Annotated in this window: 100 protein-coding genes and 2 pseudogenes (2 of these 102 only partly in view); 55 read left to right on the top strand and 47 right to left on the bottom strand. The window is 70.0% G+C overall.

Features of this window, described 5'->3' with window-relative positions:
• Nucleotides 1-316: the start of an SDR family oxidoreductase gene (locus WME90_RS35080; protein ID WP_437276415.1), read on the bottom strand. 593 nt of this gene lie to the left of the window's left edge; only the first 316 of its 909 coding nucleotides appear in the window; the start codon lies at nt 314-316; its stop codon lies beyond the left edge, outside the window.
• Between the two features lie 80 nt (nt 317-396).
• On the opposite strand from WME90_RS35080, the gene WME90_RS35075 reads away from it, so the two are divergent.
• The 3 genes from WME90_RS35075 (at nt 397) to WME90_RS35065 (ending at nt 2,377) form a co-directional block, all read left to right on the top strand.
• On the top strand, nt 397-1,032 hold the full coding sequence (locus tag WME90_RS35075) for a TetR family transcriptional regulator (protein ID WP_437276414.1): 636 nt from the start codon (nt 397-399) through the stop codon (nt 1,030-1,032).
• 218 nt (nt 1,033-1,250) lie between these two features.
• The gene (locus tag WME90_RS35070) at nt 1,251-1,823 is read left to right on the top strand and encodes a hypothetical protein (protein ID WP_437276413.1); all 573 of its coding nucleotides are present in this window, start codon (nt 1,251-1,253) and stop codon (nt 1,821-1,823) included.
• Nucleotides 1,817-2,377, top strand: a complete 561-nt coding sequence (locus WME90_RS35065) for a hypothetical protein (protein ID WP_437276412.1) — start codon at nt 1,817-1,819, stop codon at nt 2,375-2,377. Before WME90_RS35070 ends, WME90_RS35065 begins: the two co-directional genes overlap by 7 nt.
• 55 nt (nt 2,378-2,432) lie before the next feature.
• On the opposite strand, the gene WME90_RS35060 is transcribed toward WME90_RS35065, so the two are convergent.
• The 9 genes from WME90_RS35060 to WME90_RS35020 all read right to left on the bottom strand — a co-directional run bounded on the left by WME90_RS35060 (nt 2,433) and on the right by WME90_RS35020 (nt 12,862).
• Nucleotides 2,433-2,879, bottom strand: coding sequence for a DUF1634 domain-containing protein (locus WME90_RS35060; protein ID WP_437276411.1), 447 nt, complete (start codon nt 2,877-2,879; stop codon nt 2,433-2,435).
• Nucleotides 2,880-2,881: 2 nt separating this feature from the next.
• Nucleotides 2,882-3,718 carry a sulfite exporter TauE/SafE family protein gene (locus tag WME90_RS35055; protein ID WP_437276410.1) on the bottom strand — a complete coding sequence of 279 codons (837 nt, stop codon included), beginning with the start codon at nt 3,716-3,718 and terminating at the stop codon, nt 2,882-2,884.
• Nucleotides 3,719-4,171: 453 nt separating this feature from the next.
• On the bottom strand, nt 4,172-5,572 hold the full coding sequence (locus tag WME90_RS35050) for a WD40/YVTN/BNR-like repeat-containing protein (protein WP_437276409.1): 1,401 nt from the start codon (nt 5,570-5,572) through the stop codon (nt 4,172-4,174).
• A gap of 152 nt (nt 5,573-5,724) precedes the next feature.
• On the bottom strand, nt 5,725-7,497 hold the full coding sequence (locus WME90_RS35045; protein WP_437276408.1) for an RICIN domain-containing protein: 1,773 nt from the start codon (nt 7,495-7,497) through the stop codon (nt 5,725-5,727).
• A 686-nt stretch (nt 7,498-8,183) separates the two neighbouring features.
• Nucleotides 8,184-9,311 (bottom strand): metallophosphoesterase, encoded by a 1,128-nt coding sequence (locus WME90_RS35040; protein ID WP_437276407.1) that lies wholly within the window; start codon nt 9,309-9,311, stop codon nt 8,184-8,186.
• Between the two features lie 428 nt (nt 9,312-9,739).
• Nucleotides 9,740-10,459, bottom strand: coding sequence for an acetolactate decarboxylase (locus WME90_RS35035; RefSeq protein ID WP_437276406.1), 720 nt, complete (start codon nt 10,457-10,459; stop codon nt 9,740-9,742).
• A gap of 31 nt (nt 10,460-10,490) precedes the next feature.
• Nucleotides 10,491-10,880: a MarR family winged helix-turn-helix transcriptional regulator gene (locus WME90_RS35030; RefSeq protein ID WP_437276405.1), complete on the bottom strand. Its 390-nt coding sequence runs from the start codon at nt 10,878-10,880 to the stop codon at nt 10,491-10,493.
• Between the two features lie 288 nt (nt 10,881-11,168).
• Nucleotides 11,169-12,383, bottom strand: coding sequence for a chromate efflux transporter (gene chrA, locus WME90_RS35025; RefSeq protein WP_437276404.1), 1,215 nt, complete (start codon nt 12,381-12,383; stop codon nt 11,169-11,171).
• Nucleotides 12,380-12,862, bottom strand: a complete 483-nt coding sequence (locus tag WME90_RS35020) for a DoxX family protein (protein ID WP_437283700.1) — start codon at nt 12,860-12,862, stop codon at nt 12,380-12,382. The genes chrA and WME90_RS35020 overlap by 4 nt, the downstream gene beginning before the upstream one ends.
• 434 nt (nt 12,863-13,296) lie before the next feature.
• On the opposite strand from WME90_RS35020, the gene WME90_RS35015 reads away from it, so the two are divergent.
• Together WME90_RS35015 and WME90_RS35010 are read left to right on the top strand one after the other, a co-directional pair.
• Nucleotides 13,297-14,016, top strand: a complete 720-nt coding sequence (locus tag WME90_RS35015) for a hemerythrin domain-containing protein (protein WP_437276403.1) — start codon at nt 13,297-13,299, stop codon at nt 14,014-14,016.
• Between the two features lie 227 nt (nt 14,017-14,243).
• Nucleotides 14,244-15,125: an AraC family transcriptional regulator gene (locus WME90_RS35010; RefSeq protein ID WP_437276402.1), complete on the top strand. Its 882-nt coding sequence runs from the start codon at nt 14,244-14,246 to the stop codon at nt 15,123-15,125.
• 105 nt (nt 15,126-15,230) lie between these two features.
• Here the strand turns inward: WME90_RS35010 and WME90_RS35005 are convergent, their stop codons facing one another.
• Together WME90_RS35005 and WME90_RS35000 are read right to left on the bottom strand one after the other, a co-directional pair.
• A complete protein-coding gene (locus WME90_RS35005; RefSeq protein ID WP_437276401.1) occupies nt 15,231-16,112 on the bottom strand; it encodes a VOC family protein in 882 nt (293 codons plus the stop codon).
• A 356-nt stretch (nt 16,113-16,468) separates the two neighbouring features.
• A complete protein-coding gene (locus WME90_RS35000; protein WP_437276400.1) occupies nt 16,469-16,948 on the bottom strand; it encodes a hypothetical protein in 480 nt (159 codons plus the stop codon).
• Between the two features lie 324 nt (nt 16,949-17,272).
• Here WME90_RS35000 and rph point away from each other — a divergent pair, with 324 nt between their 5' ends.
• Nucleotides 17,273-19,885, top strand: coding sequence for a rifamycin-inactivating phosphotransferase (rph, locus tag WME90_RS34995; RefSeq protein ID WP_437276399.1), 2,613 nt, complete (start codon nt 17,273-17,275; stop codon nt 19,883-19,885).
• 52 nt (nt 19,886-19,937) lie between these two features.
• Here rph and WME90_RS34990 read toward each other — a convergent pair whose 3' ends face one another.
• A complete protein-coding gene (locus tag WME90_RS34990; RefSeq protein WP_437283699.1) occupies nt 19,938-20,813 on the bottom strand; it encodes an AraC family transcriptional regulator in 876 nt (291 codons plus the stop codon).
• 347 nt (nt 20,814-21,160) lie between these two features.
• On the opposite strand from WME90_RS34990, the gene WME90_RS34985 reads away from it, so the two are divergent.
• Nucleotides 21,161-22,273 carry a pyridoxamine 5'-phosphate oxidase family protein gene (locus WME90_RS34985; protein ID WP_437276398.1) on the top strand — a complete coding sequence of 371 codons (1,113 nt, stop codon included), beginning with the start codon at nt 21,161-21,163 and terminating at the stop codon, nt 22,271-22,273.
• Between the two features lie 157 nt (nt 22,274-22,430).
• Nucleotides 22,431-23,681: a peptide-N-glycosidase F-related protein gene (locus tag WME90_RS34980; RefSeq protein WP_437276397.1), complete on the top strand. Its 1,251-nt coding sequence runs from the start codon at nt 22,431-22,433 to the stop codon at nt 23,679-23,681.
• A gap of 212 nt (nt 23,682-23,893) precedes the next feature.
• On the opposite strand, the gene WME90_RS34975 is transcribed toward WME90_RS34980, so the two are convergent.
• Nucleotides 23,894-24,721 (bottom strand): hypothetical protein, encoded by an 828-nt coding sequence (locus WME90_RS34975; protein ID WP_437276396.1) that lies wholly within the window; start codon nt 24,719-24,721, stop codon nt 23,894-23,896.
• Nucleotides 24,722-25,374: 653 nt separating this feature from the next.
• On the opposite strand from WME90_RS34975, the gene WME90_RS34970 reads away from it, so the two are divergent.
• The 5 genes from WME90_RS34970 to WME90_RS34950 all read left to right on the top strand — a co-directional run bounded on the left by WME90_RS34970 (nt 25,375) and on the right by WME90_RS34950 (nt 30,687).
• On the top strand, nt 25,375-26,604 hold the full coding sequence (locus tag WME90_RS34970; RefSeq protein WP_437276395.1) for an efflux RND transporter periplasmic adaptor subunit: 1,230 nt from the start codon (nt 25,375-25,377) through the stop codon (nt 26,602-26,604).
• Nucleotides 26,601-27,299, top strand: coding sequence for an ABC transporter ATP-binding protein (locus tag WME90_RS34965; protein ID WP_437276394.1), 699 nt, complete (start codon nt 26,601-26,603; stop codon nt 27,297-27,299). The genes WME90_RS34970 and WME90_RS34965 overlap by 4 nt, the downstream gene beginning before the upstream one ends.
• A complete protein-coding gene (locus WME90_RS34960; protein ID WP_437276393.1) occupies nt 27,296-28,462 on the top strand; it encodes an ABC transporter permease in 1,167 nt (388 codons plus the stop codon). Before WME90_RS34965 ends, WME90_RS34960 begins: the two co-directional genes overlap by 4 nt.
• Nucleotides 28,463-28,512: 50 nt before the next feature.
• Complete coding sequence (locus WME90_RS34955; RefSeq protein WP_437276392.1) at nt 28,513-29,679, top strand: ABC transporter permease; 1,167 nt, start codon at nt 28,513-28,515, stop codon at nt 29,677-29,679.
• A gap of 120 nt (nt 29,680-29,799) precedes the next feature.
• Nucleotides 29,800-30,687 (top strand): putative glycoside hydrolase, encoded by an 888-nt coding sequence (locus tag WME90_RS34950; RefSeq protein ID WP_437276391.1) that lies wholly within the window; start codon nt 29,800-29,802, stop codon nt 30,685-30,687.
• A gap of 338 nt (nt 30,688-31,025) precedes the next feature.
• Here WME90_RS34950 and WME90_RS34945 read toward each other — a convergent pair whose 3' ends face one another.
• From WME90_RS34945 to WME90_RS34915, 7 genes are all read right to left on the bottom strand, one after another.
• A complete protein-coding gene (locus WME90_RS34945; protein WP_437276390.1) occupies nt 31,026-32,750 on the bottom strand; it encodes a hypothetical protein in 1,725 nt (574 codons plus the stop codon).
• Nucleotides 32,751-32,760: 10 nt separating this feature from the next.
• Nucleotides 32,761-36,711 (bottom strand): RHS repeat-associated core domain-containing protein, encoded by a 3,951-nt coding sequence (locus tag WME90_RS34940; RefSeq protein ID WP_437276389.1) that lies wholly within the window; start codon nt 36,709-36,711, stop codon nt 32,761-32,763.
• 138 nt (nt 36,712-36,849) lie between these two features.
• The gene (locus tag WME90_RS34935) at nt 36,850-37,239 is read right to left on the bottom strand and encodes a hypothetical protein (RefSeq protein WP_437276388.1); all 390 of its coding nucleotides are present in this window, start codon (nt 37,237-37,239) and stop codon (nt 36,850-36,852) included.
• Nucleotides 37,240-37,402: 163 nt separating this feature from the next.
• Nucleotides 37,403-37,633: a hypothetical protein gene (locus tag WME90_RS34930; RefSeq protein WP_437276387.1), complete on the bottom strand. Its 231-nt coding sequence runs from the start codon at nt 37,631-37,633 to the stop codon at nt 37,403-37,405.
• A 257-nt stretch (nt 37,634-37,890) separates the two neighbouring features.
• Nucleotides 37,891-38,337, bottom strand: coding sequence for a hypothetical protein (locus WME90_RS34925; RefSeq protein ID WP_437276386.1), 447 nt, complete (start codon nt 38,335-38,337; stop codon nt 37,891-37,893).
• Nucleotides 38,338-38,631: 294 nt separating this feature from the next.
• Nucleotides 38,632-39,078 (bottom strand): YciI family protein, encoded by a 447-nt coding sequence (locus WME90_RS34920; RefSeq protein WP_437276385.1) that lies wholly within the window; start codon nt 39,076-39,078, stop codon nt 38,632-38,634.
• 433 nt (nt 39,079-39,511) lie between these two features.
• Nucleotides 39,512-40,129 carry a CAP domain-containing protein gene (locus WME90_RS34915; protein ID WP_437276384.1) on the bottom strand — a complete coding sequence of 206 codons (618 nt, stop codon included), beginning with the start codon at nt 40,127-40,129 and terminating at the stop codon, nt 39,512-39,514.
• Between the two features lie 447 nt (nt 40,130-40,576).
• On the opposite strand from WME90_RS34915, the pseudogene WME90_RS34910 reads away from it, so the two are divergent.
• Nucleotides 40,577-40,675 (top strand): annotated as a pseudogene (locus tag WME90_RS34910) (ornithine cyclodeaminase family protein); the annotation flags it as partial.
• A gap of 19 nt (nt 40,676-40,694) precedes the next feature.
• On the opposite strand, the gene WME90_RS34905 reads toward WME90_RS34910, so the two are convergent.
• From WME90_RS34905 to WME90_RS34890, 4 genes are all read right to left on the bottom strand, one after another.
• Nucleotides 40,695-41,906 (bottom strand): formylglycine-generating enzyme family protein, encoded by a 1,212-nt coding sequence (locus WME90_RS34905; RefSeq protein ID WP_437276383.1) that lies wholly within the window; start codon nt 41,904-41,906, stop codon nt 40,695-40,697.
• 373 nt (nt 41,907-42,279) lie between these two features.
• Complete coding sequence (locus tag WME90_RS34900; RefSeq protein ID WP_437276382.1) at nt 42,280-43,170, bottom strand: calcium-binding EGF-like domain-containing protein; 891 nt, start codon at nt 43,168-43,170, stop codon at nt 42,280-42,282.
• Between the two features lie 521 nt (nt 43,171-43,691).
• A complete protein-coding gene (locus WME90_RS34895; RefSeq protein WP_437276381.1) occupies nt 43,692-43,940 on the bottom strand; it encodes a helix-turn-helix domain-containing protein in 249 nt (82 codons plus the stop codon).
• A gap of 40 nt (nt 43,941-43,980) precedes the next feature.
• Nucleotides 43,981-44,976: a TetR/AcrR family transcriptional regulator gene (locus WME90_RS34890; protein ID WP_437276380.1), complete on the bottom strand. Its 996-nt coding sequence runs from the start codon at nt 44,974-44,976 to the stop codon at nt 43,981-43,983.
• A gap of 98 nt (nt 44,977-45,074) precedes the next feature.
• On the opposite strand from WME90_RS34890, the gene WME90_RS34885 reads away from it, so the two are divergent.
• Nucleotides 45,075-46,421: a hypothetical protein gene (locus tag WME90_RS34885; RefSeq protein WP_437276379.1), complete on the top strand. Its 1,347-nt coding sequence runs from the start codon at nt 45,075-45,077 to the stop codon at nt 46,419-46,421.
• A 162-nt stretch (nt 46,422-46,583) separates the two neighbouring features.
• Here the strand turns inward: WME90_RS34885 and WME90_RS34880 are convergent, their stop codons facing one another.
• The 3 genes from WME90_RS34880 to WME90_RS34870 all read right to left on the bottom strand — a co-directional run bounded on the left by WME90_RS34880 (nt 46,584) and on the right by WME90_RS34870 (nt 50,362).
• A complete protein-coding gene (locus tag WME90_RS34880) occupies nt 46,584-48,392 on the bottom strand; it encodes an FAD-dependent monooxygenase (protein WP_437276378.1) in 1,809 nt (602 codons plus the stop codon).
• Entirely contained in the window at nt 48,389-48,802 is a 414-nt protein-coding gene (locus WME90_RS34875) for a hypothetical protein (protein ID WP_437276377.1), read from the bottom strand. Before WME90_RS34875 ends, WME90_RS34880 begins: the two co-directional genes overlap by 4 nt.
• 201 nt (nt 48,803-49,003) lie before the next feature.
• Nucleotides 49,004-50,362, bottom strand: coding sequence for an endo-1,4-beta-xylanase (locus tag WME90_RS34870; protein WP_437276376.1), 1,359 nt, complete (start codon nt 50,360-50,362; stop codon nt 49,004-49,006).
• 348 nt (nt 50,363-50,710) lie between these two features.
• Here WME90_RS34870 and WME90_RS34865 point away from each other — a divergent pair, with 348 nt between their 5' ends.
• Complete coding sequence (locus WME90_RS34865) at nt 50,711-51,148, top strand: hypothetical protein (protein ID WP_437276375.1); 438 nt, start codon at nt 50,711-50,713, stop codon at nt 51,146-51,148.
• Nucleotides 51,149-51,336: 188 nt separating this feature from the next.
• Here the strand turns inward: WME90_RS34865 and WME90_RS34860 are convergent, their stop codons facing one another.
• Entirely contained in the window at nt 51,337-52,524 is a 1,188-nt protein-coding gene (locus WME90_RS34860; protein ID WP_437276374.1) for a winged helix DNA-binding domain-containing protein, read from the bottom strand.
• A 23-nt stretch (nt 52,525-52,547) separates the two neighbouring features.
• The gene (locus WME90_RS34855) at nt 52,548-54,185 is read right to left on the bottom strand and encodes a hypothetical protein (protein ID WP_437276373.1); all 1,638 of its coding nucleotides are present in this window, start codon (nt 54,183-54,185) and stop codon (nt 52,548-52,550) included.
• Nucleotides 54,186-54,462: 277 nt separating this feature from the next.
• On the opposite strand from WME90_RS34855, the gene WME90_RS34850 reads away from it, so the two are divergent.
• A complete protein-coding gene (locus WME90_RS34850) occupies nt 54,463-55,410 on the top strand; it encodes a glycosyltransferase family 2 protein (RefSeq protein WP_437276372.1) in 948 nt (315 codons plus the stop codon).
• Between the two features lie 191 nt (nt 55,411-55,601).
• Here WME90_RS34850 and WME90_RS34845 read toward each other — a convergent pair whose 3' ends face one another.
• Nucleotides 55,602-56,540 (bottom strand): UDP-glucuronic acid decarboxylase family protein, encoded by a 939-nt coding sequence (locus WME90_RS34845; protein ID WP_437276371.1) that lies wholly within the window; start codon nt 56,538-56,540, stop codon nt 55,602-55,604.
• Between the two features lie 106 nt (nt 56,541-56,646).
• Between WME90_RS34845 and WME90_RS34840 the strand changes: the two genes are divergently transcribed.
• The 3 genes from WME90_RS34840 (at nt 56,647) to WME90_RS34830 (ending at nt 59,479) form a co-directional block, all read left to right on the top strand.
• The gene (locus WME90_RS34840; RefSeq protein ID WP_437276370.1) at nt 56,647-57,735 is read left to right on the top strand and encodes a radical SAM protein; all 1,089 of its coding nucleotides are present in this window, start codon (nt 56,647-56,649) and stop codon (nt 57,733-57,735) included.
• On the top strand, nt 57,728-58,528 hold the full coding sequence (locus tag WME90_RS34835) for an SDR family NAD(P)-dependent oxidoreductase (RefSeq protein WP_437276369.1): 801 nt from the start codon (nt 57,728-57,730) through the stop codon (nt 58,526-58,528). Before WME90_RS34840 ends, WME90_RS34835 begins: the two co-directional genes overlap by 8 nt.
• A 63-nt stretch (nt 58,529-58,591) precedes the next feature.
• Nucleotides 58,592-59,479, top strand: coding sequence for a sugar transferase (locus tag WME90_RS34830; protein WP_437276368.1), 888 nt, complete (start codon nt 58,592-58,594; stop codon nt 59,477-59,479).
• A 51-nt stretch (nt 59,480-59,530) separates the two neighbouring features.
• Here the strand turns inward: WME90_RS34830 and WME90_RS34825 are convergent, their stop codons facing one another.
• Nucleotides 59,531-60,796: an oligosaccharide flippase family protein gene (locus WME90_RS34825; RefSeq protein WP_437276367.1), complete on the bottom strand. Its 1,266-nt coding sequence runs from the start codon at nt 60,794-60,796 to the stop codon at nt 59,531-59,533.
• A 191-nt stretch (nt 60,797-60,987) separates the two neighbouring features.
• On the opposite strand from WME90_RS34825, the gene WME90_RS34820 reads away from it, so the two are divergent.
• From WME90_RS34820 to WME90_RS34795, 6 genes are read left to right on the top strand one after another with little or no spacing between them, the layout of a single operon-like run.
• The gene (locus WME90_RS34820; protein WP_437276366.1) at nt 60,988-62,403 is read left to right on the top strand and encodes a radical SAM protein; all 1,416 of its coding nucleotides are present in this window, start codon (nt 60,988-60,990) and stop codon (nt 62,401-62,403) included.
• Complete coding sequence (locus tag WME90_RS34815; protein WP_437276365.1) at nt 62,400-63,188, top strand: WecB/TagA/CpsF family glycosyltransferase; 789 nt, start codon at nt 62,400-62,402, stop codon at nt 63,186-63,188. Before WME90_RS34820 ends, WME90_RS34815 begins: the two co-directional genes overlap by 4 nt.
• Nucleotides 63,185-64,351 carry a DegT/DnrJ/EryC1/StrS family aminotransferase gene (locus tag WME90_RS34810; RefSeq protein ID WP_437276364.1) on the top strand — a complete coding sequence of 389 codons (1,167 nt, stop codon included), beginning with the start codon at nt 63,185-63,187 and terminating at the stop codon, nt 64,349-64,351. The genes WME90_RS34815 and WME90_RS34810 overlap by 4 nt, the downstream gene beginning before the upstream one ends.
• Before the next feature lie 24 nt (nt 64,352-64,375).
• Complete coding sequence (locus WME90_RS34805; protein WP_437276363.1) at nt 64,376-65,002, top strand: YdcF family protein; 627 nt, start codon at nt 64,376-64,378, stop codon at nt 65,000-65,002.
• Nucleotides 65,003-65,004: 2 nt separating this feature from the next.
• Nucleotides 65,005-65,415, top strand: coding sequence for a hypothetical protein (locus WME90_RS34800; RefSeq protein ID WP_437276362.1), 411 nt, complete (start codon nt 65,005-65,007; stop codon nt 65,413-65,415).
• Nucleotides 65,412-66,680, top strand: a complete 1,269-nt coding sequence (locus WME90_RS34795; RefSeq protein WP_437276361.1) for an MFS transporter — start codon at nt 65,412-65,414, stop codon at nt 66,678-66,680. The genes WME90_RS34800 and WME90_RS34795 overlap by 4 nt, the downstream gene beginning before the upstream one ends.
• A gap of 11 nt (nt 66,681-66,691) precedes the next feature.
• Here the strand turns inward: WME90_RS34795 and WME90_RS34790 are convergent, their stop codons facing one another.
• Nucleotides 66,692-67,573: an NAD-dependent epimerase/dehydratase family protein gene (locus tag WME90_RS34790; RefSeq protein ID WP_437276360.1), complete on the bottom strand. Its 882-nt coding sequence runs from the start codon at nt 67,571-67,573 to the stop codon at nt 66,692-66,694.
• Nucleotides 67,574-67,665: 92 nt separating this feature from the next.
• Between WME90_RS34790 and WME90_RS34785 the strand changes: the two genes are divergently transcribed.
• From WME90_RS34785 to WME90_RS34775, 3 genes are all read left to right on the top strand, one after another.
• Nucleotides 67,666-68,601 (top strand): AraC family transcriptional regulator, encoded by a 936-nt coding sequence (locus WME90_RS34785; RefSeq protein ID WP_437276359.1) that lies wholly within the window; start codon nt 67,666-67,668, stop codon nt 68,599-68,601.
• A gap of 197 nt (nt 68,602-68,798) precedes the next feature.
• A complete protein-coding gene (locus WME90_RS34780; RefSeq protein WP_437276358.1) occupies nt 68,799-69,458 on the top strand; it encodes a hypothetical protein in 660 nt (219 codons plus the stop codon).
• A complete protein-coding gene (locus tag WME90_RS34775) occupies nt 69,455-70,189 on the top strand; it encodes a ferritin-like domain-containing protein (RefSeq protein WP_437276357.1) in 735 nt (244 codons plus the stop codon). The genes WME90_RS34780 and WME90_RS34775 overlap by 4 nt, the downstream gene beginning before the upstream one ends.
• Before the next feature lie 59 nt (nt 70,190-70,248).
• Here WME90_RS34775 and WME90_RS34770 read toward each other — a convergent pair whose 3' ends face one another.
• A complete protein-coding gene (locus tag WME90_RS34770; protein WP_437276356.1) occupies nt 70,249-70,818 on the bottom strand; it encodes a hypothetical protein in 570 nt (189 codons plus the stop codon).
• Nucleotides 70,819-71,063: 245 nt separating this feature from the next.
• On the opposite strand from WME90_RS34770, the gene WME90_RS34765 reads away from it, so the two are divergent.
• Genes WME90_RS34765 through WME90_RS34750 form a run of 4 tightly spaced genes read left to right on the top strand, consistent with a single transcriptional unit; the run spans nt 71,064 to nt 75,046 of the window.
• Nucleotides 71,064-71,717, top strand: a complete 654-nt coding sequence (locus WME90_RS34765; RefSeq protein WP_437276355.1) for a peptidoglycan-binding protein — start codon at nt 71,064-71,066, stop codon at nt 71,715-71,717.
• 13 nt (nt 71,718-71,730) lie between these two features.
• Nucleotides 71,731-73,782 carry a hypothetical protein gene (locus WME90_RS34760; RefSeq protein WP_437276354.1) on the top strand — a complete coding sequence of 684 codons (2,052 nt, stop codon included), beginning with the start codon at nt 71,731-71,733 and terminating at the stop codon, nt 73,780-73,782.
• On the top strand, nt 73,773-74,597 hold the full coding sequence (locus WME90_RS34755) for a hypothetical protein (RefSeq protein WP_437276353.1): 825 nt from the start codon (nt 73,773-73,775) through the stop codon (nt 74,595-74,597). The genes WME90_RS34760 and WME90_RS34755 overlap by 10 nt, the downstream gene beginning before the upstream one ends.
• Before the next feature lie 8 nt (nt 74,598-74,605).
• Nucleotides 74,606-75,046 (top strand): hypothetical protein, encoded by a 441-nt coding sequence (locus tag WME90_RS34750; protein WP_437276352.1) that lies wholly within the window; start codon nt 74,606-74,608, stop codon nt 75,044-75,046.
• Between the two features lie 110 nt (nt 75,047-75,156).
• Here WME90_RS34750 and WME90_RS34745 read toward each other — a convergent pair whose 3' ends face one another.
• Complete coding sequence (locus tag WME90_RS34745) at nt 75,157-75,819, bottom strand: TetR/AcrR family transcriptional regulator (protein ID WP_437276351.1); 663 nt, start codon at nt 75,817-75,819, stop codon at nt 75,157-75,159.
• A 100-nt stretch (nt 75,820-75,919) separates the two neighbouring features.
• On the opposite strand from WME90_RS34745, the gene WME90_RS34740 reads away from it, so the two are divergent.
• From WME90_RS34740 to WME90_RS34730, 3 genes are all read left to right on the top strand, one after another.
• Nucleotides 75,920-77,272 (top strand): alpha/beta hydrolase family protein, encoded by a 1,353-nt coding sequence (locus WME90_RS34740; RefSeq protein ID WP_437276350.1) that lies wholly within the window; start codon nt 75,920-75,922, stop codon nt 77,270-77,272.
• The gene (locus WME90_RS34735) at nt 77,269-78,315 is read left to right on the top strand and encodes a DUF6268 family outer membrane beta-barrel protein (RefSeq protein WP_437276349.1); all 1,047 of its coding nucleotides are present in this window, start codon (nt 77,269-77,271) and stop codon (nt 78,313-78,315) included. Before WME90_RS34740 ends, WME90_RS34735 begins: the two co-directional genes overlap by 4 nt.
• Before the next feature lie 108 nt (nt 78,316-78,423).
• Nucleotides 78,424-81,252, top strand: a complete 2,829-nt coding sequence (locus WME90_RS34730) for a serine/threonine-protein kinase (RefSeq protein WP_437276348.1) — start codon at nt 78,424-78,426, stop codon at nt 81,250-81,252.
• A gap of 4 nt (nt 81,253-81,256) precedes the next feature.
• Here WME90_RS34730 and WME90_RS34725 read toward each other — a convergent pair.
• Nucleotides 81,257-81,412: pseudogene (locus WME90_RS34725) on the bottom strand (hypothetical protein); the annotation flags it as partial.
• Nucleotides 81,413-81,465: 53 nt separating this feature from the next.
• Here WME90_RS34725 and WME90_RS34720 point away from each other — a divergent pair.
• The 4 genes from WME90_RS34720 to WME90_RS34705 all read left to right on the top strand — a co-directional run bounded on the left by WME90_RS34720 (nt 81,466) and on the right by WME90_RS34705 (nt 83,944).
• Nucleotides 81,466-81,642, top strand: coding sequence for a hypothetical protein (locus tag WME90_RS34720; protein WP_437276347.1), 177 nt, complete (start codon nt 81,466-81,468; stop codon nt 81,640-81,642).
• A 331-nt stretch (nt 81,643-81,973) separates the two neighbouring features.
• Nucleotides 81,974-83,137: a helix-turn-helix domain-containing protein gene (locus tag WME90_RS34715; protein WP_437276346.1), complete on the top strand. Its 1,164-nt coding sequence runs from the start codon at nt 81,974-81,976 to the stop codon at nt 83,135-83,137.
• Entirely contained in the window at nt 83,134-83,682 is a 549-nt protein-coding gene (locus tag WME90_RS34710) for a hypothetical protein (protein ID WP_437276345.1), read from the top strand. The genes WME90_RS34715 and WME90_RS34710 overlap by 4 nt, the downstream gene beginning before the upstream one ends.
• 79 nt (nt 83,683-83,761) lie before the next feature.
• On the top strand, nt 83,762-83,944 hold the full coding sequence (locus WME90_RS34705; protein WP_437276344.1) for a hypothetical protein: 183 nt from the start codon (nt 83,762-83,764) through the stop codon (nt 83,942-83,944).
• Nucleotides 83,945-84,080: 136 nt separating this feature from the next.
• On the opposite strand, the gene WME90_RS34700 is transcribed toward WME90_RS34705, so the two are convergent.
• Nucleotides 84,081-84,692, bottom strand: coding sequence for a hypothetical protein (locus WME90_RS34700; RefSeq protein ID WP_437276343.1), 612 nt, complete (start codon nt 84,690-84,692; stop codon nt 84,081-84,083).
• Nucleotides 84,693-85,347: 655 nt separating this feature from the next.
• The gene (locus WME90_RS34695; protein WP_437276342.1) at nt 85,348-87,012 is read right to left on the bottom strand and encodes a sigma 54-interacting transcriptional regulator; all 1,665 of its coding nucleotides are present in this window, start codon (nt 87,010-87,012) and stop codon (nt 85,348-85,350) included.
• A 333-nt stretch (nt 87,013-87,345) separates the two neighbouring features.
• Here WME90_RS34695 and WME90_RS34690 point away from each other — a divergent pair, with 333 nt between their 5' ends.
• A complete protein-coding gene (locus WME90_RS34690) occupies nt 87,346-88,641 on the top strand; it encodes a serine hydrolase domain-containing protein (RefSeq protein ID WP_437276341.1) in 1,296 nt (431 codons plus the stop codon).
• A 171-nt stretch (nt 88,642-88,812) separates the two neighbouring features.
• Here WME90_RS34690 and WME90_RS34685 read toward each other — a convergent pair whose 3' ends face one another.
• Both WME90_RS34685 and WME90_RS34680 read right to left on the bottom strand, forming a co-directional pair.
• Complete coding sequence (locus WME90_RS34685) at nt 88,813-89,787, bottom strand: hypothetical protein (RefSeq protein WP_437276340.1); 975 nt, start codon at nt 89,785-89,787, stop codon at nt 88,813-88,815.
• Between the two features lie 112 nt (nt 89,788-89,899).
• Entirely contained in the window at nt 89,900-90,634 is a 735-nt protein-coding gene (locus tag WME90_RS34680; RefSeq protein WP_437276339.1) for an iron-containing redox enzyme family protein, read from the bottom strand.
• 181 nt (nt 90,635-90,815) lie between these two features.
• On the opposite strand from WME90_RS34680, the gene WME90_RS34675 reads away from it, so the two are divergent.
• The 10 genes from WME90_RS34675 to WME90_RS34630 all read left to right on the top strand — a co-directional run bounded on the left by WME90_RS34675 (nt 90,816) and on the right by WME90_RS34630 (nt 102,969).
• Nucleotides 90,816-91,580: a DUF1287 domain-containing protein gene (locus WME90_RS34675; protein WP_437276338.1), complete on the top strand. Its 765-nt coding sequence runs from the start codon at nt 90,816-90,818 to the stop codon at nt 91,578-91,580.
• Nucleotides 91,581-92,927: 1,347 nt separating this feature from the next.
• Nucleotides 92,928-94,181, top strand: a complete 1,254-nt coding sequence (locus WME90_RS34670) for a hypothetical protein (RefSeq protein WP_437276337.1) — start codon at nt 92,928-92,930, stop codon at nt 94,179-94,181.
• Nucleotides 94,182-94,345: 164 nt separating this feature from the next.
• Nucleotides 94,346-94,978, top strand: coding sequence for a hypothetical protein (locus tag WME90_RS34665; protein WP_437276336.1), 633 nt, complete (start codon nt 94,346-94,348; stop codon nt 94,976-94,978).
• 49 nt (nt 94,979-95,027) lie between these two features.
• Nucleotides 95,028-96,038, top strand: coding sequence for a cupin-like domain-containing protein (locus WME90_RS34660; protein ID WP_437276335.1), 1,011 nt, complete (start codon nt 95,028-95,030; stop codon nt 96,036-96,038).
• A gap of 2,015 nt (nt 96,039-98,053) precedes the next feature.
• The gene (locus WME90_RS34655) at nt 98,054-98,527 is read left to right on the top strand and encodes a hypothetical protein (RefSeq protein WP_437276334.1); all 474 of its coding nucleotides are present in this window, start codon (nt 98,054-98,056) and stop codon (nt 98,525-98,527) included.
• 66 nt (nt 98,528-98,593) lie between these two features.
• The gene (locus WME90_RS34650; protein WP_437276333.1) at nt 98,594-99,511 is read left to right on the top strand and encodes a pirin family protein; all 918 of its coding nucleotides are present in this window, start codon (nt 98,594-98,596) and stop codon (nt 99,509-99,511) included.
• 80 nt (nt 99,512-99,591) lie between these two features.
• Complete coding sequence (locus WME90_RS34645) at nt 99,592-99,987, top strand: GFA family protein (protein WP_437276332.1); 396 nt, start codon at nt 99,592-99,594, stop codon at nt 99,985-99,987.
• Nucleotides 99,988-100,068: 81 nt separating this feature from the next.
• Entirely contained in the window at nt 100,069-100,443 is a 375-nt protein-coding gene (locus WME90_RS34640) for a BlaI/MecI/CopY family transcriptional regulator (protein WP_437276331.1), read from the top strand.
• A gap of 2 nt (nt 100,444-100,445) precedes the next feature.
• Nucleotides 100,446-101,864, top strand: a complete 1,419-nt coding sequence (locus tag WME90_RS34635) for a M56 family metallopeptidase (protein WP_437276330.1) — start codon at nt 100,446-100,448, stop codon at nt 101,862-101,864.
• A 46-nt stretch (nt 101,865-101,910) separates the two neighbouring features.
• Complete coding sequence (locus WME90_RS34630; RefSeq protein WP_437276329.1) at nt 101,911-102,969, top strand: hypothetical protein; 1,059 nt, start codon at nt 101,911-101,913, stop codon at nt 102,967-102,969.
• A 60-nt stretch (nt 102,970-103,029) separates the two neighbouring features.
• Here the strand turns inward: WME90_RS34630 and WME90_RS34625 are convergent, their stop codons facing one another.
• The 3 genes from WME90_RS34625 to WME90_RS34615 all read right to left on the bottom strand — a co-directional run bounded on the left by WME90_RS34625 (nt 103,030) and on the right by WME90_RS34615 (nt 105,831).
• Entirely contained in the window at nt 103,030-103,575 is a 546-nt protein-coding gene (locus tag WME90_RS34625) for a hypothetical protein (protein WP_437276328.1), read from the bottom strand.
• A gap of 482 nt (nt 103,576-104,057) precedes the next feature.
• Nucleotides 104,058-104,741 (bottom strand): hypothetical protein, encoded by a 684-nt coding sequence (locus WME90_RS34620; RefSeq protein WP_437276327.1) that lies wholly within the window; start codon nt 104,739-104,741, stop codon nt 104,058-104,060.
• Nucleotides 104,742-104,853: 112 nt separating this feature from the next.
• On the bottom strand, nt 104,854-105,831 hold the full coding sequence (locus WME90_RS34615) for a DUF4423 domain-containing protein (RefSeq protein ID WP_437276326.1): 978 nt from the start codon (nt 105,829-105,831) through the stop codon (nt 104,854-104,856).
• A gap of 107 nt (nt 105,832-105,938) precedes the next feature.
• Between WME90_RS34615 and WME90_RS34610 the strand changes: the two genes are divergently transcribed.
• Nucleotides 105,939-106,562: a hypothetical protein gene (locus WME90_RS34610; protein WP_437276325.1), complete on the top strand. Its 624-nt coding sequence runs from the start codon at nt 105,939-105,941 to the stop codon at nt 106,560-106,562.
• Nucleotides 106,563-107,028: 466 nt separating this feature from the next.
• Nucleotides 107,029-108,303 carry a hypothetical protein gene (locus tag WME90_RS34605; protein WP_437276324.1) on the top strand — a complete coding sequence of 425 codons (1,275 nt, stop codon included), beginning with the start codon at nt 107,029-107,031 and terminating at the stop codon, nt 108,301-108,303.
• A 51-nt stretch (nt 108,304-108,354) separates the two neighbouring features.
• Here WME90_RS34605 and WME90_RS34600 read toward each other — a convergent pair whose 3' ends face one another.
• The 4 genes from WME90_RS34600 to WME90_RS34585 all read right to left on the bottom strand — a co-directional run bounded on the left by WME90_RS34600 (nt 108,355) and on the right by WME90_RS34585 (nt 110,803).
• On the bottom strand, nt 108,355-108,840 hold the full coding sequence (locus tag WME90_RS34600) for a hypothetical protein (protein ID WP_437276323.1): 486 nt from the start codon (nt 108,838-108,840) through the stop codon (nt 108,355-108,357).
• Nucleotides 108,841-108,851: 11 nt separating this feature from the next.
• Nucleotides 108,852-109,730, bottom strand: coding sequence for a hypothetical protein (locus WME90_RS34595; protein WP_437276322.1), 879 nt, complete (start codon nt 109,728-109,730; stop codon nt 108,852-108,854).
• A 79-nt stretch (nt 109,731-109,809) separates the two neighbouring features.
• The gene (locus WME90_RS34590) at nt 109,810-110,607 is read right to left on the bottom strand and encodes a hypothetical protein (protein WP_437276321.1); all 798 of its coding nucleotides are present in this window, start codon (nt 110,605-110,607) and stop codon (nt 109,810-109,812) included.
• Nucleotides 110,608-110,614: 7 nt separating this feature from the next.
• Nucleotides 110,615-110,803 carry a hypothetical protein gene (locus WME90_RS34585; RefSeq protein WP_437276320.1) on the bottom strand — a complete coding sequence of 63 codons (189 nt, stop codon included), beginning with the start codon at nt 110,801-110,803 and terminating at the stop codon, nt 110,615-110,617.
• An 887-nt stretch (nt 110,804-111,690) separates the two neighbouring features.
• On the opposite strand from WME90_RS34585, the gene WME90_RS34580 reads away from it, so the two are divergent.
• Nucleotides 111,691-112,401, top strand: a complete 711-nt coding sequence (locus WME90_RS34580) for a hypothetical protein (RefSeq protein WP_437276319.1) — start codon at nt 111,691-111,693, stop codon at nt 112,399-112,401.
• A gap of 19 nt (nt 112,402-112,420) precedes the next feature.
• A protein-coding gene (locus WME90_RS34575) for an RNA polymerase sigma factor (protein ID WP_437276318.1) crosses the window boundary here: on the top strand, nt 112,421-112,698 show its 5' portion. 232 nt of this gene lie beyond the right edge of the window; 278 of the gene's 510 nt are visible here — the first part of the coding sequence; it begins with the start codon at nt 112,421-112,423; its stop codon lies off the right edge, out of view.

Genomic DNA, 112,698 nt, shown 5'->3' with positions numbered 1-112,698 from the left:
CGAGGGGCCGATGGGAGCCCGCGAGCGCGGCGCCGAGGGTCTCGATCGCGCGCGTGTCGGCCTGAGCCGCGGCCTGGTACTGCGAAAAGTCGTGGATGAACGCCAGGTGAATCACCCCGTCCGACCTCGCCGCGCCGGCGCGCAGGCTGTCGAGATCGTCTAACGAGCCGCGCTGCACCTCGGCCCCGGCGGTCGCGAGGGCGCGCGCCGAGTCCTCCGAGCGAGCGAGCCCGATGACCTGATGACCCGCGCCGAGGAGCTCGGGGACGACGGCAGAGCCGATGAAGCCGGACGCACCCGTAACGAACACGCGCATGGGAAGCCTCCTGATGTCAGTTTCTGACATCACCGTGTACCACGTGATGTCAGTCCCTGCAATCGGTTAAGATGGGGCGCATGAGCCGATGGGAACCCAACGCGCGCGAGCGGCTTCAGCGGGCTGCGATGGAGCTCTTCCAGGAGCGCGGGTACAGCCGGACGACGGTGGAGGAGATCGCCGCGCGGGCGGGGCTCACGGAGAGGACCTTCTTCCGCTACTTCGCCGACAAGCGCGAGGTCCTGTTCTCGGGCGCGGGTGACCTGCAGGAGCTCATGAGGGCCGCCGTCGCCGCTGCTCCCGAGGGGGCCGCGCCGCTCGCCGCGGTCGCCGCCGCGCTCGAGGCCGTCGCGGCCGTGATCCCGGCGAGCCGTGAGCACGCCAGGGCACGCCGGAACGTCATCGCCGCGAACGCTGAGCTTCAAGAGCGCGAGCGGATGAAGCTCACATCCCTCGGCTCGGCCGTCGCCGACGCGCTGCGCGGGCGTGGCGTCGCCGAGCCCGCGGCGAGCCTGACGGCCGAGGCAGGGATTGCCGTCTTCAAGATCGCGTTCGAGTGTTGGATCGAGGACACCGAGCTGCGAGACCTGGCGCAGCACATCCGAGCGTCGCTCGACGAGCTCAAAACCGTCGTCACGGGCGCTACGTCTTCGACTTCGCGCACCACGGAGGCGCCGCGACCCAGACAGCCAAGGAGCCGCCGTACTTCGGAGTGAAGAGCGCTTCGCTGGGCCGCCATCCTGGTTCCGCCTCGCGGGCGCGGGGACGAGCTGCGGGAGCGCGACGCCCCGGTGAAAACGTCTCCTCGAAGATCATGTAAGGAGCCTTGTTGAACGCCTCCTCTGCGGCGTGGAAGCCGTTTCGCCGACTGTCGCGTGACGGACAACGCCGAACGCATTGACGAACCGGGCGAGGGACTGCACGATGCCTCTCCATGGCACGAAAGGAGGCGCATGCTGCCGCGATCCTCTCGCTCCTCGCGGCGCTCGCGCTGCCCTTGCGCGCGCGCGCCGACGCCGTTCCGCCCGCGCCTACCTCGTGCCCCGGCGGCACCCACGGCGTGACAGGGCACACCGGCGCGGGCTGCGCGCCCGACACCTGCCCGCTCGGCGCCGAAGGCGCGGTCTGCGCCGGCGGGCGGCCTTGTTGCATGATGGATCTCTGCGGCACCCGCGACGCGAGCTCCTGCGGGCCCGGGAAGGGCTGCGTCGAGGTGCGCATGTGCGTCGCGCCGGGCGTCATCAAGGATCCAAGCGGGCAACGCAGGTATCGCGAGGCCGTGAGTTACGTGGACGAGGACAAGGGGTGCGCCCCGGGCTCGACGCAGGAGATCGTGGCGACGTGCGTGACGAAGACGACGTCCGCGGTGAGCGCCTCGGGTCGCCGTCGAGGCGCCGGCTGCTCGTGTGATCTCGGTCGGGCCAGCGGGCCGTCCGCCCCGCCGCTCGCCGCGGGCGTGGTGGTTTGTCTCGGCGTATGGGCGCGGAGGTGCAAGGTCCGATGCTGAAATGGCTGCTCGTCGGGCTCGTGGTGTTCCTGGTCTACCGGTTCGCGATGAAGCGGCCGCGTTACGATCGGCTGTTCTCGCCGAACCACCTGATCGAGCTCTCTCGCGGGCTCGGCCGCGCCAAGGTCGCCGCGCTCGGGCGCGTCGGGGAGGGCCCGCCCGCGGATCCGTTCGCCGAGGGCAGCGGGTTCATCACGTCCGCCAACATCGCCGTGGTGTATACCGTCGCCAAGGCCGGCGAGGACGGACACGAGCACCACGTCTCGCTCTCGTTTCGCGGCGGCGCGTTCTCCCGTGCCGCCGCGGGATTCCTTGCCGCGGCGATCTGTCGATTGCTCGGCCTGGGGGAGACGCCGTGTGTGCTCGCGGTCTCGAACAGCGGCATCTACCACCTGATCTTCCAGGTGCCCGCCGCGGACGAGGCACGATTCGCAGCGCGATCCGTCCCGAAGCTCGACGAGTCGTCTGCGCGGAGGCTCGTCGGCGTGGCCATGGATGATCGGGGCCCGCTGCTCGCGCGCCTCGGCAAGCTCGACGTCAACGTCCCGAAATGATGTTCTGGCTTCTCCGAAGGGAGAATGCAGTTGAGCGACGCCGCTGGCGCGGCGATCATCCTTCGACTTTGCCGAGCGCGAAGGCGAGGAGCAGGAGCACCAGCACGGTCGTCGTGATCAGCACGAACATGCGATCCCGCTGATGAATGAAGGCCAAGATTGATACAGCTACGCGCAGAACTGGGGTTGCCACAAGCATCAGCAGTCCCACGACCGTCACCGCGCGCCCTTGCAGGTCCCTCAGCCCCGCGATGACCTCTCCGAGGGTGCGGGGGAACGCAGCCCCTGGACTCGTGAGTCGCTCGAGCTCCTTGGGCGAAGTCAGGTAATCAGGGTGGTGGACAAAGCTCAATACCGTGCCGAGAACAACCACAACAAGGCTCGTGGCAACCCCGATCCTCAGCAGGTTGCTGATGAGGACCTCGACCTCGTGACCTCTCGGCGTGTCGGCGCCTGCTGTCGGCCTCCTACGTCCTTGAGTCGCGTCGGCCTGGTTCGTCACGCCTACCGCACTCCTTTCCAGAGCATCTGCGCTGATATCCAGATCAACACAAGCACGAAGGCGAGGCGGATGCGGCTGCTGCGCAGCTTACCCAGCAGCCGCGAGCCGAGCGTCGAGCCCATCAGCACGCCGGCCGCCACGGGGGCGGCGACGAACGGGTCGATATCACCGCGGACGAAGTACACGCCGGCGCTCGCCGCGGCCGTTACGCCGATCATGAAGTTGCTTGTCGCCGTCGACACCTTGATCGGTAACCGCATGCCCAGGTCCATCGCGGGCACCTTCAAGGCCCCGGAGCCGATGCCGAGCAGCCCGCTGACCACGCCGGCCGCGTACATCAGCGCGAAGCCGAGCGGAGTGCGCGTCACGCGGTAGGAGATCTCCTTGCCGACCGCCTCGTCATAGTACGAATCGTGGAGCCTCAACCGATCCGCGAGGCGGTCCGGGGGGCTCTCGGCGTCGTCCGCCATCCGTCGCTTGCGGAGCATCGCCAGCGCCGAGTAGCCCATCACCACGCCGAAGAGGATGTAGAGACCGCGGCCGCCGATCCTCCCGGCGATGAACGCCCCCGTGAGGGCCCCCGTCGTGGTGGCGATCTCCAGGACCATCGCCACTCGGAGGTTGGTCATGCGCTCCCGTACATAGGCGGCCGCGGCGCCGCTGGACGTGGCGATCACGGAGATGATGGACGCGCCAATAGCGTACCGGATATCTATTCCCAGGAGCAAGGTGAGAGCTGGGATTATGATGACGCCTCCGCCAAGTCCGAGCAGGGATCCAAGCACACCCGCGCCGAGCGAAGCGGCAAAGGTGACCAGCGTGAACGTGAGCGGTGACATCGGGTGGAGCTGGTCCAGGTGGAGTTCAACTATCGTGCCGAGCGCAGCCGTTCTGGTTGCTGCACGCGGGACGATCGGGATCGGCCGAGCTGGAGCTCGCCCGGCTACGCGGTTCGCGGCGACGGATCGGCTGGGCCGCTCGCATGGCTCGTTGATGCCGGGCTCACCGCCCGCACGCCCGAGAGCACGCGGCGGGCGGACAAGGTGGATTTACGTTCGCGAAGAACGAGTCTTCGCCAATAACCATCGTTTGCGAGAGGCTAGACTCAACGGGTGACGAACATCGGGGTCCTCCGCCCGCGCGTCGCGCCGCCGATCGGCTCGGAATGGTCGCCGATTCACCACCGGCGCGAGCGCGAAGGCGCGTACGGCGGTAGCGGGGCACGCGATGGCGCGGCTAGCGCTCGCGCGAGCGCACATGGCCAGCACCCGATGCGGGAACAGCCCGGGTCGTCACCGCGCTCCCGGCGCCTGCGCGCGGCGGCGCCCGTGCCGCCGTGCGCGCAGGAGCGCGCCGCCGGCCGCGGCGAGGCAGCTCAGGAGCGCCCCGGCGCGCCCCCCGCCCGACGCTCCGCAGGAGCAGCCGCCGCCGGCGCTCGGCTCGGCTGCGCCCGCGCCGGCCTCGCCCCCGCCGGCGCTCGCCGCGCTCCCGCCCGCGCCCGCGGTGCCGCCCGGGCCGGCGCCGGCCTCGCAGGAGGCCGCGGCGCCGACGAAGCTCGCGGTCGCCGGCCAGAGCTGGGGGCAGGTCCGGCCGGTCGAGCCGTCGCCCCCGCAGGCCGCCGGCGCGCCGCAGAGCCGGTCGAGCGTCATGAGCGGCGAGAACGTCCTGCCCCCGTCCGTGGAAACGCCGGCGGAGAAGCCGTCCACGGGCTCGTCGGCGCAGGCGAAGAGGCCCCGCGGGGTCCAGGTCAGGCAGCGGACGCCGAGCTGCCCAACCTGGGTGAACTCCAGGGTATCCGTCGGCGCGACCCACAGGCCGTCCAGATCGCTGCCGGCCGCGATCTCGGTCCCGTCCGGCGAGAGGGCGAGGCCGACGAGGCTCGCCGCCTGGAACACCTCGCGCCACGTGGCGCCCCCGTCCCGCGAGACCAGCAGCGCGTCCGCGCCGTCGCCGTCGCGGCGCACGTACACCACGTCAGGGTCGTTCGGGTCCACGGCGCCGAGGTACGGCAGGTTGCGATCGTCGCTGCCAGGGACGTCGAGCTCCTCCCAGGTCGCGCCGCGATCGTCCGAGCGCCGCACGATCCCCTGGAACGTGGGGCCGTTGCGGCGCCCGCTCACATAGATGCGCTTCGGATCGCTGGGCGCGCTGTCCAGGGTCACGCCGAGGAACGTGCTCGGGAAGTCGACCCCGGCCTGAGCCCAGGTCCGTCCGTCGTCCTTCGATTCCCAGACCTGCGTCACGATCGCGTCGCTGGCCATGACGCTGGAGCTGAGCAGGAGGACGCTCGCGGGATCCGCGCGACCGATCGACAGATCGACGATGTTGCGCTGGGGGAGCGCGCCCTCGGCAATGTGCCAGTCGCAGCCGCGGTCGTGCGTCGCGCTGAGCCCATCGAAGAGCCCGGCGAGGATCGAGCCGTCGGCGGTGACGACGAGCATGGGGTCCTCGAAGCCGCTATAGCCGATGGCCGCTTCACAGATCCACGACCAGCGCTCGCCGCCGTCATCGGTGGTGAGGACGCCGTAGGTCGCGCGGACGACGATGTGCTCGGGATCGGCGGGATCGACGAGGATCTGGCCGGCGGCGGGGAATCGGCCGTTGGCTCGCGCGGGCGCGGCGGCGGAGAGGGCGAGGCCCGCCGCGGCGGCCGCGAGCCCGAGAGCGATGCGGTTCATCGAAGCGAGGTTCATCCATCCTCCTGCGCAGCGCAACGCTTCTACAGGAGGCCGCGGGAGCGGCGCGGGGCAGGGGAGATCCCCTGTCCCAGACCGGTCACGATCCGCCGCTCCGCTGCGCGAGGGCCGGGGAGCGGCGCCGCCGGTCCTCGCGTCACGGGCGCGCGCTACTGCCGCCGGAACTGCTGGTTCGTCCCGTTGTTGCACGTGTACTGGGCGAGCCTGGCGCCGTCGGCGGTGCTCACCCCGTAGACGTCCACGCACTTTCCGCTGTTGACCGAGCGCAGCGAGACGACGCCGTTGCCGCGATCGATGAGATCCCACTTCTGGCTGTTCGTGCTGCTGTTGCAGTCCGACTGCGTGATGTTCGCCCCGTTGTTCCGGCTGGCCCCCTGCACGTCGAGGCACTTTCCGCTGTTCACGTTCTTCACGGTCGCCGTGGTGCCGCTGAGGATCTCGACTTGCCACTGCTGGTCGCTCGCGCCGGTGCATGGCCGCTGGATGATGGTGGCGCCGTTGTTCAGGCTCGCCGCGGTGACGCTCATGCACTTGCCGGAATGGAGGGCTGCCAGGCTCTGGCCGACGGTGCCGCCGGGGTTGCTGCCGGGATCGCCGCCCGGATTGCCGCCGGGGTCGCCCGTGCCGCCGCCCAGCCCGGAGATCTGGACCTGTGCGCCCGTGGTCGAGACCGAGAGGAGCTTCAGCGTCGCGCTCGTCCCGAAGAGCTGATGAGAAGCGCCGACGACGAGCGGCGCGTCCCTGAAGTTCCCGCCAGGCACCATGTCGAGCAGGTGCGCCCGGCCGCTCTCTCGCGACTGCGTGAAGAACGCATGGATGAGCAGACCCTTCGTGGAGAGGTTGCGCGAGTCGACGACGTTCGTCGCCGCCGGCTGGCGGAACTCGATCTGGTACATGATATCGTTCGGGCCCTTGATGCGGAGGAGCTGGGTCCCGGTGCTCGCCTCGGTCATCGGGGCGAGCGTATACGTCCCGTCGGCGGTGACCGTCTGGGCCTGCGACGACGGGATCCACCCGAGGTTCACCTTGTAGTTCGCGTTGTAGTGCTGCTTCCCGCCGTTGCCCATCGGGTCGAAGACATCGCCGTACTCGTCGAAGGTGCAGTCGTTGCTCATCGTCACCGTCGCCCCGCCGTCACGGCACGTCCGCGACGAGGCGTGCCACAGGCCGAAGTTGTGGCCGAGCTCGTGCACGACGACCTCGGGCCAGAGGCCGGCGATCCAGGTGGCGTTGCCGGGCTGCGCGCCCATGCCGGCGTACCCGCAATCCATCTTCCCCATGATCATGTAGTGCTGGTACGCGTTCAGATCGAAGCCGGCGTTCCGCGCCGCGGTCCTGGCCTCATTCTGCCATCGGTTGTAGTCGTCGCACTTGCCGAAGGTGATGTTGAACGGGCCGGCGAGGTCGTACTCGAGCTGCATCTTGCCGAACGACGAGCCCGCCAGGTGGGTCGCCGCTCCGGCCATGGTGTTGCGCACGTCCTGCTCCGTGCCCAGCGTCTGGCCGCCGTCGAACTGCACGCGCAGCACAAGGACGCGCTTGGTCCCGGTCGTGACGAGCGCGCTCGTCAGCTCGCCGATGCCCTCGGCCGGCCGCATCGTGTCGACAACGATCGTGCCGTCGTCGATCTCGGTGCCGAACACGTCCACCGGGGAGCCGCTCGCCGTGCGCCAGTCGATCGACGACTCCTCGCCCGGCGGCGCCGTATCCGTCATCGAGTCCAGGTTCAGGCGCACGAACACCCCATCTCCCCGCTCCAGCATGTACCTCGCCTCGCCATTGGCGACGGCGACGGTCAGCGTCCCCGAGGCGGTCGGGGTCGGCCCCGCTCCCTCGTCAGCGTCGATGCTCAGGCAGCCGGACGTGAACGCGCACGCTGCGGTGAGGGCAACCGTGGTGAGGTGTGACTTGAAGCGCTGCATGGGATCTTCCTTTCCCGACTCGGTCCGATGCGCTCGTCTCCCCCCAAATCGGAGAGCGCCTCGCCATCCCCCTCAAGAGCCCGGGCGCGGCGCGACGGAGCGCTGTCAAGGAGAGGCCGCAAGCGCCGCCAGCCTCTCCGCTGCTGATGTAACTTGACGGCCAATCCGCTCGCGGACCCGCGCGACCATCGCTCGCGATCGCCGCGCCGTGCTGCCGCCAATGCACCCTCGCGAGTGCCTTTCGCTTCAACGTCAAAGCAAATCCGCGGCCAAGGACGTGCTACCGGCTTGACACGGGCAGCGTGCCTCTCTCGGTGAAACAATCACGTGAGGACGGCCCGTGATCCAATCCGATGTGATGTTTGCGCGACTGGCGTGGATCGCAATAGATCCTGAATGGACATGAAAACACCACCCCAGTGAGACCACGTGAGTTTGTGGATGAGCGTTGTGCTCGGCCGCTCGGGCGATATCGGCCGGCATTCTGCGCGATTGGCCGCGAGGGTGGCAATCCGTGGTCGCGGGTGAGCGCGTGGGCTCTCCGGTGAGAACACGGGCGGCGATGTGGGTGGATTGGCGTGCTCGCGGCGCGCCCTGTCGGCCGTCGCTTCGTCCGGAGCGCCGCGGGGTGATGGGTGGCTAGCGGGAGGAGCGGCGATCGAGCGTGGCAAACACGCGCGTCGGGTTCACGAGGGGATGATCAGCTCGGCGAGCGGGAGCAAAGCGTAATCGCTGGCTGCGGTAAACCGCATCTCCCCATCGATCATATAGAGGTCGGTCGCTCCGGGTCGATCGTCCAGGATCCCGAGGTCGTACGTGACCACGTCGCCGTCGACGCGCAGCGTGCGGATTCCGCCGATCTCCTTCCGGTGCGCTGCCGCCGTGAGCCAGTCGTGACATAGCTCCGCCTTGCACTTCCTGTGACCGGTGTGACCGGCAACCTGTCGCAGGCCGCGCGGGAGTGAACGCGGCTCGAAGCGCCGTGGCCGTGCCGGATCGAGCTCCCACGCCGGATCTCCACCCGGGCGATCGACGTGCGCGGGTCGATGATAGAGGAGGCCGCCACCTTCGTTGCCTGCAGCGCCTGGGATGTGGAGAGGCTCGAGCGAAAGTGGCGTTCGCGCGCCGCTCTGCCACTCCGTGCGCCGCGCGTCGACCGCGGCGCGCATCTGTCGCTCGAGGGCCACCGCCAGTCGATGCGGGTCGCGCTCGTCCGGCATGCCCAGCATCGCGAGCTCGCGCGTGGTCACGCCCGCGTGGGTCAGCAACACCGCGCGGCCGTCGGGCAGCACGCCTGAGAGCGCGAGATGAAAGCGGCCCGAGAGCAGCAGCTCGACGACGAGCTCGCGCTGAGACTCGCTGAACGACGCGTAATCGCGCGCCGCGAGCCCCGAGGTCGCCACATCGGGAAACTGCGCCGCGAACTCGTCGCGTTCGCGCAGCGCGGCGGCCTCGGCGCCTTCACGCCGCCTGGTCTCTCTGATCGAGCGCCCGAGCGCGCGCGCCGCCGCGAACCGCACGTCGTCGAGGCCGGCGAGCTCCATGATCCGCGCCGCGTCGTGGTTGCCGAACAGGAGCTGCACCTGCGCGGGATCGTGGCTGGCCAGCCACCGCAGCGTGCGGAGCCCCTCCTCGCCCGCGCCCACCGGATCATCGAGGTCATAGTCGAAGTGATCACCGATCGACACGAGCACGACGTCGTCGGCCAGCCGGCCGTCCGCGCGGAGCAAAGCGTGCGCCGCGAGCACGGCCATCACCTTGGCCATCGGCGCTTGCGGATCGCCCATCACGAAGATGCGCCGGGGCGTCACCATCGGTCGAGGCGCGTGGTCAGCTCGGCGAGCGTCATCAACATGTCGAACACCGCCTGGCGGTTCGCGCGCACCGCAGCAAGGCCTCGCCTCACGATGTCGTAGCCCGGCAGCAAATCGGAGCCACCGAAAGACCGTTCGAGCACGCCGCCCAGCGAGACATCGAGGTCGCATCGATGTCGAAGAGCGCGAGCTTCCGACCGGTTACCTTCGCCATGTTCGCGTGTTTTAGCATGTTCTCGACCTCTAGTAAACGCTCGTCGATCGTGCGACGCCGGAGGACGCTCGCGCCGATACGAACCGCGTGCCGAAGTGCGCCGCACAGAGCACGACTTCAGGATGGATCAGAACGCCTGAGCAGATTCCGTCGAGCGCGACGACACCCCACCACGCCGTGGTCGGGCGGAGACGGCGGCGCGGGAGGTAGAGCCTCAAGGTGCGGGCAGGAGGACCCGCGCGCCGCGAGCGAGCGTCACGCCGTCCACATGGCCCATCAGCGGTCGCTCCGCCAGGACGACGTGAAAGTGCGTATTCGACCCCATGTGCGTGAAGACGCCATGGTGGCGCTTCGAGAAGAAGCCCACCAGCACTCCCTCGGCGGTGGGGAGCGCTCCGTTCACCGACGCCCGCACATGGTCCGCGTGACCGCCGCCGGGGGGGAGCTTTCTCCCGTCGACGACGTGCCAGCGGAGATCGCGGAAGCCCCCACGCACCTGGACCGGGACAGCGCTCTCCGTATCGAGGCTGTGCTCCCGCAGCAGCGCTTCGATACGCGCGTCGATTTGCCCGTCAGGCACGTCGGCGTCGAGCGTCGCCTCCTGCCATCGCGCTACGTTCGCTACCACGAAGAGCGCCGCGTGCTCGTCTGCGCCGGCGGGGCGCACGTCGAGGGTCCCGTCGTCGCGAGCATAGGAGGTCCAGATCGCGTCGTCGACGACGGTCACCTCCCCGCGCAGCTCGCTGAGCGCCCCGATCCCGAACGCGCGCGGGCCCGGCACCACATCGCCGATGCGCACGGCGGGCCCCGTCTGCCCCTCGTGCATGATCGCGCGCAGGGCGCCGAACGAGCGGACCTGCACCGCCGCCGGAGCGCTCGGCGCGGGTCCCGCAGCGGTCTCGCTGGAAGGCGTGCAGGAGGCGATCGGGGACATCAGGAGAGCTCCGAGAAGGCCGAGGAGAATGTTAGGGAGCGTCGCTCGCATGGTGTTGCTCCTCCGTCGCGCGCGTCACGCGCAAGAGCGCGCTGTTCAGGGCGTGCAGCGCGCGCACCACGGCGGCGCGCTCCTCGCCGGGGATGGCATCCACGATCGACTGGAACCGCAGCAGGCTTTGCTCCTCGAGTCGCCCCGCCATCCGGCGCCCGGTCGAGGTGAGCCGCAGGCGGCGGACCCGCCCGTCTTCCTCGCTGACATCTTGTTCCACCCGGCCATCCTCGCGAAGGCGCTGTATCAGCCGGGTGACATTGCTCTTGTCGATGCCGAGCGCCTGCCGCAGGTCGCTCTGGGAGAGCTGCACGCCCGTCCGCTCGGCGTCCGCCAGGACCGTCAGGGCGTGGGCCTCGCGCGGCGCCACCCGGACGCCGCACGGCGTGCGCTCCTCGTCCAGGAGACCGAAGCCGCGAACGAAGGCGCGGACCTCCGAGCGGAGCTCTCTCGTGGTCACCCTCCGAGGAGAACACAGATGGTTGCGATGCGCAACCAGTTTGGAGACAGGGACGTTCCGTTCCGCGGCCACGTCCGAGCGCCGAGCCGCACGAGCCGGAGCGCCTTCTCGTGGCGCCGAGCGGGGCGTGCGGTGCCGTGGGCGCATCGCTCGGCTCGTCGCTGGCGTTGCTGGTGGCGCGCGCGTCGAACGCCGACCTTACCCCGCGAGCCCTGCGCGGTGGATGGCCCAGCCCAGGGCGCCGCCGAAGGCGACGAGCCACGTCGAATTGACCTTGAAGCGAAAGAGCAAGAGCGCGCTCGCGGCGGCCAGCAGCACGGTGGGCAGATCGATGAGCGAAGCGCGGCCGAGCTGCAGCGTCACGACGAGCATGAGGGCGAGAGAAGCGACGTTGACGCCATCGAGCACTGCCCCCGCGACCGGAGAGCGGCGCAGGCGCGGCACCAAGGGGCCGCTCACGGCGACGAAGAAGAACGCGGGCAAGAAGATGCCGAGGGTCGCGATGAGCGCGCCCGCGGGGCCGGCCAGCACATACCCCACGAACGTCGCGGTCGTGAACACAGGCCCCGGCGTGACTTGCCCCACCGCGATCGCATCCATGAGCTGCGCCTCGGTCATCCAGCCGAGCCGCTCGACGAGGTCCGCTCGCAGGAACGCGAGCAAGACATAGCCACTTCCGAAGAGGACCGCGCCGGTCTTGAAAAACACCCAGAAGATCCCTGGCAGCGTGACCGAGCCCGCGACGGCAAACCCGGGGAGCCAGGGCGCCAGCGCGGCCGCTCTGCCGCCCGTGCCACCGTCGCTCGGCGCCGGAGGGCGGGCGGGGGGCGCGCCGCGGCCCCTCCCGACGCGGGCGAGCGCCACGCTGGCAGCGCCCGCGCCGAACAGCACGGCGAGCTCGTTCACGCCGAGCCACGCGAGGACGACGGCCAGCACGCCGAGGAGCCCGAGCGGCCTGGTGCGGGCAGCCTTCGGCGCGAGCGTGCCAATCGCCTGCACAACGACGGCGATCATCACGGGCTTGACGCCGTAGAGCAGCCACGTCGCTGCCGGCAACGTTCCGAAGCGCACGTAGGCCCAGCCGAGGGCGCCCGTGATGAGCATCGCGGGCAGGATGAAGGAGATGCCGGCTACCAGGAGCCCTGGTCCACCCGCTCGGTCGTAGCCGATGTGGATCGCCATCTCCGTCGAGTTGGGGCCGGGGATGAGGTTCGTCGCGCCGAGCATGTCGAGGAAGCGCTCCTCCGAGAGCCACTTGCGCCGGCGCACGACCTCGTCTTGCATCATCGCGATGTGCGCGGCAGGCCCTCCGAAGGCCGTCGTGCCGAGGCGCAGAAACAGCCACGCGAGCTCGCGTAGATCGGCCCCCGTCCAGCGCCGGACGGACGCGGGAGAGGTGGTTATTTCATTCACGGCGCGCTCCGGCGCCGTGCCAAGCGCGCGTCGACGGACCAGCGCCCCGCGCCGACGACGACGAGAAAGAGCGCGCCCAGCAGCATCGCCCAGTCCGTCCTCGCCTCGTGAGCCATGGTCCAGAAGCCGTATTGCGGCAGCTTGCGCACGTGGAAGCCGAGGAGGTCTCGGCCGAGCAGGATCGGAAGCTTTGTCGAGACCAGCGCCACGACCATGTCGATGGCGAGCAGAGCGGCGGCGAACCGGGTCAGGAGCCCCGCGAGCACGAGCGCCCCGCAGACGATCTCGACCACCCCTACGAAAGGTCCCATGGCTTCCGGCCAGGGGATGCCGATCTTGACGAACCGTCCGGCGCCGAGCTCCGCTGGATAGATGAACTTCTGGAGCCCTTCGGACAAGAAGACGGCCCCGACCGAGAGGCGGACAAGGAGCGTCGCCGCGGGCGCCTCGGAATCGAGCATCTTGCGCAGGTGTTTCATCATTTCGCTCCAGCCCTTGTCGATGCAGACTTCGCGCGCCGCAGCGTGGCGAAGGATGTGGATCTTCCAGAGACCCACCCCGTTTTCACGATTCGCCGTCGAGACCCTAGTTCGAAGCGCGTAGACGATCTTCGTAATACCGTCAAGCTCGACCCGCTGCCGTGCGGACGCGGCCTGTCCGGTTCCGATTCCGGTTCCGGTTCCGGCTCGGTCCTACGATCCAATCCGGCGCCTCCGCATCGGCCGGCTCGGCGCTCCTTGGTATCGTGATCCATGGCTCAAACCACCCGCATCGCAGGTCACGGTATGGAGCCGGCTGCTGCGCGCGTGGCCGGCGCCTCCGAGGGAATGAGCTGCTCGATCGCGTCACGCGCGTGCAGGGGCCGGAGCACGGGGAGCGAGATGGGATGCGCTGCGGGAGGGAGGCATCGCCGATGGACAGATCAGGATTGTTTCGACGGACGCTCGTGCTCGCGACCAGCGGTATCGGCGTGAGCGCCGTCCTCGGCGCCTGCGCGCGTCCGCGCGACGCGGCGGTCCGTGAACCGAAACAGGACGGTGGCGCCGGGGAAGGCGGCGAAGTCACCCCCGGTGAGGATCTGATGCGAGAGCACGGGGTCCTGCGCCGGGTCATGTTCCTGTACGACGAGGCGGTCCGGCGGCTGGATGGGCGCGACGATGTCCCGGGCGACGTGATCCTCTCGGCTGCGGGCGTCGTGCGCCGGGTGATCGAGGACTATCACGAGAAGCTCGAAGAAGACTTCCTGTTCCCCCGCTTCGAGAGGGCCGGTATGCACACCGACCTCGTCGCGGTGCTCCGGCGCCAGCACCAGGCGGGGCGCCTCGTGACCGACGATGTGCTCACGCTCGTGAGGCAGCCGCTTCGCGAGCAGGCCGCTCGCCGCGAGCTCGCCGACAGGCTGCGCGCGTTCAATCGGATGTACCGGCCGCACGCGGCGCGCGAGGACACGGTGCTCTTTCCCGCTCTTCGCGCGCTCGTCGGCGGGAAGGCGTATGCCGAGCTCGGCGAGCAGTTCGAGGACAAGGAACACCGCGTGCTCGGTGAGGAGGGCTTCGAGAAGGCGGTCGCTGAGGTCGCCGAGCTCGAGGCGGCGCTCGGGATTGCCGACCTCGCGAGCTTCACGCCAACCTAGGGGAAGGTGCGACGGGAGCACCCGGGCTTCGTGGTGCTCCTGCCATCGGCCTCCACGTCGCGATCTGGAGTACGATCGACGAGCCAGCGCTCCTAAGGAGTGCCCTGGTGGTCCCCAGCCGCCGGTGATCGACCTGACGTGTGCGTCGAAGCCGAGCGACAGGCCGACATGGGCGATCGCCGCGGGGCGGTGTGGCCGGCGGCGTGATCGTCGGCCACAATGGCCACGTGTTGTACGTCCGCCACGTGCCGGGTCCGCCGCTTTCGGCGCACGTCGCCGAGCTCTGGTACCTTTCGGCCGCTCCGCCTCACGCGGCCGAGCGCATCCTGCCCTCCGGTACCCTCCAGCTGGTCGTCAACCTCGACGAGGACGAGCTTCGCATCTACGACGGCCCCGCCATTCGCCGCTACTCCGGTGCCGCCGTGTCGGGCGCGTACCAGTCCGCCTTCGGCGTCGACACACGCGAGCACGCGTCGATGGTCGGGGTCCACTTCCGCCCCGGCGGCGCGTGGCCGTTCCTCGGCGCGCCGCCCGGCGCGCTGACCGACACACACGCCGACCTCGCGGATCTCTGGGGGCGACGAGCGGCGGAGCTCCGCGAGCGCCTGTGCGCGGCGCCGGAGCCGCGCGCTCGCTTCGCGGTGCTCGAGCGGGCGCTGCTCGACCGCCTTTCGGATGCGCGCCCCGGTCATCCCCTGGTGCCGCACGCGATCGCGGCGCTCGAGGGAGGCGAAAGGCGCGTCGCCGACGTCGCGGCAACGCTCGGCATCAGCCACCGCCGGCTTGTCGACGTTTTCACCGCCGAGACCGGCCTCGCCCCGAAGGCCTTCGCCCGGATCACGCGCTTTCGGCGGGCGCTCTCGCGGGCCGAGGGGGAGCGCGATCCGGACTGGGCCGGGCTCGCTGCCGCGTCAGGGTTCTGCGATCAGTCGCACCTGATCCGCGAGTTCGTGGCCCTCTCCGGTAGTCCGCCCACCGCGCTCGTCGCCCAGTCCGCCCGCGAACGCGTCAAGCTGCACCACATCGCCATCGCCGCGTCAGCCACGCCGGAGGGGGCGCGGGGAAGGGACCGGCGACACGCGCGATCTCGAGGTGTCCTGACCGGTTGACGGTGAAGGATCGGCAGGGCGCGGTTCCCGAGCTCGACGAAGCGAGAATAGCGCACGAGCTCCGGGAAGGCGTTGGCCAGGTGTTCGAAGACGTCGTCGTGATGGCTAACCCGCCGATGCCTCGTGGAGCTCGACCGGGTTTCCGTCGGGATCTTCGATCTGAACCTGCGCGCCGCCCACGCCGCGTTCGATGTCGTTTCGGAAGGGGGTCCCGGCTGCACGGAGTTGCTCGATGAGCGCGGCGAGGTCGTCGATGTAGAGGACGACGCGGTTCCAGCCGCCGGCGGCCTGAGCGCGGCCGTCGGGCATCGGGCGCGCGCCGGAGCTGCCGGGGCCGCTCAGGAGCAAGCGCAAGTCACCGCGCGAGACCGTCGCGAACGCCGTGCCGGACTGCAGGTCGAGCACGAAGCCGAGTCGCTCGGTGTAGAAGCGAACGGCGCGATCGACGTCCGGGATTTGGTAGCGGACGACTGCCGAGGTGGCATCGGGGCCCTCCATGGCCGAGGTCGATTCCTCCGGCGCCTCGTGGAGCTCGACCGGGTTTCCGTCGGGATCTTCGATCTGAACCTGCGCGCCGCCCACGCCGCGTTCGATGTCGTTCCGGAAGGGGGTCCCGGCCGCACGCAGTTGCTCGATGATCGCGGCGAGGTCGTCGACGTAGAGGACGATGCGGTTCCAACCGCCGGCGACCTGAGCGCGGCCGTCGGGCATCGGGCGCGCGCCGGAGCTGCCGGGTCCGCTCAGGAGCAAGCGCAAGTCACCGCGCGAGACCGTCGCGAACGCCGTGCCGGCTTGCAGGTCGAGCGTGAAGCCGAGTCGCTCGGTGTAGAAGCGAACGGCGCGATCGACGTCCGCGACTTGGTAGCGGACGACCGCCGAGGTGGCATTGGGGCCTTCCATGGCCGGGATCGATTCCGTGGTATGGGACATGCAACCTCCGAGGGAGAGGATGACCAGGATGAGGATGATCTTGAGGATGATCTTCATGCGCCGATTCTGTTGTCCGCGCGCGCCGCCGTATTGGACAAATTGGAAGCCGCGGGCCCGAGCGACCGCGTCGTGGTCCTCCCTCAAAGCTCAGCGATTTGGGCATATGCCGGCCGGTTCGCCGCAGAGGTCGGCTCCGGTCTGGCCCGGCGCGAGCCCAGCCGGCCCCCCTCCGCCGCCGCGCCGGCCGCTGCCAGGTGCCCGCGGCATCATCGGCCGGGGTCGGCGACTGGCCTGGCGGCGTGGCTCCTGCCGTCAGTCATCCACCTGCCGGCGTCCGGCCCGTACGCCACGCCCTGGCTCCGGTCGACGCTCCAGTTCATCGCCGCCGGCGGGCTCATCGCCGCCGGCGGGCGTCAGCGATGAGCTCCCGGAGGAGGCTCCTTGATCGCCACCGTGACATGAGCTACCGAGCACTCGGGCAAGCAACCTGGACCGTTGGGTCGTTCCACCCCATAGATCGGCGCCACGCGGGTATCCATGAGGACCGCCTGGTCACGCGCCACATAGAGGGCGACCACCTTCGGTCGTACGCCGAGGATCGAGAGGGTCGTCAGGGAGCGGTTGCCCTCGATGATGAAGCACTCGGGCATTATATCGTGCTGGCCCGAGCTGGGCAGGTATGCAGAGCAGCTCCGCGTCACGCCGTCGAGATCCACCTTGAAGTAATAGTGACCGGGCGCGGTCAGCGCGGGCTCGAACTTGATTTCGACCTCGTCGCTGCAAGCTGCTTCCGTGCACCTCCTGGCGCCACCGGCCCGGCACGAAGCCAGCCCGATGAAGACGATCGCGGTCGTGGCGCGACCGAGCCTGCGCGACGGGGATACGAACGACATGCGCGTTCTCCGGAGGTCCTGAGCACGACCCGCAGCAGCGCGGCGCCCCGGAACGCTCATTTAGCACGAATCGATCAGATGTCGCCAGCCTGGCCGGGGCTGGCGACATTCAGGTGCCTGAGCCGTGACGGAACCAGGGGGCAGCCGATGTGTAGCCGGAGCTGTTCGAGCGCGCGAACATCGCTTCTCCAAGCGGCCTCGAATCCAGTCGTGACGCCGGTTTGAACGGCGCGGAGGTTCGCGTTATAGTGGCGCCCTTCGACGAGGGGGCGCGACGGTCCGTCGATGCGAACGGGCTGCCGACGCCCTGATGGAGGTGAACGGATGCGAACCTATGTGCTCGGTCTCCAGGACGTCGATCGAACGAAGGCCAAGGTGGTCGGGGGGAAGGGCGCCAACCTGGGGGAGCTTTCCAGGATCGAGGGGATCCGCGTGCCGGCTGGCTTTTGCGTTACGACCGAAGCCTTCCAGCGGATCATGGGAGAAGCGCCGTCGATCGGCGGGTTGCTCGATCGGTTGTCGTCGCTCGCGGTCGAAGACGGGGATGGGATCCGCGAGCTCAGCGGCGAGCTGCGCCGGATCATCGAAGGGGCGGCCATCCCTGAGGACCTGCGAGAGGCGCTCACCCAGGCTCTTTCCAGGCTTGGCGCGGACGACGCCTACGCCGTGCGGTCCAGCGCGACGGCGGAGGATTTGCCGGGGGCTTCCTTCGCGGGCCAGCAGGATACGTATCTGAACGTCATCGGGACGCAGGCGATCCTGCGGCACGTCCGGCGGTGCTGGGCGTCGCTCTTCACCGAGCGGGCGGTGATCTACCGGATCCAGCACGGCTTCGACCACCGCAAGGTCCACATGGCGGTGGTGGTGCAAAAGATGGTCTTCCCGAAGGCGGCCGGGATCGTCTTCACGGCCGATCCCGTCACGTCGAACCGGAAGGTGTCGTCGATCGAGGCTGGCTTCGGCCTGGGGGAGGCCCTTGTCGCCGGCCTGGCGCGCGCCGATCGCTACAAGGTGCGGAACGGCGAGGTCATCGAGAGGGCGATCGCCAAGAAGACGCTGGCGACTCGCGCCTTGGAGGAGGGCGGCACCGAAGAACGGGCGATCGAGCCCGAGCGGCAGGACGAGCAGGTGATGACGGATGCGCAGATCCTGCGGCTGGAGCGCCTGGGCCGGCAGATCGAAGGGCATTTCGGCCACCCCCAGGACATCGAGTGGTGCCTTGTCGAGGACGAGCTCCACATCGTCCAGAGCCGGCCGATCACGACCCTGTATCCCATCCCCGAAGCGGGTGATCGAGGCAACCACGTCTACATTTCCGTCGGACATCAACAGATGATGACCGACCCCATGAAGCCCCTGGGGCTGTCCTTGTTCCAGCTGACGTCCGGTGGCCGCATGCTCGCGGCGGGCGGCAGGTTGTTCGTCGATCCCACGAAGCAGCTGGCCTCACCGGCCAGCCGGGACGCCCTCCTGAATCTCCTGGGGCGCTCCCATCCGCTCCTCAAGGACGCCCTCTCGACGATCATCGAGCGGGGAGACTTCATCGAGCCCTTGCCCGACGATCCGGCGGCCTCTCACCCGGGCCCAGGCAAGCAGGCACCCGGGCGCTTCGACGAGCACGTCGGCGACGACCCGGCGATCGTCGCGGAGTTGATCGAGCGCAGCCAGGCCGCGATCGAGGAGCTGAAGCGCGACATCCGAACCAAGACCGGAACCGCGTTGTTCGACTTCATCAAGGAGAACATCCAGCGATTCAATAAGTCCATGTTCGGCCCGACGACCATGGGCGTGATCATGGCGGGCATGAACGCTGCCTCGTGGATCAACGAGAAGATGATGGAGTGGCTCGGCGAGAGGAGCGTCGCGGATACGCTCTCCCAGTCCGTGTCGAACAACATTACGTCGGAGATGGGCCTGGCGTTGTTGGATGTCGCCGACGTGATCCGTCCTCATCCGGACGTGGTCGCTCATCTGCAGAACGTGAAGCACGATGGCTTCTTGGATGAGCTGGCCGAGCTCGACGGTGGGAAGGAGGCCCGGGACGCCATCCGGGCTTACCTTGACAAATACGGCATGCGATGTGCCGGGGAAATCGACATCACGAGGGCCCGCTGGAGCGAGAAGCCAACGACCCTGATCCCCTTGATCCTGAGCAATATCAAGAACTTCGAGCCTCATGCCGGCGAGCGGAGGTTCGAGCAGGGGCGGCGGGAGGCCTCGCAGCGAGCGCGAGCGCTGCTCGACCGGCTGAGGCAGCTGCCGGACGGGGAGCAGAAGGCCAGCGAAGCCCAGCGGATGATCGACCGGCTCCGGAACTTCATCGGCTATCGCGAGTATCCGAAGTACAGCCTTGTCAATAGCTACTTCGTTTACAAGCGGGCCTTGCTGCGAGAGGCCGAGCAGCTCGTGCAGGCCGGCGTGATCGGCGACGCCGACGACATCTATTACCTCACGTTCGACGAGCTCCGCGAGGTCGTGCGCACGCACCAGCTGGACGACCAGGTCGTCAGCAAACGCAAAGCGGAGCACGAGCTCCACAAGAAGCTGACGCCGCCGCTCGTCATCACGTCCGATGGGGAGGTCGCGGCAGGTGCGCACAAACGAGCCGATCTCCCCGCCGGAGCCATCGTCGGCCTACCGGTCTCCTCCGGCGTCGTCGAGGGACGAGCCCGCGTCCTCTTGGACATGGCGGATGCGGATCTGGAGGCGGGGGACATCCTGGTCACCACCTTCACCGACCCCAGCTGGACGCCCTTGTTCGTGTCCGTCAAGGGCCTGGTGACCGAGGTAGGGGGCCTGATGACCCATGGCGCGGTGATCGCCAGGGAATACGGCTTGCCGGCCGTCGTCGGCGTGGAGAATGCGACCCGGTTGATCCGGGATGGGCAGCGCATCCGCGTGCATGGAACGGACGGGTATGTCGAGCTCCTGACATGAGGAAGGTGAGGTCTTCCGCGTTGCGATGACCGGGCCGCCCCGATGGCCCGGATCACGCGCGAGCGGCCCGCGCGCGTTTCTTCGGTGATCGAGCCCGCTCACTCTTCGCCTCCTCGCGAGCACCGAGCTCGAGACGATGGGTCATGTACCGCGCAGGCGACGTACCGAGCGCTTTGCGGAACATGGTGACGAAGCTGCTCGCGCTCTCGTAGCCAAGGTCGTTGGCGACGCTCTGCACACTCGCTCCGCGCGAGAGCCGCTGGAGGGCCAGGATGATGTGGAGCTGCTGGCGCCAGCGACCGAAGCTGAGACCGGTCTCGCGGACGAGCAGCCGGTTGAGGGTCCGTTCGCCGACCCCGATCCGGCGGGCCCACATTCCCATCGTCGCGCCGTCGGCGGGGTTTGCCGCCAGCGCATCGACAAGCTTTCGGAGGCGCTGGTCGGCCGGCATCGGCAGGCGGTGTTTCTCGATCGTGGCCGCCGCCAGCTCGTCGAACAGGACGGCCACGAGCCGCGCGTCCGGCCCGTCGAGATCGTACAGCGCGGGGCGCGCCGCGAGACGGACGAGCAGCTCGCGAAAGAGCGGAGTGACCGAGACGGCGCAGCACTCGGCCGGCAGGTTCGGAGCGGCGTCCGGCTCCACGAAGACGCCGTAGCCCTCGAGCGGCGCGCGTCCTCGTATCTTGTGGAGCACTCCGCCGGGGATCCACAGCGCCGAACGCGGCGGGACGATCCACAGCGCGTTCGACGCCTCGCACGTGACCTCGCCGCGCTCGAGGAAGAACAGCTGTGACTCGCGATGGCTGTGGAGCTCGCTCTCCAACCCGCCGGTGACCATGCTCAGGCCGACGGCGTTGGCGGGCCGGGCGAGCTTGCTTCGCCAGTGGCCACGATCCTCGCGCGCGAAGCGACGCGAGAGCGACTCCATCACCTCGGCCGTCGATGCGTGTGGCTCGTTTGCGATCTGGACGTCGCCATGAAAGGTCCACCCGGGGGAACCGATCGACGGCGACGCGGGCGGGGCCGGCGAGCCCTTCGCGGAGCCGGCGGACGGCGAGGCCGATGCCGACGCGGATGCTGGCGATGCCGTCGATGACACGGACGACGCGGGACGCTTCCTTCGCTTCGGACCCATGGCCAGTTTGCGAAATAAAATGTCCTCATTTCGCAATGCGGTCAAGCTTGCCGGCTGCGATGGTTCCTCGGCGCGCTCCGGCGGCCGTGCCGGAGCCCGAGAACCCGCTCTTCGGCGGACAGGAACGAGGAGGCTCTTCGATGCGGAAGGTGATGACCGCGCAGCAGATCGAGGCGATCGTCGGTGTCCCGATCCCGGCCGTGCGCATGAAGCAGATCAGCGCCCTGGACGAGGGGTGTCGGCGCGTCCTCGCCAGCGCTCCGGTCGCCGGCTTTGGTTTTCGTGACGAGCAGGGCGGCTGGCGCAGCACCTTCGTCGGAGGCGTCCGCGGCTTCGTGCACGTGGAATCGCCGAAGCGCATTCGGTTCGAGCTCCCGGCGAGACACCCGAAGCCGAAATCCGGCAGCGGCGTCTCCTTCGTCTTCCTCTTGCCGGGGATCGGCGAGACCCTCCGGCTCAACGGCTCCGTGGCCGAGCGGCGTGGCGACCGGATCGTCGTCACCGTCGAGGAGGCCTACGTCCACTGCGCGAGGAGCATCCTCCGATCCGGCGTCTGGGAGGCGCCGCGTGCTCGCGCTGCCACCGCCGCCGAGCCGCCGTTGCCGCGTGACGGCGCGCGCCACGAGGGGGAAGGCGGACCGCTCGGCGATCCGAGCGTTGCTCGCTTCCTCGCATCGAGCCCCTTTGCCGTCGTCTCGTCGTGGGACGCTGCGGGCGCGGGCGATACGAGCCCGAGAGGAGATTTCCCGGGCTTCTTGCGAATCCTCGACCACGAGACGCTCGTCATCCCCGATCGCCGAGGAAACCGGCGGGCCGATACGTTCCACAACGTCATGACATGCGACAAGGTCTCCCTCGCGGCCGTGGTTCCAGGAAGGGACGACGTTCTGCACCTGAGCGGCACGGCCTACGTCACCGACGAGCCGGCGCTCCTGTCGACCATGGCGCTCGCGGGAAAGCCACCGCAGGCGGCGCTCGTCATCCGCGTGGAGCGCGCGGCGCTTCTGGCGAACGAGGCCCTGCAGCGGTCGAAGATCTGGCAACGCGCCGCCCACGCCGACGCGGCCGCCGTCCCCGATCTGATGGCGCTGGCGACCCGGCACCTCGCGCTCAACGAGGACGGCGGCGCGAAGGCGACGATGATTCGCCTCCTCGGCAGCGGCGCCGGCGCTTTCCCCAGGCTCCTGCGTCGGCTCATCGATCTCGGTTACCGCAAGGGGCTGACGGACGAGGGCTACGACCGCGGATCTTAGATACGTTGCTGATATGGCTTCTCGGGTCGCGGCCTCTTCATGCGAGGTAGCGGCTTCGTCGAGGTCGTCGAGGAGCCCGGGGTGGGTCGGCTGCCTTCTCCACCGCCAGGGGGAACAGGCGCGCGACATCGAGCCGGCGATCTGATAAATTCGGCGAATGAACCGGCGTCGCGCGATTCCATACTTCTCTCTGCTGGCCCTGCTCGCCGCGTGCACGAATGAACAGCGCTCTGACGTGGGCACTGGCGGAGGCACCGGGACCTCCGAGAGCACCGGGAGCACGAGCGCAGTGACCGGGACCAGCGCAGGCAGCGGCGGTACTGGCGGCAGCGGCAGCACGGGCGGCAGCGGTGGCAGCGGCGGCAGCGTCGACGGGCCGCCCCCGGAACCCGAGGAGGTCCCGGTGCTGGAGAACATCACGTTCTACGACGGCTACGCCAAGACGGTCGACGAACCGATCCCGGACGGCGTGATCCGCCACAACAACTCGCTGGTTGCGACAAGGTTGACCGACGAGCAGCTCGCCAAGATCCAGACCACCCTGAAGGTCCGCGTGATCGTGGGAGCGCTGTGCGACAACTACGACCGACTCGGCTCGGTCAACCTGGCGCTGGTCCCCAAGGGGGCCAAGACCTACGTTTCCGGCGAGGTCGACCGGATCGAGGTCGCGCGGTTCGTCACGCCGTTCATGAACATGAACAAGCAGCCGACGACGGTCCCCTACGAATGGGAGGCCAGCAACCTCGTACCGATCTTGAAAGATCCCGATCTCCTGACCGATTACGATTTCTGGTTCGAATTGGGCATCTTCGGCGTGCCTTACGCAGCGAACGACGAGGTCCCCGGCTGCGATGGTCGCAACGACACGCAGCTCGGATCGCTGCTGCTCCATACCGACAGCACGCAGGAGGCCCAGGACTTCAGCGTCCTGCTGCCGCTGGCGATCGGCGAAGAGTTCAACAATTACGCCAAGGGCGCCAGCGACAAGGTCGGCACGACCCGCAAGACCGTCAGCTTCGAATTGCCGGCAGATACACAGAATGCACAGCTCGTGTTGATCACGTCCAACCACGGCGCCAACCAGGGCGGCGAGGAGTACATCCGCCGCGAGCATTACGTGTACGTCGACGGCAAGCTGGCCTTGCAGTACAAGCCCGGGCGCAAGTCGTGCGAGCCGTTTCGCAAGTACAACACCCAGGGCAACGGCATCTACGGGCAGTCCCCGCTGTCGGACGCAAAGTGGCAGTCGTTCAGCAACTGGTGCCCCGGCGACGTGATCGACACCCGGATCGTCCCGTGGGGGGCCGCGAGCGCCGGCAAGCACGAATTCGTGATCGACGTCCCTGACGCGACCTTCACCGGCGGCGAGGGCAATTTCCCGTTCTCGCTCTACGTGCAGGCGCAGTGAAGGCGTCTCTTCGACCTTCTCGACGACCTGTGTCGCGACGCTGGGGTCGTGCTTGAGGGCGAAGGTTCGGCGCTCGCGCCTGCGATGACCCGGGCGGCCGCCTCGTTCCCGAGCGATCGTGCCCGCGGCGAGCAGGTCGCCTCGCGCGGCACCGGCGACTTCGTCGCCATCGCGCGCAGGCCGCCGCTACCGGACGGAATGCGCAGCCTGAGCTACGTCGCCCTCGAGCGCTCCACGCGGAGCTCGGTCCAGGGAGAGGTCTGCTCGGCCAGGGTGCGGTAGCAGAGCGCCGCGGCGCCGACGAAGAACAGCGCGAGCGCGGCCGAGCCGATGTCGATGCCCCCGGCCGGCTCGACGGCGCCGAGCACGCTCGCGTGGAACGCGCGGAACGGGCCGAGGTGAAGCGCCGCGAGCGCGCCGCCGAGCGCGAGCGCCCAGGCGCGGTGGAACCGCGCGCGCCGGGCGTGGTGGGCGATCACCGTCTCCGAAGCGACACAGAGGCTGCCGTACGTGGGCGCCCGGAGCACCCAGGCCTGCGCGGCGTCGCGGTACCCCTTGCCAGCGGCGCTCGCGTCGAGCTCGCGGCGCACGGAGCCCGCGATGTAGATCGTGTCGCCGGGGCGGACCTCGGACACATAGGCGGGCGCGCCGCCGCGTCTCGCCGGGACGAAGGTGGTATCGAGGCTCAACCTGCCGCTCGCCGGCTCGACCCGGACCGCGGCGCCCGAGGGGAGCCGGAGAGAGAACGCGCGCGACCGCGTCTGCCACGCGCCCAGCGTGGCGCCGGCCTGGACGCCGCACGGGATCTCGACCGCGATCACCGCGTCGCCCGGCGCGGCGTCCTCCGCGCCCACCTCGCCGCGCAGGAGCGCAAACCCCTCGCGTATCGCGCCGGGCGAGGCCGACGGGCTCCGCGCATACGCGGCGATCTGCGAGCGCCGCCGGTGGTGAAGGCAGCGCCCGATGGCGATGGCGACCGCGCCGCCCAGCACCACCCCGGCGACCCCGTAGACGATGAGAAGGCTCGCGACAAAACCCATCGTGCCAGCGTAGACGTGCGGCGTCGGGACGTCGAGACGGGGTGTTGGTCTCGCGCGCGCCTGGAGACTGGACAACACGGCGCGCGCCCCGCGCCGCAGCCGCACCGCCGTCTCGCGGGCCGCGTCGGCGCAGACAGGGGCGCACAGCGCCGCTTTCGTCAATCCCACATCGTACGTGGCGCGCAGTGCACCTCCTGCCTGCTCCGCCGCGTGGATCGCGGTGACTGGCACTTCGACCGTCCTGCGGTGTCGTCGTCCGCCATCGTTGGTTCGACAAATGCTTGTAATTCCGATTGCTTGCAGCGGTTTCCCTCCTGGCGCTCCGCGCCCGCCCCATCGCTGGAGCAATCGAGCTGGTGCGCCAGGCAACCGACGTGAGGCCCGCCGTGCGCTTCGCGCCAAGGCCCGGGCGCCGCTCCGCGCCGGGGAGCGCCGCGCATCCACGGGTGAAGGCGCGCCAGGCGCAACCGCGCGGCTCATTGCGGTCTGGACGGGCCGATTGCCACGGCGGAAGGCGATTTCGATATGAGGCAAGCGCCGCTCCAGGGCCGGGCGAGAGGCCGCGTCCTGGGTGCCGGGCGCGGCTGGCACCGCGCGTCAAAAAGGGACGATAGAAGTTCAACGCGACGCCGGAAGCGTGTTAAGGAGACGCCGTGTCCGACCAGCTCAGCTCGGATCTCGCATCGCTCCGGATCCAGCGGGATGTCGATCCCGATCGGCGGAGCCCGCTCCGCACCGCCCTCGTCGCCGCGGTCGTGCTCGCCGCGATCGGCGGCGCCGCCGCGTTCGCCGTGCCCAGGGCGCAGAGCGCGATCTTCAAGACCGAGGTCACCACCACGGAGGTCGCGCTGGTCTCGCCGGCGCAGGCGTCGATCTCCGTGACGTCGACCGGGTACGTGGTCCCGCAGGTCGTGTCCAAGGTCGGGGCCAAGATCCCCGGCCGCATCGCGCGGGTGCACGTCAAGGAAGGCGACGTGGTGAAGCAGGGCGACCTGCTCGTGGAGCTCGAGGACGCCGACCAGAAGAGCCTCGTGGCCGCGGCCCAGGCCAAGGTCGCGGCGGCGCGGGCGCGCGCCGCGGCCTCGCGGGCGAGCATCGTCGAGGTGGAGCAGCAGGTCGCGCGGGAGCGGCTCCTGGTCGAGCGTCAGGTGACCGGCCGCGCGTCGATGGAGGATCTGACCGCGCGCATGAACTCCCTTGCGCAGTCGGCCGCGGCGGCCGACGCCGAGGTCAAGGCCGCGGCGGCCGACGTCGAGAGCCTCCGGGTCACGCTCGCCGACCGGAAGATCATCGCGCCGATCAACGGCACGATCATGTCGAAGCCGCCGGAGGTCGGGGAGGTCGTCGGCCTCGAGCTGCCGCACTTCGTCGAGATCGCCGACTTCACGTCGCTCGTCGTCGAGACCGATGTCCCGGAGACGCGCCTCTACCTCGTCGAGCCCGGCAAGCCGTGCGAGGTCGTCCTCGACGCGTATCCGTCGAAGCGCCACCGCTGCACGACGCTCGAGATCGGCAAGCGCGTGAACCGCGCCAAGGCGACCATCCCGGTGAAGGTGAAGTTCGTCGGGGAGGCGAAGGAGGCGCTCCCCGAGATGAGCGCGCGGGTGAGCTTCCTCGCCGAGGCGCTGTCCGAGGAGGCCATGAAAGAGCCTCCGAAGCGCGTCGTCCCGGAGGCCGCGGTGGTCGAGCGGGGCGGCGCCAAGGTGGTCTTCGTTGTCAACGAGGGCCAGGTGAAGATGGTGCCCATCAAGGTGGGCGGCCCCGCGCCCGGCGGGCTCGAGCTGCTCGACGGCCCGGCCCCGGGGGCGCGCCTCGTGGCGAGGCCGTCCGACGACCTCGCGGACGGCCAGAAGATCAAAGAGAAGGAAAAGGGGAGCGAATGACCGAGGGGTATCGCGACGGGAAGCCGAAGCCCATTGTCGAGCTGCAGGGGGTCGGCAAGACCTATTTCCGCGACAAGGAGCCGATCGTGGTGCTCGACAACATCACGCTCGACATCCCGGAGGGGTCGTACGAGGCGCTGATGGGGCCCTCGGGCTCGGGCAAGTCGACGCTGCTGAACCTGATCGCCGGGCTCGATCGCCCGACGCGCGGCTCGGCGCGCGTGGCGGGGCAGGACCTCACGCGGATGAGCGACGGCGAGCTGGCGCGCTTCCGATCGAGGACCATGGGCTTCATCTTCCAGGCCTACAACCTGATGCCGGTGCTCACCGCGGCCGAGAACGTCGAGCTGCCGCTCCTGCTCACGGATCTGTCGGCGTCCGAGCGGCGCAAGCGCGCGCAGACGGCGCTGCGCGTGGTCGGGCTCGAGGAGCGGATGGGCCATTATCCACGGCAGCTCTCCGGCGGTCAGGAGCAGCGGGTCGCGATCGCGCGAGCGATCGTGAACGACCCGACGATCATCGTGGCGGACGAGCCGACCGGCGATCTCGATCGCAAGAGCGCCGACGAGATCCTGGCCCTCCTCGAGAAGCTCAACAAGGAGTTCAAGAAGACCATCCTGATGGTCACGCACGATCCGCAGGCCGCCGAGCGCGCGACGGTGACGCGCCGGCTCGACAAGGGGAACCTGTCATGAACCTCGTCTCCGTCGCCGCCAGGAACGTCCTTCGCAACAAGTTCAGGACGCTGCTGACCGTGATCGGCGCGGCGGTGGCGGTGCTCGCGTTCGTGCTCCTCCGGACGGTGCTCTCGGCGTGGAACGTCGCCGCCGACTACGCCGCGAAGGACCGGATCGGGACGCGGCACAAGATCTCGTTCATCCTCCCCTTGCCGAAGCGCTACATGGACACCGTCCGCGAGGTCCCCGGCGTGACGGAGGGGTCCTTCATGAGCTGGTTCGGCGGCAAGGATCCGCGCGACGCTACCAATTTCTTCGCCTCGATGGCCGTCGAGTCGAAGACCTTCTTCAAGGTCTACGATGAGATGGTCGTCCCGCCCGCGGACATGGAGCGGTGGCTGGGCGACAGGAAGGGCGCCATCGTGGGCGACGTCCTCGCGGCCCGGCTCAAGGTGAAGCCGGGCGACACGGTGACGCTGGAGGGGTCGATCTACCCAGGAACGTGGCAGTTCAACGTCTCGGGGATCTACACGGCGACGCGCAAGTCGATCGACAGGTCGCAGTTCATCTTCCACTACGACTACCTGAACGAGTCGCTCCCCGAGCGGCAGCGCGACCAGATCGGCTGGATGGCCGCCAAGATCGACGACCCGTCGCGGAGCGCGGACATCAGCGCGGCGATCGACAAGATCTTCGACGAGAAGGACGTCCAGACGGCGACGATGAGCGAGCGGGCGATGAACCTGTCGTTCATGGCGATGATGTCGGCCGTGCTGACGGCGCTCAACGTCGTGTCCGTCATCATCCTCCTCATCATGATGATGATCCTCGGGAACACGATCGCCATGGGCGTCCGGGAGCGGACGCGGGAGTACGGCGTGCTGCGCGCGCTCGGGTTCGAGCCGAAGCACGTGAGGATCTTCATCATCGGGGAGGCGGCGACCATCGGGCTGCTGGCTGGGTTCATCGGGCTCGTGGTCTCGTATCCGATCGTCGAGCTCGGGCTGGGCCGATGGCTGGAGGAGAACATGGGCTCCATGTTCCCCTATTTCCGGATCGAGCCTGCGACGATGGTCATTGCGGTGCTGCTCTCGATGGGGCTGTCGCTCGCCGCGTCGCTCATCCCGGCGTACAACGCCTCGAAACTCTCGGTCACCGACGCGCTCCGGCGCGTGGCGTGAGCGACCCACGCAGCCTGTCTTCGAGACCCTGAAAGCGGGAGAGAGCGCTCATGATCCCCGTCGCCTACAACGTTCGAAATCTGGTGGTGCGCAAGACGACGACCCTCGCGACGGCGTCCGGGCTCGGCCTCGTCGTGTTCGTGTTCGCGTCGGTGCTGATGCTCGCGAACAGCGTGGAGCGCACCCTGGGGCGCACCGCGCGGGACGACGTCGCGATCGTGATGCGGAAGGGCTCCGACGCCGAGATGGTGAGCAGCATCGAGGAGCAGCAGATCGGCGTGATCCTCGCGAGCGCCGAGGTGGCGAAGCGGCAGGACGGCAAGCCGGACGGGGTGGGGGAGGTGATAGCGGTCATCCTCCTCGAGAAGCTCGGCACGGACGGCATCTCCAACGTGCAGGTGCGCGGGGTGCCCGACGACGTGCTGGCGTTCCGCTCGCACGTGAAGATCATCGAGGGTCGGCCCGCTCAGCCGGGCACGGACGAGGTGATCGTGGGCAAGGCGATCAGCGGCCGCTTCAAGGGCCTGTCGCTCGGCGAGTCGTTCGAGCTCCGCAAGAACCGCCCGGTGAAGGTGGTGGGGGTGTTTGACGACGGCGGCTCCTCGTCGGAGTCCGAGGTCTGGGCCGACCTGCACACGACGCGCTCGGCCTTCGGCCGGGAGGGGGGCGTCTCCGCGGTGCGGGCGCGGCTCGTCTCGCCCAGCAAGTTCGACGCGTTCGAGGCGTCGATCGAGCAGAACCGGAACCTCGGGCTCGAGGTGATGCGCGAGAGCGCCTATTACGAGAAGCAGTCCGAGGGGACGAGCATCTTCATCAAGGCGATGGGCGTGCTCATCGCGGTGTTCTTCTCGATCGGCGCGATGATCGGCGCGATGATCACGATGCACTCGTCGATCGCGAACCGGCAGCGCGAGATAGGCACGCTGCGGGCGCTCGGCTTCTCGCGGTTCAGCATCCTCGTGTCGTTCCTTATCGAGTCGGTCCTCCTCGCGCTGGCGGGCGGGGCGCTCGGCGTGCTCGCCGCGCTCGGGATGCGGTTCGTGCGCTTCTCGACCGTCAATTTCGCGAGCTGGTCGGAGGTCGTGTTCACCTTCGAGCCGACGCCCGGGATCCTGCTGGGCTCGGTGGCGATCGCGGCGGTGATGGGCCTGCTCGGCGGGTTTTTCCCGGCGCTCCGCGCTGCGCGGATCAGCCCGATCCAGGCGATGCGCGGGTGATCCAGGGCCGGGGCGCTCGCCGGGACTCCAGCGTGGAGGCGCAGAGCCGGGAAGCCGCGTAGGGCCCGCGCGGCGCTCCCTTGGCCGGGGACGTGCTCTCCCCTTGGTGGGGGGAACACCATGCCCACGGTCACCAAGGCGATTTACGTGAACTTCGCGGCGGGGAGGAGCGTGGACCGGCTGAATCGGCTCTCCTCCCTGGTCCAGCGGACGGAGCTGAACTCCCTGGTCATCGATATCCGATCGGAGGGCGGCGCGCTCCTCTTCGAGCGTGACGAGGTGACCAGGGCCCAGCTGGGCGCCCTCCGCGAAGCCGGTATCTACCTGATTGCCCGGCTCGTCGCGTTCAAGGGCGGCCCGCGGGGCTGGTACGATCCGAGCTCGCGGCCGCGGTGGCGAGAGATCGCGGAGATCTCGCTGCGTGCGTACGACGTCGGCTTCGACGAGGTGAACTACGACTATGTGCGTTACGGCGCGGCGCGCGAGCCGCGGTCGCGGACGCCGGTCGACGAGAGGATCCCGACGATCCGCGCTTTCTTCGAGTTCCTCCGCGCGGAGGTCGGCAATGCCGCGTCTCGCGCGATCTCGGCGGATCTCTTCGGGTTCACGCTGCTCGGGCCGCAGGAAGGGATAGGCCAGCGGCTGGAGGACGCCGTGGAGCTCTTCGACTACGTGATGCCGATGCCGTACCCGTCTCACTGGGGCCCTGGCAGCTTCGGGCTCGCGAACCCTGCGCATCACCCCTACGAGACCGTGCACGCGTCGCTCTCGGCCGGCTGGCGCAGGGTGGCAGCGCTGCCCGGGCGGACCGCGCTGCTGCGCAGCTGGATCCAGGCGTTCGATCTGGACAGCTCGCGGCCCATGCAGCGGTACGAGTACACGCCGTGGCACATCCAGGAGCAGATCCGCGCGATCGACGACGCCGGCTGCGCGGGCTACGCGGCGTGGAACCCCCGGAGCCACTACGACGAGAGCGCGTTCGTCGGCGCGCCGCGGGACACGGGGTGAGAGCGCGGCCGCGACCGCTCTCGCTACGCCCGCAGCGGGGCCCTCCGGCGGCGTCGCCGCGGCGAGAGCGCTTGCCATGCCGCGCTGCTGCCCGCACGCCGCCGCCTGACCGGACAGGCAAGTACCGCGGGTCAGAAATCCCGCCAGAAAAACCGGTCGATGGCGAGCGGCGGCCGGAAACAGTAGCGATTTTCATGGTTTCCGCCTGTCTTCCCGCCGAGGGCGGCTCTGGTGTGGCCCAACGGGGCGCCCTCCGCCGCCGCGTCGTCAAAGGGGCTGCGTTCACTCCACAGTCTGCGGCGGCAGGAACAGGGTGGGCCGCCGGTGCCGGCGCTCGATCAGCGCGTGGCCTCGCTCCGCTCGATGCTCAGCTCAGGATGGTTCGCCTGGATCCATGCGAGCGCCTGCTCGATCACCGCAGGTTCGTCCGCGTAGAGGATACAGGGGGACACGCAGAACTCGAGGTAGGCGGGCGTCGACCAGATCACCAGGTCGTCGCTCGTCCAGAACGACTGCGTCCGGTCGCTGAGCTCGGGCGCGCGCGGGACGCCGAGGGCCCGCGCCAGCGCGTCGCCCACGTCCTCGGAGAGGCTCGCGCAGTGGCGGGCCGGCCACCCCGGGATCACGTCCGGAGCCTCATGTCCCAGGGCGAACCGCTCCAGGAAGATACGCCACGAATCCGCGAAGACGAAGCGCTCCATCACGCCGTCGTCGGCGAGGATCGCGCCGTCGGAGGCCATGAAGTACAGGCCTCTGGAGAAGGCGCCGATCGGCACCAACCCGTCGCGGGGCAGGACGCCGCCCTCGAGCTCGAGCGCGGGGCCCAGCCAGTAGTGCTCTCCCTGGTCGCGGGATACACAGAGGCCGCCCGCGTGCTGCTCGAACGCGAGCAGCGACTCGCTGGCCGCGACGCCGTGAGGTGCGAGCAGCTCCTCGAGGCGGGCGCGCGAGGCGGTGCGCTGCGGATCCCGGAGCACCCCCCGCGCGCGCAGGGCGTTGACCGCGCGGTCCGTGAGCACGCCCCGGAACCCCTCGGCGGCGAGCATCCATCGCGTGTGCGCGAGCCGGTCACCCGCCGGCGGGAGCTCGTGGCGCTCGAGCACACGCCCGCCAAAGTCGCGCTCCTGCACGAGGGAGACGCCTGATGCGGTGCGCTCGACGCGCAGCGCACCCCGCTCCTCGGGCCGGTCCAAGCCGACGGGCACGAGCCCGCGGCTCGCCGGCGTGGGGGCTTCGCCCGGATCGCGGAGAGCCACGGAGACCTCGTCGCAGGCGATCGCCGCGACCGCCGGCGAGCCCGCGAGCGCTTCGACTGCCCGGGCGAGCCGCTCGACCGACCTGGCGAAGACGAGCGTCCGGTCCGGCGCGGCGCCCGAGGGGTGTCCGTCGAGGATGACGAGATCCTCGGCGTCCCATACCGTGTGGTAGGCATCGCTCGCGGCCGCCATGGGCCGGGCGCCGAGCGCCTCCGCGAGCCGGGCGCCAGCGCGGGGGCGGGCTTCGAGGCGCAGGTGGTGGAGGCCGCGCTGCGCGATGTCGAGGAAGCGCGCGAGCTTCTCGACCAGGATCACGGGGGATGCGGCGTAGGGCACCGGCGTGTTCCCCGTCGAGGAGCCTTCCACGGACACGGTGCCGTCCTCGGCCACCAGGAGATCGACCAATCCCTGGGCGCGTTCCGCGCGGTCATGAGAGACGTGCAGGTACGGGTCGAGGCCCGCGAACGCTGCGAAAGGCGCGCTGATCCCGATGGGCCAGAGATCGGCGCGGAACAGCGCCCGCCTGATGTTACATTCCAGCAGCGCCGCTGGGCCCAGGAGGATCTCCCACCAATCTCGCGAGGGGGGACCGAAGGAACCGCCGCTCGCAAGCTCCAGCGGGTCCCGCGCGCGGTCCGAGCCGGCGAAGCCGCCGATCGCAGCCTCGGCGGCTAACAGCGCCTCGTGGGTGGGAAGCCCGTGCAGACGCAGCAACTCTTTCAGCCGATCGCGTCCGGCACGACGCGCCTCGCTGCGGATGATGCCACGGCTGGCGAGGGTCTCGATGGCGAAGGTGGAAATCTCCATGGTGAGCCCCTCAGCGCGGCATCTGCACCCGCATGTTCGCTGCGTTGCGTGGGTTCATGAGGCTCCTCGCGCTCCTCGTAGGCGCCCCCTGGTTCATCGCTTGTTGCCATCCGGGGCTCGGATTGTCGATGCCCGGCGTGGTGCGGCCCACCAGGTCCACGAGCTCGTTCGGCGGAGCGCCCTGGTTCGCCTGATTCTGGAGGTTGCGGAAGAGCACGCCGCAGTTCGGGCAGGCGTTTCGTGCTCCGCCGCCCTGCTGCGTCGAGCTGATCCCATCGATCTCTCGGAGCGCGCCGCGGAGATGCTGGTTGTTCGGATCGCTGGCCGAGCCGCATGCCCCGCGCGGCAAGTTGTTACGTCGCTCATAATCATAGAGATGCTCGCTCAGCGCCGCCGGCTCGGAGCAGTTCGCCGGATGGCGCGTCGCCTGGGGGAATTGCCCGTTGGTCGAGCCGTTTGCGGCCTGCACGGGCACCTGCGGCGCCATGTTGTTCCAGACCGCGGGGTGGATATCGACCGGGTTGTCGGGATCGCGCCCGCCTTGGCTCACGCCGCTCGCGTTCGGCAACGGCGTTCGGCTGCCGTCTGGGTTCATCTGAGAGCGCTGGATGTTCGTGGTCATCGCTTGCAAGCCGTCGAGGTCCACCGTGTTGAGCGGCGAGTTATCGGCGAAGCCGTAGCGGCGGACGATTTCGACGGGATCCGGGCTGATGTAGCGGCCAATGTCGGGGTCGTAATAGCGATGCCTGTTGTAACAAAGGCCGGTTTCTTCATCCGCGTACTGGCCAGGAAACCGCAGCGCCGTGAAGGCCTCTCCCTGCACCGCGCCGAACGCGCGCGCCCGCTGCTCGGCCGCGATCTGCCCCGAGGACGTCACGAGAAGATCGGGGAATCCGTTCGGCGCGCTCACGTAGAACCGGGGCGCGCCGTCGTCATCGATGTGCGCCAGCGGGGCGAAGCTCCCATCCGGGAAAACGTACGTTCGCGTCTCGGTCACCGGGACGTCCAGGGACGCGTCGCGCACACGCACCTCGTGAAGCAGGCGCTGATCGTCCCAAACGAAGCGAGTCAGGGCAAGGAGCTGTCCTTGGCTCGAGCGAACCCGCTTTGCCAGCCGCCGGCAGAACGCGTCGTAAATGAACTCCACGAGGCGCCCATCCGGCGCGACGACCGACGCCAGGCGCCCGCGTCCATCCCAGGTGTACTTCCAGCGGCTCCCGTCGGAGAGGCGCTTTTCCACGAGGCGCGCGCGCTCGTCGTAGGTGTAGGCCGTCTCCCCCCGCCGCAGCAGGGCACCACCGCGATCGTACGCGTGCTCGCCGGCCTCGGTGGCGTAGAGGTTGCCGACCTCGTCGAAGCCGAAGAGCTCCGCCCTCCCGTGGGCAGGGATCTTGGCGAGGAGCTGTCCCATGGGATCGTACCGGTATCCCGTCGCGCCGAGGCGCGCGTCGAGCTCCTCTTCGAGAAGACCTACAGGGGAGTAACGATACTGCGTGTCCGAAACGACCCCGTGCGCGATGGGCCCAACCCACTCCGGCTCGCCCGGTCCAACCGAGGCGCGCGCTGTCGCGGAGAAGACGCGTCGCTGGGCGATGCGACCGGCCGGATCGAAGTCGTACTGAATGCGCCCGCCGCCCGGAAGGACGGCCTGCCGCTCGCGGCCGAGCGCGTCGTAGTGGAAGTCCACGACCTCCCGGCCGAGCGCCATCCGCGCGATCTTGCCCATGATGTCTCGATGCATGTGCTCGACGTACCCGAGCGAGCTGACGCGCCGCGTCCTCCGCCCCATGGAGTCGTAGACCGCTTCAATCGTGTGGCGGACGCCGAGCGTGATCTGCTCCTCCTTCACGAGGCAGCCCCGCTCATCGTATGTCAGGTAGCACTCCGTGTCAGGCGTTCGCGCATCGATCAGCCGCCCCACTTCGTCATAGGCAAACTCCTCCACCCCGCCGTCGTAGATCCGCTTGATCAACTGCCCGGCTGCGTCGTACTCGTATTCGACCAGCTCGCCGGTGCTGCTCCGCCACTGCGTCAGCCGGCCGAACAGATCGCGCCGGAAGTCGTGCGTGCGTCCGTCCATCAGCTCCTCGCGGATCACGTGCCCTGCGAGGCTCCGAACGAAGCGATGAACCTGCCCACGCTCGTTGTGAACCTCGATGAGGTGGCCTTCGCGGTTGTAACGGTACCGGATGGGCCCGGCGCCGTCGTGCTGCACCTCGCAGAGCACGTTGAGCCCACCCCAGGTGAGCCTGCCGACGCGCCTGGCCGCATCGACGATCCGCGCCAGCCGTCCCTCGGCGTCGAACTCGAACGTGGTGACCCCGCCCGCTGGATCGGAAACGGTGCGCAGCAGGCCGCGCGCGTCGTACGCGTAGCGCGTCACGGCGCCGAGCGCATCCATGGTTGCCACGACGCGGCCGAGGTCGTCGTAATAGATCGTCTTCTTCGCGCCGTTCGGCTCGATCACGGCCGTGCGGTTGCCATGCGCGTCGTGCTCGAAGCGGGTCACTCCCCCGTTCGGGAGCGTTGCCACGCTCACGAGCCCACGCTCGTCGTAATCGTACATGACGATGGTGCCGCGCCGGTCCTCGACCGCGAGCAGATTGCCCAGATCGTCGCGCGTATAACGGAGCGCGCTCCCATCCGCGCGCACGAGCTCGGTCAGCGCGCCTCGATCGTCGAAGGCATACTGAGTCCGGCGGCCGAGCGGATCGATGACCGCTGTGACCCGCCCTGCCGCGTTGCGCTCGAAGCGCGTCATCGCGCCCGTGGCGTCCCGAAAAGCGACGATGTTCCCGAGGGAGTCATACTCATGCAAGAGCACGCCCGCGCCCCATGTCGACTTGTCCACCTTGCCGTGCTTGTTGCCGAAAAAGCGCCGGACACGGAGCGAGTCCGCGACTTCGGAGTAGCCGTCTCCCGAGAACTCGAGCTTGCAATGGAATGTGCCCCGCGCTCGCGTCACGCCGTCCGCGAGGAACGCAGGCACCCCGGCCTCGAGGCTTGGGTCCTCCTGCGCGGGGTATTCACCCCAGGTCTCGATGCAGCGTCCCTCACGGTCGTACCGGTAGTGGACCACGAGCCCGCTGCGGTATGCGTGGGCGACCAGGCGGTGCTCCTCGTCATAGGCGTACCGGCACACATGTCCCTCGGCGTCCATAGCCTCGACAAGATCCCCGCGATCGTCATACCGGTACGTGAAGAAGGCGTGCCAGCCGGAGGGGCTCGTGGCCGTGCGCACCTCGAAGGCGGCGATGCGGCCCGAGCGCTCCCGCCGGACGCGCACGAAGCGCTGAACGCAATCGCGGATCCAGGCGAGGCCGGAGCCATCGTAGCCCAGCTCGATGCAGTTGCCGTTGCGGTCGAGGAGCGCGGTCAGGCGATAGCGCGACCCCAGCTGATGGCGCTCGTTGAACAACAGCGTGAGCCCGTCCTCGGTCGTGAGCGCGAATCCCCAGGCCGCGCGGCGCAGCACGATCTGCCCCACCAGAGGGCGCGTCTCGCCCTCTTCCAGCACCGGGGCCGTCACCACGGTGCCATCGTCCTGCGTAATCCGCACGGCGCGTCTGGAGAGCTCGATTTCCCAGGCGAGCGAGTGGCCCCACCCGAAGCCAAGGCCCATGTCGCGATCGCGCGCAGAGGACGAGTAGCGCCGCTGCACGACGAGCGGCAGCGGACCGGGCAGGCCGAGGTCGAGCGTCGGCAGCGTGAAGACGCGGCCGGTGACCACGTCGACCGGATCGCCGGCGGAGGTGCCACCGGAGCCGCCGTGGACCGGGTTGGAGCAAGCACCGGCCCCCTGCCCATTTCCGCAGCCATTGGCCCCCTTGCCACCGCCGTCAGGGTTGTTGCCGCCACGGTTGGCGCTCCCACCCTGACCATCTCCATTTCCGCTGCCGCCCCTCCCGCCCTTGCCACCGCCGCCGCCACCACCGCCCATGATCCAGACGCCAGGGTTCATTCCAGGGATCGCAGGGATGTTCGGAACCGGAGCCGTGCGCGCCATTCAGGCATGGTCCCCAGCGATTCTCACCCCTGTCAAGAGGAGAACTCGGGTGCCCAGACGCTACCCGGGAAGCCCGCGCGAGACGCTGGAGCATCACCGAACGGGACTCGTGCCAGAGTGGATTCTTCCAGGTGCAGCACGCATTGTCGCGGGAGACTCAGGCGATGACGTGCTGCCCGCCCCGAGCGCGGTGCGTTCGATGTCGGCGCGCGGGTGGTCGCCAGCGCCGGACCCGGCGGGAGCCTTCCTGCTCGGAACGTCAGCGGCGCTCGCTGCAAGCAGCTCGTCGGCGATGGCCCCGTAGAGCTCGTAGAAGTGCTCGTCCGGGAACCGCGACCCGCTGCGGAAGAGCCCTCGCTTGAATCGCGACCAGTTGACCGCGCCGCGGCCGGCAGCGGCGCGCAGCTCCCGGTGATCGTAGGGCCCTATGACATCGACATGATCGGCGACCACGATCCCGGCCAGCGCTTCCGGCGAGTCCATTGCCAGCGCCATTCCCGGCCGGATCGCCTCGCGGACGTAATCGAGGAGGCGGGGGGCGGCGTAGGCGTCAGGGGTCCGTGCATGACTCGGTCATGTACCGAAGAGCTCTTCGCCGGAGACTTCGCCGACGGCGCAAGATGCACCGCACCCCGTCCAGCCTAGCTTACCCCTCCGGTGTCACCGGCAGCCCGAGCAGCCGACCGATCGCCTCGTGAACGACCCGGGCCGCCACCTCGTCGCCGAGGGCGACGGCGCGGCTCAGGGTGCTGGCGAGCGAGGCGACCACGGCCGCCCGAGGCGACGGATCGGTCAGGGCAAGCTCCCCAGGCCCGGCGCCTGGCCCTTGGGCCCGCGTCGGGCCCACGCCTTCCGAGGGGCTGCGATCCGTCGTCACGCTCTCCCCAAATCCCCGGGGATGCGACGGATCGCACCGGTTCGCCCCCGCGGAACAGTCCCGCCAGAAAAACCGCTCATCCGGAGGCGGGGACAAGGGGCGTGACATCCGCCCGCACGGACGGCAAAAGCTGCCCGAGCATCTGCCTGCCGAGCGCATTGAGCTGTCGCCGCCGGAGCCTTTCACCTTTCACGCTCGACGTCGAGACCCACCCATCCGCTACGTTTGCCTCTCCGCCGGCGGCGTGCCCGGCGGTTTCACTGCTCGACTCCCTCAAGCGTGTGGCAGCCATTGCACGAGAAGTCGCCGGTGTTTGTCATCGGGTCGTACGCGGCGATCTGCAGCACTTCGGCCATCCGAGGCATGACCGTCTCGAACATCCATGTGCCCCACCGCTCGATCTCCGGATCCTTCACGTACTCGGCGAACGCCTCCTCGGTGGCGGGGAGCGGGGGGAGGTCGGGGCTCGGCATCGCGAAGGTCCCGTCGGCCGCGCCGCTGCCGTGACAGGTCACGCACGTCATTCCCTCGAACTTCGCGTCGAACGCGACGAAGGTCTCCTTCATCTCCGGCAGGACGACATCCTCCATGAACGCGAAGCGCTGATCGAAGCTCATGTCCTCCCACGCGACGGGCGCGTCCTCCTCCTCCTCACCCCCACATGCAGCGACGATCAGGCACATCGCGATCAAGACGCGCTTCATGACCATATTCCTTCTCCCTTCGTGACAGCTCGTGCAGCGTCCCAGCCGGCGGCTCGAACCGCTCTTCCCGGTCGCGGCGGCGACGAAGGCCGCATGCCCCGAGCGCCGGCGCCGTCCCCGGCGACAGCCGGCGTCATGATCGCGACCGGCTGTACCCCATAGACCCCGCTGCCCGAGGAAACTCATCGCTGAAAAAAACGCGGGGGAGAAAAATCGAACGGCCACCCCTTCCGCGGGACCGCGCGCTGAATCGACAGACACGTGGCCAACGACGCCGGCGCTTCGTCGCCCGGCCTACTGCGCCCTCGAGAAGGACACGCTCCACGTCGGCGCCACTTCGGCGATGATCTCCCTGAACCGCGGCGGGATGTCCGAGAGCTCCGTCATCTGGTGGATCGTGAGCACCTCGGCGCTCCCGAGCCCGACGGGGCAGCGCAGCGCCCAGGCGATCGCCTCTTCCTTCGAGCCCACCTCGATCAGGTAGAAGCCGCCGACGAGCTCCTTCGACTCGGCGAAGGGCCCGTCGAGCAGGACGCGCTTCCCCCCCGAAATCCCGATGCGCGCGCGCGCCCCGGCGGGATTGAGGCCCTCGGACGCGACCAGCACGCCGGCCTTCTGCATGTCTTCGTTGTATTTCATGTACGCGGCGAACAGCGCCTCGTCCGGGGGCGCATCCGCCGCTGCCTGTGCGTCGTGCTTCGCGTCGTCGGTCGCCCGTGCCGCGGTGATCATGAATCGCATCGTCGAGTTTCCTTCCGGTTCGAAGAGGAGCGCCCCGGTGGCGTCGACCGCGCGGCCCCTGTCTCCACCGTCACGACGAACGGGCGACCACGCGATCGACACGCGGGGCGATCTTTTTTGAATTACACCTAAATCTTCGTAATTACGAGGTTTTCTTCTGACGGGCGGAGCTGGACGGTGGGCTCGGACGGGGAGCTCGCCGTTCCGGGGCCGGCAGGGCGGCCCCGGCTGCTCTCCGGGGTCGCCACGGGCCGGGGAGCGGGGCCAGCCAGGCCGCGATCTTTTCTGGAGGCGACCGATGATTCCTGACGCCCGCGGGGGGTCTATGTTCAGCCACGCGCTCTTCCCGATCTACGTCGCCGCGTTCCTCTGGGGAGGGCTCGGGCTGCGCGACCGCCGCCTTCGATCTCGAGCGCGGGGCCCACCCGGGCTCTCAGCGCGTGAAGTTCTGGACTGCCCAGACTTTGCCGCTGCTCGTCGTGTAGAAGCCGCAGGCGACTTGGGTGACGGAGTCGTCGGTCATGTTGATGAAGTGGCCGTGCATTTCGTAGCAGTCGCCGGTGCAGTTTGCGGTGGGTGGCGGGCCTTCGTCCCACATCTGTTGCATGCACAGGCCGACGACTTGCTTGTTGGAGGAGTAGCCAGGGCAGGAGTTTTGCGAGCCGCCGGGCTCACAGATTTTTGCTCGGATGCCGGCGTGCGCCATGTTGTGATCGGCGTCGTATTTCGCCATCTCGTTGGCGCAGGCTTCTCCGTCTTCGCGGCGCTTGAGCGCCGGCAGGCAAGCGCACTGCGTGAGGAACTGGTTGATGCGATCGACGCAGTCTTGCCCGAGGTCGCCGGTGCTCGGCGGTGGGTCCAGCTTGCAGGCGAGGTTCTTGACGCAGGCCCCGCCGCCGCCGGCTCCGCCGCTCGCTCCGCCGGCTCCGCCGCTCGCCCCACCGGCTCCGCCATTCGCTTCGCCTGCTCCAGCCGACGCTCCGCCGCTCGCTGTACCCGCGCTTTCCGAGGAGCCGCCGGCTGGCTCGCCGCCCGTCGACGCTCCGCCCATCGCGGCTCCTCCTGTCGTTGCGCCGCCATTCGTCGCATCGCCGCCGGCGCTCGTCGCGCCTCCGTTTGGTTGGGTGACGCCGCCAGTGCCGCTCGTGCCCGGGGCGCCCGCGGCGGCGCCCCCCGCGCCTCCCGAGCCGCCGGGCTCGTCTGGCGAGCTGGAGCAGGCGAATGCGAACGCGAGCACGCTGAAGGAAGCGATACGCATACCTGCAAGTGTGGAGCTGTTGCGACCAACCGATCAAGTAAAAGCAGGATGACGCGAGGCGTTCGAAAATTCCGCTGCGTTTGGATGAGGTTCGCTCCCCTCCGCGCGCTTCGTTAACGGACAGCTCTTGAGGTCGACGGACGCCGCGTGGATTTCTTTAGCAGCTCCCGCCCCCCGCCATCAGCGCGCGAGAGTTCGTGAGCGGAGAGTCGGTCCTTTATCTCGGGCGGCAGTTCCGGCTCCGCGTTCGACTCGACCGGGCTCGCGATCCAGGACGTCGCGCTCGTGCGGGTCATTTACGCCGCCGTGCGCGAACGGGGCGCCGGGACGGCGTTCGACTTTCGGCTGAGCGCGGCCGCTACGGCGTCCTCGCGCACCGCACGCCGAGGCTGTAATAGGGCGCCGACGGCGCGACGCTGACCCGCTCGGACGTCAGCAGATAGCTCGGCGTGCCGAAGCTGCTCCCGCCGCGGACCACCCGGTTCGAGGTGTCCGTCAGGTTGGCGCAGTCGACGCACTCCGCCGGATAGGTCCCGTACCCATCCAGCACCCACTCCCGCATGCTCCCGCCGAGATCCGCCTGCGTCCACCGCCCGTCGCCCTTCGGCGAGCGGGACCCGACGTGCACGATGTCGCTGAAGTCGCTCTGGAATGTGCAGCCGGGCGCCGTGCTCTCCCTGCAATCGTAGGAGGCGTAGCTCGCGTCGATGGTCGTCGACTCCGGCGGACTCGACCACGGATACTGGCGCTGCTCGTCCCCGCCGGCCGCCGCGTAGTTCCACTCGGCTTCTGTCGGGAACCGGCCCCCGTCCCACGCGCAGAACGCGAAGGCGACATACCAGCTCACGCAGTTCATCGGCAGGTGCTCCTGGGCGCCCGCCTCCTCTGTCCACGTCCGCATGTCCGCGTTGTCCGGATTGCACATCACCGCTGCTCGCAGCGCCGCCGCGTCCGGGGGCAGCTCGCTGTTCCAGGCCGGGTTCCACCCGCTCCCCTGGATGCCCGGGTGCGCTCCCGCGTCGGCCGCGGGCTGGCTGCCGGGGTACGCCTCGATGAACTTCCGGAACCTCCCCACCGTCACCTCGAAGCGATCTAGCCGGAAGTCGCTCACCGTCGCTGGATATGCAGCATCGTTGCCGCGGTCGAAGGTCCCCCCCGGCACCACCGCGCTCGCGCAGCAGCTCTCGCTTTCGCCCGGCCCGCACGTCGGTGGCAGCCCTTCGCAGCTCGGGGGCGTCGTGCACGCCGCTCCGCTGCACACGGGCGCCTCCGCAGGACACGGCTCCGGGGCGTCCCACTGACCGCGGTCGTTGCACCGCTCTAGCCGGTTGTCCGAGCACCGCGCGTCGCCGCTCGTGCACTCTCCGGCGTCGGCGCCGGCGCCGGCGCCGCTGCCATTGCCGCCGGCGCCGCCGCGGCCCGAGCTTGCGTCGCCTCCGCCGGAGACGGTGTCGCCGCCTGCGCCTTCGAACGGGTGATAGTCCTTGTCCAGCCCCAGTATCGCCGTGCAGCCGCTTGTCATGAAGGCCGATGCCGCCCACCACCACCGACGCGTGCGCTTGCTCTTCATATCTCCTCTTTGACCACTCTCCCCGCGCTGTCCGTGACGACCTTTGAGCCTCTCGAAGGCAAACGATGCCACGCGTCGAAGGCCGGCGGTAGCGTCACGCCCATCGAGCGCGCCCGCTGCACCGGCGGCTCCTGCGGACCGCGGACGCGCCCCGGCGCGGGCACCCTTGACGCGCCTGAGCACTCGGGCATGGAAGGCCTGCCTGATCGCATAAGGCCCGTTCTGTCAATGAATTCGTACAATCGGACTGCGCGAGCCAGGAACGGCTCCGAGAATCTTGACTTTGCGGAACGCGTTTGTTCGTCCTATCCGCGTGGTAGACGTCGCGAACCGCAGGCTCAGCTGCATACGCCGCCCTGGGCCGTCGCCCAGCTCAGGGGCAGCTGCCGGCGAAGCTCAGGAAGCTCTGTATGCAGGCGTCCACCTGAGCTTGGCTGGTGAGCGGCATGGCGGTGATGGTGTTGGCCACCGACACGTATCCGCACTGGTCGGGCTCCGGGCCGAGCTGGCCGTTGACAGCGAACTCGACGAAGGGGCCCTCGTGGCCATTGTCGTTGCTCTTCAGATAGTAATAGATGCTGCCGGGGCCCATGGAACCCGAGTAGTTGATGCACTGGACGGGGGGGGTAGGGGGACCCCACCCGGGCATGCCATCACACGGGCACGCCGGCGCCGTGGGCTGGCAGGTGCCGCTCTCGCAGGTGAAGCCCGACTCGCACGAGCCGCAGTCGCGCGTCCCGCTGCAGCCATCGTCGATCGAGCCGCAGGTCGCTCCCTGAGCGGCGCAGGTGGTGGCGACGCAGACGGGCGTCTCGCAGCTCGTCCCCGTCCAGCCGGGCGCGCACGTGCAGGTGTACCCGTCGACCTGATCGTTGCACGTGCCGTGGACGCAGGGGCCCGGCGCGCATTCGTCGATGTTGGCCTCGCAGCCCGTCCCCGTCCAGCCGGGCGCGCACGTGCAGGTGTACCCGTCGACCTGATCGTTGCACGTGCCGTGGACGCAGGGGCCCGGCGCGCATTCGTCGATGTTGGTCGCGCAGTCCGTCCCCGTCCAGCCGGGCGCGCACGTGCAGGTGTAACCGCTCTCGGTCGCGGCGCAGGCCCCGCCGTTCTGGCAGGGGGCCGAGGCGCAGAAGTCGGTGGCCTCCCCGCTTTCGTCGCCGTCGGCCGCGGAGGGGCCGGCGCTGGCGCAGCCCGCGAGCAGCAGGGTAGAGAGAGCCGGGATCGTCAGAGCGTGGAGACGTGAACCTGCAAGAGACCGCATGGATGGTCATCCTTTCAATGTTGTGCTTGCGTTGCCTGGAGAAGGGTCGGGTCGGCCTGAGCAAGCTTGAGGCCAGTGTCGAATCGGCGCTTTCGGGGTGATGTTGACGCAGGCCCCCGCATGGCATTCGGGGTGTGCGCGCCGCCGGTTCCCGTCGCCCAGGTCCAGTCGCGCGCCGCCGCCTGCTGCTGCCTGAATGCCTCACTTGCGGAGACCACGACGCTCCGCCGTGACCGACCGCGGCGACCTTGCCGAGTTCGATGACGGAGCGAATTTCCACCATAGGTTCAGGCGAGGATGCAACAGCGACGAGCTCGTACGTGCGCTTGTCTTGCCGTTCGTGGACAGCTCGCTGCCGCTTCTGGACAGGCGCCATCGGTCGCGCGCGCGATCGATGGCGATCTGCGCGATACGTCGAGGTCGAGCCCGACGACCGGTACGCCATGGTGAGCTGCGGGCGGCCGGCCCGGGGTGGCGTTGTCGCCGGAGTTGTTGCCCGTGGGGGTCAGCGCTCGTGACGTTCAGGGCCGGCGCCGCGGCCGGAGGCGCGGAAGGCCCGCGGCCGCGCGCCCCGCGGACAGCGTCTCGGAGGGGCTCTCGCCGAACCGGCGCTTGTACTCGACGCTGAACCGCCCCGGGTTACCGAGCCCGAGCGCGGCCACGACACCCGCGACCGACGTGCCGGCCGAGGGCTCGGCCAGCTGGCGGCGCGCGAGCTCGAACCGGCGCCGCCGCAGGAAATCGATCGGTGGCATTCCCCGGCTCGCCACGAAGGCCGCGCTCCGGCGGCAGGCGCACAGGGGGCGGCGATCACCGCCCGTCGGACGCGTTGCGCGTCCGGTAAGCGCGCTGCTGGCACGCCCGCGAGCAGTATGCCCGCGGCCGCCCCGTGGCAGGCTGGGCGATCTCGCGGCCGCACTGCGCGCACGTCGCCCCCTCGTCGCGCCGGGGGGGCTCGCCGGGAGTTTCGTCACGGATTGGCGCCGGAGGCTGTGATGCTTCGCGACTTTCATCACACTGGCCGGAGCGCGACCGGACGAGCGCCTCGATGCCGTCGAGCACACGCTGCAGGCCGAACAGGAACACGTCCTCCGTGAACGGGTCCTCGTCGAACGCGCCCGAGCTCATCATCCGCGCCATCGTCGGATAGCGGGCCGGGTCGAAGAGCTTCTCGAAGAAATACGCGCGCTCGGACCACCACTGCTCGTCGGTGACGCCGGTCTCCTGCTCGGCCTCGACCCGGTCCACCGAGAGCCGCCCCGCGCCGCGAACGTAGCTGTCGACGAGGTGGACGGCGGCGAGCATCTCGCGGTCGGTGAGGCCGATCCCGGAGACCGCGCGGAGCGCCGCCTCGTACGCCGCCATCCCCTTCGGCCCCATCACGGGGCGCACCGGCGTCACGTGCAAGAACCACGGGTGGCGGTGGTAGAGCGCCCAGTCCGCGAGCGCCGACGCCTCGAGCTTGGCCCGCCACCCCCCGGGGACGCTGTCGACGAGGGACATCTCCCCCGCCGCGGCGTCCAGCATGAGGTCCAGGAGCTCGGCCTTGCTCGGCACGTACCGGTACAGCGACATCGGGGTGAACCCGAGCTTCGCGGCGACCCGCTGCATCGACAGCGCCGAGAGCCCCTCGCCGTCGGCGAGCTCGATCGCGGCCCGCACGATCTGATCGAGCCTCAGGCCGGGCTTGGGCCCCCGGCTCGGCCGCTTCCTGATCCCCCAGAGGAGCTCGAGGCTGCGCACGGCGTCGCCGCTCCCGCTGTACTCCGTCGCACTTTTTCGTCGCCTCTTGGGTTTGACAGCCATCCCTCAACTGCGTATATCACACACAATACAGTGTACTTCATAAACAGTTGTGGGAGGTCCGCGTGAAGCAGCACGACGAGAGGCGACCGATGCGAGCGATGCGACCGACGACCCTGCTTTTTTACGCGCGCGGCCTCGCGGCCGCCGCGCCGCTTGCGCTGGCGCTCGGATGCGCGGCACAGGAGACAGCGCCGGAGCCGACGTTCTGGCAGGACGTCGCGCCGATCACGGCTTCGAAGTGCACCTCGTGCCATCAGGAGGGCGGGCTCGGGCCCTTCCGCCTCGACGACTACATCTCGGCGAAGGCGCGCGCCGGCGCGATCGACGACGCGGTGCAGGGCGGCCATATGCCCCCGTTCCTCGTGGCGCACGACGGCTCGTGCGGCGACTTCAAGGACGAGGCGACGCTCACCGCCGAGGAGCTCGAACTCATCCATCGCTGGGCGACCGGGGCGCGCGCCGAAGGGGAGCGCACGGGCGCGCCGTCCACCCCGCCCGTGCCCACGCTCGAGGGCGGCGTCGACTACATGACACCGCCGATCACCCCCGTGGTCGACCCCGCGGATCCCCTCGCGGCCCACGACGAGTGGCGGTGCTTTCCTGTGAACCCGGGCCTCGACACCGACCGCTTCATCACCGGATATCAGGTGACGCCCGGCGTCCGGTCCATCGTTCATCACGTCACGGTCTACCGGGTGACCCCCTCGGAGCCGTCGCTGGCGGAGGGCAAGACGAACCAGGACGTGATGACGGAGCTCGACGATGCCTCGCCGGACCGGCCCGGCTGGGAGTGCTTCGGCGGACCGGCCGACGAGTTGCCGTTCCAGCCGCTGTTCGCCTGGGCGCCCGGGCAGGACGTGGTCGAGTTCCCCGGCGGCACCGGGGCGCCGGTCTCCGCGAAGGACGTCTTCGTCGTCCAGGTGCATTACAACATCCATGACCACGCGGGCGCCTCCGCCGAGGACTCGACGCGCCTCCGGCTCCGCTACGAGGACACCGTGGAGCGGCGCGCCGTGTTCGTCGGGGACGACGGCTTCATGACGACCCTCTTCGAGCCGGACGGCCCGGACACGCTGCCGCCCGGCCAGCAGGACGCCGCCTACACATGGCGCAGGACGCGGGCGGAGCTCGCGCTCGACCCGGCGCTGCCCTCGATCGAGGTTCTCGGCGTGATGCCGCACATGCACGAGCGCGGGCGCACCTTCGACCTGCGCGTGGGGTCGGGGACGCAGGAGAGCTGCATCGCGCGCGTGAACGACTGGGACGTCCACTGGCAGGGCGTCTATTGGTATCGCACGCCGCCGCTGCTCGACCCGAGCTCCTCGCTCGAGGTGACATGCACCTTCGACACGCGCGACGCCGAGGCCCCGGTGCTGCCGGGGTGGGGCACGCAGAACGAGATGTGCAACCTGAACCTCCTGGTCGCGCTGCCGATGACACCGTGACGTCGCGACCGCCCCTCGCCCGCGGTTTCCCGGAGGAGCGCAGGGCGCCATGCCGAGAGCGCAAAGGCGCAAAAATGCACGAAATTCATTCCTTTCTGCGGCTTTGCGTCTTTGCGTTAAAATCTCTCTCCGGATCCCTGGCGGGACTCCTGGTGGGTGGAGCTAGACCCCGTAGACTTGCTCTACGATCGACGCGATCAGCTCCATGGATAGCGTCACGCCGCGCTGCTGGCGCCAGGCGACATGCCCGTCCGGCCGGATCAGGAGCGCGCCGTCCTGCTCGATCTGCGAGAGCGCGTGCACCGCGGCCCGGTGACAGGCCGGGATGTCAGCCGAGGCGAGCCTGAACAGCCGGACGCCGTGGCGCGCCTCGATCTCCTCCAGCGCTTCGATGTCCGCGGGCAGCGCCTGGACGGCCGCGCCGAGCAGCAGGATCGAAGCGCCGTAGTCGATCATGGAGCGGCTGCCGCGCTGTCTCCTGTTGCCGTCCAGCCAGAAATGGGGGAATCGCGCGCCTGGCCGCGTCGACGGGAGGTACGAGGACACCCGATCGTCGACCTCCGGCGCCCTCGTGCCGTCGCTCAGGAGCGCGCCCTCCTCATACGTGTAGCCAAGGTCGAGTCCGATCCGGTCGAAGTGCGACCTCTGCTGCGCGATGGCCGCGAGGACGCGCTCTCGCACCGATGAATCGCGGTGGTACCTCGAGAGGATGCTCTCGCCGTACTGCTGGACCTGCCGCTCGGTCCAGGCGCGGAGCGGGGCGGGCAGCGCGCGCATCGTGGAGCTCGCCAGCTTCTCGTTGACCCACTGAGCGTCCTCGACCTCGATCCCGAAGGCCTCCGCGACCTCGCTCATCCTCTCGAAGTTGAGCCGGCTCTCGTCGCAGTTCGCCTCGACGACCGGGCGGCGCTCGGCCTCGTAGCTGTCGAGCAGGCCGGGCGCCGCCCGCCGCTCGATCACCATGGCGAGCTTCCAGGCCAGGTTGTGCGCGTCGCCGATGCCGGAGTTCATGCCGAGCCCGCCCGTGGGCGGGAAGCGATGGGCGGCGTCGCCGACAAGGAAGACGCGCCCGCTGCGGAAGCGCTCCGCCACCTGCGCCGTCATGCGCCAGTGGCTCATCGACGTGAGCTCGATATCGACATCATCCCGGCCGAGCGCCGCCTTGATCTTCTTCTGCATCACCTCGGGCGTGTACTCCTCGATCTTCTCGTGCGGCGTCGCCACGGGGAGGTGAAAGACCCAGCGCTTCTCGACGTGGTGGGCGATGAACACGCTGCCTGGCGCCTTGGGGGAGAAGATGAAGTAGAGCTTGCCCCGGGTGCGGACCACGCGGCGCAGATCCGCCTGAAAATAGGCGTTGACGACGTCGAGCAGCTTGTCCGGGCCCTTCATCTCGATCCCGAGGGCCTTGCGGCTCCGGCTCCCGGCGCCGTCGGAGCAGATGACGAACTGGCTCCGGACCGCGAAGGTCTCTCCCGTCGTCCGGTCCGTGATCCGGCCCGTGACGCCGTCCGCGTCCTGCTCGAAGGACTCCCACTGGTGGTGATGGAGCGCCTGGATCCGCGGCGACGCCGAGACGCGCTCGCGGAGGAGCTTCTCCAGCTCGACCTGCGAGATGTTGAGGTAAGGCATGGGCGCCTCGAGGTGCTCTCGGTACTTGCGCCCGACGCCGTTGGCTCGCAGATCGATGCAGCCGAACTCCTCGCCGATCGTGCCGCAGAACAGGATCTTGGCGGCGTCGTCCTCCGGGGATGCCTCCGCGGACAGCTCGCCATAACCGAGCCCCAGCTCGTGGAGGATCTCGATCGAGCGCGCCGAGAGCTCGTGGGCCTTGGGGTGATTCTCCAGGCCCGGCCGGCGCTCGACGAGGACACAATCGATGCCGCGCCTGGCGAGGCACAGCGCGCTCACCATCCCCGAGGGGCCAGCGCCGATGATGAGGACGGGAGCAGAGACGGTGCGATGGCTCATGTGGCAGCCCCTCTCTTGTGACACAGGGAGACACCGGCGAAGAGCAGCGCCGCGGACACGCTCAGGTGCAGCATGTTCGGCGGGAGGAAGCCGAGGAGGACCCGGCCATCGGCGTCGAACGCGGCGCCGGCCGCGCTCTTGAAGGCAGCGGCCATGACGAATCCGCCGAGATGGATGGCGCCCAGGAAGGCGCCTGCCCGGACACGCTCCAGGGTGCGCGGCGTGGATGTCCAGAAGAGATAGATGGAGGCGAGCGCGCCGAGGGCCCCGGCGCTGATCTGCCAGAGCAGATGGAATCTCGCGTGACCAGGCCAGTCAGGGTTTTGGAGGTGATACGGATCGATGATGTCGATCAGCCCCGTCAGCAGGCCGTACGTGACGGCCGACAGGATGCAGAGGGCCTTGCCCACGGCCCACGTCGTGGAGGATGGCGAGCGTTCGGAGCTCATGCCAGAGGGATAAAGCACGGGCGACACGTCCACAATGGCCGTGGGTGGCCATGGGGTGGCCGGAAATGGCCACGCCCGTGAGAGGCGGGAGGCTCAGGTCATCGCCGGCTGTGCGGGCCCGCCGGGGCGCGCCGCGCCAGCTCGTCTAGCCTTCATGACCCATCAGAAACCAACCACGGCGTCGTAGGCGGGCTTGGGGTTGTGGTTGACGTCGAAGAGCAGGGGGAAATCCTTGCGCCCCGAGCTGAACTCGGACAGCCACGTGTTGTCGTCCGCGATCCCCCAGAAGGTGACGCCCGTGATGGCGGACTTGTACTTCCGGAACAGCTCGAAGAACTCGCGGTAGCGCGCGGCCTGCTTGGCCTTCAGCGCGTCGGTGAAGGTCGCGGTCGTGTAGAACGTGCTCTGGTTGTACGTCACGCCGGGGATGTACAGCGAGATATCGAGCTCCGTGACCTGCACATCCAGGCCGAGCGACGAATAGAGCTTGATCGCGTCTTCCATATGGGCCACGTCCTGGTAGTACGCCTGGTTCGTGGTCACCGTGGAGGGCTCGATGTTGAGGTGGGCTTGCAGCCCGACGCCGTGGACCGGCACGCCCTGATCGAGCAGTCCCTTGAGCATGTTGTAGATGCCCTGCTGCTTGGCGGGGATGTAGTTGTAGAAGTCGTTGTAGAACAGCTTGGCGTCCGGATCGGCCTCGTGCGCGGCCTTGAAGGCCTCCGCGATGTAGCTCTCGCCGAGGATCTCGTACCAGCGGCTCTTCTGGCCGTCTGCCAGGTTGCCGTTGCGGTACGTGCCGTCCTCCATCATGGCCTCGTTCACGACGTCCCACGCATAGACCTTGCCCCGGAAGTGACGCACCACATTGCTGATGTGGTTTTTCATGCGTGTCAGCAAGGTCTGCTTCGACACGGTGCCGCCGGAGCCGTTCGAGAACAGCCATGAAGGGTTCTGGCTGTGCCAGACCAGGGCGTGCCCGCGGACCTTCATCTTGTTCGCGACCGCGAAGCTCACGATGCGATCCGCCGCGTCGTAGCTGAAGCTGCCCTCGTTCCTCTGCAGCGACTCGAACTTCATTTCGTTCTCGGCGGTGACGCTGTTGAAGTGCGCCTTCAGCAGCGCCGCGTGCGTCATGTACGACTGCGAATCCACCGCTGCCCCGATCGGGAAATAGCTCGCGTACTTCTCCGCCAGGTTCTTGGGGCCTTCATCAGGCATGCCGCCCGTGCCCGCGCCGCCTGTCCCCGCACCGCCCGTGCCTCCCGAGGTGGCGCCGTCCGTGCCGCCGCTCCCACCCTCGCTCGTCTCACCACCACCGGCCGACGCCCCGCCGGTGCCTCCAGCGTCGCTGCCGCCTGCGCCACCCCCGGCGCTCGCCGACGTTCCGCTCGTTTCAGCCGTGCTCGCGGCGCCGCCGGTGGTGGCGCCCGTGGCCGCATCGTCCTGACTCGAGGTGGACGAGGTGCAGGACCAGAGCAGGCAGGTGAGCAACCCAATCGAAACGAGTTTCTTGCGCATCCGTGCGTTCCCTCGGGCGCGCACGATACCCGAGTTCGGAGCTGCCAGGCGAGCGCGGCCTTCGTCGTTTCAGCCGGGCTGCTCTTTGCGGGCGCACGGGCCAGCCATGTACAGTTACCCGGTACGAGAGGCCGGTAGAGCGGCCGCGCGGGGAGGCGGACGCGACGCTGAACGGCGGAGCACGCCCCTCCTTCGGGCGGCGCATGGCGAGCCCGCACTCGAGCAGCGGGGTCGGATCAGGGGCAAGGCGCGGCAGAAGTCTTTCCGCCGCGTTTCTCTTGGGATCGGCGCTGCTGGGGTGGACTCTGTTCGCTCCCCTCGTCGCGCGTTGTGGTAGTCTTTCGTGACATGAAGACGTTGGCATTTGGAACGGTGGGCGAGGTCTTCGTGCTCCTCCACGGGAAGCTTGCTCCCTCCGACGAGGAGTGGAATCAGTATCTCGACGCGTGGGCGGCCCATTTCCATGGCCGCTCGCGCACGCGCACCCTGATCGTGACGGACGGCGCTGCACCACAGCCGGCGCAATGGCAGCGCGTGATGACACACCCATGCTCCTCGTTGTTTCGCTTGCCGACGAAGATTTGCCTGGTGACGGAATCGACGTTCGTCCGTGGCGTCGTCCGTGGCATGGATACACCGGCGCTGAACCCGCTCAACGGCCAGTATCAGTTCTTCGCGAAGGGCCAGATCACGGATGCGCTGAGGGCGCTCGACATCTCGCCCGCCGAACAGAGGACGATCGTCGCGTTCGTGGATCAGCTCCGGCAGACGCTCGGCAAGAGCTGAAGGCGCCGCTCCTATGCTCTGCATGGTGCAGAGGTGGGAAACCGCTCTAGAGCTGGCGTGATAAACGGGTTGAGAGCGTCTGAAAAGAGCAGGACTCGGATCGCCAAGACCCCGAGGGCGCCAAGGGAACCTTAATCATCCTGGCGTCTTATGGTGCTTTGGCGGTTCCTCGACATGACGCCGAGGCTTCATCCCTTGGCCTTGGCCCGCGCCGCAGGAGCCTTCGCGGAGCCACCGCCCTTCGCCCGCGCAGCCGGCGCCTTCGCGGATCCATTCTTTCCGAAGCGCACCTCGAACGCGCCGGCGTCCTCCTCGACGAATCGGAGGAGCGCCTCCCCTTCCTCGGCGAGCTGCTCGCGCGCCGCCCTGCCAAGGGCCTCGAACGGCTCGAGCACGAGCGCGGCCGTGGCCTTTTTGCGCTCGATCGTCCACGTGCCGGCCACGAAGCCGTCCACGAGGAACGTCGGCAGGATGCGCAGGTTGGCGGACATGACGATCCGCCCGCGATGCTCGTCTGCGATGACCCGCGTGCGGTCGTCGTGCGCGAGAAGGAGGTTGTCGTAATCGGGTAGAAACCGGGCCGGCGCGGCGGAGTCCGCGGGCGGCCGAGGCGCGTCGGGCAGATCGAAGAGCTCCCGGCCTCGCTCGTCGCGGAACACGCAGAGCTGCTCTCGCAAGGCGTGGAGCACCTCCTTGACGCGGGTCAGGCCGGACCACGTCTGCACATCGGTCGCGGTCGCCGGGCCGAACGACGCGAGATAACGCAGCACGAGCGCCTGCGGCGCGCCGCCGTCGCGGAGCGGTTTGCCGAGCCAGGACGCCGCCGGGGCGAAGTCCGCGGTCCCCGGATAGGCCCACGGGGTCTCGGCGGGCACCTGGACGATCGGCAGGTGCATGCGAACCGCGAGGGCCATGGCGCGCACGTCGCCGTCGGCGTGGAGCTCGGCCAGGTGATCGCGCAGCTCGTCCATGGTCCGCGGCTCCGCGTCGAAGTACGCGCGCGCCTCGGCGACCAGCCGAGCGACGTCGAGCGCGTCCGCGCGCGAGCGGAGGACCGATCTCACCGCAGCGTGGAGCACTGGCGCGATGACCGGGTGCAGATCCAGGTAGTCCCTTGCGCTCACGAGGTGCAGGGTGCCGCGCAGGAACGGCGCCCGGACCACCTCGCGGCGCAGGACCAGCTGGACGAGCTGCTCGCGCCGGAACGTCGCGAGCCGCGACCAGAGCCCGATGAAAGGGGGCCGCGCCAGCTGCGCCTGGAGGGCGATCAGCCGTTCGATCCCGTGGACGGCCGTGGTCTGCGCCCGCGCGAGCAGCATCTGTCGCGCGAGCGTGGCCCGGTTGAGGTCTCTTCGTGTCAGCGTCGGGGCGGGCATGCGGCCCGCGAGCTTACGCCAGATCAGAATCGATAGAGCACGTTGTCCTTGTCGCCAGCGACATAGATCGTCCCCGAGGGGCCGACGGCGACGCCGCTCAACGCATAGGTCGGCACCGTGCCGGTGATCGCGTCGAGCCCCACCTTGAGGTGCTTCTTGACGACCCAGGTGTCCCCCGTCGACGGGTCGACGCGCAGGAGGCGGCGTTTTCCGGTCTCCACGACGAGCAGCGTGCCGTCCAGATCGACCGCCATCCCCTCCGGCTGATCCAGGCCCTCGGCCACCACGAGCGGCGGAGAGAGGGTCGCGCCCCCGGCGACCACCTGAAGGACCTCGCCCGTGGCCCAGTCGGCGGCCCAGAGGTCGCCGCCCGACACCGCGAGGCCCGAGGGCACGGTCATCGGCGCGAGCGTCACGGGGCCGCCCGCCGTCTGGCGGACGACGCGCGCCGCGCCCGGGCCCGCGCCGAGCTCGGCCACCACGAGATCTCCCTGGAACCGGACCGCGTTGAGCGGCGAGACGAAGTTGCTGTACGTCTCGAGGACCGTCGCCGTCGACGGGTCGTAGGTCTGAACCACGCTGCTGAACCACGCGGTCAAGATCAGGTTCGAGCCGTCCGCCGACACCGTGGAGGGCGCGTGAAACTCCGATTGGCCGAGGAACGACCGCTCGACGCCGAGCGGAGCTCCCGTCTCCCCGTCGAACTTCCTCAGCGAGGCCAGATCGCCGACATAGACCGACTCGGCCCCGCACTCGGTCGTCACGGCCACGCCGCCGGGCAGGAGCATGCCGCCCGACTGGAGCGTGTGCACGTGGCCGTTCGGATCGATCCGGACGATGAAGGCGTCGCTGGCGCTCGACACATAGAGCTTGCCCTGCGCGTCGAAGGCGAGGTTGTCGAGCCCGGGCGTGAGCTCCGCGATGACCTCTTTCTCGCCCGTCTCGATGTCGACCCGCACCACCTCGCCGTTCTGATCGACCACGTGGAGCCGGCCGAGCGCGTCGAACTTGGCCGCCGCGGGGATGAAGAAGCCGTCCGCGACCGTCTGGAGGTCGCACTCCACCTCCGGGTCGACCGCGCCGGTGCACGAGTCCACATCGATGCTGATCACCCGGCCCTGCGTCCAGATCGGCCCGTACAACCTGCCGTCGGGCCCCCAGTCCATGCCGTTCAGGAAGCCGAGGTTGCTCGCGATGTGCCGCGGCGGCGCCGACAGCTCGGGATCGACCTCGTAGAGCCCGTCGCCGAAGAAATCGAGGGCGACGAAGAGCCGCCCCGTATCGGAGAACGTGATGGGGTTGACCCCCGGCGCGACGAACTGCTGGGTGATCTCGCCCGACGGCGCGTGCCGCACGACATTGCCAGGGATGAGCGAGGTCCAGTAGAGCGAGCCATCCGGGCCGAACGTGAGGTCGTCCGGGCCATCGATCCCGTCCGACGCGTCGAGGTGGTCCACGATGGCTCCGCTCTTGCGGTTCACGACGGCGATCTCGTTGCCAAGGAAGCTCGCGACGTACAGCCGACCATCCGGCCCCACATTCATCCCATTGGTGCCGTGCATCCGCGCCCCCTCGGCGAGGATCGGCCGCTTCGCATGCGCCGGCGGCGAGGCTCCGAGCAGCACCGTGCCAGCGAGCGCGAACGCAAAAAGCCTGTGCATAAGCTCTCCTTTCAGCGCCGCGCCCGGACCGGCACACCCGAGGATCACGATGACGTCAGGTGCGGAACCAGCGCGACGGCGCAAACCTCCGGCGGACTTTCGAGCCACGCGGGATTGTTTTCACGCTAACATATTAAAGTGCCTTATCCAAGCATAAAATTCGTGCAATGGATGCGGGCGTGTCGGCAGGGTTGCCATCGCCGGTTCTCGGGTGGCCATCCCGCGCGGCGCGCTCCGCGTGACACCCGAGCCGGCGTGGTGGTATGCGTCGGAGTCGATGAGTGCCAGCATCTGCCTGCCGGCGTACAACGAAGTCCGCACCATCGAGGCGACCCTCACCGAGCTGTCGCGGCTCGGCCCCGAGGTGGACGAGATCCTCGTCTGTCTCAACGGGTGCACCGACGGCACAGAGCGCGTCGTCGACGCGTTTCGGGGGCGGGAGCCGCGGCTCGCCGTCATCGAGAGCGAGCTCGGAAAGAACAACGCGTGGAACGCCCTGGTGGCCCGGGCGCGCAACCGTCGCCTCGTGTTCACGGACGCGGACGTGCGCCCCGCCGCGGGATCGATCTCGGCCCTGCTGCGCGCCCTGGAGCGCTCTCCGCGCGCCGCCGTCGCGGCGGCCTTCGAGCAGCCGCGCGGCGTGCCGCCGCCGCCCCTCGGCACCGTCCTGCGGCTGCTGACCACAAGCCTGGGTCAGGACTACATCTCCGGGCGTCTCTATGCCATCGATCGCGATCGGCTGGGCGCGGTGATGGCCGAGCGTGGGCTCGTGCCGGAAGGGACGCTCCCTCGGCTGCCCGTCGACCTCGTGACCGAGGACTCGTGGCTCACGGCGCTCGTCGCCGGCGACGCGCTTGTCGTGGTCCCCGAGGCGCCCATCCGCTTCGAGGTGGACAGCATGGCCGACGTGGTCCGCGCGCTGGCGCGCAACGCCGCCGCGAGAGAGCAGCTCCGCTCGAGTTATCCGGAGCTCTACCGGCGCGACGGCGCCCGCCGGCTCTCGGCGCGGACGGCGCCAAGGATCCTCCTGGACCGGCTGCGATCGGCGCCGGGGCCTGGCGCTGTCACACGCGGGCTCGGAGGGATGGCCCTGAGGGCCGCGATCCACCGCGTGCTCGGAGAGCGGATCCGGGCGCAGCGCGATCGCATCCTCGCGGACGTCCGCGCCGGCCGCGGCGGGCGCGTCATGGCCACCACCGGCCGCCTCCCGTCGAAGGGAGGCTGAGCCAAGGAATTCCCTTGGTTTGCAGCCTTTTTCAGCAGAGAAGAGAAATTGAACAGGGAGGCGGGGAGACGGGGAGTATTTGAGAAGATTTTTCTGCCCGCCTCGCCGCCTCGCTGTGAATTTTATGAACGATTGAAGGGGGTGCCTTGGGAGGCTGAGCGCGTATCCAGGTGAGCGCCCGTCGCCGGAGGTCAGACGCGCGGGCGGAACCAGTCAATCGTGCGATCGAGGCCCGAGTCGAGATCCACCATCGGACGCCAGCCGAGCAGCTCCGTCGCACGGGAGATGTCGGGCCTGCGCCGCTGCGGGTCGTCGATGAGCGCGTCGCTCGTCTTCAGCTTCGCGCGCCCGCCGGTCTTGCGGATGATGAGCTCGGCGAGGTCCAGCATCCTCGTCTCGGCGGGATTGCCGAGGTTGACCGGCCCGGCCAGGTCCTTGGCGTTCATCACGCGGACCAGCCCCTCGATCAGATCGCTGACGAAGCAGAACGAGCGCGTGCGGTGGCCGCCGCCGTACAGCTCCAGCGCCTCGCCCCGCAGCGCCTTCACCACGAAGTTGGCGATGACCCGGCCGTCGTTACGATCCATGTTCGGGCCGTAGGTATTGAAAATGCGCACGATGACGGTATCGACGTTGCGGGTCTGGCGGTACTCCCAGAAGTACGTCTCCGCGACGCGCTTGCTCTCGTCGTAGCAAGCCCGCGGCCCGATGGGGTTGACGTTCCCCCAGTAGTCCTCGTGCTGAGGATGGACGAGCGCGTCTCCATAGACCTCGGAGGTGGAGGCCTGCAGGACCCGGGCCCCGAGCTCCTGCGCCAGGCGGAGGACGTTGATCGCGCCGAACACGTTCGTGTTGAGCGTGTGCACCGGATCAGCCCGGTACTTCACCGGCGACGCCGCGCAGGCCATGTTGTAGATCTGGTCGACCTCGAAGCGGAGCGGCTCGCTGACGTCGCAGCGGTGCAGCTCGAACCGCGGGTTCTTCAGCAGCGGCGCGAGGTTTTCGTCGCGCCCCGTCACCATGCTGTCGACGCAGAGCACGGTGTGCCCGTCGGCGAGGAGCCGCGCGCAGAGGTGCGATCCGAGGAAACCAGCCCCACCCGTGACCAGGATTCGCTTGCTCGCACTCATCGGAAAAATACCTCCTTAACGCGCTTTTCGGTAAGAGCTCTGGGCGCGTGACGCCTCGATTTGTCGAGAGACCCTTACCATAGGAAAATGTAATTACAAAGACCGGATGACATCCGGAGGCGAGTTCCTTATCATGCCGAGCGTGCACCGCTCACCTCGCTACCTGGGTTCGCTCCTCCGCGCAAAGCTCGCCCGGGAGGCGCGTCCCGTCTGGGTGGATGTTTGTGTTACCAACCGGTGTCACCTGAGTTGCGAGTATTGCTACGGCGACTACCATCACCGACATGACGGCATCGGGCAGCTCAAGGTCGAGCAGCTGTGCGCCATCGTGGACGAGGCGGCGGCGCTCGGGACGGCGGTCCTGACGCTCACGGGCGGCGAGCCGATGCTGCACAAATCCATCGGCCGCATCGTCGAGCGGGCGGTGAGCCGAGGGATCTCGGTCGGAATGGTCACCAGCGGATTCCGCGTCAAGGAGCGCTTGGATGAGCTCGACAAGCTGAGCTCGATCGTCGTGAGCGTGGACGGTCCGGAGCCGATCAACGATTTGAATCGCGGCCAGGGGACGTTCGCCGTCGCCATGGAGGCGCTCGGGGCGTGCCAGGCGCGCGGCATTCCGCTTATCGTGAAGGCGGTGCTGAACCGCCGGAACAAGGACCAGGTGCCCTGGCTCCTCGATCTGGCGGGCCGCTTCGGCGCGCGGCTCGAGATCGTCATGAGTTATGCGCCGCAGTCCGATCGGCAGCTGCGCGTGCACGGCGACAACTCCCTCGATTCCGGCGAGCGCCAGGCCCTCTCGGACGCGCTGCTCGCCCACAAGCGCCGGGGGGCGCCCCTGGTCTTCCGCGAGCGCGTCTGGGAGAACATGGCGCTGTGGTGGCAACACCACGGCGGGGATCGCGTCACACGGGAGGAGCGGCGAGGGCGCTTCCCGTACCTCCCGTGCAGCGCGGGCCGGTACTACGCCTTCATCGACGGAGACGGCCGGATGTATCCGTGCAACCAGCGGCTCGCGGACTTCCCCGCCAAGAGCGTGCTCGAGGTCGGCGTCCGGGCCGCGTGGGAGCACCTCCACGATCACGGCTGCTTCGCCTGCGCGGCGCCGTGGCTCAACCAGCAGCACCTCGTGAGCAGCGAGCAGCTCCTCGTGCGCAGCCTGGGGCGAGATCTGCTGTCGCGGGTCGCGCGTGCCTGAGCGGGCGCTCGCCATCGTCGTGCTCGGCGGCTCGCGCGGGATCGGGCGCGCCATCGTGGCGCGCGCGCTCGCGGAGGGGCACCGGGTGTTCGCCGGCGCGCGGGGCGAGGGCGCGCTCCTCGCGCTGCAGCAGAGCGCCGCGCCGGCGGGCGCGGGCCCCCGGCTCGGCACGCGCGCGGTGGACGTCGGCGACGACGCCTCCCAGCGCGCCTTCTTCGGCGCGGCGCGCGCGTTCCTCGGCGGGGTCGACGTCGTCGTCAACAACGCCGCCCGGGAGGGCTACGGGCGCCTCGACGAGATGGCGCTCGAGGACGTCGAGGCGATCGTCCGCACCAACCTCCTCGGCGTCATCCTCGGCTGCCGGCACGCGGCGCAGGCGATGGGGGCCAGCGGAGGCCACATCATCAACGTCGGCTCCGAGGTCTCGTTCCGCGCCGTGCCGATGAAGAGCGTCTACTGCGCCACGAAGTTCGCCGTCCGTGGCCTCAGCGACGCGCTCGAGCTCGAGCTCGCGCCCCGGGGGATCCGGGTCTCCCAGGTGCACCCGGGCTGGGTGGACACGGGCCTGCACGAGGACGAGCGGCGGCGCCGGGGCTCGGTGTCCCGGCCCGAGGGCGGCGGCGTCCCCGTGGACCGGGTCGCCGAGAGCGTGGCCGCGCTCTGGCGCGAGCCGAGGGCGCAGGGCGGCGCTCCGCTGCGGCTCCGCCTCCGCAGCGCGGTGGGCGAGCTCTTTCCTACGTGGGCGCGGTGGCGGACGCGCCGGGCGTTCGGGGAGCAGCTGGGAGAGGGCTGAGGCGGGACCGGCAGGGCGGGGGAGCCGCCGCGACGCCGGACCGGACACGACCAGGAGGTTTCCTTGACCTGTGCAACGACGTCCTTCGCTCGCAGTGACACCGCGCCGCCTCCTCCGGTGGATCCGGGCGCTCCCATCGCCGTCGAGGGCCTCGACGCGGTGGGGGAGGTGCTGCAGCGGGCGCGCGGGCGGGCGCAGGCCGTCTCGATCGCCTCGCGGGATCTCGAGTGGCTGGCGGCGCGCCTCGGCCTGTCCGAGCGGACCGCGGAGGGGATCCCGGTGGTCCGGTTCGGCGCGGGCGAGCGGGGCGGCCTCGACGCCGCGGCCACCCGGGCCGTCGAGAAGCTCGTGGCCCTGACGGTGCTGCTCGGGGGCGCGCCGCTGTGGCTCTCGATCGCGCTGATGATCCGCCTCGAGTCCCCGGGCGGGGCGTTCCACGTCGCCCCGCGCGCAGGGCTGGGCGGGAAGCCGTTCTCGTTCTTCAAGTTCCGGACGATGCGGGCGCAGCGCCGGGACGGCGAGGACAAGGGCGACGCCGCGCGGCTCTCGGTCATCCGCGGCGAGATCCCAGGCTTCGTGCGCGACGACGGGGTCGTCATCCCCAAGCACCCCAGGGATCCGCGCATCACGCGGCTCGGCGGCTTACTGCGCTGGCTGTGCCTCGACGAGATCCCGCAGCTCCTCCACGTCCTCACGGGCGACATGGCCCTCGTGGGGCCGAGGCCTTATCCGATGGCGGAGTTCGACGCGCTCAAGCCGTGGCACCGCCTCCGCAGCGACGGCCGGCCCGGGATCACCGGCCTGTGGCAGGTCACGGCGCGCAACCAGGTCACCTTCGACCAGAGCGTCATCCTCGACATCTACTACCTGGCCAACGCCAGCTTCTGGGGCGACCTGAAGATCATGGCCGTCACGCCGCTGCGCATGGTCTTCGGGGTGGGGAGCTACTGAGCCGTGCGCCGGGCGATCGACGACGCCGCGAAGGGCCCGCTCCTCGGCCGCTCAAGGGACCCCAAGGTGGGTTCTGACGCGAAAGAGGACGATCACCTCGCCGGCCACGAGGCCGAGCGTGACCACGAGCTTCACCGCGGCCGCGCCGGCGGCGCCGTGCGCCGGCACCGCCCACACGTCCGCGGCCGCGATGAGGAGCACGCTCGCCGCCCAGAGCGCCGCGTACGGGCGCTGCTGGCCCGTGGCGAACAGCATCGGGCCGATGGCGAACTCCGGCACCATCCACACGAGCGCCGTCGTCAGGAGCTGGAGCGGCAGCACGGCGCTCGCGTACTCGGGGCCGAACACGAGGCGGACGAGCGGGCCGCCCATCCACCACACCGCGGCGCTCATGAGCGCGCCCGAGGCCATGAGCCCGAGGAAGGTGAACGTGGCGAGGCGCCTGCGGGCGCTCGCGGAGCGGCTGGCGACGAAGGCGGGGAAGACGGCCGCGCGCACGACGCCAGGCAGCATCATGGCGCCGCCGATCACGCGCTGGACCGCGCTCATGTCGCCGACCGCCTGGGGGGTGCTCATCCAGCCGAGCATCAGGAGATCGATCTGGAAGTAGAGGGGGCTGGCGAGCATCACCACGGCGAGCGGCCCGGCCTCGCGGAGGAAGCCCTGCGGGAGCGTCGCGCCCTCGCCGGACCACTGGCGCCGATCGAGGAGCTGGGCGGCGAGGGCCAGGGCCAGCGTGAGGGCGACGAGGTGGCCCGCGACGAGGGCCCACGCCAGGCCGAGCGCGCCGAGCCCCGAGAGCAGCGCCCCCGTCCCGAGCCCGAAGGACGCGACCGCCATGGTGACCGATACCAGCACCTCGCGCTCCATCCGCTGGTGCCCGCGGAACACCTGGTGGAGCATCTCGACGAACGAGGCCATCAGCCATGCCGCCGTCAGCAGCCACACGAGCGTGCGGCGCGGCGAGCCCGCGCCCGCGAGGAGGCCCACCACGAGCCCGACGGCGCCGGCGGCCAGCGTCACGACGAGCTTGAGGCGCACGAACGGGCCGATGGGAGCGCCGGGATCCCGGGCCACCTCCCGCGCGATGAAGAGGTGCAGGCCGAGGTCCGAGAGCTCGCCCAGCAGGAAGCCCACGGCGAAGGCGTAGCTGTAGTCGCCGAAGCCCGCCGGCCCCAGGAGCCGCGCGGCGACCACGGCGAGGAGCATGCGGACGCCGCGCGAGACGAGATCGCTCGCGGTCTTCAGCGCCATGCTGCCCGAGAGGCTCCGCCTCGCCGGAGGCGGAGCGTCCTCGCGGAGCGCCGACGACGTCATGGATGGAGGAGATCCTTCACCGGAGGTCGACGCGCGCGCATGGCGCTCCCCTATCGCTCTGATCGCGGCGCGGTTCAACTTCCCGCCAGCGGACCCGCCTGGCGGAGAGGCGCGCGCTCGTGTGTCGCGTGTGTCGCGTGTGCCGCGCTCCGCGCGCCACGCGTGAAGGATCGAAGCCAGGAGAGGACCACGTGAAGACCAGCACGGATGGCAACGTTTCGTTGGTGCAGCTCAGGCGGAAGGAATCGCTGGTCTCGGCGGACATCGAGCCGCCGGAGATCCTGCTCGAGCGGGCCCTCGCCCTGGCGGTGCCGGCCACGCGCCCGGCCGCCGCGCCGCGGTCGCACGGCCAGACCCGAGAGCTCACGCGCCGCGGGGTGCTGTGGCTCGGGCAGACGTGCAACCTCCGCTGCCACTTCTGCTACTTCCTCGATCGGATCGAGGACAAGGAGCACCCCGAGCACCCGTTCATGTCGCTGGAGAAGGCGCAGGAGATCTGCCGGACCCTCGTCGAGTTCTACGGGAACGATGCGATCGACATCCAGGGCGGCGAGCCGACCATCTGGCGCGACATCCACGCCCTGGTCAGGTACTGCGCCGGGATCGGCCTTGCGCCGACGCTCATCACGAACGCGCTGGTGCTCGACAAGCGCGACAAGGCGCAGCAGTTCAAGGACTCCGGCGTCGCCGACTTCCTCGTCAGCGTCCAGGGGCTCGGGAAGGCGCACGACCTGGCGGTGGGCGTGAGCGGCGCGCACGTGCGGCAGATGCGCGCGCTGAACCACCTCGTCGCGCTCGGGGTGCCGTTCCGCGTGAACTGCGTGATGTCGAAGCTCGCGGTGCCGCAGCTCCCGGCGATCGCGAAGCTCTCGGTGGAGGTGGGGGCGCGCGCCGTCAACTTCCTCGCCTTCAACCCCTTCGCGGATCAGCGCAAGGAGGGCGCCCGCACCGCGGAGAACGTGCCTCGCTACGCCGATCTCAAGGGCCCGCTCGACGAGGCGCTGGACGTGCTCGCGCAGGCCGGCGTGGAGGCGAACGTCCGCTACCTGCCCCACTGCATCGTCCCCGAGCGCCACTGGCCTTCGGTGTACAACTACCAGCAGCTCTCGTACGACCCGCACGAGTGGGATTTCGCGAGCTGGACGTGGACCAACAAAGGCCCGCAGCGGATGCGGGCGGGCGAGGTGTCGCCGCCCGTTCCGCTCGGCGCGCGGCCGCGCCTCGGCCCGCTCCGGCAGCCGCTCCTCCGCCTGGCGGACGCGCTCGACCTCCGGGGCCGGCTGCTCCGCGCAGACACGAACCCGCGCCTCGGCCCCATGATGAGGAAGCTGGAAGGGCTGTCCTACCGGCTCCTCCGCCGCCGCGGGGATCGCGACGCCGCCTACCGCCACGACGCGCTGAACCGCGTCGAGCACAACGGCTACCAGAAGGGCGCGGGGTGCCGGAGCTGCGCGCTCCGCGACATCTGCGACGGGTTCCACGGCGACTACGTCGCGATGTTCGGCACCGACGAGGCGCGGCCCGTGCTCGATCGCGGCCCGGTCACCGATCCGCGCGCGTTCATCGGCGCGCAGGACAAGGTGGCGCCGGCCAGGGGCGCGGCATGACCTTCGATCCGCCCTCGATCGCGCCCCGGATCGACGTCCTCGGGGTCCCCGTCACACGGCTCTCGTTCGAGCAGCTGCTGCTCCGCCTGGGCAAGGCCCTGCAAGAGAATGGAGAGAGCGGCTCCAGATCGGACTACTACACCTACGTGAACGCCCACTGCGCCACGCTGGCGGCGCGCGAGGCGCCGTACCGCGCCTCGGTTTCCCAGGCCGACGTCGTGTACGCCGACGGCATCGGGGTGGTGTGGGCGGCTCGGCTGCTGGGCGGCCCTTGCCCGGAGCGGATCAACGTGGGGCCGAGCGAGCTGGGCCGGGTCGTGGACCTCTGCGCCCAGCGCGGGGCCTCGGTCTTTTTGCTCGGCGGCGCGCCCGGGATCGCCGACGAGGTCGCGCGCCGCCTCGTCGCGCAGCGTCCGGGGCTGCGGGTCGCCGGCGTTCATCACGGGTACTTCGCCCCCGAGGAAGAGGCGGCGGTGGTCGAGAAAATCAACGGCTCGGGCGCCGCCTTGCTCATCGTCGGCCTCGGCCCGCCCAAGCAGGAGCTCTGGGTGAGCCAGCACCTCGCGGCGCTCCAGGTGCGCGCCACCTGGTGTATGGGCGGGCTGCTGGATCAGGTGGCCGGGGCCGTCGCCTACCCACCCGACTGGGTGCGCCGGAACCACGTCCAGTGGCTCTACCGCCTGGTGGTCGAGCCGCGGCGGCTGTGGCGGCGCTACCTGCTCGGCATCCCGGAGTTCATCGGCCGCGTCGTCCACCAGCGCCTTCGTCCGGAGAGACAAACATGAGCGACCAGCGCCCCCTCATCCCCATGGTCTTGCCGCAGGTGGACGATCCGGACGCGATCGCCGCGCAGATCGCCGACGTCCTCCGAACGGGGCGGCTGAGCAACGGCGGCCCGCTCGCGGAGGGCTTCGAGCGCGCGATCGCGGCGTTCCTCGGCGTCGAGGAGGCCGTCGCCGTCTCGAACGGCGCCGTCGCGATCAGCCTCGCCATCGAGGCCGCGGCGGTGCGGCGGGGCAAGGCGATCCTCCCCGCCTTCACCTTCATCGCGACGCTCAACGCCGCGGTGCACGCGGGCTTCGCGCCGGTCTTCTGCGACATCGACCCGGAGACCTGGACGATGGATCCGGAGCACCTGCGTCGCTTGCTCGCCGAGCACGACGCGACGTTGGTCCTCCCGGTCAACGTGTTCGGCGTCCCTCCGGATCTGGGCGCCATCGCGCGCCAGGCCCGCGCGGCGGGCGCGGCCGTGATCTACGACGACGCGCACGGCATGGGCACCGAGACGGCGAGCCGGGAGGCCGAGGCGCTCCTCACCGCGACGACCTACTCGCTGCACGCCACAAAGGTCCTCGTGGCCGCGGAGGGCGGCGTTGTCGTCTCCCCGGACCGGGAGGTGAGCGCGGCGATGCGCCGGCTGCGCAACCACGGGCTCGCGCAGCCGCTCTCGGCGTCGGTCCCGGGGATGAACGCCAAGCTGGACGAGCTGCGCGCCGCCCTGGCGCTCGCGTCGCTCCGCCGGCTTCCGGAGGCGCTCGCCCGCAGGCGGACGTACCTGGACCGGCTGCGAGCGGCCCTGTCCCGGCACCCGCAGGTGTACCGCACCCAGCACATCCCGCAGGGCGTGAACCCCAACGGACAGAACCTCGGGGTCGCGTTGATCGACGCCCCGATCGACGAGGTGATCGCGGCCTTCGCGCGGCGCGGCGTCGAGGCGCGCCGGTACTTCTACCCGCCGCTGCACGAGCTCAGCTGCTTCCCCGCGAGCGTCGCCCTCCCGAGCACGGACCGGCTCTGCGCGGGCCAGGTCTGCCTACCGCTGCACGGCAGGATGAGCGAGGAGACGCTCGAGCGTATCGAGGCCGCCATCCACGGCGTCGCGGAGGAAGTGGAGGCGCGGCGGCCGCTCGCTCGCGCTCCGAGGTCCGCGCTCCTGCGTGCCACGTAGGGGCTCTTCCGGGGATCCGACGCCATGCGCATGGAAGAAGCGTGGGACCGCCTGAGCACCGCGGTCGGCGTGGTCGGGCTTCTGGCCTTCGCCGTCGCCGCGTTCACCCCGGTGGCCGCGCCGCTCGATCGCTGGTTGGCGTCGGCGCCCGACGCCGGGCAGGCCGACGCCGTTGTCGTCCTCGGCGCGGACGTCGATCCGGACGGGCGGCTGCCGGAGGATTCCCACCGGCGCGCCGTCGAGGCCGTCGCGCTGTACCGTGAGGGGCGAGCGCCGCTCGTGCTGATGCTCGGCTGCCGCAACGGGCCGGCCAGCGAGGCCGAGTCGCGCGCCCGCCTCGCGCAGGGCCTCGGCGTGCCCCCGTCGGCCCTGCTCACGGAGACGCGAGGGCTGACGACCGCGGTGGAAGCCCAGCGCAGCGCGGAGCTCCTGCTGCCCAGGGGCGCAAGGAGGATCCTGCTCGTCACCGGCGCGCACCGCATCGTTCGCGCGCGCCGCCTCTTCGAGCGCGCGGGCTTCGAGGTCCTCGCCGCGCCCGTCCCGGAGGGCTCGCCGACGTCGAACGCCCCCGGGGCGCGCCTCTCGGCGATCGGCCGGCTGCTCCAGGAGCTCGCGGCGCGCGCGCTGGCTCGGCTCCGCGGGGAGGCGTAGCGATGTCGGACGCGCTCTACATCCTGGGCGTGGTCGCCGCCACGTCCTGCGCGGCCTACGCGGCGGGGCGCCGCCTGGGGATGCGCGCCCGCCTCTTGCCGCCCGCGCTCCGGCGCGCGATCCGCTGCGTGGGCGTGTGCCTCCTGTTCTGGGGCGGCAACGTCGCCGTCGGGGCGGGGGTGGCCCTGCTCGTGCGTGGGCTCGGGCTGGGGTTCATCTGGCTCTACGTCAACACCGACGTCTCCGTCCTCGTCCTGTCCGCGCTCCAGGCGCTGGCCTTCGAGGCGTGGCGCATCGAGCACCAGCGGGAGCGCTCGGCCGGCGCCTCGCGCGCCGACGAGCCCTCTGCAGACCCGGCCGCGCCGGGGCCGGCACACGAGCCCCTGCATGGGGTAAAAGGAGTGAAACGATGAGCATTGCAGCCGTGGAGGAGCGTCCGGTTTCGAGCCGGTGGAGCGACCGGGCGCTGCGCCAGACGGCCGGCTATTACGGGCTCTTCATCTGTCTGGGTCTCATCACGGCGATCACCGGGCCGACCTTGCCGGACCTGGCGCTGCAGACGGGCTCTCGCGTCGGGGACATGGGCTCGCTGTTCCTCGGCGGGGGGGTTGGCTACACGCTCGGTACGCTCTGGGGAGGCAAGCTGTTCGATCGCGTGCACGGGCACACCCTGCTCGGGGGAGCGCACCTGCTCGCCGCCGCGTGCGTCGCTGTGATCCCGACCGTCCCGTGGTTATGGCTCCTCGTGGTCCTGGCGTTCTGTCGGGGTCTCGGGGAGGGGCTTGTCAACACGGGCGCGAACGCGCTGCTCCTCTGGACGCACGGGGAGAAGGTCAGCCCCTACATGAACGGGCTGCACTTCTGCTTCGGGCTGGGCGCGTTCGTGTCGCCGCTCCTTGTCGCGCGCGTGCCGGGCGCCTGGGGCGGCTACCGCGCGGCGTACTGGGCCGTGGCCGTCGTCTCGGCCCTCATCGCCGTGAGCGTGCTCTCGATGCGACACTGTCCCGAGCCTCGGGAGAAGACCGGGAAGGACGCCGCGGCGCAGGGCGGGGATCGCTCGCTGCGCCTCCTTCCGGTGCTCGTCGCGGTGCTGTACCTGTTCGCCTACGTCGGAGGGGAGATCTCGTTCGGGAGCTGGATCTACACCTATGCCCTGACGCTGGGTGTCGTCTCGGCGGCCGGGGCCGCATACCTCACCTCGGGGTTCTGGCTCTCGTTCACGATCGGGAGGCTGATCTCGATCCCTGTGGCGATCCGCTTCACGCCGCGGCAGGTCATCCCAGGCGCGCTGGCCGGCTGTCTCGTGCTGTCCGCGCTGATGGTGCTCGTGCCGCCCACGAGCGCGCTCTTGTGGAGCGTCGCGCTCGGGCTCGGGCTCTTCATGGCGCCGCTCTGGCCCAGCGGCTTCACGCTCGCGGGGCAGATCGTGCCCATGACGGCGTTCGCGACGGGGCTGGTGCTGGTCGGCGACAGCCTCGGTGGCATGGTCCTCCCGGCCCTCACCGGAAAGCTGATCGAGGGAGCGGGCCTGGAGAGGCTGGCCTACTCGCTGCCGATGCTCGTGTTCGGCAGCCTCGTTGTCTGTGCCTTGTCGTATATCTCGCTGCTCGCCATCGACAGCAAGCGGGGAGGGGAGGGGCCGGCGGCGAACGCCGCGCGCGACGGCGCTCCGACGTGAGTCGACGCGGCTCAGGGGGTCCGATACCCCTGCGCTGGGTCGCGTAGGGCGCCGCGTATTCCACCGAGCGCCTCTCCGACCTCCGGCGACCAGCCGAGGCCGCGCAGCTTTGTCGCGTCGAGGGCGGCGTCCATGGCCAGGAAGCCGGCGAGGGGGCCTTGCGTTGCCAGAGCCTCCGCGAGGCTCCACGAGCCCACGGGGACGCCAGCGGCGTCGCCTATCGCCGCGAAGAGCGCCGCCATGGGCTCGGGCGACGCCTCGGCGGCATGGAATACGCCCCTCGCGTCCGACGCGAGCAGCATCGCGTAGGCCACCGCCAGATCCCGCACGTGGACGGTGGACCAGCGGTTTTCGCCATCGTCGATATAACGCGCCGCCCCCGCCGCGCGCGCGCCGCGCACGAGGCCCGCCACCGGACCTCCGCCATCGCCATAGACGATGGGCGGCCGCACGACCACACCGCGGACACCCTTCGCGCCGAGCACGCGCGACTCGGCCGCGACGAGCCATTCGAGCGCTCCACCGGGGTTGACGCTCTCCTCCTCGGGCACGGGCGCCCGCGAGGATCGCGCGCGCGGCGCCCCGGTCGTCGTGATGAAGACGCCGCCGTTCATGGCCGAGAGCATCGCCGTGACCGCCGCCTCGTCCGTGGCCGGGCGATCCTCGCCTGTCGTCGCCGCGGTGTGCACCACCCCGTCGCCGGCCGCCGCCGCGCGCGCGAGCACGTCGAGCTGCGACAGGCTCCCCCGGATCGGCTCTGCGCCAGCGGCCCGCACCTTCGCTGCCGACGCGTCGCTGCGCGCGAGCCCGCGCACCCGGTGCCCGCGCGCGACCAGGGCGCGGGCGACCGCAGAGCCGATGAAGCCGCTCGCGCCGGTGATGAAAACATCCATGTCTGCCTCCTCGTGAATCGGTGGCCAAAACCTAGCGACCGACCCGCGGGCCCTCCATGTGATAGAGTCCATCGCTCTTTTGTGATCGTCCAATGCCCGATGTCCTGACAGCGCTGCTCCGCCACGTGCGCATCGAGACCAGCCTCTTCGGCCGCGTCGAGCTCGGCGCGCCGTGGGGGGCCCGCGTCGGCCGGCGAGAGCTCGTCTTGCTCCACCACGTCCTCGAAGGCGAGATGTGGCTCGAGGAGGGCGGCCGGGAGATCCGCGTCTGTCGAGGCGATCTGCTGCTCTTGCCGCACGGCGTCCCCCACTGCCTGAGGCACCGGCCGGGGGCAGCCGTCGTCGACGAGGAGCGCTGGCTCTCGCCTCCTCGGCCGGGCGTGCAGACGGTGCGGCGCCGGCTGGGCGGCGACGGCGCGAGGACGGTGGTCCTCTGCGCCGCGATGCACGTCGCCGGCGCCGGCCGGTCGCTGCTGCTCCGCGCGCTGCCTTCGGTGGTGCTCCTCGACGGCGGGGCCGGCGAGCCGGTGCCCGGTCTCGGCCGGCTCCTGGACGGCATCCGCGACGAGGTGCGCGGCCGGCGGCCGGGCGCGCCGATCATGGCCGCTCGCTTCGCCGAGCTGCTCCTGCTGCAGGCGATCCGCGCGGAGCTCGAGCGCCCCGCGCCTCCCGGCTCTTTTCGCGCGGCGCTCGCGGACGAGCGCGTCGCCCGCGCCCTGGACGCGCTCTACCAGGCCCCGGCCCGCGCGTGGACCGTGGCCTCGCTCGCGCGGGAGGCCGGCATGAGCCGCTCGGGCTTCGCCCTCGCCTTCCGCGAGCACGTGGGAGAGGGCCCGCTCCGTCACCTGACGCGCTGGCGCATGGAGCTCGCGAAGGAGACGCTGCGAGAGCGCCCCGGGCTCGCGCTCGCCGAGGTGGCGTCGTCCGTGGGCTACCGGGACGAGGCGGCCTTCAATGTCGCGTTTCGCCGGGAGGTCGGTGTCCCGCCGGGGGCGTACCGATCCGGAGGCGGAGAGCCGCGCTCCTGAGCTGATCCCACGGCGCCATTGTTCTGAATTTCGGTTCAATGGTGTTCGGAAAATGCACATTTTATTTGCTGTGCTGCGCGCCTACACTGGTGCACATGGGCCGAGCGCTCGGCTCGCGCCGCGGCGGGTGCGCTGCGAGGAAAATAGACAATCTTACTGGAGGAGAGCTTATGCGTGAGGAGACGAGACGGGCAGCATTGCGTGCAGCAGCGAAGGTCGCGCTGGGAGCGCTGGCCTGCGGCGCTCTGGCGGGCTGCAACGGAAATTACGTCTCTGGCGGGCAGTCCTCGCCGCTGGATCCCGATGAGGAGCTCCCGGCCGAAGCGCCGGGCGAGCCGGATCCAGCCGGCGGCGGTGCGACGGCCGGTGTCGGCGCGACGGCCAGCGGCGGCGCGACGGCCGGCGGCGGTGGGGCAGCGTCGACGGGGGCTGGGGTCGTCCCGACGCCCGAGGAGGGCGGCGCGGGCGGCTCCGGGGGCTCGCCGCCGGCGCCGACCGGGCTCGCGTGCGCCGAGCAGGTGAACCTCGACGACAAGGAGGCTCGCCCTCGCGCGGAGCTCGACTGCTGCCTCGACTACACGGCGCAGCGCGTGCCCGCCCCCGGGGCGGGGTTCTCCGAGGAGCAGCGGGCGGCCCTCGTCGACGACGCGTCCTTCGTGAACTGCTGCACGGCGCTGATCGTGGGCGTGGGTGCCAATGCCATCTCCTACAGAGAGGCCGAGCCCGTCCGGCAAGCCTGCTGTTTCGGCGATGTTGTCGCTCCCGAGGAGGAGCTCTATACGCAGACGTTCTGCACGCCCTGGGGCCCGCCGGTCCCGCCGGCGCTCGACGCCGACGCCGCGCTGGAGGTCGTATGAACGCCGCGCCGCTCGATCTCCGCGCCGAGTCGCGCGCGCGTGCCTTCGACGTGAGCGGGTATCCCGCAGCGCTGTTCCCGTCGGCGATCCGCACCTGGCACGCGCGGATGGTGAACGAGCACGCGTCGTCGGCCGTGTTCGAGGCGCTCGCGAGCCAGCTCGCCGAGGCGAGCTTCCCGCCGGAGCTCGCCGACGCGTGCCGGGGCTTCGCTGACGAGGAGCGCCGTCACGGGATCCTCTGCGGCGCCGTTGTCGAGGCCCTCGGCGGGGCGGCGACCGCGCGCGTCCCCGAGCGCCCGGAGTTCCCTTTGCACCGCGACGCGCCCCCCCGCGCCGCGGCCCTTCGCAACGTGATCCACGTCTGCTGCATGAGCGAGACGGTGGCCGTGGCCCTGATCGGCGCCGAGCGGCTGGAGATGCCGCCCGGCCCGCTGCTCGATCTGCTGACGCGCATCTATGCCGACGAGGTCGGACACGCCCGCTTCGGCTGGCGCCTGCTCGAGCTGGTCGCGCCGGAGCTCTCCTCGGCGGAGCGGAAGGCGATCGAGCGCTACTTGCCCGTCGCGTTCCGGCACCTCGTGCAGCACGAGCACGCGCACTTGCCGCTCCACGACGCCCCGCCGGACGGGGAGCAGCTCGGGCTGTGCAGCGGCCTGAAAGCCCGGGTGTTGCTCGATGAGACCATCGAGGAGGTCATCCGCCCGGGGCTCCGCCGCTTCTTCGACTGCTGATCGTCGCCGCAAGAGCACCCCGGGCCAGACCAGCGCCCGGAGGGCGACGCGCGCCTCGCCTAGGTGGACCGCCAGTCGTCCGCGTGGAGCTGAGGGAACGATATCTTGCATGTCCCGGCATCGATGCCAAGGATCAGGGCCTGGCCGTTTTGATCGAGCAGTCCCTCGCGAACGGAGCGGTCCGGCAGCTCGATACGGTATCTCTTGAACGGGACGGGTCGCGGCGGGTCCCCATCGTCCATGAGCTGAATCCCGACCCATGTCTTTTCCTCCTTGGCCGCAGGCTCTGGCGCGTCGAGCTCGGGCAGCTCGGGCGGCGCGAGGCGCGCGCCGGAAGAGACGGACGGCATCCGGTAGGCGTAGAGGCTGCCGTCGAGGAACGCCTCCCGCAACCGCGCTCCGAGCGCCCTCGGATCGAGCCCAGGCCCCGTCGACACCGGAAAGCCGAGCGCCTCGCCGATCTCGGCGAGGAGCACCCTGCCGTGGACGGCGTCGGCGAGCCACGCCTGCAGCCGTGACGTCGCTTCCAGCGGAGGAAGGGCCTTGGCCCCGTCCGGCAACGGCGCGTCATACCGCCGCGCGATCCACACCTTGTCAGGGAAGCAGCCGAAACCCCAGCGGTGGTGCATGGCGTTCTCGATTCGCCCCTGGCCTCCATGGCACCACGCCGCGCGGGGGGAAGTCAAGCGCGAGTCAGGAGCGGGTCAGGGCCTCGATGCGCGTGGCCTTGGCCGTCGCGCCTCCGAGTCACCCCCGCTCCTCGCGGCCGTGCGCGCCGCCCCTTCGCGGCGCTTGAGGGCGCCGCTCGGGCGAGCTACGGTGCTCGTCGCATCGCGTGTTCGCGGGTGCTCGCTGCGGGATGATTGGATGACCGATGCCCCACCAGCATGTTGTCCGACAGGGAGAGTGCCTCTCGAGCATCGCCGCGAAGTACGGCTTCTCCGACTGGCGGGTCATCTACAACCATCCTGACAACGCCGAGTTCAAGAAGAAGCGCCCCAACCCGAACCTCATCTATCCGGGCGACGTGCTCATCATCCCGGACGCGGCGCCCAAGGAGGTCGAGGTCCCGACGGGCGGGAAGCACGTCTTCACGGTCAAGGTCCCGAAGACGATGCTCCGCCTCCTCCTCGAGGTCGAGGAGCCGTTCGCGTACGAGCTGACGTACCGCGACGTCGTCATCGCCGGGACGACGGACGGCAAGAGCCCCATCGAGCACCCCATCCCCGCCGACCTGGAGGACGCCGAACTCGCGGCCTGGCCGGACACGCCGGGCAACGAGACGGCGCGCGCCGGCGGGGTCACCTGGGCGCTGAAGCTCGGGCACCTCGATCCCATCGAGGTCCCGAGCGGGGTCCAGGGGCGCCTCAAGAACCTCGGCTATTTCTCGCGCGAGGTGGACGGCAAGGACGGGCCCGAGCTGGCCAATGCGGTGGCGTGGTACCAGTCGGCGTCGGGGCTGGCGCCGACCGGGGTCCTCGACGACGCGACGCGCGCGAAGCTCCTGAAACGCCACGACGGCGCGTGACGAGAAGGAACGAATGGCACAGACGGCCGCGGTCACGATCACCCTCCAGAAGGTCCTCGGCGTCGACGGGCTGATCGCCGGCGCGAAGAAGCCGTATGCCCTGGGCTTCATCGCCGGGCGGCGCTTCGGGCGCAGCAAGCCGATCCCGGCTGGCGCCAGGGAGATCGATCTGACGGCGGAGGCGGTCCCGTGGAAGCGCGAGGTCGCCGCGAACGGGGCGATCCCGGTCGCCGTCGAGATCTGGGACGATCAAGGCGACGCCGGCCCGAAGCGCCTCGGCGCCGTGACGGGCAGCCTCAGCAGCCCCTACCCGACCCGGGTCCACGAGCTCGGCGGAGGTCCGCTCCTGCGCTGCGACGTGCTCACGCGCGAGGTGCCCGCCGCGCCGGGCGCGGCGCCCGTGCCCCGCGTCGCCGAGGGGGAGAAGACGCGCGCGACGCTGCGCGTGCCGAACACCGTGCTCGTCTCCATCACGGAGATCCTGGGGCTTCACGCGCCCGTCTCGCCGGGCGCGCCGGGGGTGAAGCGCGCCGAGGCGAGGCCCGGGTACACGAGCCAGGACCACCTCGGCCGGGTGTACCTCAACAGCGGCCTCGACGGGAGCTGGACCAAGGACAAACAGCTCATCCAGCTCACCGCCAAGGTGACGGTCCAGCGGGGGAAGCTCCCCGCGGACGCGAAGATCCGGTGGACGGTCGTCGAGCCGGACGACCCGACGAACGACGATCCCGGCTTTCACGCCGCGTGGGGGGTGTACGTCGACAAGAAGGACTATGACGCCGCCGGCAACCACCAGGGCTCGCGCGCGGCCGACAACGAGGGCAAGCCAGCGAAGAGCCCGCCCTGGGAGGCGGTCGCCGGCTTCGCGCTCGCGTCCGCGGCTGCGACCGAGGCGAAGACGGCGATCGTCGGCGACGAGAGCAAGGTCGTCTTCCACTGCCCGGACACGGCCGGGGACAACTTCCTCCTCCGGGCGGACATCGACGCTGCAACTCACGTGGAGGGGTTCGGCGCCGAGACCGGCATCATGACGATGTGGCACCGGATCCGGGTCGAGTCCATCCGCATGAAGAGCGCGTTCGTCCTGCCCATGGACGAGGTGCCCGTGCCGTTCGAGCCGTGCTGTGTCCAGCTCGACTGCGAGCCGGAGAAGGAGGTGCCGGACCAGCCGCACATGGCGCCCAAGGACGACGACCTCGAGACCGAGTGCGTGGCCTACGTGAACAAGGTGTTCTCGAACAAGTCGAACCCCGGCTGGTTCTGCGTCATCTCGGCGATGGAGCCGCACCCTCTGCCGATCAAGAAGGGCGATAAGGTCTTCGAGGGGGACGTCGAGCTGAAGAGCGCCGGCGCGGGCGCCAACCTCTTCGAGTTCTTCGAGGTTCCAGGGACGTTCCCCGATGTGGATTTCGCCGAGCTGACCTCCGGCGCGGAGACGGTCGCTTTCAACCTGTTCAGCGTACAGACCGAGACGACGGCGGCCGGCCCGATCACGCGCTGCTGGATCGTGGAGCACGACGCTCAGCCGGACTTCACGGCGGGCGACGGGTCGATCGCGCATGCGTACAAGGTGCGGTTCAACTACTCGCCCAGGTTCCGGAAGAAGGGCGGCGCCGTGACCCCCGGCGGCTACGGGATGGCGGCGAACGTGAAGGCCAAGCTGTTCAACCCGGGCGCCTTCTACACCGCCGGTATCAGCCCCACCGTGACGGCCAAGGGCAAGGAGTACTTCGCCGGCCGGACCATCATGTTCACGCACCACAGCGGCTACCGCGACGCGGGCACCGGCCTGCCAAAGCCGACGTACCGCGGCCGCATCGTCGGGACCATCGTTCATGAGCTCGTCCACGCGTTCGGTATGCCGCACAAGTGCGGGTACTTCGACTTCCGCGCGCCGCGGGACAAGACTTGCTGCATGAACTACAGGCCCAACTGGATGCTGGACGACAAGCGCGACCTCATCCGGGGGACGTCCGGGAAGACCGGCAGCGACGTCTGCGGCAGGCACCTCAAGGAGGTGAGGCGGGTCCACCTCGAGGACAACAAGGGGCTCGCGTGGAAGTGAGCGCGCCGGACATCACTCCTCCGGGCCCGGCCCTCGTAGGCATCGATGTCGAGCCGGAGTACGTGCTCGGCTTTCCGATGTTCGTGGGCATCACGATCGGCAGCGTGCCCCCGGGCGCGTCGCTCATGCGGCTACCGCTGCCGTCGCCCGCGGCGCTGCGGGGCGCGGTGGGCATCAGGCTATGGCGGCCGGGCGAGGCGGAGCCGTTCTTCGAGGAGGCGCCTACGGCCGTGGTGGATCCCGATCTCTCGGCGCCGAGCTTCCGCCTGCGGGCCGGCGAGGTCCGCCGGCTCCTCGTGGAGATCGCCGAGCTTCTGCCGGACGATCTGGCGGCGGGGGAGGTTGACGGCGTGCTGCTCTACGGAGCCCCGCCGCACGTCGCCGCGAGCGGCCGCGGACGGCTGAGCTTCCGGGAGCCCACGGCCGCGGAGCGCGCGTCGCTCGACGAGCTCCGGCCCGAGGTCGAGGCGGCCGGCTCGTTCGGGCGCTGGCTCCGCCGGCCGCCGTCCGATCCGACCCGGCTCGCGCCGCCCGCCGATCCGGGCGATCCGCTGCGGTACCTGAGGCTCATGAAGTACCTGATTCACGGCCCGGAGGAGCTCGACGCCATCGACCCGGCGCGGCTCCGCGTGCTCGGCGGCGTGTTCACGCCCGAGGCGTGCGGGCTCGCCGCGGAGCTTCAGGCCGCGCGAGATCCCGGGGCGTTCGCCGGGTACGCGCTGCAGGTGAAGGCGGCGTATCCGGGGCTCGCGGCGTGGATGGACGCGATCGCGGCCGGGCAGAGCGAGATCGCGTGGGCGCGGAGCCATCGGTGATGAACAGGATGAGCCCACGAGCGTGGGTCGGCGCCGTGGCCCTGGGGTTCGCGGCGTTCTCGAGCTCCGGTTGCGGTCGCTCCCAGGCGCCGGCGCCCGACCGAGCGGCGCCGGACGCGTCCGGCGTCGCGGCGGCGCCCGGGGTCGCAGCGACGGCGCCCGGGGCCGTTACCGAGACGCCCGAGGTGGCGACCGCGCCCGGGACCGCCGCGCCGCCGGGCACTGCACCCGCTCCCGCGCAGTCCGGGACCGCCGCGCCGCCGGGCACTGCACCCGCTCCCGCGCAGCCCGCGAGCGCTGCGCCGTCCATGGGCGCCGCGGGGATCAGGAAGCCCTCGCCGGGCGCGCGCGGCCCGTCGCCCGATGCGAAGCCGAAGCTCAAGTGCGGCAGGACGTACTGCAACGCCGCGGGGGAGTGCTTCGCGCCGTCGCCGCCCCAGTGCGAGTGAAGGAGCTCGGGACACGCGAGCAGGAGCTCCAGGGCACACAGCGATGGAGCTGTCGTGGAAGCACCTGAAGGCTCGCCGCCGCTCTGGCGGGTGCCCGCGATCCCCGCGGCTCACCCGCCCTTCGGCCGCTTGCCGCGGGCCGCGGGCGCCGCTGGCTCCGGGGCCGCGACGGGCGCCAGCGTCTGCCGCGCCAGCTCTCGCGCATAGGCGAGGCGGTCGGCCGGCGAGCCGAGCGCGCTCAGCCCCGCGTAAAGCCCCGCGAAGAACGTCGGGAAGAAGACCGCCGAGAGCGCCGCCACCACCCGGCGCGCCGCCGCGCGCTCGTCCAGCCCGGGCACCGCCGCACGGACGTGATCGCGCAGCCGCTCCATCACCGGCGCGAAGAGCTTCGGGAAGGGACCGCTGTAGTCGTCCGCGTGAAACGCGTCGTGCAGGAGCGCCCTGCCCATGTTCGGGTACCGCATCCCGCCCTCGAGGTAGTACCCGAGCAGCCCGCTCAGCGCCTCCAGGGGATCGCCGGGCATCCGGGCGAGGAACTCCTCGCTGTCCGCCAGCATGTTCCGGATCGACCCCTCGAGCGCCGCCGCGACGAGCGCCTCCTTCGACCGGAAGTAGTAGTTCACCGCGGCGATGTTGACCCCGGCCGCCGCCGCGAGCTTCCGCACCGTCAGCTGCCCGATGCCGTGCTTCTCGATCTGATCGATCGCAGCGACCACGAGCCGCTGCCGTGGATCGAGATCGTCCGCAGGGGCGAGGGGGTCACGGTCGTTCATACGATTGTTTGAAACACAGCTTGACGATGCGCCCGTCAGGCGTCAATGATTAAAACACATGTTTCAAACGTTTGTTTCTTCAGGAGCTGGAGGGGCACCGATGGTCGATCGGCGGAGATTTCTCACCCACACGGCGGTCGCGGGGGGCGCGGCGGCGCTCGGGTTCGCGTCGGGCCGCCGCGGGGTCGATCAGGAGGTCGCGTCCGCGCGGTTCCACGGCGACGACACGCTCGGGCGGGGCCAGGCGGCCCCTGTCTGGCACCGGTTCAAGTTCATCGGCCAGCCGGTGATGGACGCGCAGCTCGTGTTCTGGCTCGGCCTCGCGTCGATGGGGCTCACCGACGTCGGCGAGGTGCTCGACACCGCGACCCGCATCCGCCCGGGCGACGAGCGCTCGTGGTTCGACCAGTGGCTGGCCACCGCGAAGCGGGTGCAGGGCTACGGCGAGGAGGCGGAGGCCCGCGGCCACACGCGGAGCGCCGCGTCGCATTTCCTGCGCGCGGGCGCGTACTACCGGGCCGGGCTGATGCGCTACGCGGATCGCTCCGACCCGCGCCTCGTCGAGGCGACGACCGCGGGGCTCGACCTGCACGGGCGGGCGCTCCGCATGCGGGGCTACGACTCCCGGCAAGTCGACATCCCCTACGAGAACGGGGTGCTCTATGGCCGCGTTCATTACGCGCCCGGGGTCGAGCGCGCGCCGGCGATCGTGCTGCAGCAGGGCCTCCACGCGTGGCCCGAGGACACCATGTGGGTCATCGACGGAGCGCTCCAGCGGGGCTACCACGTCCTCTCGTTCCACGGCCCGGGCCAGGGCGCCTCGCTGCGCCTCCACGGACACCCCTTCCGGCCCGACTGGGAGGTCCCCGTGGGCCGCGTGCTCGACTTCGCCGAGCGCGACGAGCGGCTCGACGCCGGCAGGTTCGTCCTGATGGGCCTCTCGTTCGGCGGCTACCTCGCGCCGCGGGCTGCCTCGCGCGAGCGCCGCCTGCGCGCCCTCGTCGCCAACCCGGGCGTCGTCAGCTGGCGCGACGCGATGCTGCGCCACTTCGCGTCGATGCCCGGCCTGCTCGAGCTGCACGAGCGCGGCCCCGCGGCCTTCGACCGCGCCATCGACGCCGCCTCGGTCGTGATGCCCGACGCGCGCTGGTACTTCGACGACGTGACCTGGAAGCACGGCGTCTCGACGCCGCACGAGGTGATCGACGAGCTCCGCAAGTACGACAACGCCGATGGCGTCGCGGGCATCCGCTGCGAGACGCTGATCATGGAGGGCAGCGCCGAGGACGCGTCTCCAGGCGAGTCGGAGCGCCTCTACGGCGCGCTCACGTGCCCGAAGCACATGATGGTGTTCGACGCGAGCACGGCGTCGCAGGTCCACTGCCAGGGCGGCAACCAGCTCCTCGCCCAGGCGCGGCTGTTCGACTGGCTCGACGAGCGGGTGGCGCGATGAGGCCGGCCGATCGCGCCGCCGCGCGCTCCACGGACGGGCGTCGACGCCGGGGCCCCTCCCGCCGGAGCGCGCGCGCCCTGCGGCTCCTCGCCCTGGCGCCGCTCCTCGTCCTCCTCGTCGTCCTCGCGCCGGGCGCGGCGTGGGCCCAGCTCCCCGATCTCGTGGACCTGAGCGCCCAGTACATGCCGGGCGCCGCGCTCGAGGATCCGCGCCCCACGCGGGCGCAGGTCTCCTCGTACGAGGTCAACGCCAACGCCCCGATCCCCCTCGGAGAGAAGACGTTCCTGATCCCGGGGGCGACCTACCACGTCGAGGCGATCTCGTACGCCGGCGTCTCGCCCGGCTTCGACGAGCTCCGGGCCTTCCACGCCGTCGACGTCCCGGTGCTGTTCGTCCAGCTGCTCCCCCACGACTGGTCGCTCTCGCTGCGCGTCGCGCCGGGGCTCGCGGGCGACTTCGAGGCCTTCGACGGCGGGCTCGTCCGCGTCAGCGCGCTCGGGCTCGCCACGCACACGCTCTCGGAGAAGCTCGTCCTCGGCGGCGGCGCGCTCGCGTCGTACAGCTTCGGCTCGTTCCTCCCGCTGCCGGCCGCGTACGTCGACTGGACGCCGAGCCCCCAGCTCCGCGTCGAGGCCTTCCTGCCGGGCTTCGCGGCCGTGAAGCTCCTCTTCTCGGATCGCGTCGAGGTCGGCCTGCGCGCCGACCTGGCGGGGAACGCCTACGCGGTGCGCGACCCGCGCGTCACGGGCGCGTGGCCGTGCGCGGCCCAGCCGGCCGACGACCCGGCGACCGAGCAGGACGAGCGGGCGGCGCGGCCCTCCGAGTGCGTCGATCACATCGCCTACTCCGTCGCGACCGCGGGCGTGACCCTCGGCGTGCGCGCCTTCGCGTCGGTGTGGCTGACCGCCCAGGCGGGTCACAGCCTGTTCCGTCGCTACGAGCCGATGAACGACGAGGACGACGCCATCCCCGGAGGCGGGCAGAGCATCCCGAACGTGCCCTTCTTTCGCGCCGGCGTGACGTGGCGTATCCCGAGGAGCTGAAGCGCGACTCACCACCCGATGGGCGTCGCGAGCGTATAGCCGCACACCGACCTCCGGCCGCTCGCCGGACCGTTGAAGACGGCTCGACGCCGGTGCATCCTCCGCCTTATGCGCCCGGGAGAGGTCATCGACAGCCGCTTCCAGCTCGAGCGCGTCGCGGCCTTCGGTGGGATGGGCACCGTCTACCGCGCCATCGACCGGGCCACGGGGGGTCAGGTCGCACTCAAGCTCCTCGGCCCGCCCGAGCGGAGCTCCGCGCACCGCTTCGAGCACGAGGCACGCATCCTCGCCGAGCTCGATCACCCGAGGATCGTCCGGCACGTAGCCCACGGCATCACCCCCGACGGGATGCCGTACCTCGCCATGGAGTGGCTCGAAGGGGAGAGCCTCGCGCAGCGCCTCGCCCGGCAGAAGCTCGATCTCGAGGAGAGCCTCGCCCTGCTCCGCGCCGCCGCCGAGGCGCTCGGGGCGGCGCACGCGCGGGGCATCGTCCACCGCGACGTCAAGCCGAGCAACCTGCTGCTCGTCGGCGGCGAGGTCGCCGGCCTCAAGGTGCTCGACTTCGGCATCGCCCGGATGAAGCGCACCATCGGCACGCTCACCCGGACCGGCTCGGTGATGGGGACCCCGGGCTACATGGCCCCGGAGCAGGCCACGGGCGAGCGCGACCGCCTCGACGCGCGGGCCGACATCTTCTCGCTCGGCGCCGTGCTCTTCGAGTGCCTCACGGGCAGGCCCGCGTTCCAGGGCCAGCACGTGATGGCCCTCCTCGCGAAGCTCCTCATGGAAGACCCGCCGCGCGTGCGGAACCTCCGGCCCGAGGTGCCGCAGGAGCTCGACGAGTTCGTCGCCCGCATGCTCGCCAAGGACCCGGAGCAGCGGCCGCGCGACGGCTCGGCCGTCGTCGAGGCGCTCGACGCCCTCGAGCGCGATCCCACGAGCGGCCTGGCCGCGCCCCCCGTCCTGTACGAGGCGATCACGGCGTGCGAGCTCCGGCTGCTCTCGATGGTGGCCGCGCGGGAGCCGCGCTTTTCGCCCTGCGACAGCGCGGCCAGCACGCTCGTCGCCGCGGCGACGAGCGACCTCACGAGGAGGCTCTACACGAGCGCGCAGGCGTTCGGGGCGCGCGTGGACGCGCTCGCCGACGGGACGATCGTGCTCTCGATCGCCGGCGTGGGCGACGCCGCCCTGCAGGCCGCGCGCGCGGCGCGGTGCGCCCTGAAGCTCGGCGAGCTCGTGCCGGAGGCCTCCGTCGTGCTCGCGACCGGCCGCGCCGAGCACACAGGCAGCCTCCCGGTCGGGCCCGTCATGGACCGCGCGGCCGCGCTCCTCGCCCTCGCGGAGCGCGAGGCGCGCCCGGAGCGGAGGCCCGCGCCCGTGTGGATCGACGACGTCACGCGGGCGCTGCTCGACGCGCGGTTCGAGATCGAGCCGGCCCGGCCCGGCACGTTCTTCCTGCTGCAGGAGCGCGAGGTCGGCCGGTCGGCGCGGACGCTCCTCGGGAAGCCGAGCCCCTACGTCGGCCGCGACAGGGAGCTCCGGAACCTGCGCGAGCTCCTGGAAGACAGCTTCGGCGGGCCCGAGCCCCGCGCGATCCTGATCACCGGGCCGCCCGGGATCGGCAAATCCCGCTTGCGGTACGAGCTCATCGAGATCTTGCGGGAGCGGCACCCCGAGCTCACGGTCGCGGTCGGCCGCGGCGACTCGCTGAGCGCGGGCTCGCCGTTCTCGCTCCTCGGCTCCGCGCTCCGGGGCGCGGCCGGGATCACCGGCGGCGAGCCCGCCCCGGCGCAGCGGGAGCGGCTCCTCTCGCTTGTCGCCCGCGCCCCGTCGCTCTCGCCGGGCGAGAGGACGCGGATCGCCGCCTTCCTCGGCGAGATCGTCGGCACGCCGTTCCCGGGCGAGGCCGATCCGAGGTTCCTCGAGGCGCGGCAGAGCCCGGCCCTGATGGCCGACCAGATCCCGCTCGCCTACCTCGACTTCATGGAGGCGGCGTGCGCGGCGGGGCCTTACCTGCTCGTGCTCGAGGACATCCAGTGGGGCGACGCGGCGTCGCTCAAGCTCATCGCGCGGGTGCTCCGGGAGCTCCGCGACAGGCCCTTCGCGGTGCTCTACCTGGCGCGCGTCGAGGTGCGGAAGGCCTTCCCCGTCCTCTGGGAGGGCAGCGAGGTCCACGAGATGACGCTCGGCGCCCTGCCGCGCCGCGCGGCCGAGGAGCTCGTGCGGCAGATGCTCGGCGACGGGTTCCCGCACTCGGAGGTCTCGCGCCTCGTCGAGCGCGCGAGCGGCAACGCCTTTTACCTGGAGGAGCTCATCCGGGCGGTCGCGGAGGGGCGCGCGGACAGGCTGCCGGAGACGATCCTGGGCATGGTCGAGGCGCGGCTCGAGGCGATCCCCGCGGAGGCGCGGCGGCTGCTCCGGGCGGCGAGCGTCTTCGGCGAGGCGTTCTGGAAGACGGGGGCGCTCGCCCTGCTCGGCGACGCCGGCGGATCGACGCTCGCGGTGGACTGGCTGCCCTGGATGCTCCAGCGCGAGCTGCTCGAGCGCCGCGAGCAGAGCCGCTTCGCGGACGAGGAGGAGTACGCGTTCCGGCACGCGCTGATCCGCGACGGCTGCTACGCGATGCTGCCGGACCACGATCGCGCGCTCGGGCACAGGCTCGCCGCCGAGTGGCTGCTGCAGGCGGGAGAGCACGACCCCAAGGTGCTCGCCGAGCACTTCGAGCGGGGCGGCGAGCCGCGGCTCGCCGTGGAGTTCTACCTGCACGCGGCGGAGCAGGCGCTCGCCGGGAGCGACCCGGCCGCCGCGCGCTCGCTCGCGGAGCGGGGGCTCGCCCTGGGCGCGGAGCGGGACGTCGAGGCGGTGCTCCGCGGGATCCGGGAGGGGGCGTCCCGCGCGCTGGGCGCCGCGGACGCCGCGCTCTCGTCGAGGTCGTGAGCGCTCAGGGAGCGCCGCTTTCCCCGATACGGAGCATCTTCCGGTCCTGGAGGACGCGGAGCTGCCTCACCTGGAAGGCGAGGGGGTAGCTCGCCGATCTCGTTGAGGAACAGCGTGCCGCCGTGAGCCACCTCGAGGAGCCGGGGCGCGCGTGGCTGGCGCCCGTGAAGGCGCTCTTCTCGTGTCCGAAGAGCTCGCCATCGAGGTGCGACGATGGAACTCGGTGCCGAAAGTACCCCGTGCGGGATCTGCATCCTCTGCGCGATCATCGAGCGCGCCACGATCACGAAGATCCTCGAGCACCTCGGCATGTCGGTGCACCCTCTGCCGGCCAAGCGAGGGCGAGACCCTACCCGGAGCGAGGCCCCGCCGATCGGGGCGGACCTGTAGACCACGACCCGGCGTGCCGCGCGTCAGGTGGAACGCTTTCGATCAGGCCCGGGCGGCGGGAGCCGCCCGAGGAGCCGTCGATGCCGGACACGGTGCGCTGCGGGGGACGTGCGTGACTGCGTTTGGACGAGCTCAGTGTTGATGGACAATATGCCACAACCGAGTGAACTGGTCGGATCTGTTGTTTTTGTAGGCGCACCAGTAGGTTGTACTTTGTGCGTCAAGGCAACCGCCGGTGGTTGCCGGGAAATTCTTGACAGGTCGGAATGGCTTTGCGCGGGCTAGCCTCCGCGACCTTTCCTCGTTGGGGGGGACATGGTACGAATCCCGCATGCTAGCGCACGACATCGGACGAGCTATCGAGGCAGCCAGGAAGCGCCTCGGTGTATCACTCGAAGATCTGTCCGCCAGCACGTCGCTAGATGTTGCCATGTTGGGCTCGATCGAACGGGGGGAGCAGCTTGTCTCGACCGCGAAGCTCGATCGCATCGCGTCGGTGCTGGGGATTGACGCATTTGCTCTCTACAATGGTCGCGAGGTAGAGCGAACCCTCGTGGTGTTGCCTCGCTACGCCGCAGGGAGTGACTTCCAAGACGGAGATCTCCCGGTGCTGCGCCGCGCTCTTGAGCGAGCAACGGCGCTCGCCAAGGTATCGGCCATCGTCGGCAAGACGAGCCTCGCCGGTCGGTTCAAGCCAAAGCCGCCCGGAGCCGACCCGGCTCAAGACGGGTACCATTACGCCAGGCTTGTGCGTAGGGCCCTCGGACGAACCACAGAGCCGCTAGGCAGCCTGCCCGAGTTGCTTGCCGAGCAGTTCGACGTCCCCGTTATCGTTGCGCCGCTGGCGACGGCGGCGTTGCAGGCCGCCGCCGTTCGCTCCTCGGCGACCCACGCGGCCGCCGTTGTGCTCAATCCATCGGTCAAGGATGGTCCCCCGGTTGGCAGTTTCCAGGCATGGCTCGTCGATCGTGTGAGCATCTGCCACGAGCTGTGCCATATCGTCTTCGACGAGCCCAGGGGAGGCATCGTCGACATTATCCTTGACGACCTGATCCGAGAGAGCCAGGCGAGGCCGCCGATCGAGCAACGGGCCGGCGCGTTCGCGGCCGAGATGCTCATCCCGCTCTTCGGCTTGAGGAAGCTGCTGGGGCAAGAAGGCAGGCAGACGGACACGCCTGCCCAAGCAGATCGCATGGTGGACGAGGTCCGGACGCACTTCAAGACGCCCGCCGAGATCGCTGTCAACCACCTTTACAACCACGGCTACATCGCTAGGATCTCCGCCTTCCGGGAGGATTTGATCCAGCGCGCGCAGGGGCGGGAGAACCCCCAGTCAGCCACGCCGCCAGCCGGCGAACACGATGCGTGGCGACAAGCTTTGATCGCCCGCACGCAGGACGCCCATGATCGCAGCCTCATCACGGACGGTGCGGCGCGAGCGCTGCTCGAGCTAGAGCCCGGCGAGCCGCTCCCGTGGGAGCGCGGTGCGCTGTGACCTTCCTGCTCGATGCGAACGTCCTCGTGGACTTCCAGAACGCTCAGCTTCTGTCTGCGCTCGTGGATGCGGCGCAGACTCTCGATATGGCCGTCGCCGAAAAGGTCTTCGACGAGGTCACGTTGCCCAAGCCAGACGACTCGAGTGATCTCGTTGGTAAGAAGCGACAGGCGGCCGCAGCCCTCGACGGCGCACGAATCAGGAAGATCGAGATCCTCCCGGGCACCCAAGAGGCCACGCTCATGCAGGCCCTCCTCGCACCGCTCCAGACGGTCAAGGAGAAGGACCAAGGCGAGGCCGCCTCCATCGCGATCGCGGCGAGCGACGCAGGACTTCTGTTCGTGACCGGCGACAAGACCGCGGTCCTGTGGGCCCTAAACGAGCTCTTTCACACGGGCGAACGCGTCATGCGAGTGCCGGTTTTCATCCGGACGCTGTTCCTCCGCGGGGCACTCCCCGCGAGCGCCGTAAAGCAAGTTGCAGCGAGGGCTGCGAGCCACGGCGCCGTCCCGAGTTGGTGGCAGTCGTGGTTAGCAGCGCTGTGATCGGACTCCAAGGCAAGCGCCCACCGGGGCCCAGGCCCATCCATCCCTGCTCGGGGACGCCGGCGGATCGACGCTCGCGGTGGACTGGCTGCCCTGGATGCTCCAGCGCGAGCTGCTCGAGCGCCGCGAGCAGAGCCGCCTCGCGGACGAGGAGGAGTACGCGTTCCGGCACGCGCTGATCCGCGACGGCTGCTACGCGATGCTCCCGGACCACGATCGCGCGCTGGGCGCCGCGGACGCCGCGCTCTCGTCGAGGTCGTGAGCGCTCAGGGAGGCCGCTTCCGAGGCCGCGGGGTGCCGTACTCCGCGCCGCCGCCTTGGCACCGCGAGCTCGACGATCGGCGGGTGCGCCGAGCACCTGAGCAGATCGTGAACATCCACGCGCACGCTGACCCCGGTCAAGTGAGCTGCATGAAATCGATCGCCGCTGCCATTCGAACGCCTGCAGCCACGTTTTCGCCGGTGAGCTGCGCCGGCTGCGCCGCCAGTCGATTCGTGTAGTCCTGTACGAAGGCCTGGAATCTGGGCATGCCGCCGACGGACAGATCCGAGAGATCGAGCGCGTCCACGTCGGTGCTCGCCCCCGACTCGTTCACGAAATGCAGCTTCACGCCCGGGTAGTTTGCGTCCAGCGCCGCTTTGAACGAGAGGAGCACCCTTCGACAGACCGTGCATGGCTTCTTCGAGCCGACCACGAAGACGTGCTCGGGGTACTTGGCAAAGTCGTTCCCCGCGGCTCTCAGGCGCCTCGCGAGCTCACGGAGGATGTTCTGCTCGGCGTGCAAGGGCCCCTCCACCCGTTCGAGCTGGCCCACCTTCACCTCCTTGCCATCGAACTGCAGCGTGTGCGCACGCGTCAGGTTGGTGAGAGCCGCGGCGAGATGAGCGTGGTTGTTCGCTTGGCCAGCGGTGTTCGAGGCAAAACAATATTTTCCGCCGAGCTTGGTGACCTGCACTTCCATGACCGAATTGTCGATGCGCTTGGCCTCGGTGAATACCGCCGTGCTCATCGCGTGCAGCAGCGATGCTTTCTCCCCGTTGATGCCCAGGATCGCCCTCTGAATCGAACCTCGCCCCGACGCTCGTTCGAGCGGGGCCTTGGCGGCGTGGGGGGCGCGGGTCGTCGACGGGGAGCCCGGGCCGCGCCTGGCCTGCACCACGGTCGCTGGATGCGGAGGCCGTGAATGCCCGGAGACGGTGGCGGGATGCGGCGGGCAGGGAGGTCGCTTCATGGATCTCGGATGAACCTACACAGCGGGACCGCCCTGGCAAGATTCTAGCCCTGGCCGCAGCGGCGGCGGTTGGCGCGCTCGTCGGCGGATCGGTCGGTTTGCTTCGGCTTTTCACCCACCGTCGTCGGGTTCGGCGCGCAGCGAAAGAGGTGGAGTTCTTCGTCGGCGAGCCACCGGATCTACCCTATGTCGGCAAGCGGTGCGCTCTATGTGCACGATCGATCGTGACCAACGAGTGTGGAGCTCGCTGCCAGACGTGCGGCGCGCCCATCCATCATGAGAAATGTGCCCGGAAACATAGGTCCGCGCATCGCCAGCCCGAGGGAGCTCCTTCGCCAGGCGATTCCTGAGGATCGTGCCAGCCGGGAGGGGGCGTCCCGCGCGCTGGGCGCGGCGGACTCGCGCGCCGCGCTCTCGTCGAGCTCGTGAGCGCTCAGGGCGAGCGCTTCCGCGGCCGCGGGATGCCGTACTCGTCGATGCGGTTGATCAGCGTGCGCAGCGACACGCCGAGGAGCTTCGCGGCGCGCGTCTGGTTGCCCGCGGACCGCTCGAGGGCCTCGATGACGCGCTGCCGGTCGACGGCCTTCATCTCGAGCCGGAGCCTCGCCATGGCGTCGCTGCTGGGCGGCGCGGCGTCGGCTGGCGGGGGCGCGGCGTCTGCTGGCGGGGGCGCGGCGCGGCTCGACGGAGGCGCGGCGCGGCTCGACGGAGGCGCGGCGCCGCTGGGGGGCGCGGCGCGGCTCGATGACGGCGCCGCGCCGCTCAATGGCGGTGCTGCGTCTGCTGGCGGCGGCGCGGCGCGGCTCGATGGCGGCGCGGCGCCGCTGGGCGGCGCGACGTCGGTTTGCGGCAGCGCGGCGCCGCTGGGCGGCGGGGGCACGCTGCCGCTGGACGGCAGCGGGGCGCGGCCCGGGGGGGGCGCGGCGCCGCTCATCAGGTGCGGCGGCAGATCCGCGGGCAGGACCGACTCGCCCGCGCACAGGACCGCCGCGCGCTCGATCACGTTGCGCAGCTCGCGCACGTTCCCCGGCCAGGCGTACGCCTCGAGGGCGGCGAGCGCCTGCGGCGAGATGCGGGGCGCGCTGCGCTGGTCGAGCCGCCGGCACGCCTCCTCGAGGAACCGGCTGGCGAGCGGGCCGATCTCGGCGACCCGCTCGCGGAGCGGCGGGACGACGAGGGCGATGCCGTTCAGCCGGAAGTAGAGGTCCTGGCGGAAGGCGCCGCCCGCGATCTCCGCCTCGAGATCGCGGTTCGTCGCCGCCACGAAGCGGAGATCGAGCCGGCGGGGGGTGCGGCCCCCGATGCGGAGCACCTTCCGGTCCTCGAGGACGCGGAGCAGCTTCGCCTGGAAGGCGAGGGGCAGCTCGCCGATCTCGTCGAGGAACAGCGTCCCGCCGTGGGCCGCCTCGAGGAGGCCGGCGCGCGCGTGGCTGGCGCCCGTGAAGGCGCTCTTCTCGTGGCCGAAGAGCTCGCCCTCGAGGAGCGACGGCGGCAGCGCGGCGCAGTTCAGCTCCACGTAGGGCCCGCTCGACCGCGGCGAGCGCGCGTGGAGGGTCCGGGCGAGCACCTCCTTGCCCACCCCCGTCTCGCCGAGGATGAGCACGCTGATGGGGCTCCGCGCGGCGCGGGCGGCCTGCTCGTAGAGCGCCAGCATCGCCGGGGCCAGCACCACGATGTCCGCGGGCGGCTGGCCGCGGTCGGGCTCCTCGGCCGCGCCCGCGGGCGCGCGGCCGACGACGACGGTCGTCGCGCCGAGGTTGAAGCGCTCGCCGATGCCGACCTCGGCGCTCTCCCGCGAGAGGCGCCGCAGGCGGTGGGTCCGCACCGTCACCGCGCGCGGCTGCTGCTCGCCGACGAAGGTGCCGTTGGCGCTCCCGAGGTCCTCGATCCGGAGCGGGGGACCGACGTGGAGGACGGCGTGCCGGCGCGAGACCGAGCGATCCTCGATCCGCACGTCGCACCCCTCGTCGCGGCCGAGGACGACGCTGCCGCGGGGCGGCAGCGGGGCGAAGGTGATCGTGTTGCCGGCCACGATCGCGAGCCGGAGCGTCGTCGTGCAGGAGCCCCGCACATCGCTGCCGGGAGAGCCTTCGTCCACGAGCACATCCTACGCGCCGCCGCGCGCTGCCGCGCGCCGGTTTGCGCTGGATTGCACGAATCGTGCAAAACCGTGCAGATCGTCCGGATCGTGCGGGCGATGGCGCGGCCGATCGTGCAGACCGATGCACGATCGGCGCACCGGCGGCCGGCGCCCACGCGCGGCGGCGCCGCGAATCGCTGGGGCCGGTGCTCGGCACGCCTCCTGCTCATCCAGGAACTCGGGCGCTCGCGAGCGTCGATGGCGGCCTCGAGCGACGGCGCGTGAAGCGCGGTCGAGCGGGCTCAGCAGCGGCGCGGCGCGCCCCCTACGGAGTATGGATCAGGAGCGATCATGTGTAACGAGCATGGACCCTTCAATCGCAGGCGCCTCCTTCAGGGGCTGGGCCGCACGGCGGCGGTGGCCGCGTTCGCGCCGGCCGTCCTGTCGACCCGGCTGGCCGAGGCGCACGTGCAAGTGACGCACGAGGAGCTCGCCCCTGGCCGGCCCGAGGCCGTCGGCCTGTGCTCGGAGCGCATCGAGGACGTCTTCGCGCGCATCCAGCGCCGCGTGAACGACGGCCTCTTCCCGGGCGCGGTCGCCCTGATCGCGCGGCGGGGGAGGATCGTCGGGCACCGGGCGTTCGGCACCCGGGTCCGCGGCGCGGACGAGCCGGTCACGCTCGACACCCTGTTCGACGTGCTCTCGATCACCAAGGTCCTGGCGACGGCGACGTCGGCGATGATCCTCGTGCAGGACGGCGTGCTGCGGATGAACGACCGCGTGGCCGACTTCATCCCGGAGTTCGCGGCCAACGGGAAGGAGGCCGTCACGGTGCGCGACATGCTCCGGTACACATCCGGCTTGCCGCTCGACTGCCACTTCCTGGACGATCCGGACGGCGAGCGCGTCTGGCGGCGCATGGCGGAGTCGCCGCTCGAGTACGTCCCCGGGACGCAGGTGCTCTACAGCGATCTCACCTACCGCCTCCTCGGGCGGGTGATCGAGGCCGCCGCGGGCGTGGATCTCGACACCTTCGCGAAGGAGCGCATCTGGGGCCCGCTCGGCATGAGCGACACGACCTTCAACCCGTCGGCGGAGCTGATCGCGCGCACCGCGGCCACGGGCTACTCCGAGGCCCGGGGCCGGGTGCTGCGCGGCGAGGTGCAGGACGACCAGGATCACGCGCTCGGCGGGATCGTCGGCTGTGACGGCGTCTTCTCGACGGCGAGGGACATCGCGGTGTTCTGCCAGATGATCCTGAACGGCGGCAGGTATGGCGGCGTCCGCGTCCTGAGCCGCCAGGCCGCCGCCGCCATGGTGAACAACCAGACGCCCGAGGTCAGGGCAGAGGAGACCGATTTGTCTCCGATAACGAACCTCCTGATGACGCCCAAGGGCTATGGATGGGAGCTCGCGACCCGCCGCTTCTCCCACGGCGGGTCGCGCCTTACGACGGGCTCTTATGGCAAGGCGGGCGGCACGGGGTGCTTCCTGTGGATCGATCGCCGCCGCGAGCTGATCGGGGTCCTCTTGACCAACCACGGCCTGCCGACGCCGCTCGACGAGATCGGCTGGAACCGGATGCTCGACGCGGTCGGGAACGTGGAGTTCTTCGACGGGATCGTCAACGCCGCCCTCGACGCGTGAGCCCGGCGGGCGCCGGCCATCACAGGAAATCAACAGAAGGGAAGTGAGATCGAGAGCGCGCAAGGGGGAGGCAAGAAACATCTCGCCTCTGGTCCCTTGCGCCCCATGCGCCCTTGCGGTTCCTCTCTTCAGGCGCTCTTCACGCCCCCTCCGGCGCCGCGCGGCGCGGCGTCACTTGCCGCAGCCGACGCGCGCCGAGTTGAGCGCCAGGTCGTCGTACCACATCGTCTTCGCGCCGCCGTGGTACTTCTCGAACCCGAACTTGAAGAGCTTGTAGTCGTACGGACCCCAGTCCGTGACGTGCATCGCGTTGACCTCGGCGCCGTCCACGAACACGCTCACCGAGCGGCCCGGTCCGTCGTAGTGGAACTCGAGGCAGTACCAGGTGTTCGCGACGAGCTTCACGCCGCCGCTGCACATGTACATTCCGCCGTTCGAGAGCATCTCTTTGTCGTCGCTCTTGCGGTTCAGCTCGAGCTGACACTGGTGCTCGCCGATGCGGATCTGCTCTCCGTTGTTGGGATCCCCGTTGCCTTCCACGGCCGCGACATACGTGTTGTGGCCCATCTGGATGTCGGTCGCGCTCTTGAGGTAGATCCTGCCCCAGAAGTTGCTCGGCACGGCCACGCCGAGCATCTGGCTGAAGTCCGTGCCCGAGACCTTGACGGAGTGCGTGCCGCTGTGACCGGTGCTGTCCAGCGTCACGAAATCAGCCATCTTCGACCGCTGGTACTCCGGGAAGAACTGGAGCTCCGAAGGCAGCGAGCCGCCCTCGAAGTCGGAGCAGAAGATGCTGCACCCGCCGGGATCCGGGTCGCCGGTCGCCGTGCTGGTCGTGGTGTCGTTGCCCCCGGCGCCCGTGGTGGCGTCGCCTGAGCCGCTGCTCGTCGTGGAGCTGCCGCTGGTGACGTCGCCTGAGCCGCTGGTCGTCGTGCTGCCGCTGGTGACGTCGCCGCCGCTCGTGGCGCCGCCGCTTGTCGCGCCGCCGCTGGTCGCGCCGGGGCCGGCGGAGGTGCTCCCGGGGCCCGCGGCGTCACCGCCGGACCCGCCGGCGCCGCTTCCGGAGCTGGAGTCGTCACCGCACGCGGCCACGGACGCGAGCGTGAGCGCCGCAAAGAAGGCAAAGGAACGAGCCGAGAAGGACATACTGGGAGATCTCCTCAACAACGGGCAGTGAATGTGCCCAAGCGATGCGCGCGACTTTACCAGTGAACCCTGCGCATGTCAGGCACAACCGGAGGAGTGGGCGGAGGCCCGCTCACGCCTGCCGGAGCCCCATCGCGCGCGCGACTCCATCCCGGTACGCGAGCCAGGCCGCGTGCGCCGAGGCGACCGCCGAGGCGACCGCCTCCGCCATCGGGCCCTCGTCCGGCACGTGCCCCAGCACCATCTCCCACGCGTCCCGCCGGTGCCCGCCCTCCACCGCCCGGTGCGCCCTCACCAGGCGCATGCGCTCGGGCGGACACCCGTAGTGACGCACCATCGGGTGCGCGCGCAGCGCCTCCTCGATCGGCGGCGCCTCGCGCTGCCCGAGGAGCTCTGCGCGCTCGTGCACGCTGCCCTCCACGAAGATCGTCAGCACCGCCGCGCCAACGACCCACGGCGGCGCCGCGCTCGTGTGATCGAGCAGGGCCCTGTAGGCGCCGGCCTCGGGCTCGAGCGGGATCGACTCGTCCTCGATGGCCGCGCGCGGGATGCCCAGGCCATCGATCATCTCCAGGAAGAGCTCCGGGTGCGACACGCCCAGCGAGAGCTTGCCGGTCTGCTCTTCGAAGAGGTTCTCCGAGAGGGCGCTGCGCACCGCGGCGGGCGGCGACTGGCCGAGCACACGCGCGAGCAGCACCGGGAAGTCGCGCACGAAGACCCGGTATTCGTGCCGGAGGTGGACCGCGAGCTGGTCGCGCGTGAGGCCGGGGCCGGTGAGGTGCGCCCAGGCCCAGTGGTTCTTGCGGTCCATGATCGCGAGCAGGCGCTCCTGAAGACGACGCGTCATGCGGCAGCTCCTCGGCAAGGGGGGAGCCTTGGTTGTACAGCACCGAAGGCGTCTGCCCAGCGCCGTCGTCGCCACCCGCGCAGACGGCGGCGCGCCGTCAGGGCAGGGGGTGGCCTGGAGAGCGTGGGGGCGCTCGCGCGCTGTCCTGTCACAGATCACCCCCTTCGGCCGATGAGCGACAATGCGCTCACGATCCTTGGCGTTCGTCGCTGCGGTCACCCTCCTGGCCTGTGGGGCGCAGGGGCTCGTCTCGCGCGAGGACAGCCTCGCGTCCGCCCCTGCGCCGGTGCGCGCAGAGGCGCCGGCGCCCGCGTCGAGCCCGGCGCCCGCGCCGGCTGCGGCGCCTCCTGCAGAGCCCGCCGTCGCGCCCGCGTCGGCCGATCCGATCGTCGCCCGCGCCCGCCTCGAGGTCGCCCGCGGCGTCGCCTACGACCCCGCCTGGGTCGCCATCGGCTACCCCAACGGCGATCCGGCCCCCGATCGCGGCGTCTGCACCGATGTCGTCGTCCGCGCCGTCCGCGCCGCGGGCATCGATCTCCAGCAGAAGATCCATGAAGACATCCTCGCGCGCCGGGCCGTCTACACGACGGTCGAGCGTCCCGATCGCAACATCGACCACCGCCGCGTCGGGCCGATGCTGACCTACCTGCGCGCCCACGCCACGGCGCTCCCGAGGACGTTCGACGAGGCCGCGGTGAGGACCTGGGAGCCTGGCGATATCGTGGTCTGGGCGCTCAAGCCGTGCCCTTCGTGCAGGCCGGATCACGTGGGTATCGTCAGCGATCGCAAGGGGCCGCGCGGCATCCCGCTCGTCCTGCACAACCTCGGGCCGACGCCGACCGAGGACGATGTCCTCGACGCGTGGACCGTGCTCGGCCACTTCAGGATCCGCGGCGCGGCGACGCGGGAAGGGGTCGAGGAAGGGCGGGGCGGCTCCGGGCCGTGAGCGGTGCGGGTCGCGCTACCTGGGGAGGTCGCCCAACCTGGGTCGGGTCGCTCCGTAGGAGCCGCTCAGGGACGCCAGGGACAGGCAAACGAGCTCAGGGGTGTCCCTGGCGCATCAGCGATCGTCCCCTGGGGCGGTTGCCGTGTCCCTGACACCTCGTGCCTCGTCCCTGACGACGATCCACGTGTCCCTGGCCGCTGTCTCACCGGTCGCCGCTCGGCGTGCCCATTGTCCCAGGCGGCCCTGTTCGTGTCCCTGACGCTCGCTCACGTGTCCCTGGCGGCCAGCGCGCAGCGAACCTGGGTCGGCTGGCCAACCTGGTCGATTGTTCCCAGCGGCTTGTTGGGCGCGTGACAGAGAAAGAGAAAGAGAGAGAACACAGGGAGGCGGGGAGGAGAGAGACAGACAAAGGGAGGAGGGGGAGAGGTGGGGCCATTCTTCGAGCGCGCTCGCTTGGGGCGACTGCTTTCAGGGGGCCCGTTTGCAGGGTGGTTCCCGGCGATGTCGATTCCGCACAACCAGAGTTGGTCTCGCGTCGATAGATAGGCATGAGCATCGGTTGGGCGCAGGGAGACAGGGAAGCGAGAAGGTCGTGGGATCTGTCCGAGCGAGTTGTCGGAGCGTGTATCGAGGTGCACCGTCACGTCGGTCCCGGGCTCCTGGAGTCTGAATCTCTTCCCCATCTCTCACCTCCCCGCCTCCCCGCCTCCCTGTGAATCTCTCTTTCTTCCTCTCCCTCCCCCCAATCTCTTCGCCTCCCGCATCCTGTCGGCAGCGCCGTTCGTCGGTGGGCCATGACGACGAAACCCCGACCGAACGACGCCTCTACATCTCCATGATCGGCGCGGCCGCGCTCTGCACGGCGCCCTCCACGCGCAGGGGCTCCTAGTACTACAGCCGCACGTCGCGGAATCTTCGCGGATTTCGATGAGCGGGCGGGCGATCGTGACGCTTGGCTCGTCCGCGCACTGGTGGAGTCCAGCTCGTTCGGCGCTCACCGACGTGCGGCTGCAGTACTAGCGCACCGATCACGTTGGAGTTCCGAGGAAATCAACAGAAGGGAAGAGCAACCGCAAGGGCGCAAGGGGCGCAAGGGGAAGGCAAGAAAATTTCTCTTCTCTGGTCCCTTGCGGCCCTGGCGCCCTTGCGGTTGCTCTCTTTCCCGCATTCGTTGCCCTTGGAGCTTGCTCCCTGGAAGATCGGTTGGGACTCACAACCCATTGAATTCAGGTAGGTTTCAACCCGTTCGTTGCTCTAGCAGAGCGCCGCGCCTGCCAGGCCCAGGGGACGAGCCGAGGAATACGTGCTGGAGATCTCCCCGACAAAGGGCGCAGAATGGTCCCGGCGATGCGGGCGACCTCCCGACCTGCTTTCGAGTTCACGAGCCACCGCCTCGCGGGGCGCCACGAGGGCCTCGGCCGCATCTTCGCAGGCCTCGCGCTGCTCGCGATCGTGGGGCCCTTCCTGGCCAGCGTGCTCGCCGTGATCCTCGCAGACGTGCTGGGCGAGCCGAGCCTCCGCGGGTTCGCCCTCAACGCCCTCGCCTTGACCCTGCCGGGCGTGCTCGCCGCCCTGGGCCTCTCGCTCGTGAGCGCCCTGCTCATCACCACGGGCATCCGCTGGAGGGGGCCGGTCCGCGTGGCCGCCGGCGCGGCCGGGCTGCGCTTCGCCTTCGGCGCCCTGGAGCGCTCGATCCCGCGCGCCGAGATCCGCTCCGGCATCGTCCTGTCGGATCTGCGCGTCCGCGCCGAGCTCCGGCTGAGCCGCGGGCGGGTGATCGAGATGCAGGTGGCGCGAGAGGAGGAGGGCGCGCGCCTGCTCGCGGCTCTCGGGATCGGCCCGACGGAGCGGCGCGTCGCGGTCTCGCTCGGCAGCGTCCACCGCGAGCTCGTGGCCGGCTGCGTCGGCCTGCCGCTCTTCATGATGCTCTGGCTCATCGTGATCGCATCGATCGCCGTGCCGCTGACGGCCTCCGGCAGCTCCGGGCCGGTCGTGGCGTGGTTTGCCCTCGCCCTTGTGTCGACGTGGCTCCTCCGTCGCGCCGCGCGCCGCACCCAGGTCGTGGTGGGCACCGACGGCGTGCGCGTCGAGCGGCCCTTCTCGTCCGTCTGGCTCCCTTACACCGAGGTCGACTCGGTCGGGACGCGCGGCGAGCGGCTCCTTCTCTTTCGCCGGGGCGGCGGCATCCCTCTCGTGCTGCGGACGGGGGAAGCCCTGACCGAGGCGCTCGCGCAGCGCATCCGCGAGGCGCACGAAGGGGCCGCCGCCGGCGCAGCGCCGCGCGGCGCCGAGGCGCTGGAGCGGCGCGGCCGCGATCTCGCGGCCTGGCGCGAGGACCTCCGCAAGCTGCTCGCCGCCGGCGACTACCGCGCCGCCGGCCTGACCCCCGAGGACGCGCTCCTCGCCCTCGACGACGCCAGCGCCCCGCGGGACCGCCGCGTCGGCGCCGCCCTGCTCCTGCGCGTCGCCGGCTACCCCGAGGCGCAGGAGCACATCCGCGTCGCCGCCGGGGCCACGGCCGACGACGCGCTGCGCGCGGCGCTCGAGCACGCCGCCGAAGACGAGGTCGACGAGGCCGCGCTCGCGCGGGCCTTGCGGTGAGCTCCGCTGAGCCACTCTGGGCCACGCGCGACGGCGGCGTCGGGCAGCGTCGTAGAAGGCGAGAACTTCAGGGAGGTCCGGTGGTGGCGGGATGGCACACGGCCTGCTTGCTGCGTTGAGCGGAGGTGTTCATGTCACGTGACTTTCCTTCGGACGATGCAGCCTTGCTCTCGCCGTTGCCCACGCCGCCGCCTCGAACGGTGGCCCTGGTGCAGCGGGTGTCCCGAGCTGCCGCCGCGGCTGCTGCCGTGTTCGTGGTCGCCTGTGGTCCGCCGGGCGCCGAGCAGGGCACGGGTCAGGGCGATCAAGGCGAGATCATCCCGCCGATGGCGCCGCCTCGGGACGAGGGCGAGATCATCCCACCGATGCCGCCGCCTGGGGACGAGGGGGAGATCATTCCACCGATGCCGCCGCCTCCTCCCGACTGCGAGGGCGGGGAGATCATCCCGCCGATGCCGCCGCCGCCTCCCGACTGCGAGGGAGGGGAGATCATCCCGCCGATGCCGCCGCCGCCTCCCGACTGCGAGGGAGGGGAGATCATCCCGCCGATGCCGCCGCCGCCTCCGGACGGTGAGGGCGGCGAAATCATCCCGCCGATGCCGCCGCCTCCGGACGGTGAGGGCGGCGAAATCATCCCGCCGATGCCGCCGCCGCCTCCGGACGAGGGCGAGATCATCCCGCCGATGCCGCCGCCGCCTCCGGACGAGGGCGAGATCATCCCGCCGATGCCGCCGCCGCCTCCGGACGAGGGCGAGATCATCCCGCCGATGCCGCCGCCGCCTCCGCCGTGCAAGTGAGGTGTTCGAGCGTCGCACGGTTGCTCCCCCCGACATCGTGAGGTCGAAGATGGGCGAACAGGAACGCGAGCTGGAAGTTGCGCCCGAGTGGTGGCGCTGGGCCACGGAGAACCTGCTGCGCGGCGTGCCGGAAGGCGCGATCTCGGAGCAGCTCCAGGCGGCCGGCGTCAGCAGCGCACAGGCCGGAGAGCTGCTCTCGGCCATCGTCCGTTCGCCCATCTTCGTCGCCGCTCGGCCCTTCGCGAGGTCGGCGCGGCGGCACGAGATGCTGGCGCGGCTCCAGCAGAGGATGGCGTCGACCGCGTGCGACCCGACGGGGATCCCGCGGCGCTCCGGCGTGTCGGGCGCGGAGCTCCGCGACGTCTATGTCGCCGGCAACATCCCGGTCATCCTGACCGACGTCGTGACCCGCTGGCCCGCCTTCGGCCGGTGGACGCCGGCCTACCTCGCCGAGCGCTTCGGCGATGTCGCGGTCGACGTCACGACGGGACGCGAGGGCGATCCCGATTACGACATGCACGCGGCGCGGCACACGGTGAGCACGCCGCTGCGCGACTTCGTCGCGCGCATCGTCGACGCCGCGCGCGAGGAGACGAACGACTTCTACATGGTCGCCAACAACCGCGTCCTAGAGCGGACGACGCTCGGCGCGCTGCTGGACGACGTGGTGCTCCCGGACGGGTACTGCGCCGCGCAGCGGATGCTGGGCGCCTCGGCGCTGTGGCTCGGCCCTGCCGGGACCGTCACGCCGCTGCACTACGACACGTCCAACATCCTCTTCGGGCAGGTGTACGGCAGGAAGCGTTACCGCATGATCGCGCCGTTCGAGACGTCGCTGTTCGACGGCGCGCGCGCCATGTACGCCGGTCGGGATCCGGAGAAGGACTCGATGGAACCCGTGCTCGTGAAGGACGTCGTGCTCGAGCCGGGCGAGGCGCTCTTCATCCCGGTGGGCTGGTGGCACCACGTCCGCGCGCTCGACGCCAGCATCAGCCTGGGGATCAACAGCTTTCCGTTCCACAACAACTTCGATTGGTACCGGCCGAGCAACATCGGTTAGCGGCTCGCGGGAGGCTGCGTCTTGACCATCAGGAACCTCGTGTTTCAGGGCGGCGGCGTGAGGCGGTGGCCAGCCGCTGAGACCGTGCGCGCGGGGCCGAACACCGCCGCGCCTTTGGAAGGAGCTTCTCGGACTCAGGGCGGGCAGGTGCCGGTACCTCTGTTCTCAGCGAGCAAGTTGTGGTGCGGCCAGCCGCATCGTCGCAGGCGCCATCCGATACTCCCTATTCCAGCCTGTCGCCCGACGATGCGGTGTCAAATCGGCCTAGACAAGGTGTGCCTCGTGCATCGAATTGGCATACCCATGCGCGGTCAGGATCATACGCGGTAGCACCTCCGATAGATACAGGCGGAGCCGCTTGCACACTCGGCAGCGCCTCGAGGATCGCCTCGCTACCCGCACGCCAGCGAAAGGACCATCTCGTCATCTCGGAAGGTCTCGGATGATGCGCGTTTCGACGTTCGATGATACGGCCTCGCGTATGGCGATACCACTCATTGAGCCGTTTGGTTATGTACAGATCTCCCGTGTGTGGAAACCATGCAGCGAGCTCAGAACCGGCGTTGAGTGCGTTGGCATATACTTTAACTGGCGAGAGCCACTCTTGCGATAGCTGTCGCAGGAGGAGCTCGTCAAAGAGCGACGGTAATAGCCCATTGCCTGCCCGCCGGGGAAAGAGTCCGGCATGATAACGCCCAAGGTTGGCCAACTGCGGGTGGAACATGCTCCCAGATGCACAGAACCTAGAAAACGCGACAGGCGAGCGGCGGCACCACAATTTCCAGAGCGTAGCCGCGAGAGCTGTCTCGAGCTTCGACCATTGGACCACGGGCGGCTTGCGTAGCAGAGCATCCGCGATATTGAGGGATATGGCCCTGCCTGGGCCGGGCCCTTGCGGGAATGCTCCGGCGGCGTCCGGGTTGAGATCAACGACGAACAGCGCGCGCCCTCGCTCGACTACGGAAGCGCAGATCCGACAGAGGCTCATCAGGCCGCCTGGTGTCGGTGGAAGCGCCACGCAGACCGGCGGCCCATCAGAACGCGCAAGCTCTTCGTTGAGATCGGCAGACGGCTCTCCCCCCCAGTATCTAACGCGCGCAGCACGATGACGTTTCGGATCGACTCTTGATGGCCCCAGCAGGAGATTGTCATCGTCGGCCACGACCGGGGATGCAACCTCGGCTAGAGCCGCTCCGGCGACCCTGCCAACGGCAACATATATCGCACGCTGTATCGAATCATTCATCATCTGAATCCGCGCGATCTGCATTTGCACGCTGGCGGGTATGGGGTGCCCTTTTGGCAGGCGTCACGGCAACTTTCGCACGGCGTGTAACCCCATTTGTCGCAGCCTGGATATCCCGTGATGCACTTACCACCGATGTCTTGGTAATCTACGTACATGTCTGTGCATGTCTTGTCGGGCGTGCACCCTGCCATCTCTTCAGTGGCGCCGCTCCCCACGTCGTCACCGTTCCGGAACCAGTCCCCCGTAGCTGCTGACCCCGGTGGGTATGGTTCTCCGGCCCCTGTGCCTTCCGTCCCCCTAAGGTAGCACTCACCCACGTCGTAGTTGCACGCCCACACCGTGAAGCCGAGAGGAATAAGAACAGGGATCGCCTTCAATCTCAGCCTGTGGCGCATGCTCATCCTCCAAGTTCTTCCAGATGCGTGTGCGAAGGGGCGGCGTCAACTGTGATTCAGGGCATGGATTGCGTCTCTGCGGCTACGGCTTGTCAACCTCGCCCCGGTCCCAAGCCGACCTCGAGCTGAGCGCAGCGGGTTGGACATCGTCGCGGCCGAGCTCGGCGTGGACCATCGGAGGTCGAGGCGCACGTCGGCGCGACCTTAAGCCTGCTCGGCGCGTTGTGACGCCCGGGGCGGAGGTCTCGAGCGTGAGCGCGGCACAGCCCCCACGGCGGGGTGCGGAGGTTGAGGCGGACGCCGACGACGGCTGGCGACGAGGAGCGCGGACGCGAGCGCTACATAGCCCTTCGTCGGGCGAGAGGCGTGCGGTGTCCAAGGCGCTGCGCGTGGCCATCGATAGCCGCCCTTTAGCGGGGGCCGGTCGGGTTGAGGACACGATTAACCTGCTCGGCCACGCTGCACGCAGCATCGTCCGCGTCGTGTCGAAGATCACGGAGCGTCCGCCCGAGGAGATCTGCCGCAAGGCGGGCATCCCGCTGCTGCTGGCTCCCAGCATCAAGGCTGGGCTCGACCTGGACTGGAGTGACCCGAAACAGAAGGCGGCGGCGATTCAGATCCTGGAGCGGCAGGTCTCGTCGCTGCAGCAGTGGGTCGACCGCCACCTGGACGACGTTGTCGAGCAGCCGCTTCGCTTCTATTTGGATGCGGTCATACAGGTTCGAGACCAGGACCTGGAAACCGCCGAGGATGGGACCGTGCGCATCCGGCAAGGCGTTGCGCCTGACCGCCGTGTCTCCATTCGGCGACGAACCGCTACACATCCGGCGCTCCTCCTGGGTTAGGGTAGCCAGCCCTGGACCGAGGCGACGCCCCGCGTTTCCCCGCTCAGCGCCGTGAAGGAGACCCCGATGAGCCGTTACGCCGACCATGAACCCGCGTGCCTGGACTCGCCCGCGGGCGCGCTCGATCTCGTCATCGACGCGCGCGCCCGCGATCTGGGCGGCTTCTCCGTGCGGCGCGTGCTGCCGTCGGTCCGCCGCCGCCTCGTCGGCCCGTTCGTCTTCTTCGATCACATGGGCCCTGCGCGCTTCGGCGTGGGACAGGGCATCTCGGTGCGCCCGCACCCGCACATCGGGCTCGCGACGCTGACGTACCTGTTCGAGGGGGAGATCCTCCACCGCGACAGCCTCGGCACCACGCAGCCGATCCGGCCGGGCGACGTCAACTGGATGGTCGCCGGGCGCGGCATCGTCCACTCCGAGCGTGACGATCCGGACCGGCTGGCGCAGGAGACGCGCCTCCACGGCGTCCAGTGCTGGCTCGCGCTGCCGGCGGAGCGCGAGGAGGACGCGCCCCGCTTCGAGCACCACCCGGCGGCGACGATCCCCGTCGTCGCCCGGGACGGCGCCGCGCTGCGCGTGATCGCGGGCGAGGCGTACGGCGCGCGCTCGCCGGTCGGCGTCCTGTCGCCGACGCTCTACGTCCACGCCGAGCTCGACGCGGGCGCGACGCTCCCGCTGCCCGAGGAGCACGCGGCGCGCGCGGCCTACGTGGTCGGCGGATCGGTCGGCTGCGAGGGCCAGCAGTTCGGCGAGGGGACGATGCTCGTGTTCCGCGCCGGAGCGCAGCCGGCGCTCCGCGCGCTCTCGCAGAGCCGCGTGATGCTCCTCGGCGGCGCCGCGCTCGACGGCGACCGCCACATCCTGTGGAACTTCGTCTCGAGCTCACCGGAGCGCATCGAGCGCGCGAAGCAGGACTGGAAGGCGGGGCGCTTCCCCAAGGTGCCGGGCGACGAGCTCGAGTTCATCCCGTTCCCCGACGGGTGAGGTCGCGCGAGAGCCGGAGCGGCGCTCTCGTTCGCCGCGTTCGAGGGAGATTCGCCGCGTTCGAGGGAGATGGACGGGCCATGTTGAACGGAGCTTGTTACTGCGGTGCCGTGCGCTTCGAGGTCGACGACGCGTTCGGCTACGCGTTCTACTGCCATTGCTCGCGGTGCCGGAGGCGCACCGGCGCCGCGTGCGCCGCCGTCGGCGGGATCGAGATCGACAGGCTCCGCGTCACCGCGGGGCGCGAGCACCTGCTCCAGGTCGGCGCGTCGGAGGACGGGTACCGCGGCGTCTGCAAGCAGTGCTTCTCGCCCGTGTACGACGCGGTGCGAGAGAGGCGGTTCGCTCACGTGCAGCTCGGCACGATCGACGGCGCGCCGGCGAGAGCGCCCGATCACCACATCTACGTCGGCTCGAAGGCGCCCTGGCACCAGATCACGGACGCCTTCCCTCAGTTCGAGGAGCTGCCGCCGTAGGCGCGGCGCGCGCGCCCCCCGGATCTCAATCGACTACATTTGTAGTTGACTGGCGGCCGTCCATGAACGACACTTGTCGTCGTGGCAACGGAAGCGCTGACCGATCTGCAGCTGGCGGTGATGAAGGCCCTCTGGGCCGTCGGGGAGGGCACCGTCGGGGACGTCGTCTCGGCGATGGCGAAGGACGGGCGCGAGCTCGCTCCCACGACGGTGGCGACCTTGCTGCAGCGGCTCAGCCAGCAGGGGTGGGTGGAGCGCACGCGGTCCGGCAGGCAGTTCGTGTACCGCGCGTCGGTCGACCAGAAAGAGGCGGCGAGGGGCGTGCTCCACCGCGTGCTGCGCTCCTTCTTCGGCGGCAGGGCCTCGGCCCTCACCGCGCAGCTCCTGGAGTCGGAGCAGCTCAGCCCTGAGGAGCTCGAGGAGATGCAGCGGCTGATCAAGGACAAAGGAGCGTGATCGTGGCGCTCCACCTGCTCGTCGGGCCGGGCACCTGGTCCGGCCCGATGGCCCTCTGGCTGGCGCTGCTGCTCACCTATTCGGCCCACGCCGCGGTCTGGACCGGGGCGGCGGCGCTCCTTTCGCGCCGGAGATCCCTCTCGTCCTCCACGCGGCACCTGCTCTGGAAGATGGCGCTGTTCGGCCCGCTCGCGACCGTGCTGCTCGCGGCGGTGATGTCCTGGGGCTTCGAGCGCGCGCCCGGGGACACGGCAGCTCTTCGAGAGATCGCCGTGCTGTCGCTCGAGGAGGCTCCCGTGCCCGCGGTCCTCGATGCCGAGCCGGGGGCCGGCAGCTCGACCGGGGCGAGCGCTTTCGCTGAATCCCCCGCGCGGCGCGCGGGGGGCAGCCCGGGGTGGGACCTGCTCGCCGCGGGCGCAGCCGGCGCCGCTGCGCTGGGGCTGCTGCGGTTCACCACGTCGGCATGGCTGCTGTGGCGCGGCCTCCGCGGGCGCAGACAGGTACAGGACGCGCGGCTGCTCCAGCGCCTGGAGCGGATGCGCGCCCGGATCGGGCTGCGCCACGTCGTGCTGACGGAGAGCGCCGGCGTCGGCAGCCCGCTCGTCCTCGGCGCCTCCGAGATCTGCATCCCGCCGGCGAGGCTCGCGGCCCTCACCGACGCAGAGATCGACGCCGTGTTCGCGCACGAGCTGGCGCACCTCGAGCGCCGCGACGGGCTGTGGTTTCCGGCCGCCGGCCTCGTGCAGTCGATCCTGTGGCTGCAACCGCTCTGTCACTGGGCGTCGTCCCGCTTCCGTCAGACCGCCGAGCTGGCCTGCGACGATCGCGCCGTCGAGCTCACGGGTGATCCCCTGAGCCTGGCGCGCGCGCTGGTCGAGGTCGCGTCGAGCGCGTCGCTCGCCCCGCGGCGCGCGATGGTCCCGGCCATGGCGCGCTCGGCGAGCGCGCTCCTCCCGCGCGTGAGGCGCCTCGTGGACGCGGGGAAGAGCCGAGCGCGGCGCACCGCCAGCGCACGGGGCCGGCGGCGGGCCATCGCGGGCCTCGCCGCGGTCGGGGTCGCGGCGGCCGGCCTGAGCGTCCAGGTGGCGCGCGCGCGGCCGCCGCTCGCGGCCGGCGCGAGCGACGCGCCCGCGCGGGATCGTGGCGACGCGATCGCCGCATCACCGCCCGACGCAGCGGCGGCGAGCGAGCAGATGGTCGAGCTGGCGCGCCGTGAGCGGGAGCTCGAGGCGCGGCTCGAGGACGCGCTGCTCCTGCCCGACGCGCAGCGAGCAGACACCCAGGCCGCGGTGCTGGTGCTCGAGCTCCGGCAGGAGCTGAGGCACGTGCGCGCCGCGCAGGCCTGGATCGAGGAGCGCTTCGTCGACGATTGGACGACGTGGGACAGGCGCCGGGGGGCGTCCGGCAGCGCGCCTCGATAGCGCGCGCTCCGCGCACCGCACGGGCCTGTCCAGAACAGGAGCTGACATGTCGAGCATGAACAGGAAGCCGAGCGCGCGGCGCGCGTCGGCGCACGGGGCGTGGACCGTCCGGGCTCTGTGCGCGGTCGCGACCCTCGGGCTGACGGCCATGGGCTGCGCGCGCGCGGAGGTCGTCACCCTGGAGCGCACGGGACAGCCCATGACCGTCCACAGGCCGGCGCTGTATCCGGAGACGATCGAATACGACAGCAGGAGTGACAGGTTCCTTGTGAGCTCGTTCAGGGAAGGCGCGATCTACGCGGTGGACGGCGATGGCGGCGCCTCGCTCGTCGTCGACGATCCGCGCCTGTGCTCCGTGCTCGGCATCGCCGTGGACGCCGAGCGGGGGCGGCTCTGGGCGGTGAGCTCCGATCTCGGAGCGAGCGTCAAGCCATCCGCCGCGGGGCCGAAGAACCTGGCCGCCGTGGGGGTCTACGATCTCTCCACGGGCAAGGCCATCCATTACGTGGACCTCGCGCCGCTCTCCCCAGGCGCTCACCTCGTGAACGGCATCGCGCTGGACTCGGCGGGCAACGCTTATGTCACCGACAGCTTCTCGCCGACCATCTACAAGGTCGATTCGCAGGGAAACGCGTCCGTCTTCCTGCGGGACGAGCGGTTCGCCGGCGAGGGGATCAACCTGAACGGGGTGGTCGTCCACCCGGACGGCTATCTGCTGGTCGTCAAGAAGAGCGACGGCAGCTTGTTCAGGGTGCCTCTCGCGGATCCCTCGCGGCTCTCCAGGGTCGATATCGCCGAGCGGTTCGTGGGCGGAGACGGGCTGGTCCTTGTGGGAAAGAGGGATCTGGTGGTCGTCGCGAACCAGGCCGCCGGCGTCGCGTCGAACGCCGCGTTCTCGCTGTCGAGCGAGGACGGCTGGAGCACCGCGAGGCTGCGCGCGGTTCAGCGGCTCGGCGATGTCTATCCCACGACCGGCGTGCTCCGGAACGGAAAGCTGTATGTCATCTACAGCAAGCTGAACGAGCTCATCCAGTCGTCTCCCGAGCAGAGAGCGCGTTTGCAGGTGGAGGCGACGATCCAGCAGATCGGGAGCGCTGCGCTGTAGCCGCGGCGCGCCCCGCGGGGGGGCGGACGGCGATCCGGCGGGGTGCGCCGCGCGGCGGCGTCAGGGCTGCTCTTCGTTATGGTCTTCGCCTTCGTCGGTGCTGGCGAGGTCCGGGCACTTCTGCGCGATGAGATCGCAGGCCGGGACGGGGGCGTCGAGCGCGCTCGTGGCGGAAGCGCACGTGAGCGCTCGGACCTTTGCGATGTTCGCGAGCATGCACGCCTCGTATTCGGCCACGGTCGCTGTGCAGCCCGCGCGCTTCTCGGAGGGCGGCAGACAGCCCGCCGGGTCCGGGGGGGCCGTGGCCGTGTCGTCCGCGCGCTCCCCCGATTGCTGGCCCTCGGTCATGCACTTGTCCTTCACGACCGTGCACACCTGCCCGACCGTGGACCACAGGAGTCCCACGAACTCGCAGGTGTCCTCTTTGGAGAGCGTGAGGCTCGGCGTGAGCGACTGGCACGTGGCGTCGGCGTCCGCGGTCGTCAGGTCCTTGAGCTGCTTGCTGCTCACTGCGGCGGGGATCGGAGCGGCCGCCACGTCCTTGCCGCCCCAGAGGACGAGCGACAGGAAGGCCGAGAGTGCTCCGAGTCGAGTCAGTCGGTTCATTCGTTCTCTCCCTTGTACGAGCGGCCGGCTCCGGCCGCGGACGGGCTCGGAGCAACCGACGTACCCGGGGGCGCGTTGTGCACGGTGGGACCGCGCAGGTCTCCGTCACCCATGCGCAGCGCGACGATCGAGGACGACGCGCTCCTCGGTCTTCCAGGCTTCCCTCCTTCGCGCCCGCGCGCCCTGGCGAGATCCCATCCAATCCACCCTGGCGGCCTTCCCCTCGGTGTGTGTGAGCGCGCGCTGACCGGCGCGGGCAGGATGGGCACAGGGCCGCTCTCCCTTCCATGGCGGTGAACGGCCCACAAGCGACGGCGCCCCGGCGCTCGGAGGAAGTGAGTCGGACGGTGAAACCGCGCCATCCGGCGCAAGGACGAGAGGGAGAGAAAATCCTGGCTCTCTTGGCGGCCTTGGCGTTCTGGCGATTTCCAGAGACGCGCGGCTCCACCGGACGCGGCGAGGGGTCGCCTACGGCGAGGCGATCAGAAGAGGTCCCGCTCTCCGCCCGGATACACGAAGGAGCTGCGGGGCGCGTGCCACGAGGCGCTCGTCACCACCTGCATCGGGCTCCCGGGCCGCAGCGCGTACACCGGGTGGTCCTTCGCGAGGAACTCGACCGAGAGGAGCTCGTACGGATCGGCCATGTCCGCGATATAGGGGTAGTTGCCGGAGACGAGCCGACCGTCGACCTTCGTCACGTAGGTGAGGTGGCCGCGCGCGACCACGCCGATCTTGTTGCCGATGTGGGCCCTGGTCCGGATGATGGGCACGCCGTCGACCGAGGTGGTCGCCACGAGCTCTCTGCCGTGCAGCTCGAGCGTCGTCGCCCCCGGCGAGGCCGGCACGCCGCGCTCGCGCACGTACTTGCGCACCGTGTCGGAGGAGTTGAAGTAGTGCGTGAAGAAGCGCGCCGGGCCCGCGCCGTCGGGCGTCGTGTGATCCGCGAGATCCAGTCCCAGGTAGGTGAGCGAATACGCTCCGAATCCGGAGGTCTGCTCCTCTTTGTCGACCACGTACTGGTTCATGTAGATGGCCTTGTTCTCGGCAGGCCTGAGCCCGCTCGGCAGGAGCGCCGCGGCGGCAGCCGGATCCGCTGGGACCCAGCTCGAATAGAGCATACGGCTGTCGATGACCATCTGAGGCGCGGCGAGCTTCGACTCCGACATGGTGCTGTCCTTCTCCCCCCCGGGAAGACGAGCACTATCACAGCTCGCCGCCGGGTGATCGACCGAGGCGCCCGGCCGCCGTGGCGGGGGTGGAGCGGGGGACGCTCGCGCCTCAGGCGCCCAGCTCGAAGAGCTGCATGGCCACCAGCGCGACGCAATCGGGCTCGCGCGAGTCCGACACGATCTGGCGGAGCTCGTGGAAATACCGCACGTGCAAGGCCCGCAGCCGCTCGAGGTCACAGCGCGCGACGCTGACGAGGTTATAGGAGTACAGCCCCGGATCGCCGCGAAGCTGCCGGCGCGCGGCGACGTCGAGCCAGTGCGCTTTCAATCGTTGTCGCGGCTCGGCGGCGCCTCGGGTCATGTCGACCGTCTCGGCCGTGGCGGCGTACCGCCCTTCGCGCCATCGGATCAGGCCCGCCCGCGACAGGGCTTCGAGGCACGCGCGCACCTCGTCGTCCGGGAGCCCGAGCCGAGCGGCGATCCAGGCGTCGTCATGGCGGGGGAGGGCCGCGTAGCTCGCGAGCTCGAGGACGCGCAGGACGGCGTGAGACCAGGGTAGCTCCGTCGCTATCCGGCGGCGCTCCTCGAGCACACGGAAGTCGCGCGCCACCGAGGGCAGCTGTGCGGGATGGACGAAGAGGGCGAGGAAGTCGACGAGCCGGTCGGTGGTCGCGTCGACGAGGGCCAGGACGTCGGGGAGCCGGGGCTGGGACGTGCCCGCGATGAAGCGCGACACCTGCGACGCGCTGCGCCTCATACGGGAGCCGATCTCGGCGTTGCTCAGGCCTCCCTTGATGATCTGAAAGAGGGTCGCCGTGAGCGCCGGGTCGGAGACGGCGACGTCCGCGCCGAAGGCGGACTCCTGGCGTACGAAGTCCGAGAGCGCGCGATGGACGTCGACGCCGTTGTACGCCGCGACGCGCAGCAGGGTGGGGAGCGTGGGAAAGCGCCGCCCGGACTCCCAGCTGAACGCGACGTTCGTGCCGTACCCGAGCCGGACGCTCAGCTGCCGCTGCGAGCGCCGGCCGCGGAGCGCTCGGCAGAAATCCTTTGCGATTTCATCGTACTGCGACCTATTGTACCGCATTTGTGCATCGATGATAGCATATCGGAGCGATAGATAATGCGTAACTGCGCTACGCGACGCTTGCGCTGGCCTCTGCCCTGCGTCAGGTGGGTGCGGTGGAGGCTTCGATGAACGCACGACGCGCTTGCTGGCTCTTGGCGGGGCTGCTCCTGGGGTGCGCGCGCGGGGGGCAGACGGGGGAGGTCGCCTCCGATCCCTGCGACTCCACCCCGGTGACGGCGAGTCGGGGCGTGGAGCACGACCTCACCGAGCCGACGCCCCTCGGTGTGAGCGGTCAGGAGGCCATCGACGCGACCGGCGGGGCGGGGAGCTTCGACGTGACATGGGCCAACGGAGCGGTGAGCGCCGTGAGCTGGTCCCTCGTCGCCGACACCGAGAGCTCACCGGTCGTGGCGTACATCGATCGCAGCCGCGAGTGCGCCGACGGGTATCTGCAGATCCTCGTGCTCGGGCATCTATCGAGCTCCGACGGCATCCTCCACCACGAGCAGCGCGGGGCGCTCTATCGGGGCGACGACGGGGCCGCGAGCCTTCGCCTGTCGTTCCTCTTCGACCAGAACCCGTTCCCTGACGTGTACGCCGGCGGTGGATCGGGGGACAGCTGCACGGGGTGCAGCGGCGCATTCGAGCTCTCCGTCGAGTCGCGCTGGGAGGCGGGGGAGTCGACGCCGCAAGGCCATGTGTACCTGATCGAGAACGGGTCGCTGCTCGGCGAAGTCGGCGCCTTTTGAGCCCCGGTCTGCGGCGCGCGCGACCGGCTTGGACCCGCCCGAGCGGCCCGCGGAGCGCAGCGGCGACGCGAGTGGCGCTCGGCCGGCGCGCCGCCGCGCCTGCGGCACGCGAGCTCGCCTCGAGCGGCGCATGCGTTCGTTCATCGCGCCGCGCGGGCCGTGAACGCGGGTACCGCGCGAGCCGAGAACGCGGGTTGACAGCTGTCCGATCGATGCGCTCGCAGGGCCCTAGACGAGCCTTTTGCGCCATCGGCGCGAATGATCCTCTCTTCACACTTCAACACAAACTTCAGGTGATGCGTTTTTGTGCGCCGGGCTTGACGGTGGCGCTCGCCTCGCACACTGTTCCGTCTGTACCGAGGCTGGCGCTGCTCGGATTGCTCGCCACCGGTTCTGGAGCGCGGCTCGTGCCGAGCCGCGCCTAGCGCGAATCGTTATTATTTGCTTGGGAGAGCAAAGACGCATCATGAGCAAGATCATGGGATTGGCTGCCCTGCTGCCGTTGCTTGTCAGCTGCACGGCGGCGATTGAAGACGAGGGCTACGGGGCAGGAGACGAGGTCTCGGAGAGCTCGGAGAGCGATGTCGGCATCGCCGAGCAGAGCTTGATCCAGCCCGGGCTCATCAATTGCGATACGGGCTCTCAAGAGGTCCGGGCGCTGTGCAAGATGGCCCTGGACCGCGTGAACTCGGAGCTCGACGCCAGGGGCGTCACGGTCGACAGCGAGGGGATCCTCTTCGCGCTCGACGACCCGACCGACAGGAAGATCGACACCGGCCACGCGTGCACGGTGAGGGCCGAGCAGCGGCACGCCTATTACTCGGCGCGCCTCAAGCGCTCTGCCAGCCTGGACGTCTCGGGGAACTCGCTGACCCGGCCGCTGGTCATCAAGCTGTCGTTGCCTGTCGAGTACTCGGCGAAGATCGACGTCAACCAGACGTTCGGCTACATGATCCTCGGCTCCTGCAACAAGTCGGGGAGCGACAGCTACAGCCTGAAGGGCAGCCTGGCGACCACGGCGGACATCGTGCTCGGCGTGGATCTGAACCCCACGTTCGGGTTCCGGCCGAACGGGGACTATGCCATCACCATCGAGCCCAAGGTCGCCGTGGCGACCGCGCTCAAGAACACAAACGTCGATCTGCGGGTGTCGGGCGTCAGCCCGATCACGCCCGTCGTGACGTTCGCGACCGGCTTCAGCTCGACCGTGGCCAAGTCGGTCACGGCCCTGTTCAGCGGGGACAGCGTGTCACGCATCGTCGAGGGGAGCGCGACCTGGGACTTCGGGGCTCCGGTCCTCCTGGGCATCGGCGCGCTGCCTCGGCCGCTCGAGGATGCGATGTTCGGCCTGATCGAGTCGAAGGCTGCACGCGAGATCGAGCGGTCCGCCGCGCGCTTCGGGCCAGGCCTGGAGCAGGCGCTGCAGCAGCGGCTGAACGAGGCCCTCAAGCTCGAGAACGGCAAGCGCGTGCTCATCATTCGGCAAGATTTCTTGCAGCAGCTCACCGGCGGAGCGGCCCCGTCCTCGCAGTTCGTCGAGGTGTGGCGCCCGCAGAACCCTCGCGCGGCGTGTGAAGCGCGGGCTTCGCAGCAATGCTGGAACGACGGGGCGAGGTGCGAGGCGCTCTCGCGTGCGTGCCACGCGGAAGAGCAGGAGTGGCTGAGGCAGTATCCGCCGGTCGCGTCCACGATCGTCAACGCGACGCCGATGCAGCCGCGCTACGTGTCGGCTTCGCCCTAGCGCGCCGACCGCGGCCGGCGCCGCGCGTGCTCCCGCTGCGCCGGCCGTGACCTACTCGTCGCACTCCTTGACGTGAAACAGAGCGGAGACGAGCAGCGCGGGATGGCCGTCGAGGGCCCGCTGCAGCTCGCAATCGCCCGTCGAGAACTCCACCTCGTGCGGGTCGCTGCCGACCGTCGCCACGACGCGGCAAAGGCCATCGTAGAAATCCTCTCCTGTGTGCATCGCGACATTCGGTAGAGGCTTGCCGTCGTCATCCTCGCGCTTGACGAGCAATGCAATTGAGCTGATCGGCGGGTTGTCGTCGCGCACGCGGTCCAGGTACATCTCCGGCAAGGAGTCTTTCAGGTAGCACCCCGTCGACCACCTCTCTCCTGTTTTCACGAACCTCCGTCCATCATCGCCGGTATCGTAGCTCAGGGTTTCACCGTCGAGGGCGACGACCGCCTTCCCGGCGATGTCCGGATGGTTGGCGCACGCCATCGCTGGCAGCGACAGCACGGCCAGGAGCGTGAGCCGCGCGCTCGACATGGACATCGTCATCCGTTTCACGGGGTGTCCCACCAGATCTCGGAATAGGAACATACGATGTGCGGCTCGCGTCGCTCCAGGGTGCCAAGCACGGCAGCGACGCTCGGGGAGCAGGCGCCTGGCTCTTCCTCCACGAGCGTGGCGCGCATCGCGCTGAGCGGGAGGGGCGAGGTGACGTCCGCGCAGGCCGTCTCCCCGAGGCCGACGGGGAGCCCCGTGACCATGCGGTCGCTGCACGCGCTGTCCCCATACAAGCCGACGTCGGCGACGCACCTGCCCCCCGCTGGGGGACCACACTCGCACGGAGCGCAGGCGCGGTTGTCGATCAGCTGTTCGAAGAACTCGTGTCGTGTCAGGCCACGCCTGCAGGTCCCCTCGCTGCTGGCCTGCATGCAGGGGATGAACCCCGGCGGTTCCTGCGCCGTGTTGCCGGCGCACACCCGGACGAACCTTGCAGGAACGGGCGGCGGCTCGGGCGTCGCCGAGGGGGTGCACGGCGAGAGTGTCGGCGGCTCGTAGACGATGGACGCGACGTCGTCCGGCTGGACGGGCGACGGGAGCGCAGCGCACGTCCCATCCCATCCCGCTCCGGCGTCGAGCGCGATCGAGGTGCTTCCGCCTGGGCAGGTCATCGCGTTCGCCATGACCGTGGTGGGCAGCTCGCACGCCGCCGGACCGCACTCGCACGCATCGCACGTGTCCGGCAGCCCTTCAGGCGCGTCAACCATCCAGCCTTCCCACTTCGGCGGCTGGCCGTCGATACAGGGAGGCGCATCGTCCTCCGCACCTACCCACATCCACAGCACTGGAGCCGAATCGGCCGGCGGCGGAAGCAGCGGCACAAACCACTCGTCTTCGCACGCGAGCAGCGTCGTCGCGGAGACGAACAGCAACATCGGCCGTCGCATCAGGAAGACCTCCGCGCCAGCCTCACCATGCTCGCGCGCTGGCGGCCCAAAGCGACATCGCCGACGCTCACCATCGAACGCGAACCTCCGCGCCGTGCGCCGCCACTCGAATCTGCGCGTCGTTCGGCAACCAGACGTACACGAGGGTGGCCGCGCCCGCTGCCGCCCCAGCGATCAACGCGCTGGTGCCCAGGAGACGCATCAGCTTCCCGTTTGCGGCAGTATCGACCATCTCGTCGTAGTCGGGTTGAAATGCGGGGTCGACCGTGCTCATCAGCCGGGCGTGCTGTCGAGCCGCCTTCGCCTCCTGCTCGTACCCCTGCGCGCTCTGCAGGGACACGGCGCCTGCCACCAAGAACCCGACCGAGGCCACCGCGCCCGTCGTGACGATCCGGAGGTCCGGCCCGGGCCGGCCTGCGCCCTGCGGCGGTCCTTTTGGCGCCGCAGGCCCGGGCGCACCAGGCCCGGAAGCCCCCTTCGGCGGCTGAGCGCGGTCCTTCGGCGGCTGCACGTGGTCCTCCGGCGCTTGCGCCGGCTTGTCGAACGTGAGCGGCACCGCCTTCGACTCGCCCGCCTCCACCTTCACACCCGCGCGCGCGACCTGCCCCTCCTGCCCGACGGCCATCACCTCGTGCTGGCCAGGCGTCACGTAGACGCGGGTGCCGTCCTTCACCCCCCGGCCGTTCACGAACATGCCCACGACGCCGGGCGGCGGCATGAGGACCACCTCGCCCACGCGCCCCCGGGCCCGGGCGAGGTCGGCGTGCCGGTGCTCGACCAGGCGCCGCTCCACCTCCGTGCGCGGGGCCGGCATGTGCTCGACGCACTGCGAGAGCTCCGCAACGGCCTCTTCCCAGCGGCCCATCCGCACGTCAGAGCTGCCCCAGGTTGCACATCGCGACGTTCGACCGCTCGATATCGTACGCCGCGCCCCAAAACTCCCGGGCCTGCGCGACGTCGAGCCGATCGAGCGCCGCCCCCGCCTCGCAAATGAGCTCTTGTACGGCTCGCGAGCGCTTCAGAGGCGCCTCCGCGCGCGTGGGGACAGTCGCGAGCAGCACGAGGAGCAACCCCGCCCACGACGGAAGATAGGATGCTGATCGAGGACCTCGCACGCTCCACACCTCGGGCGCGCCGGCGCACGCGAGCGCGCGCGGCCGACGTCACGCTCGCTCTCTACCATCCTCCGTGTGGGCCTGGCCAGCGCTGCCGGCACGCGGCGATGCCGCGAGGCACCTGGCGTTGCATTGCATCTCGGCGACGAAATTTCTCATCCTACCCGCATCGATCGCCGTCTCGTCCTTCCGAAATCGCACCCTCCACAGCCGCGACACGTTGTGATCTGCCCACGCGTCGAACCGGCGTTGCAGGAACAGGTCGCCTGACGCACTCGCGCAGACTCGTGGATGAGACCCTACGACAACCGCGGGGCCTATCTTGCTGTCTGCGCCGATAGGGTCGACGAAAGAGCCTCACCACGCATGACGCGCAATGAGGTGTCCGCGCGAGACGGGCCCGACAAGAAGGCAGTCGGAATCGACGATGACCGCTTCCTTCCATTTCAGGCGAGCCGAGCCTCTCCCCTCACGAGAACGGAACCCGGCGGCATCGCCCGAGGCGACCGGCGCAGGCGGCAGCTGCCAGGGTGTTGCTCGTGTGGCGGCAAAATTGCCGTCGTGCTGGAAGAATAACAATCGACATCGACCCGTGCCCAAACCGGGACCCCTGCGGTCTTCCTAGGTCGAAGGGGCCAGCGAAGGCGGGTGCCCCTCCGGGGCGCCGCGCTGCACCGAACGGCAGGCGCCCCGCCATGCCCCCAGGAGAGCTCCGCCGGCGGCGTGACCGCGCCGCGGCGGTGATGGCAGCGCCGCGCGCGCGACGTCCTCTCACGGATGGCTTGTCTGCTCGTTCACCATGGCTCGTTGTTCTTTTTTCAAGGAGAGATGTCATGAAGCATCGTTCGCTTGTCTCTTTTGCGCTCCCGCTCCTGCTCGCCGCGTGCGGCGACCCCCAGGTGGGCTCCGATTATTCCGGTGAGGCGCTCCTGACGCTCAAGGGCACGATCGTCAATGAGCTCGGCGTCGCGCCGGAGGGGCCGGTCGAGGCCGTGCTGGTCTGGAACACCGACGACGGGGACACCGGCAGCGAGATCATCCCCGTCCGGGCGTCGGCGACTGGAAGCTTCCCCGCGAGCTTCACGCTGTCGATCCATGCGCCCCCGCCGGAGAGCGCGCTCAACGATTTCAGCGAGTTCGGCGTCGAGAACACGAGGGTCGGCATCGCAACCATCGAGGCGGCGCTCGACGAGGCCTCCGCCGGGGAGGGCACCTCGCTCGGCGTCGATGAGAACCATGTGATCGTATACGTCGAGGGTGAAATGGCCGAAGGTGGCTTGTGGTCGAATTTCTTGGGCGGGCGGCTCGCCCCCGGATACCACGTCATGGATGTGTGGCCCCGCAAACTCGGAGGCGCGGTGGACGCGGAGCTGCAAGCGGCCTTCGATGCCTGCGACGCCGCGGCGACGACGGAGGCGGAGCACAAGGCCTGCTACGGCTATGACGTGAAGCTCAAGATCCGCCCCTCCGCAGCCGGGGCGAACGCGATGCTCACCGTCCGGATGGCGCCTTCCGAGGATTTGACGTACCCGGACTGGCACTGATCGTGGTACACGCCCTCGTGTGGACGATCGTGTGGCGCAGGTGTCGCTGATCGAGGCGGCCTACCGGCAGCACGGGCACCTCGTGCTGCGGCGGGCGCGGCGGCTCCTCGGGAGCGAGCAGGAGGCGCGGGAGATCCTCCAGGATGTCTTCGCCTCGCTGCTCGGCGAGCCCGCGCAGCTCGACGGCAAGGGGCCGATGGTGGGCTGGCTCTACGGCGCCACCACACACGCCTGCCTCAACCGCATTCGCGACCGCAAGAACCGGCTGCGGCTCCTCGACACCCACGTTGCGCCCCT

Source organism: Sorangium sp. So ce375, assembly GCF_051473855.1.
Taxonomy (GTDB): domain Bacteria; phylum Myxococcota_A; class Polyangia; order Polyangiales; family Polyangiaceae; genus Sorangium.
This window is presented reverse-complemented; position numbering and strand designations above follow the sequence as displayed.

Excerpts from the sequence above, each read along its gene's own strand:
- WME90_RS34940 (WP_437276389.1), bottom strand. The coding sequence starts at position 36,711 with ATGAACCCTGGCGTCTGGATCATGGGCGGTGGTGGCGGCGGCGGTGGC.
- WME90_RS34805 (WP_437276363.1), top strand. The coding sequence starts at position 64,376 with ATGCGCATGGAAGAAGCGTGGGACCGCCTGAGCACCGCGGTCGGCGTG.
- rph (WP_437276399.1), top strand. The coding sequence starts at position 17,273 with ATGCGAACCTATGTGCTCGGTCTCCAGGACGTCGATCGAACGAAGGCC.
- WME90_RS34660 (WP_437276335.1), top strand. The coding sequence starts at position 95,028 with ATGGGCGAACAGGAACGCGAGCTGGAAGTTGCGCCCGAGTGGTGGCGC.
- WME90_RS34625 (WP_437276328.1), bottom strand. The coding sequence starts at position 103,575 with ATGAACCGACTGACTCGACTCGGAGCACTCTCGGCCTTCCTGTCGCTC.
- WME90_RS34735 (WP_437276349.1), top strand. The coding sequence starts at position 77,269 with ATGAGGCCGGCCGATCGCGCCGCCGCGCGCTCCACGGACGGGCGTCGA.
- WME90_RS34965 (WP_437276394.1), top strand. The coding sequence starts at position 26,601 with ATGACCGAGGGGTATCGCGACGGGAAGCCGAAGCCCATTGTCGAGCTG.
- WME90_RS34905 (WP_437276383.1), bottom strand. The coding sequence starts at position 41,906 with ATGAAGAGCAAGCGCACGCGTCGGTGGTGGTGGGCGGCATCGGCCTTC.
- WME90_RS34785 (WP_437276359.1), top strand. The coding sequence starts at position 67,666 with ATGCCCGATGTCCTGACAGCGCTGCTCCGCCACGTGCGCATCGAGACC.
- WME90_RS34775 (WP_437276357.1), top strand. The coding sequence starts at position 69,455 with ATGAACGCCGCGCCGCTCGATCTCCGCGCCGAGTCGCGCGCGCGTGCC.
- WME90_RS34840 (WP_437276370.1), top strand. The coding sequence starts at position 56,647 with ATGACATCCGGAGGCGAGTTCCTTATCATGCCGAGCGTGCACCGCTCA.
- WME90_RS34610 (WP_437276325.1), top strand. The coding sequence starts at position 105,939 with ATGAACGCACGACGCGCTTGCTGGCTCTTGGCGGGGCTGCTCCTGGGG.
- WME90_RS34670 (WP_437276337.1), top strand. The coding sequence starts at position 92,928 with ATGCGGGCGACCTCCCGACCTGCTTTCGAGTTCACGAGCCACCGCCTC.
- WME90_RS34810 (WP_437276364.1), top strand. The coding sequence starts at position 63,185 with ATGAGCGACCAGCGCCCCCTCATCCCCATGGTCTTGCCGCAGGTGGAC.
- WME90_RS34650 (WP_437276333.1), top strand. The coding sequence starts at position 98,594 with ATGAGCCGTTACGCCGACCATGAACCCGCGTGCCTGGACTCGCCCGCG.
- WME90_RS34590 (WP_437276321.1), bottom strand. The coding sequence starts at position 110,607 with ATGGGCCGCTGGGAAGAGGCCGTTGCGGAGCTCTCGCAGTGCGTCGAG.
- WME90_RS35055 (WP_437276410.1), bottom strand. The coding sequence starts at position 3,718 with ATGTCACCGCTCACGTTCACGCTGGTCACCTTTGCCGCTTCGCTCGGC.
- WME90_RS34620 (WP_437276327.1), bottom strand. The coding sequence starts at position 104,741 with ATGTCGGAGTCGAAGCTCGCCGCGCCTCAGATGGTCATCGACAGCCGT.
- WME90_RS34955 (WP_437276392.1), top strand. The coding sequence starts at position 28,513 with ATGATCCCCGTCGCCTACAACGTTCGAAATCTGGTGGTGCGCAAGACG.
- WME90_RS35050 (WP_437276409.1), bottom strand. The coding sequence starts at position 5,572 with ATGAACCTCGCTTCGATGAACCGCATCGCTCTCGGGCTCGCGGCCGCC.
- WME90_RS34615 (WP_437276326.1), bottom strand. The coding sequence starts at position 105,831 with ATGCGGTACAATAGGTCGCAGTACGATGAAATCGCAAAGGATTTCTGC.
- WME90_RS34925 (WP_437276386.1), bottom strand. The coding sequence starts at position 38,337 with ATGAAGCGCGTCTTGATCGCGATGTGCCTGATCGTCGCTGCATGTGGG.
- WME90_RS35040 (WP_437276407.1), bottom strand. The coding sequence starts at position 9,311 with ATGGTGACGCCCCGGCGCATCTTCGTGATGGGCGATCCGCAAGCGCCG.
- WME90_RS34915 (WP_437276384.1), bottom strand. The coding sequence starts at position 40,129 with ATGGGCGGAGCGTCGACGGGCGGCGAGCCAGCCGGCGGCTCCTCGGAA.
- WME90_RS35035 (WP_437276406.1), bottom strand. The coding sequence starts at position 10,459 with ATGTCCCCGATCGCCTCCTGCACGCCTTCCAGCGAGACCGCTGCGGGA.
- WME90_RS34935 (WP_437276388.1), bottom strand. The coding sequence starts at position 37,239 with ATGGACTCGCCGGAAGCGCTGGCCGGGATCGTGGTCGCCGATCATGTC.
- WME90_RS34860 (WP_437276374.1), bottom strand. The coding sequence starts at position 52,524 with ATGCCCGCCCCGACGCTGACACGAAGAGACCTCAACCGGGCCACGCTC.
- WME90_RS34790 (WP_437276360.1), bottom strand. The coding sequence starts at position 67,573 with ATGGATGTTTTCATCACCGGCGCGAGCGGCTTCATCGGCTCTGCGGTC.
- WME90_RS35020 (WP_437283700.1), bottom strand. The coding sequence starts at position 12,862 with ATGAAACACCTGCGCAAGATGCTCGATTCCGAGGCGCCCGCGGCGACG.
- WME90_RS35005 (WP_437276401.1), bottom strand. The coding sequence starts at position 16,112 with ATGAAGATCATCCTCAAGATCATCCTCATCCTGGTCATCCTCTCCCTC.
- WME90_RS34890 (WP_437276380.1), bottom strand. The coding sequence starts at position 44,976 with ATGGCTGTCAAACCCAAGAGGCGACGAAAAAGTGCGACGGAGTACAGC.
- WME90_RS34900 (WP_437276382.1), bottom strand. The coding sequence starts at position 43,170 with ATGCGGTCTCTTGCAGGTTCACGTCTCCACGCTCTGACGATCCCGGCT.
- WME90_RS34715 (WP_437276346.1), top strand. The coding sequence starts at position 81,974 with ATGCTAGCGCACGACATCGGACGAGCTATCGAGGCAGCCAGGAAGCGC.
- WME90_RS34980 (WP_437276397.1), top strand. The coding sequence starts at position 22,431 with ATGAACCGGCGTCGCGCGATTCCATACTTCTCTCTGCTGGCCCTGCTC.
- WME90_RS34595 (WP_437276322.1), bottom strand. The coding sequence starts at position 109,730 with ATGTTGCTGTTCGTCTCCGCGACGACGCTGCTCGCGTGCGAAGACGAG.
- WME90_RS34855 (WP_437276373.1), bottom strand. The coding sequence starts at position 54,185 with ATGCACAGGCTTTTTGCGTTCGCGCTCGCTGGCACGGTGCTGCTCGGA.
- WME90_RS34795 (WP_437276361.1), top strand. The coding sequence starts at position 65,412 with ATGAGCATTGCAGCCGTGGAGGAGCGTCCGGTTTCGAGCCGGTGGAGC.
- WME90_RS34880 (WP_437276378.1), bottom strand. The coding sequence starts at position 48,392 with ATGAGCCATCGCACCGTCTCTGCTCCCGTCCTCATCATCGGCGCTGGC.
- WME90_RS35075 (WP_437276414.1), top strand. The coding sequence starts at position 397 with ATGAGCCGATGGGAACCCAACGCGCGCGAGCGGCTTCAGCGGGCTGCG.
- WME90_RS34985 (WP_437276398.1), top strand. The coding sequence starts at position 21,161 with ATGCGGAAGGTGATGACCGCGCAGCAGATCGAGGCGATCGTCGGTGTC.
- WME90_RS35065 (WP_437276412.1), top strand. The coding sequence starts at position 1,817 with ATGCTGAAATGGCTGCTCGTCGGGCTCGTGGTGTTCCTGGTCTACCGG.
- WME90_RS35045 (WP_437276408.1), bottom strand. The coding sequence starts at position 7,497 with ATGCAGCGCTTCAAGTCACACCTCACCACGGTTGCCCTCACCGCAGCG.
- WME90_RS34750 (WP_437276352.1), top strand. The coding sequence starts at position 74,606 with ATGAGCCCACGAGCGTGGGTCGGCGCCGTGGCCCTGGGGTTCGCGGCG.
- WME90_RS34605 (WP_437276324.1), top strand. The coding sequence starts at position 107,029 with ATGAGCAAGATCATGGGATTGGCTGCCCTGCTGCCGTTGCTTGTCAGC.
- WME90_RS34765 (WP_437276355.1), top strand. The coding sequence starts at position 71,064 with ATGCCCCACCAGCATGTTGTCCGACAGGGAGAGTGCCTCTCGAGCATC.
- WME90_RS34800 (WP_437276362.1), top strand. The coding sequence starts at position 65,005 with ATGTCGGACGCGCTCTACATCCTGGGCGTGGTCGCCGCCACGTCCTGC.
- WME90_RS34950 (WP_437276391.1), top strand. The coding sequence starts at position 29,800 with ATGCCCACGGTCACCAAGGCGATTTACGTGAACTTCGCGGCGGGGAGG.
- WME90_RS34885 (WP_437276379.1), top strand. The coding sequence starts at position 45,075 with ATGCGACCGACGACCCTGCTTTTTTACGCGCGCGGCCTCGCGGCCGCC.
- WME90_RS34865 (WP_437276375.1), top strand. The coding sequence starts at position 50,711 with ATGAAGACGTTGGCATTTGGAACGGTGGGCGAGGTCTTCGTGCTCCTC.
- WME90_RS34685 (WP_437276340.1), bottom strand. The coding sequence starts at position 89,787 with ATGTCCTTCTCGGCTCGTTCCTTTGCCTTCTTTGCGGCGCTCACGCTC.
- WME90_RS34850 (WP_437276372.1), top strand. The coding sequence starts at position 54,463 with ATGAGTGCCAGCATCTGCCTGCCGGCGTACAACGAAGTCCGCACCATC.
- WME90_RS34760 (WP_437276354.1), top strand. The coding sequence starts at position 71,731 with ATGGCACAGACGGCCGCGGTCACGATCACCCTCCAGAAGGTCCTCGGC.
- WME90_RS34600 (WP_437276323.1), bottom strand. The coding sequence starts at position 108,840 with ATGTCCATGTCGAGCGCGCGGCTCACGCTCCTGGCCGTGCTGTCGCTG.
- WME90_RS35015 (WP_437276403.1), top strand. The coding sequence starts at position 13,297 with ATGGACAGATCAGGATTGTTTCGACGGACGCTCGTGCTCGCGACCAGC.
- WME90_RS34920 (WP_437276385.1), bottom strand. The coding sequence starts at position 39,078 with ATGCGATTCATGATCACCGCGGCACGGGCGACCGACGACGCGAAGCAC.
- WME90_RS34825 (WP_437276367.1), bottom strand. The coding sequence starts at position 60,796 with ATGACGTCGTCGGCGCTCCGCGAGGACGCTCCGCCTCCGGCGAGGCGG.
- WME90_RS34770 (WP_437276356.1), bottom strand. The coding sequence starts at position 70,818 with ATGCACCACCGCTGGGGTTTCGGCTGCTTCCCTGACAAGGTGTGGATC.
- WME90_RS34720 (WP_437276347.1), top strand. The coding sequence starts at position 81,466 with ATGGAACTCGGTGCCGAAAGTACCCCGTGCGGGATCTGCATCCTCTGC.
- WME90_RS34645 (WP_437276332.1), top strand. The coding sequence starts at position 99,592 with ATGTTGAACGGAGCTTGTTACTGCGGTGCCGTGCGCTTCGAGGTCGAC.
- WME90_RS34990 (WP_437283699.1), bottom strand. The coding sequence starts at position 20,813 with ATGGAGTCGCTCTCGCGTCGCTTCGCGCGCGAGGATCGTGGCCACTGG.
- WME90_RS34745 (WP_437276351.1), bottom strand. The coding sequence starts at position 75,819 with ATGAACGACCGTGACCCCCTCGCCCCTGCGGACGATCTCGATCCACGG.
- WME90_RS34580 (WP_437276319.1), top strand. The coding sequence starts at position 111,691 with ATGAAGCATCGTTCGCTTGTCTCTTTTGCGCTCCCGCTCCTGCTCGCC.
- WME90_RS35000 (WP_437276400.1), bottom strand. The coding sequence starts at position 16,948 with ATGTCGTTCGTATCCCCGTCGCGCAGGCTCGGTCGCGCCACGACCGCG.
- WME90_RS34815 (WP_437276365.1), top strand. The coding sequence starts at position 62,400 with ATGACCTTCGATCCGCCCTCGATCGCGCCCCGGATCGACGTCCTCGGG.
- WME90_RS34675 (WP_437276338.1), top strand. The coding sequence starts at position 90,816 with ATGCGCTCACGATCCTTGGCGTTCGTCGCTGCGGTCACCCTCCTGGCC.
- WME90_RS34740 (WP_437276350.1), top strand. The coding sequence starts at position 75,920 with ATGGTCGATCGGCGGAGATTTCTCACCCACACGGCGGTCGCGGGGGGC.
- WME90_RS34960 (WP_437276393.1), top strand. The coding sequence starts at position 27,296 with ATGAACCTCGTCTCCGTCGCCGCCAGGAACGTCCTTCGCAACAAGTTC.
- WME90_RS34975 (WP_437276396.1), bottom strand. The coding sequence starts at position 24,721 with ATGGGTTTTGTCGCGAGCCTTCTCATCGTCTACGGGGTCGCCGGGGTG.
- WME90_RS34630 (WP_437276329.1), top strand. The coding sequence starts at position 101,911 with ATGTCGAGCATGAACAGGAAGCCGAGCGCGCGGCGCGCGTCGGCGCAC.
- WME90_RS34945 (WP_437276390.1), bottom strand. The coding sequence starts at position 32,750 with ATGGAGATTTCCACCTTCGCCATCGAGACCCTCGCCAGCCGTGGCATC.
- WME90_RS34700 (WP_437276343.1), bottom strand. The coding sequence starts at position 84,692 with ATGAGCACGGCGGTATTCACCGAGGCCAAGCGCATCGACAATTCGGTC.
- WME90_RS34730 (WP_437276348.1), top strand. The coding sequence starts at position 78,424 with ATGCGCCCGGGAGAGGTCATCGACAGCCGCTTCCAGCTCGAGCGCGTC.
- WME90_RS34845 (WP_437276371.1), bottom strand. The coding sequence starts at position 56,540 with ATGAGTGCGAGCAAGCGAATCCTGGTCACGGGTGGGGCTGGTTTCCTC.
- WME90_RS34680 (WP_437276339.1), bottom strand. The coding sequence starts at position 90,634 with ATGACGCGTCGTCTTCAGGAGCGCCTGCTCGCGATCATGGACCGCAAG.
- WME90_RS35070 (WP_437276413.1), top strand. The coding sequence starts at position 1,251 with ATGGCACGAAAGGAGGCGCATGCTGCCGCGATCCTCTCGCTCCTCGCG.
- WME90_RS34870 (WP_437276376.1), bottom strand. The coding sequence starts at position 50,362 with ATGCGCAAGAAACTCGTTTCGATTGGGTTGCTCACCTGCCTGCTCTGG.
- WME90_RS34690 (WP_437276341.1), top strand. The coding sequence starts at position 87,346 with ATGTGTAACGAGCATGGACCCTTCAATCGCAGGCGCCTCCTTCAGGGG.